101 protein-coding genes, 3 tRNA genes, 1 other RNA gene, 2 pseudogenes, 2 riboswitches and 1 other annotated feature are annotated in these 114,868 nt (G+C 32.3%); of the genes and pseudogenes, 56 read left to right on the top strand and 51 right to left on the bottom strand.

Features of this window, described 5'->3' with window-relative positions:
- The first annotated feature begins 169 nt into the window (after positions 1-169).
- The gene (locus CD034_RS07745) at positions 170-2,113 is read left to right on the top strand and encodes a Dam family site-specific DNA-(adenine-N6)-methyltransferase (RefSeq protein ID WP_103288261.1); all 1,944 of its coding nucleotides are present in this window, start codon (positions 170-172) and stop codon (positions 2,111-2,113) included.
- A 7-nt stretch (positions 2,114-2,120) separates the two neighbouring features.
- Here CD034_RS07745 and CD034_RS07740 read toward each other — a convergent pair whose 3' ends face one another.
- The 20 genes from CD034_RS07740 to serS form a co-directional block, all read right to left on the bottom strand.
- Positions 2,121-3,524, bottom strand: coding sequence for a hypothetical protein (locus CD034_RS07740; RefSeq protein WP_087437098.1), 1,404 nt, complete (start codon positions 3,522-3,524; stop codon positions 2,121-2,123).
- Between the two features lie 33 nt (positions 3,525-3,557).
- Positions 3,558-4,433, bottom strand: a complete 876-nt coding sequence (locus CD034_RS07735) for a GIY-YIG nuclease family protein (RefSeq protein WP_087437097.1) — start codon at positions 4,431-4,433, stop codon at positions 3,558-3,560.
- A gap of 71 nt (positions 4,434-4,504) precedes the next feature.
- Positions 4,505-5,266 carry an HNH endonuclease gene (locus CD034_RS07730; protein ID WP_087437096.1) on the bottom strand — a complete coding sequence of 254 codons (762 nt, stop codon included), beginning with the start codon at positions 5,264-5,266 and terminating at the stop codon, positions 4,505-4,507.
- Positions 5,267-5,376: 110 nt separating this feature from the next.
- Positions 5,377-5,856 (bottom strand): 23S rRNA (pseudouridine(1915)-N(3))-methyltransferase RlmH, encoded by a 480-nt coding sequence (rlmH, locus tag CD034_RS07725; RefSeq protein ID WP_103288260.1) that lies wholly within the window; start codon positions 5,854-5,856, stop codon positions 5,377-5,379.
- A 419-nt stretch (positions 5,857-6,275) separates the two neighbouring features.
- Entirely contained in the window at positions 6,276-7,058 is a 783-nt protein-coding gene (locus CD034_RS07720) for an MBL fold metallo-hydrolase (protein ID WP_103288301.1), read from the bottom strand.
- Between the two features lie 273 nt (positions 7,059-7,331).
- Positions 7,332-8,123 (bottom strand): two-component system regulatory protein YycI, encoded by a 792-nt coding sequence (locus CD034_RS07715; RefSeq protein WP_002488464.1) that lies wholly within the window; start codon positions 8,121-8,123, stop codon positions 7,332-7,334.
- Positions 8,124-9,455, bottom strand: coding sequence for a YycH family regulatory protein (locus CD034_RS07710; RefSeq protein ID WP_103288259.1), 1,332 nt, complete (start codon positions 9,453-9,455; stop codon positions 8,124-8,126). It lies immediately after the preceding gene.
- Positions 9,445-11,271, bottom strand: coding sequence for a cell wall metabolism sensor histidine kinase WalK (walK, locus tag CD034_RS07705; RefSeq protein ID WP_002449341.1), 1,827 nt, complete (start codon positions 11,269-11,271; stop codon positions 9,445-9,447). The genes CD034_RS07710 and walK overlap by 11 nt, the downstream gene beginning before the upstream one ends.
- A 12-nt stretch (positions 11,272-11,283) precedes the next feature.
- A complete protein-coding gene (yycF, locus tag CD034_RS07700) occupies positions 11,284-11,985 on the bottom strand; it encodes a response regulator YycF (RefSeq protein ID WP_002449444.1) in 702 nt (233 codons plus the stop codon).
- 488 nt (positions 11,986-12,473) lie between these two features.
- Positions 12,474-12,546, bottom strand: a tRNA-Asp gene (locus tag CD034_RS07695).
- A gap of 5 nt (positions 12,547-12,551) precedes the next feature.
- Positions 12,552-12,626 (bottom strand) — tRNA-Glu (locus CD034_RS07690).
- A gap of 384 nt (positions 12,627-13,010) precedes the next feature.
- Positions 13,011-14,294, bottom strand: coding sequence for an adenylosuccinate synthase (locus tag CD034_RS07685; protein ID WP_049335768.1), 1,284 nt, complete (start codon positions 14,292-14,294; stop codon positions 13,011-13,013).
- A 279-nt stretch (positions 14,295-14,573) separates the two neighbouring features.
- Positions 14,574-15,974 carry a replicative DNA helicase gene (dnaB, locus tag CD034_RS07680; protein WP_002449507.1) on the bottom strand — a complete coding sequence of 467 codons (1,401 nt, stop codon included), beginning with the start codon at positions 15,972-15,974 and terminating at the stop codon, positions 14,574-14,576.
- 111 nt (positions 15,975-16,085) lie between these two features.
- A complete protein-coding gene (gene rplI / locus CD034_RS07675) occupies positions 16,086-16,532 on the bottom strand; it encodes a 50S ribosomal protein L9 (protein ID WP_002488452.1) in 447 nt (148 codons plus the stop codon).
- Entirely contained in the window at positions 16,529-18,496 is a 1,968-nt protein-coding gene (locus CD034_RS07670) for a DHH family phosphoesterase (RefSeq protein WP_002488493.1), read from the bottom strand. Before CD034_RS07670 ends, rplI begins: the two co-directional genes overlap by 4 nt.
- A gap of 27 nt (positions 18,497-18,523) precedes the next feature.
- Complete coding sequence (locus CD034_RS07665; protein ID WP_065581035.1) at positions 18,524-19,435, bottom strand: YybS family protein; 912 nt, start codon at positions 19,433-19,435, stop codon at positions 18,524-18,526.
- Positions 19,436-19,524: 89 nt separating this feature from the next.
- Positions 19,525-20,493, bottom strand: coding sequence for a homoserine O-acetyltransferase MetX (metX, locus tag CD034_RS07660; RefSeq protein ID WP_103288258.1), 969 nt, complete (start codon positions 20,491-20,493; stop codon positions 19,525-19,527).
- 71 nt (positions 20,494-20,564) lie between these two features.
- Positions 20,565-20,666, bottom strand: a riboswitch (SAM riboswitch).
- Positions 20,667-20,751: 85 nt separating this feature from the next.
- Positions 20,752-21,081, bottom strand: coding sequence for an AzlD domain-containing protein (locus CD034_RS07655; protein ID WP_103288257.1), 330 nt, complete (start codon positions 21,079-21,081; stop codon positions 20,752-20,754).
- Positions 21,078-21,773 (bottom strand): AzlC family ABC transporter permease, encoded by a 696-nt coding sequence (locus CD034_RS07650; RefSeq protein ID WP_103288256.1) that lies wholly within the window; start codon positions 21,771-21,773, stop codon positions 21,078-21,080. Before CD034_RS07650 ends, CD034_RS07655 begins: the two co-directional genes overlap by 4 nt.
- A gap of 287 nt (positions 21,774-22,060) precedes the next feature.
- Positions 22,061-23,344, bottom strand: coding sequence for a serine--tRNA ligase (gene serS / locus CD034_RS07645; protein WP_002449409.1), 1,284 nt, complete (start codon positions 23,342-23,344; stop codon positions 22,061-22,063).
- A gap of 75 nt (positions 23,345-23,419) precedes the next feature.
- Positions 23,420-23,623: a binding site (T-box leader), on the bottom strand.
- A 269-nt stretch (positions 23,624-23,892) separates the two neighbouring features.
- Here serS and CD034_RS07640 point away from each other — a divergent pair.
- Positions 23,893-24,705: an NAD(P)H-hydrate dehydratase gene (locus tag CD034_RS07640; protein WP_002488487.1), complete on the top strand. Its 813-nt coding sequence runs from the start codon at positions 23,893-23,895 to the stop codon at positions 24,703-24,705.
- A 48-nt stretch (positions 24,706-24,753) separates the two neighbouring features.
- Here the strand turns inward: CD034_RS07640 and gyrA are convergent, their stop codons facing one another.
- From gyrA to dnaA, 6 genes are all read right to left on the bottom strand, one after another.
- A complete protein-coding gene (gene gyrA, locus CD034_RS07635; RefSeq protein ID WP_103288255.1) occupies positions 24,754-27,408 on the bottom strand; it encodes a DNA gyrase subunit A in 2,655 nt (884 codons plus the stop codon).
- A gap of 41 nt (positions 27,409-27,449) precedes the next feature.
- The gene (gene gyrB / locus CD034_RS07630) at positions 27,450-29,384 is read right to left on the bottom strand and encodes a DNA topoisomerase (ATP-hydrolyzing) subunit B (RefSeq protein ID WP_039983987.1); all 1,935 of its coding nucleotides are present in this window, start codon (positions 29,382-29,384) and stop codon (positions 27,450-27,452) included.
- Positions 29,385-29,393: 9 nt separating this feature from the next.
- The gene (recF, locus tag CD034_RS07625; protein ID WP_103288254.1) at positions 29,394-30,509 is read right to left on the bottom strand and encodes a DNA replication/repair protein RecF; all 1,116 of its coding nucleotides are present in this window, start codon (positions 30,507-30,509) and stop codon (positions 29,394-29,396) included.
- The gene (yaaA, locus tag CD034_RS07620; RefSeq protein ID WP_172457903.1) at positions 30,506-30,748 is read right to left on the bottom strand and encodes a S4 domain-containing protein YaaA; all 243 of its coding nucleotides are present in this window, start codon (positions 30,746-30,748) and stop codon (positions 30,506-30,508) included. The genes recF and yaaA overlap by 4 nt, the downstream gene beginning before the upstream one ends.
- A gap of 360 nt (positions 30,749-31,108) precedes the next feature.
- Positions 31,109-32,242 (bottom strand): DNA polymerase III subunit beta, encoded by a 1,134-nt coding sequence (gene dnaN, locus CD034_RS07615; RefSeq protein WP_103288253.1) that lies wholly within the window; start codon positions 32,240-32,242, stop codon positions 31,109-31,111.
- 289 nt (positions 32,243-32,531) lie between these two features.
- Complete coding sequence (gene dnaA, locus CD034_RS07610; RefSeq protein WP_002447945.1) at positions 32,532-33,884, bottom strand: chromosomal replication initiator protein DnaA; 1,353 nt, start codon at positions 33,882-33,884, stop codon at positions 32,532-32,534.
- 691 nt (positions 33,885-34,575) lie between these two features.
- Here dnaA and rpmH point away from each other — a divergent pair.
- The 10 genes from rpmH (at position 34,576) to CD034_RS07560 (ending at position 42,684) form a co-directional block, all read left to right on the top strand.
- On the top strand, positions 34,576-34,713 hold the full coding sequence (gene rpmH, locus CD034_RS07605) for a 50S ribosomal protein L34 (RefSeq protein ID WP_000240855.1): 138 nt from the start codon (positions 34,576-34,578) through the stop codon (positions 34,711-34,713).
- A gap of 98 nt (positions 34,714-34,811) precedes the next feature.
- Positions 34,812-35,156, top strand: coding sequence for a ribonuclease P protein component (gene rnpA, locus CD034_RS07600; protein ID WP_049432934.1), 345 nt, complete (start codon positions 34,812-34,814; stop codon positions 35,154-35,156).
- 140 nt (positions 35,157-35,296) lie between these two features.
- A complete protein-coding gene (gene mnmE / locus CD034_RS07595) occupies positions 35,297-36,676 on the top strand; it encodes a tRNA uridine-5-carboxymethylaminomethyl(34) synthesis GTPase MnmE (RefSeq protein WP_103288252.1) in 1,380 nt (459 codons plus the stop codon).
- A 69-nt stretch (positions 36,677-36,745) separates the two neighbouring features.
- Positions 36,746-38,623: a tRNA uridine-5-carboxymethylaminomethyl(34) synthesis enzyme MnmG gene (gene mnmG / locus CD034_RS07590; RefSeq protein WP_002447946.1), complete on the top strand. Its 1,878-nt coding sequence runs from the start codon at positions 36,746-36,748 to the stop codon at positions 38,621-38,623.
- The gene (rsmG, locus tag CD034_RS07585) at positions 38,623-39,345 is read left to right on the top strand and encodes a 16S rRNA (guanine(527)-N(7))-methyltransferase RsmG (protein WP_002447968.1); all 723 of its coding nucleotides are present in this window, start codon (positions 38,623-38,625) and stop codon (positions 39,343-39,345) included. The genes mnmG and rsmG overlap by 1 nt, the downstream gene beginning before the upstream one ends.
- Before the next feature lie 53 nt (positions 39,346-39,398).
- Positions 39,399-40,238 (top strand): nucleoid occlusion protein, encoded by an 840-nt coding sequence (noc, locus tag CD034_RS07580; RefSeq protein ID WP_077700763.1) that lies wholly within the window; start codon positions 39,399-39,401, stop codon positions 40,236-40,238.
- 170 nt (positions 40,239-40,408) lie between these two features.
- The gene (locus CD034_RS07575; RefSeq protein ID WP_002488103.1) at positions 40,409-40,771 is read left to right on the top strand and encodes a DUF3147 family protein; all 363 of its coding nucleotides are present in this window, start codon (positions 40,409-40,411) and stop codon (positions 40,769-40,771) included.
- Between the two features lie 18 nt (positions 40,772-40,789).
- Complete coding sequence (locus CD034_RS07570; RefSeq protein ID WP_017175629.1) at positions 40,790-41,185, top strand: DUF3147 family protein; 396 nt, start codon at positions 40,790-40,792, stop codon at positions 41,183-41,185.
- Positions 41,151-41,693 carry a TetR/AcrR family transcriptional regulator gene (locus tag CD034_RS07565; RefSeq protein ID WP_002454547.1) on the top strand — a complete coding sequence of 181 codons (543 nt, stop codon included), beginning with the start codon at positions 41,151-41,153 and terminating at the stop codon, positions 41,691-41,693. Before CD034_RS07570 ends, CD034_RS07565 begins: the two co-directional genes overlap by 35 nt.
- A 415-nt stretch (positions 41,694-42,108) precedes the next feature.
- On the top strand, positions 42,109-42,684 hold the full coding sequence (locus CD034_RS07560; RefSeq protein WP_077700761.1) for a helix-turn-helix transcriptional regulator: 576 nt from the start codon (positions 42,109-42,111) through the stop codon (positions 42,682-42,684).
- Between the two features lie 40 nt (positions 42,685-42,724).
- Here CD034_RS07560 and CD034_RS07555 read toward each other — a convergent pair whose 3' ends face one another.
- Genes CD034_RS07555 through CD034_RS07540 form a run of 4 tightly spaced genes read right to left on the bottom strand, consistent with a single transcriptional unit; the run spans position 42,725 to position 46,002 of the window.
- Positions 42,725-42,916 carry a VraH family peptide resistance protein gene (locus CD034_RS07555; protein WP_077700760.1) on the bottom strand — a complete coding sequence of 64 codons (192 nt, stop codon included), beginning with the start codon at positions 42,914-42,916 and terminating at the stop codon, positions 42,725-42,727.
- A gap of 26 nt (positions 42,917-42,942) precedes the next feature.
- Positions 42,943-44,823: an FtsX-like permease family protein gene (locus CD034_RS07550; RefSeq protein WP_077700759.1), complete on the bottom strand. Its 1,881-nt coding sequence runs from the start codon at positions 44,821-44,823 to the stop codon at positions 42,943-42,945.
- Positions 44,813-45,571, bottom strand: coding sequence for an ABC transporter ATP-binding protein (locus CD034_RS07545; protein WP_077700758.1), 759 nt, complete (start codon positions 45,569-45,571; stop codon positions 44,813-44,815). The genes CD034_RS07550 and CD034_RS07545 overlap by 11 nt, the downstream gene beginning before the upstream one ends.
- Before the next feature lie 23 nt (positions 45,572-45,594).
- On the bottom strand, positions 45,595-46,002 hold the full coding sequence (locus tag CD034_RS07540) for a YxeA family protein (protein ID WP_037541632.1): 408 nt from the start codon (positions 46,000-46,002) through the stop codon (positions 45,595-45,597).
- 205 nt (positions 46,003-46,207) lie between these two features.
- Here CD034_RS07540 and lepB point away from each other — a divergent pair, with 205 nt between their 5' ends.
- Positions 46,208-46,780 carry a signal peptidase I gene (lepB, locus tag CD034_RS07535; RefSeq protein ID WP_103288251.1) on the top strand — a complete coding sequence of 191 codons (573 nt, stop codon included), beginning with the start codon at positions 46,208-46,210 and terminating at the stop codon, positions 46,778-46,780.
- Between the two features lie 229 nt (positions 46,781-47,009).
- On the opposite strand, the gene CD034_RS07530 is transcribed toward lepB, so the two are convergent.
- On the bottom strand, positions 47,010-48,584 hold the full coding sequence (locus CD034_RS07530; RefSeq protein WP_002488125.1) for a BCCT family transporter: 1,575 nt from the start codon (positions 48,582-48,584) through the stop codon (positions 47,010-47,012).
- 171 nt (positions 48,585-48,755) lie between these two features.
- Here CD034_RS07530 and CD034_RS07525 point away from each other — a divergent pair.
- Both CD034_RS07525 and CD034_RS07520 read left to right on the top strand, forming a co-directional pair.
- A pseudogene (locus CD034_RS07525) lies at positions 48,756-48,962 on the top strand (GNAT family N-acetyltransferase); the annotation flags it as partial.
- Between the two features lie 73 nt (positions 48,963-49,035).
- Positions 49,036-49,587 carry a GNAT family N-acetyltransferase gene (locus CD034_RS07520; protein ID WP_103288300.1) on the top strand — a complete coding sequence of 184 codons (552 nt, stop codon included), beginning with the start codon at positions 49,036-49,038 and terminating at the stop codon, positions 49,585-49,587.
- A 109-nt stretch (positions 49,588-49,696) separates the two neighbouring features.
- Here CD034_RS07520 and CD034_RS07515 read toward each other — a convergent pair whose 3' ends face one another.
- The 5 genes from CD034_RS07515 to CD034_RS07495 all read right to left on the bottom strand — a co-directional run bounded on the left by CD034_RS07515 (position 49,697) and on the right by CD034_RS07495 (position 56,832).
- Complete coding sequence (locus tag CD034_RS07515) at positions 49,697-50,443, bottom strand: cyclase family protein (protein ID WP_103288250.1); 747 nt, start codon at positions 50,441-50,443, stop codon at positions 49,697-49,699.
- 78 nt (positions 50,444-50,521) lie between these two features.
- Positions 50,522-52,768 carry a 5-methyltetrahydropteroyltriglutamate--homocysteine S-methyltransferase gene (metE, locus tag CD034_RS07510; protein WP_002454539.1) on the bottom strand — a complete coding sequence of 749 codons (2,247 nt, stop codon included), beginning with the start codon at positions 52,766-52,768 and terminating at the stop codon, positions 50,522-50,524.
- A complete protein-coding gene (locus CD034_RS07505) occupies positions 52,765-54,603 on the bottom strand; it encodes a bifunctional homocysteine S-methyltransferase/methylenetetrahydrofolate reductase (protein ID WP_103288249.1) in 1,839 nt (612 codons plus the stop codon). The genes metE and CD034_RS07505 overlap by 4 nt, the downstream gene beginning before the upstream one ends.
- Positions 54,557-55,732: a cystathionine beta-lyase MetC gene (metC, locus tag CD034_RS07500; protein ID WP_103288248.1), complete on the bottom strand. Its 1,176-nt coding sequence runs from the start codon at positions 55,730-55,732 to the stop codon at positions 54,557-54,559. Before metC ends, CD034_RS07505 begins: the two co-directional genes overlap by 47 nt.
- On the bottom strand, positions 55,729-56,832 hold the full coding sequence (locus tag CD034_RS07495; protein WP_071860384.1) for a PLP-dependent transferase: 1,104 nt from the start codon (positions 56,830-56,832) through the stop codon (positions 55,729-55,731). The genes metC and CD034_RS07495 overlap by 4 nt, the downstream gene beginning before the upstream one ends.
- 686 nt (positions 56,833-57,518) lie before the next feature.
- On the opposite strand from CD034_RS07495, the gene CD034_RS07485 reads away from it, so the two are divergent.
- The 4 genes from CD034_RS07485 (at position 57,519) to ychF (ending at position 60,685) form a co-directional block, all read left to right on the top strand.
- Positions 57,519-58,343 (top strand): ParB/RepB/Spo0J family partition protein, encoded by an 825-nt coding sequence (locus tag CD034_RS07485; protein WP_103288247.1) that lies wholly within the window; start codon positions 57,519-57,521, stop codon positions 58,341-58,343.
- A gap of 130 nt (positions 58,344-58,473) precedes the next feature.
- Entirely contained in the window at positions 58,474-59,352 is an 879-nt protein-coding gene (locus tag CD034_RS07480; RefSeq protein WP_103288246.1) for a mechanosensitive ion channel family protein, read from the top strand.
- A gap of 20 nt (positions 59,353-59,372) precedes the next feature.
- Entirely contained in the window at positions 59,373-59,576 is a 204-nt protein-coding gene (locus CD034_RS07475; protein ID WP_002448008.1) for a DUF951 domain-containing protein, read from the top strand.
- An 11-nt stretch (positions 59,577-59,587) separates the two neighbouring features.
- Positions 59,588-60,685, top strand: a complete 1,098-nt coding sequence (gene ychF / locus CD034_RS07470; RefSeq protein WP_002447976.1) for a redox-regulated ATPase YchF — start codon at positions 59,588-59,590, stop codon at positions 60,683-60,685.
- Between the two features lie 68 nt (positions 60,686-60,753).
- On the opposite strand, the gene CD034_RS07465 is transcribed toward ychF, so the two are convergent.
- Complete coding sequence (locus tag CD034_RS07465; RefSeq protein WP_002447995.1) at positions 60,754-60,945, bottom strand: hypothetical protein; 192 nt, start codon at positions 60,943-60,945, stop codon at positions 60,754-60,756.
- Positions 60,946-61,192: 247 nt separating this feature from the next.
- Here CD034_RS07465 and rpsF point away from each other — a divergent pair, with 247 nt between their 5' ends.
- The 6 genes from rpsF to CD034_RS07435 all read left to right on the top strand — a co-directional run bounded on the left by rpsF (position 61,193) and on the right by CD034_RS07435 (position 64,826).
- Positions 61,193-61,489 (top strand): 30S ribosomal protein S6, encoded by a 297-nt coding sequence (rpsF, locus tag CD034_RS07460; protein ID WP_002447961.1) that lies wholly within the window; start codon positions 61,193-61,195, stop codon positions 61,487-61,489.
- A gap of 21 nt (positions 61,490-61,510) precedes the next feature.
- Positions 61,511-62,029: a single-stranded DNA-binding protein gene (gene ssb, locus CD034_RS07455; protein WP_049418760.1), complete on the top strand. Its 519-nt coding sequence runs from the start codon at positions 61,511-61,513 to the stop codon at positions 62,027-62,029.
- A 41-nt stretch (positions 62,030-62,070) separates the two neighbouring features.
- On the top strand, positions 62,071-62,313 hold the full coding sequence (rpsR, locus tag CD034_RS07450; protein ID WP_002447994.1) for a 30S ribosomal protein S18: 243 nt from the start codon (positions 62,071-62,073) through the stop codon (positions 62,311-62,313).
- Positions 62,314-62,495: 182 nt separating this feature from the next.
- Positions 62,496-63,440 (top strand): hypothetical protein, encoded by a 945-nt coding sequence (locus tag CD034_RS07445; protein ID WP_103288245.1) that lies wholly within the window; start codon positions 62,496-62,498, stop codon positions 63,438-63,440.
- A 280-nt stretch (positions 63,441-63,720) separates the two neighbouring features.
- Complete coding sequence (locus tag CD034_RS07440; RefSeq protein WP_002447983.1) at positions 63,721-63,969, top strand: GlsB/YeaQ/YmgE family stress response membrane protein; 249 nt, start codon at positions 63,721-63,723, stop codon at positions 63,967-63,969.
- A gap of 278 nt (positions 63,970-64,247) precedes the next feature.
- Positions 64,248-64,826, top strand: coding sequence for a histidine phosphatase family protein (locus CD034_RS07435; RefSeq protein WP_103288244.1), 579 nt, complete (start codon positions 64,248-64,250; stop codon positions 64,824-64,826).
- A 97-nt stretch (positions 64,827-64,923) separates the two neighbouring features.
- Here CD034_RS07435 and CD034_RS07430 read toward each other — a convergent pair whose 3' ends face one another.
- The 4 genes from CD034_RS07430 to CD034_RS07415 all read right to left on the bottom strand — a co-directional run bounded on the left by CD034_RS07430 (position 64,924) and on the right by CD034_RS07415 (position 69,079).
- Positions 64,924-65,553 carry an NDxxF motif lipoprotein gene (locus tag CD034_RS07430; RefSeq protein WP_002447997.1) on the bottom strand — a complete coding sequence of 210 codons (630 nt, stop codon included), beginning with the start codon at positions 65,551-65,553 and terminating at the stop codon, positions 64,924-64,926.
- 235 nt (positions 65,554-65,788) lie between these two features.
- Positions 65,789-67,312, bottom strand: a complete 1,524-nt coding sequence (ahpF, locus tag CD034_RS07425) for an alkyl hydroperoxide reductase subunit F (RefSeq protein ID WP_103288243.1) — start codon at positions 67,310-67,312, stop codon at positions 65,789-65,791.
- Between the two features lie 14 nt (positions 67,313-67,326).
- Positions 67,327-67,896: an alkyl hydroperoxide reductase subunit C gene (ahpC, locus tag CD034_RS07420; protein ID WP_002447989.1), complete on the bottom strand. Its 570-nt coding sequence runs from the start codon at positions 67,894-67,896 to the stop codon at positions 67,327-67,329.
- A gap of 403 nt (positions 67,897-68,299) precedes the next feature.
- Positions 68,300-69,079, bottom strand: a complete 780-nt coding sequence (locus CD034_RS07415) for a 2-keto-4-pentenoate hydratase (RefSeq protein WP_002448003.1) — start codon at positions 69,077-69,079, stop codon at positions 68,300-68,302.
- 155 nt (positions 69,080-69,234) lie between these two features.
- Here CD034_RS07415 and CD034_RS07410 point away from each other — a divergent pair, with 155 nt between their 5' ends.
- The gene (locus CD034_RS07410; protein WP_065581054.1) at positions 69,235-69,990 is read left to right on the top strand and encodes an NADPH-dependent oxidoreductase; all 756 of its coding nucleotides are present in this window, start codon (positions 69,235-69,237) and stop codon (positions 69,988-69,990) included.
- Between the two features lie 57 nt (positions 69,991-70,047).
- On the opposite strand, the gene CD034_RS07405 is transcribed toward CD034_RS07410, so the two are convergent.
- The 4 genes and pseudogenes from CD034_RS07405 to CD034_RS07390 form a co-directional block, all read right to left on the bottom strand.
- Complete coding sequence (locus CD034_RS07405; protein WP_077700736.1) at positions 70,048-71,439, bottom strand: L-cystine transporter; 1,392 nt, start codon at positions 71,437-71,439, stop codon at positions 70,048-70,050.
- A gap of 362 nt (positions 71,440-71,801) precedes the next feature.
- A pseudogene (locus CD034_RS07400) lies at positions 71,802-72,272 on the bottom strand (DNA-binding protein); the annotation flags it as partial.
- A 126-nt stretch (positions 72,273-72,398) separates the two neighbouring features.
- Positions 72,399-73,061, bottom strand: a complete 663-nt coding sequence (locus tag CD034_RS07395) for a hypothetical protein (RefSeq protein WP_002447990.1) — start codon at positions 73,059-73,061, stop codon at positions 72,399-72,401.
- Positions 73,062-73,276: 215 nt separating this feature from the next.
- Entirely contained in the window at positions 73,277-73,684 is a 408-nt protein-coding gene (locus CD034_RS07390) for a general stress protein (protein ID WP_002447977.1), read from the bottom strand.
- 214 nt (positions 73,685-73,898) lie between these two features.
- Positions 73,899-74,001: riboswitch (purine riboswitch) on the top strand.
- A gap of 207 nt (positions 74,002-74,208) precedes the next feature.
- Between CD034_RS07390 and xpt the strand changes: the two genes are divergently transcribed.
- The 4 genes from xpt (at position 74,209) to guaA (ending at position 79,249) form a co-directional block, all read left to right on the top strand.
- Entirely contained in the window at positions 74,209-74,790 is a 582-nt protein-coding gene (gene xpt, locus CD034_RS07385) for a xanthine phosphoribosyltransferase (RefSeq protein WP_002447980.1), read from the top strand.
- Positions 74,787-76,055, top strand: coding sequence for a xanthine permease PbuX (gene pbuX, locus CD034_RS07380; protein ID WP_002447962.1), 1,269 nt, complete (start codon positions 74,787-74,789; stop codon positions 76,053-76,055). Before xpt ends, pbuX begins: the two co-directional genes overlap by 4 nt.
- Positions 76,056-76,093: 38 nt before the next feature.
- Positions 76,094-77,560 carry an IMP dehydrogenase gene (gene guaB, locus CD034_RS07375; RefSeq protein WP_065581055.1) on the top strand — a complete coding sequence of 489 codons (1,467 nt, stop codon included), beginning with the start codon at positions 76,094-76,096 and terminating at the stop codon, positions 77,558-77,560.
- A gap of 147 nt (positions 77,561-77,707) precedes the next feature.
- Positions 77,708-79,249, top strand: coding sequence for a glutamine-hydrolyzing GMP synthase (guaA, locus tag CD034_RS07370; protein ID WP_002447954.1), 1,542 nt, complete (start codon positions 77,708-77,710; stop codon positions 79,247-79,249).
- Positions 79,250-79,486: 237 nt separating this feature from the next.
- On the opposite strand, the gene CD034_RS11440 is transcribed toward guaA, so the two are convergent.
- Complete coding sequence (locus CD034_RS11440) at positions 79,487-79,876, bottom strand: phosphatase PAP2 family protein (protein WP_244927427.1); 390 nt, start codon at positions 79,874-79,876, stop codon at positions 79,487-79,489.
- Between the two features lie 728 nt (positions 79,877-80,604).
- On the opposite strand from CD034_RS11440, the gene CD034_RS07360 reads away from it, so the two are divergent.
- From CD034_RS07360 to CD034_RS07330, 8 genes are all read left to right on the top strand, one after another.
- A complete protein-coding gene (locus CD034_RS07360) occupies positions 80,605-82,104 on the top strand; it encodes an NADH dehydrogenase subunit 5 (protein WP_103288242.1) in 1,500 nt (499 codons plus the stop codon).
- 15 nt (positions 82,105-82,119) lie between these two features.
- The gene (locus tag CD034_RS07355; protein ID WP_103288241.1) at positions 82,120-84,681 is read left to right on the top strand and encodes a DUF2309 domain-containing protein; all 2,562 of its coding nucleotides are present in this window, start codon (positions 82,120-82,122) and stop codon (positions 84,679-84,681) included.
- A 68-nt stretch (positions 84,682-84,749) separates the two neighbouring features.
- Entirely contained in the window at positions 84,750-85,112 is a 363-nt protein-coding gene (locus tag CD034_RS07350) for a Na-translocating system protein MpsC family protein (protein WP_002447992.1), read from the top strand.
- Positions 85,113-85,448: 336 nt separating this feature from the next.
- On the top strand, positions 85,449-85,601 hold the full coding sequence (locus CD034_RS11310) for a hypothetical protein (protein WP_002448007.1): 153 nt from the start codon (positions 85,449-85,451) through the stop codon (positions 85,599-85,601).
- Entirely contained in the window at positions 85,598-86,269 is a 672-nt protein-coding gene (locus CD034_RS07345) for a phosphatase PAP2 family protein (RefSeq protein ID WP_103288240.1), read from the top strand. Before CD034_RS11310 ends, CD034_RS07345 begins: the two co-directional genes overlap by 4 nt.
- Before the next feature lie 45 nt (positions 86,270-86,314).
- Positions 86,315-87,046 carry an alpha/beta hydrolase gene (locus CD034_RS07340; protein ID WP_103288239.1) on the top strand — a complete coding sequence of 244 codons (732 nt, stop codon included), beginning with the start codon at positions 86,315-86,317 and terminating at the stop codon, positions 87,044-87,046.
- A 12-nt stretch (positions 87,047-87,058) separates the two neighbouring features.
- On the top strand, positions 87,059-87,307 hold the full coding sequence (locus CD034_RS07335) for a hypothetical protein (RefSeq protein WP_002447988.1): 249 nt from the start codon (positions 87,059-87,061) through the stop codon (positions 87,305-87,307).
- Positions 87,308-87,471: 164 nt separating this feature from the next.
- The gene (locus CD034_RS07330) at positions 87,472-88,800 is read left to right on the top strand and encodes a sodium-dependent transporter (protein ID WP_002448002.1); all 1,329 of its coding nucleotides are present in this window, start codon (positions 87,472-87,474) and stop codon (positions 88,798-88,800) included.
- Positions 88,801-88,873: 73 nt separating this feature from the next.
- On the opposite strand, the gene CD034_RS07325 is transcribed toward CD034_RS07330, so the two are convergent.
- Positions 88,874-89,404 carry a pentapeptide repeat-containing protein gene (locus tag CD034_RS07325; protein WP_002454518.1) on the bottom strand — a complete coding sequence of 177 codons (531 nt, stop codon included), beginning with the start codon at positions 89,402-89,404 and terminating at the stop codon, positions 88,874-88,876.
- Positions 89,405-89,659: 255 nt separating this feature from the next.
- Between CD034_RS07325 and CD034_RS07320 the strand changes: the two genes are divergently transcribed.
- The 6 genes from CD034_RS07320 to CD034_RS07295 all read left to right on the top strand — a co-directional run bounded on the left by CD034_RS07320 (position 89,660) and on the right by CD034_RS07295 (position 95,960).
- Entirely contained in the window at positions 89,660-90,556 is an 897-nt protein-coding gene (locus CD034_RS07320; protein WP_002447971.1) for a PLP-dependent cysteine synthase family protein, read from the top strand.
- Between the two features lie 2 nt (positions 90,557-90,558).
- A complete protein-coding gene (locus CD034_RS07315) occupies positions 90,559-91,707 on the top strand; it encodes a bifunctional cystathionine gamma-lyase/homocysteine desulfhydrase (RefSeq protein ID WP_019834719.1) in 1,149 nt (382 codons plus the stop codon).
- A gap of 219 nt (positions 91,708-91,926) precedes the next feature.
- Positions 91,927-92,949, top strand: coding sequence for a methionine ABC transporter ATP-binding protein (locus CD034_RS07310; protein ID WP_002447973.1), 1,023 nt, complete (start codon positions 91,927-91,929; stop codon positions 92,947-92,949).
- Positions 92,950-93,609, top strand: a complete 660-nt coding sequence (locus CD034_RS07305) for a methionine ABC transporter permease (RefSeq protein WP_002448001.1) — start codon at positions 92,950-92,952, stop codon at positions 93,607-93,609.
- 41 nt (positions 93,610-93,650) lie between these two features.
- Positions 93,651-94,493 carry a dipeptide ABC transporter glycylmethionine-binding lipoprotein gene (gmpC, locus tag CD034_RS07300; RefSeq protein ID WP_002448016.1) on the top strand — a complete coding sequence of 281 codons (843 nt, stop codon included), beginning with the start codon at positions 93,651-93,653 and terminating at the stop codon, positions 94,491-94,493.
- Between the two features lie 477 nt (positions 94,494-94,970).
- Entirely contained in the window at positions 94,971-95,960 is a 990-nt protein-coding gene (locus tag CD034_RS07295; protein WP_002447950.1) for a LysM peptidoglycan-binding domain-containing protein, read from the top strand.
- 229 nt (positions 95,961-96,189) lie between these two features.
- On the opposite strand, the gene CD034_RS07290 is transcribed toward CD034_RS07295, so the two are convergent.
- Positions 96,190-96,468, bottom strand: coding sequence for a hypothetical protein (locus tag CD034_RS07290; RefSeq protein ID WP_002454515.1), 279 nt, complete (start codon positions 96,466-96,468; stop codon positions 96,190-96,192).
- A 150-nt stretch (positions 96,469-96,618) separates the two neighbouring features.
- On the opposite strand from CD034_RS07290, the gene CD034_RS07285 reads away from it, so the two are divergent.
- Positions 96,619-97,002 carry an NUDIX hydrolase gene (locus CD034_RS07285; RefSeq protein WP_002448000.1) on the top strand — a complete coding sequence of 128 codons (384 nt, stop codon included), beginning with the start codon at positions 96,619-96,621 and terminating at the stop codon, positions 97,000-97,002.
- A gap of 66 nt (positions 97,003-97,068) precedes the next feature.
- On the opposite strand, the gene CD034_RS07280 is transcribed toward CD034_RS07285, so the two are convergent.
- The 3 genes from CD034_RS07280 to gltC form a co-directional block, all read right to left on the bottom strand.
- Positions 97,069-97,875 carry a YibE/F family protein gene (locus CD034_RS07280; protein WP_002488096.1) on the bottom strand — a complete coding sequence of 269 codons (807 nt, stop codon included), beginning with the start codon at positions 97,873-97,875 and terminating at the stop codon, positions 97,069-97,071.
- Positions 97,872-98,993 carry a YibE/F family protein gene (locus CD034_RS07275; protein ID WP_002454512.1) on the bottom strand — a complete coding sequence of 374 codons (1,122 nt, stop codon included), beginning with the start codon at positions 98,991-98,993 and terminating at the stop codon, positions 97,872-97,874. Before CD034_RS07275 ends, CD034_RS07280 begins: the two co-directional genes overlap by 4 nt.
- Positions 98,994-99,110: 117 nt before the next feature.
- Positions 99,111-100,007: a glutamate biosynthesis transcriptional regulator GltC gene (gene gltC, locus CD034_RS07270; protein WP_002454511.1), complete on the bottom strand. Its 897-nt coding sequence runs from the start codon at positions 100,005-100,007 to the stop codon at positions 99,111-99,113.
- 151 nt (positions 100,008-100,158) lie between these two features.
- On the opposite strand from gltC, the gene gltB reads away from it, so the two are divergent.
- The 11 genes from gltB (at position 100,159) to recR (ending at position 114,410) form a co-directional block, all read left to right on the top strand.
- Positions 100,159-104,667, top strand: a complete 4,509-nt coding sequence (gene gltB / locus CD034_RS07265; protein ID WP_103288238.1) for a glutamate synthase large subunit — start codon at positions 100,159-100,161, stop codon at positions 104,665-104,667.
- 18 nt (positions 104,668-104,685) lie between these two features.
- Positions 104,686-106,149, top strand: coding sequence for a glutamate synthase subunit beta (locus tag CD034_RS07260; protein WP_002454509.1), 1,464 nt, complete (start codon positions 104,686-104,688; stop codon positions 106,147-106,149).
- Between the two features lie 58 nt (positions 106,150-106,207).
- Positions 106,208-106,300 (top strand) — tRNA-Ser (locus CD034_RS07255).
- Positions 106,301-106,476: 176 nt separating this feature from the next.
- Positions 106,477-107,919, top strand: a complete 1,443-nt coding sequence (gene treP / locus CD034_RS07250) for a PTS system trehalose-specific EIIBC component (RefSeq protein ID WP_103288237.1) — start codon at positions 106,477-106,479, stop codon at positions 107,917-107,919.
- A gap of 78 nt (positions 107,920-107,997) precedes the next feature.
- Positions 107,998-109,635, top strand: a complete 1,638-nt coding sequence (gene treC / locus CD034_RS07245; protein WP_002454507.1) for an alpha,alpha-phosphotrehalase — start codon at positions 107,998-108,000, stop codon at positions 109,633-109,635.
- A gap of 22 nt (positions 109,636-109,657) precedes the next feature.
- Positions 109,658-110,383, top strand: coding sequence for a trehalose operon repressor (treR, locus tag CD034_RS07240; protein ID WP_002447948.1), 726 nt, complete (start codon positions 109,658-109,660; stop codon positions 110,381-110,383).
- A gap of 96 nt (positions 110,384-110,479) precedes the next feature.
- Positions 110,480-110,749, top strand: an RNA gene (gene ffs, locus CD034_RS07235) — signal recognition particle sRNA large type.
- 312 nt (positions 110,750-111,061) lie between these two features.
- The gene (locus CD034_RS07230) at positions 111,062-111,580 is read left to right on the top strand and encodes a GNAT family N-acetyltransferase (RefSeq protein WP_002454506.1); all 519 of its coding nucleotides are present in this window, start codon (positions 111,062-111,064) and stop codon (positions 111,578-111,580) included.
- Positions 111,581-111,652: 72 nt separating this feature from the next.
- Positions 111,653-113,362, top strand: coding sequence for a DNA polymerase III subunit gamma/tau (dnaX, locus tag CD034_RS07225; RefSeq protein ID WP_002454505.1), 1,710 nt, complete (start codon positions 111,653-111,655; stop codon positions 113,360-113,362).
- Between the two features lie 126 nt (positions 113,363-113,488).
- Entirely contained in the window at positions 113,489-113,806 is a 318-nt protein-coding gene (locus CD034_RS07220) for a YbaB/EbfC family nucleoid-associated protein (RefSeq protein ID WP_002447964.1), read from the top strand.
- A gap of 7 nt (positions 113,807-113,813) precedes the next feature.
- Positions 113,814-114,410, top strand: a complete 597-nt coding sequence (gene recR, locus CD034_RS07215; protein ID WP_103288236.1) for a recombination mediator RecR — start codon at positions 113,814-113,816, stop codon at positions 114,408-114,410.
- The last annotated feature ends 458 nt before the right edge of the window (positions 114,411-114,868 follow it).

The raw sequence follows: 114,868 nt of genomic DNA, 5'->3' as shown, positions 1-114,868 counted from the left end.
ATAACAACTATTTTAAATAGTAATTTTCATGTTATAATTAATCAATATTTATAATTTGAATTTAAACAGTATTTAATTTTTAGTTAAAAATTTAGATATTAAAACAGAATGTCTTAAGGATATTCTGTTTTATTTTCATGATTAATTTGTATAAGGCGGTATTTGAAGTATGCGATATATAGGATCAAAATCATTACTACTAAAAGAAATCGACTCCCTTATTGAAAAACATAAGTTAGGAGATGAAAAGATATTTTTAGATTTATTTGCTGGTACTAATACAGTTGCAAGGTATTTTAAATCAAAATATCAAGTAATAACAAATGACATTTTATATTTTAGTTATATTAATTCAAAAGCTACAATAGTTAATAATAAAGTTCCTCAATTTTCGAAATTAAAATTTAATCCCTTTGAATATCTAAATAATGAAATAAACATAGCTTTTTTTAATGAGTCTGAATACTATAGTCAAAATTATACTCCTCTAGGAAAAGCAATGTATTTATCTATTGAAAATGGCAAAAGATTAGATTTCATGAGATATAGTATCGAAAAGTGGAAAGACTTAAATTTATTAGAAGAATATGAATACTTTTATTTGTTATCCTGTTTAATTGAAGCTATACCGTATGTTAGTAATATTACAGGAACTTATGGCGCATTCTTAAAACATTGGGATAAAAGAGCACTCCAAGATTTAACTATAAGACCTCTAGAAGTTATTAACAACAATCATACTAATATTGCCTACAATATGAACGCAAACGAATTAATTAAAAATATTACTTCTGATATATGTTATATTGATATTCCATATAATAATAGGCAGTATGCGTCTAATTATCATCTTTTAGAAAATGTTGCTAGAAATAATCATCCTGAATTACAAGGTAAAACAAAAATATTTGATTGGTCTTATTTAAAAAGTGATTATTCAGTAAAGAAAAAAGCATATTTAGCTTTGGAAGATCTAATTGCCAATATAAATGCCTCCCACATATTACTTAGTTATAATGATGAAGGAATAATAACTTATACCGAAATTTTAAATTTATTAAAAAAATATTCATCGGATAATAATGTAGATATAGTAACTATACCGTATAGAAAGTACCAATCTAAAATTCCTTCTTCAAAATTAAACTTAAATGAGTACATTTTTTACATTAAAAAATCAAATATAAAAAAAATAGATAAAAATATTGCTACTAACATTAAAACAAATAATAATTATATTAAAAGCCCATTAAATTATATAGGGGGCAAATATAAATTACTAAATCAAATTTTACCATTATTTCCCTCTAATATTTCAACATTTTTAGATTTGTTTTCAGGCGGAGCAAATGTAGGTATAAACGTTGATGCTAAAAACCATGTATTTGTTGACATGAATAGCAAAGTAAATGAAATGTTTAGATTTTTTGCTAGTCAAAATCCTAATCAATTAATAGAAAAAATAGAAAAAAGAATATCAGAATTTGAATTAAGTAAAACTAACAATAATGCTTATTTGAAATTTAGAGATCTTTATAATAGTAATCCAAATCCATTGGATCTATTTATATTAATTGCCTATTCATACAATCATCAAATAAGATTTAATAATAATATGAAATTTAATAATCCATTTGGCAAAAATAGAAGTCATTTCAGCTTAAAAATGAAGAAAAATCTTTCTCAGTTTATTTCTAGACTTCAATACATGAATTATGATTTTATCGATGCATATTTTGATGAGGTAGATTTATCATTTTTAGATGAAAATTCATTAGTTTATTTAGATCCTCCTTACCTCATAACTACAGGTAGCTATAATGATGGTAATCGAGGTTTTAAAAATTGGGGAATTAAAGAGGAAGCTAAAATGTATAAATTATTAAATGAGCTTACCGAAAATAATATTAGATATGCATTAAGTAATGTTCTAGAACATAAAAATACTACTCATACTATGTTAAATGATTTTATTAATTCAAATAATGTAGAAGTAAATTATTTGAATTACACTTATGATAATTCTTCCTATAATACAAAAAGAGCTAAAAGTGTAGAAGTATTAATAACAAATTACGACACAAAAACTTATAAATTATTAAAAAAACGATGAGAAATTCTCATCGTTTTATATTTCTAATTATCAAATTTAACCATTTCGGTGCCTCTTTATTTAAATTTATTTCACCTTTATTATTTAATACTAATAAAACTTTTTCATGAGGCAAGTCGTTTTTAGATGTACTAGAATACAAGGTTACCCATCTAGTAATATTATAATCTTTATAATATTTAAAAATGTAGTCTTCTTCAAGATTATCATAATTATATAATTCTTTTACTCCATCTTTCCACTTATTATATACTTTTCCTTCAATTAACAATAACTCTCTAAATTCATCATTTTTTATAATAACATCTGGAATATAATATAAATTTTTATTTTTATCCTTTTTTGGAAGCACAATATTTTCATTATTAGAAGTAATAAAATAACCTCTCTCACTTCCAGCATGATTCTCATATATAGTAGCAATATCATAATAATCACATAATAAATGTAAAAAGATATCTGCTACTTTTTCACTACTTTCTTCATATTTCCAATAATTATAGGGCATATTTGATTTAATTTTCTGATAATCCAAATCGATATTTTCCAAATTTATGTTTAGAATTGCACAAATTCTCAAAAATTTATTTCTAAAATTTTTATCGACGTATTTTTGAGTTACTCCATGGTCAATTATAGTAATTTCTTTATTCCATCCTAATTTTCTTATAGTAGAACTAATTAATGCTAATGCTCCAATATTTGGATCATGACCTATATTGCCCTTTCCTATAGGCTTTTCTAATCTTCCTGATATTTTAATACAATTCAGAAATTTTTGAATTACAATAGGTGTATTATTATTAGGGGGTTTTCTCATTGAATTTTTAAAATTTATTAGTTCATCAATAGATTTAAACGGGTTAAACCATTTGTCATTTTTTCCTATTAAATCTACACCTAAATTTTTGTACATATTAGTACCAAATATACTTGTATCAGAAGGCTTTTTATCGGTATCTTTATTAGAATCGTTATAAAGCATATAAATTGGTACATTAGGATAAAAATATTCAAAAAACACAAACTTAGTTGCTCTTTGATAAACACCCGTATTTCTACTTTCGCTATCTCTAGTTTTAGTTTCTTCCACAGCAAAAATTAAATTATTTTTTTTATTATGTATAGGCTCTTCTTCTTGCATAAATATCAAAAAATCAATAAAACTAGATGTGCCTTTAGATAGTTTTATAATTATCTTTTGTATCCCTTCTAACTTGATTCCTTCAATAATATAATTAAACGTAAATTTGTTTTCAATAAATTCGGGTCGAATTATTAAATTATTATCAGTATTTTCAATTTTTTTACTTGACTTTAAGTTATTAATTTTACTTTGAGCCAAAATTAAAAGTTGTTTAATCACACTTTTTTTTGGTCTTTCTTCAGAAAGTATATATAAATTACTCACTTTCTCACTCCTTTTTTTGCTTATATATAACGTTTACTCATTACTTGTAATTTCTTGTAAAGTTAAACCTTCTTTTGTCTTCCAACATATCATTCCATTAACACTAGTACCACTTACAAACTTAGCAGCCCCAGAAGGGCTATTAAATAAAATATCATGTGTTAATTTGTTATTTTTAATATCATTTTTGTATTTTTCACGTTGTGCAGTTACTGATTTTTTTAAATCTTTTGTTTTAGTTTTTATAATTTCAGAAATTTGACTTCCTTTTAATAAAACAAATCCTTCTGTCGTTCTTTTACCTCGTGCTTCTATATTTTTAACTTTATAAAATAATATTGGTTCAGATTTATCAATTTCTTCTTCATTTATAACATCTTCGAAAATTTTATAACCCAGTGTACCTATAACTAACTTTAAGTTTTCTATAAACTCTTCTAATTCTGATTTTTTCTCTTCAGTAATATTTCCTTTGTTAGGGTTAACGCTATTCTTAACTTCATAACGATTAGCGTGTTTGGCCATCATAACAAGTTTATTTTCAAGATAACTAATTTCAGTTGGCCCAAAAGAATTATTAGATGTTGTAACCACAACTGCTTCATTCCAATAATCTTTAGAAGCATCATTTTTATGTTCATTAATACGAAATAGTAATCCTTCTCCGTTAGCTCTTAACCCAGCTTGTCCAATATATACATTATCCTTATCAACTTCACTATCATCAGCAGATCCAAATAAAAAGTAAACACCTGTTTGTTTTAATTCTTCTCGATTTTTGCTATCTTCAACTTGAATTCTAGGAATTTTAAAAACTAAACCTGTCCAATTAGCTATAGTACATTTTATGCGGCCTTTTACATCGCCATCTATTAAAAAAAGATTGATACTTTTACTTCTTTTATTCATTTTATAGCTCCCATTATATAAATAATAATTTAAACAGTTTTAAAAAATTTAATATATTATAAATTAAAAATTCATTCAAATTTGATCATACTTTTCAGTTGTTCTATAGTATAAGGCTTTCTTTTACTTCTATGTATCATTTTATGACAATTTGAACATAATGGAATTAAATCAGTCTGAGGATTAACTAAAATTTCTTTTCTGATATCGTACATTGGTTTAATATGATGAATTTCAATAAAATTTTTACCAATGTTTCCGTACTTTTTTTCAAAATTAAAACCACAAACTTTACATGTAACTCCATGAATTTCAATTGCCTTTTCCCTAAGTTTTGAATTCCTTTCAAACTTACTTCCATATTTTTTTAAAATTTTGCCTTCTTTATATTCTACATTTTCAATTTGAGATTCATCAAAATCTGAAGTTTTTTCTAACACTTCTAAAACGAAATCCAATAACTCATTACTTAATGAACGTGGTCCTTGAACATTTCCTTTCATCCCATGATTATGTAATTCTTTTAAAGTTATTAAATTTTCCTCGATTTCTTTAATAAACTCAATTCTCATATAGTTACCATAATTTGTATAGTTATCTCCATTTATGACAAATTTTTTATCATCAATAATTTCTTTTGACATATTAACTTTTTTTATTTTACATATATATTTAACACAAGAAAAAGGTTTAGATAGATAAATCATTACGATATCATTTATTTTTGCTGATTTTAAATTTTTACTTTGCTTCCAATCTATTAATTTTAACTCATTAAACGCTCCTATCGCATCATATGTTTTCACATTACATGGTATAATCCAATATTTCAATTTCTTTCCTCCTCATATATTATATATTTTATCATAATTAATAATATATATATTTTATGTATTTAAAAATACTACTCTACAATCTTTTTTGAAGCGAGTTAAAAACCGCATCACTTATGATATGCTTCGCCTCTCATAATCTTAAATGCTCGATACACTTGTTCGATTAAGACGACGCGCATCATTTGGTGTGGGAAGGTCATTTTACTGAATGAGAGTGCGTAGTTGCTGCGATTTAAGACGTCTTGATGGAGTCCGTTTGATCCCCCAATGACGAAGACGAAGTCGCTTTGTCCTTGTGTCATACGTTGTTGTAGTTCTTTAGCTAACCCTTCCGATGACAACATTTTACCTTGTATTTCTAATGTAATAACGGTGGCTTGTGGTTTAATTTGGGCTAATAATCGTTGTCCTTCTTTTTCTTTAACTTTTTCAATCTCTTTATCACTCATAGTTTCAGGTGCTTTTTCATCTGGTACTTCAATCATCTCAATTTTAGAATATGCTCCGAGTCTTTTTTCATATTCAGCAATCGCTTGTTTCCAGTATTTTTCTTTTAATTTGCCGACAGCTAAAATAGTAATCTTCATTATAGTCCTCCGTGTTGATAATAGTTATTCGACTTATCCACAAGTTATCAACTTGTTAACAGAATTCCCTCTAATTATAACAGGAATGTATATAAATTCTGTGGAAAATTTGAGATTTATCTACAAAAAATGTCATGTACACACTATTTTTGTGGATAAGTCTGTGTATAATGTGAGTATTTCTGTGTGTATTATTCACAATAGTGGATAACTTTCTTTAAATTTGGGGATAACTTCACGACCGTCTTTTATATTTATTCACAGATTCTAGCTAAATCGCACTATTTATCCACCTTTTAATGAATATTCATGTATAGTCCAATTGTTAGATAATAACTTTAATTTTTCCAAAAAAAGAGCTTAATAAAAATCTCATACTTTCTTAAGATTTTCATTAAGCTTCATACTTCTTTTCAATTTTATAACGTATAAATCGGTGTCGCTTGTGCTTTATCTGTGTCACATAGTAATACTTCTTTTTCAGTATCGATATCATGTTCATTTAATACTTGTCCAACGCTCATTCGTGCTAAATCTTTCATATTATTATCACGAGATAAATGTGACAGATAGATACGTTTCGTATGACCTGTAATTACATCCGCCATCGCATGTCCTGCATCTTCATTTGACACATGTCCCATATCACTTAAAATACGCTGTTTCGTCTTCCAAGGATAACGACACATGCGTAACATATCCACATCATGATTACTTTCAAACATAAAAGCGTCACTACCTTGAATCATACCTTTCATTCGGTCTGATACATAGCCAGTATCTGTAATCATCGTAAATTTTTTATAGTTATTATGGAAAATATAAAATTGTGGATCAATCGCATCATGAGAGACATTAAATGATTCTATATCAAAACCTGCAATGGATTTCGTTTCATACGGATTGAAAATAAATTTTTGATCCATTGGAATTTTATCGTCTTTTTTCTCAATCGCTTTCCACGTTTTTTCATTCGCATACACGGGCAAACCATATCGACGTGCAATGACACCCAGTCCTTTAATATGATCGCTATGTTCATGTGTCACTAGGATGCCATTCAGATTCTTCATATCTCTATCAATCTGACTAAATAAACCTTCCATCTTTTTACCTGTAAGACCGACATCTACTAATAGACTGCCTTTCTCACTTTCTACATAAGTCGCGTTTCCTGTACTACCGCTTGCTAATACGCTCATTCGAATCAAGATGGTTCATCCTTTCTCATTATCTTAAATTTTAATTATTTAGAGTGCCTTCAGTCTAATTATTTTATATTTACTTTTTTTCTAAAAAAATATAGTTTCGAACTTGTATCTTTGTTCGAAACCTTCCGCTCTAAAAGTACTTTTATAGTATACTATACCAACCTGTAACTAGAAATTCCAATTCTCTGTTTATATTAACGATTTAAGAGCAAAACAACGGGCAACTTTGACCGTCATTTTGCTCTATTTAAAATGCATCACTTTTTAGTTATCAATCACTTTGGGATTGACTGAAGTGGCTTCAACATAATATTTTTTCGTTTCTTCTTTACCTTTATGTTTCACTTTGATTTCCCAGTTTGCTTGTAGTAATTGAACGTTGGTTTCTCTTACTACTGAGTAATATCCTAGTCTAGCATCTAATACTTCATCGCCAGCTTTTAAGTAACGATTGAAATACAAGCTTTCAATTGCTTTACGCGGCGTAATGACTTGCTTCTTAGGATTATTGTCACCTTTTGCAGGTTCAATTTTACTCATTAATGTTTGTTTATACGTGGTCGCTTTACCATCGTCTATATTAAAGCGAAGCCGTGCTTTATTGTTATTAAGCAATGGGTATCCATCATATGTTTGTTCGTAAGTGACTGTATTTGAATTCATATCGCCAAGTTGATAGACCTTACCATTATAAATATGATTGATAATGTAATCTTTTAAATCACTAAGATTACGATCACTTACATTTACAGTATTATCTACCTCACCGCTTAATGTGAAACCAGAATCACTTGTTTCTAATGAAGATTTATTTTCAGCGTATGATTTAAAGTTCTTAGAAGTAGCAGTAATCATTTGCATCTTCGTACCACTTACATCTTTATTTAATACATCTGTCGATACTTTAATCTCTTCTTGCTGGAAGTTGACTTCATTATCGCTTTCAGTTTCATTAATTTGCGATTTAGTCACCTTATTAATATAAATCAGAATGAGAAAGATATTGACTAGAACAAACACGAAAATAAACAATGTTTTGGTTAGTTTCCAGTTCATTTATTCAAGCCTCCCATCCTGATATACATACCACTCACCATCATACTCAACATACCACGTTGGAATAAATACACTATTCCGTTGTACTTCGATGTCATCTTTATCTGGCTTATCATCTTCTTTATAGCCAACGATCATATTCGATACTTTTTCAAAATCAATGTTATGATTATTTGCAAGTGACGCACGCACCGTTTCCAAACTATCTAATGATGTCGTTGCACCTTCTAAAGGCACGCTTGAACGTAGAAGAGCACGTTTATAGTCATAAATTCCTTTTTCTCCCCAAGTCACATTAATTTCATTCAACTGTTGATCATTAAATGTAGGATGTCCATTGAGGAATAGTTGATAGGTTAATTCTCCTGACATATTATCTGTATCGAACAGACGGAAATCATCGTTAAAGAAACCACCATGATTATTAATATATTCGAATGTACTTGGGATGGAAGTATCCATATCTTTCGAACCTGATTCATCTTCCGATAAGTTTTTATAATGGTACTTTTTACTGTCATCATTATAGTTTGCGACGCCAGTATTATTATTATATGTGGTTGAACCACTTTTTCCGCTTCGAATAATGACAGAATCATCAAATAAAATTGAGTTCATCGTTTCGACTGAAATCGTATCATATACCATACGATATGAGTGTAGGTCTTTTGGATGTTTCGGCGCAAAAATATGCGTTGATTTATCAATCGTTGTCTTATTCGTAATCACTTCCGAATAGGTTTCCATATCTTTTTCTAAATGATGAATGGTTTTAGTAAATGGTGTTGCCTTCGCGTCTATCGTCACTTTCATGACGTGTTGATGATGTTTACTCAGCGCATATAATTCTAGATCACCCTTAGAATTTTTATCCATTAAAATTCGATTAAAGCTAAAATGTTTAGGAATTTTAGCTGAGTTATTAAGTACTTGACCTAAATAGGTGGTTAATGGCATATCATACGTAAAATCCAATACGACAAAATCATGGTCTAATATCGGGGTTTGCAAATTATACCCTTTTTGCATCAATTCTACTTTACTCACTTCATGATCTTTGAGTGGATCAATAACTTGAGCGAGTTGAGATCTTGATGGTGTCAATCCTTTTACTTTATCCCCTTTAACTGACACAACTTGATAAGGTGAAATCACTGTGTCCATCTTTGCAGCTAAAGGTTTACCAATGGTTTTAGTATTGTTTTTTTTACTATCCGCGCTGTCTAAATTATTTAAATCTGGAGTAAAGTTCCAAATCATATACGTAAGGACAATACTCATCATGACTAAAAGAAAAAGGATAACTGATTTAATATGTTCCTTACTGTTCATCCCAATCACCGTCGTCTATCACTTCACATGGAAGCGTAATAAATATCGATGTGCCTTGTCCTTCAACACTGTTTGCCCAGATACGACCATTATGTGCTTCGACAATTTCTTTTGAAATGGCCAGTCCAAGACCCGTACCACCCATTTTACGTGTACGTGCTTTATCTACGCGGTAGAAGCGATCAAAGATTTTATCTACTTTATTAATTGGAATACCGATGCCATTATCTTTAATACGAATGGTCATTCGATTATAAAGTGCATTTTGTTTCACGTGGAACTCGACACGTTTATCTCCACGAGAATATTTCATCGCATTCGTAATGACGTTATCAAATACTTGCGTCATCTTATCTGGATCTATTTCTGTGAAAATCGTTTCATTTGGAATTTCACGTACAAACGTTGTATCTTTCGCTGCCATTTCATGTCGATTAATAATTTTATTAATAAACATATTAAAGTCGACAATTTCTTTTGTAATTTGTTCTGTCTCATTATCCATTTTAGATAATTGAAGTAAGTCATTGACCAGTCGAATCATACGTACCGTTTCTTCACGTGTGACTGAAAGGAACGATGGCGCAAGATTTTCATCTTTCCAAGCGCCTTCTTCAAGTGCTTCAATATAACTGTTCATTGAGGTTAGTGGCGTACGTAATTCGTGTGATACATTGGCAACGAATTCGCGACGTTCACGTTCCACTTGTTGTTGCTCTGTAACATCGTGTAATACGGCGATATAACCATTAACAAATCCTGTATCTTGTACAATCGTGCTAAAGTTGACACGTGCAATAATACCTTCTTCTTCGTTCATATCAATTAAGATACTATCATTATTCTCTTGAATTTCTTCTAATGAAAAATCGCCTTCTATTTTTAAAACATTTAGCATGTAATAACCAATGAGGTCTTCTTTCGCCATACCTAACATTTTAATCGCCATATCATTCACAATACGAATACGACCACGTCGATCCGTCGCAATGATACCATCACTCATATGTGTAATGACAGAATCGAGTCGACGTTTTTCACTTTCTGTATTCGCTTGGGCTTCTTGTACACGTTTAGAAAGATTATTAAACGCAAGCGCAAGTTCACCAATTTCGTCATTGCCATAAATCTTAACACGCTGTGTATAGTTCCCTTTTGACATTTCAACTGTTTGGTTACGCATATCTGTAATCGGTCGCGTAATCGTTCGCGCAATAAAGAAACCGAGTATGACCGTGATAAATAAGGAAATAGCCGTACCAATAATAAAGATTTGATTGATATTGTTAAGTTGGTTATATACATCATTAATATTTGACTCTATGTAAATATTACCGATCACATCATTGCCATTCTTAACTGGTAAGTTGTAAATCCAAATCCGTTCTTTACCATTACCATAGTCTTTTAAGACGTTATGACTATTTGCTTCACCAAGAGAGATTGCTTTTTGAACAGAATTATCATTCACTTTTTGATTAATTAAGCTATGGGATGATAACTTCGCTGTAGCCATTATAATTTGATCTTTATCAATAAAGCGGATTTCTTCAATCTCTTGTCGGTTAGCGTATTCATTCAGTAGCGATTGAACTTCCTTTTGTGCATTTGAAGGATTATCTTTATAAATACGCTCAATATTGACTTCGAGTTGTGTCGCATATTGTTTAATATTCTTCATGAAATTATTGGTTAATTCTTTTTCTAAACTATTAGTGAAATACAGACCAATAATCTGCATTCCAATAATAATCAGTAAGACATAAACAATAACGAGTTTTGTGTGAAGGGATTGGAGTTGTTTCAGCCACTTCATCGTTTGCAACTCCTAATCATGTTGTTGGAGAAAGTATCCAACGCCTCGACGTGTCACAATATATTCTGGATGAGATGGATCGTCTTCAATTTTTTCTCTTAAACGACGAATGGTTACATCCACTGTACGCACGTCTCCAAAATAATCGTAGCCCCAAACCGTTTGTAGTAAGTGTTCACGTGTCATAACTTGTCCCATATGTTTTGACAGATAGTGGAATAATTCAAATTCACGATGTGTTAATTCAATATCCTCACCACGTTTTTTAATTGAGTAAGCCTCAGGATAAATTACGATATCTTTAATCGCAATTTCATTCGTTGTACCTTCTGATTCTTGCGCAGGTTGAGCATAGTGACGTCTTAAATTTGCTTTCACACGTGCAATTAATTCACGTGTGCTAAATGGTTTCGTCACATAATCATCAGCGCCTAATTCAAGGCCCAATACTTTATCAATTTCTGAGTCTTTCGCTGTTAACATAATAATTGGCATGTCATATTTTTTACGTACTTCACGACATACTTCCATACCATCGCGACCAGGTAACATAATGTCTAACAATACGATGTCTGGCTCTTCTTCATAAATTAAATCGACGGCATCATTACCATCATAAGCGCAATGCACTTCATAGCCTTCTTTTTTTAAATTAAATTCTAAAATATCCGCAATTGGCTTTTCATCATCAACTACAACAACTTTTCTAGCCATATCTATAAACCTCATTTCTCAAATTGTAGTTCAAACCTTAATGTTTATTATATTTTGAGTAAAACATTAACTGTATTATATGGCGCTATCTTACGTCTTAACGCACGTTTATCTACTATATAATTTAACATTAATATTCACTTAATTCTATTTTCATATTTAAAATTATAGAATAACATTAATTTAAAGTTTACCACGCTCGTTTTATATTACAAATAAGTTGAGCGCCTTGAATATTGGACAAAAGTCGTAGGAAGACTGAAACGGTACAATGTTACAAAATGATGATAGCGGATAGTCGTTGAAAATTAAGAGTGATATATAAAAGATGTATAAAAAAAGAGAGAAATATTAAAAGTATATTGCGACGTCATCTATTTGTAATACACACATCGCTTTACTCATGATAACGTCTATATATTTATAAAAATAAAGAAGCAATATTAAAAAAGTATAAAAAAAATGCCTACCCTTTTGGATAAGCAATACGGTCTCGACGGGAATCGAACCCGCGATCTCCTGCGTGACAGGCAGGCGTGTTAACCGCTACACTACGAGACCTAAAATGGTGACTCCTACGGGACTCGAACCCGTGTTACCGCCGTGAAAGGGCGGTGTCTTAACCGCTTGACCAAGGAGCCGTTCTTAAGCACAAGATAGATTATAGCATAGCTTTTATTTTAAAGACAAGAACTTTTTTACATAATTTTAATATTTTTTTATAATTCCTTAATTTTTAGAAAAAAGAGTTGTTTTGAAGGTAGATTACGTGAGAATATACTTTTTTTCTTTACTTTTACATTATTAATTCAAATTTAAATGATATGGTTATCATTACCTTATTTGATGTATATAAAAAACGTTGCTAAAGTGAGTGACTTTAACAACGTTAAATGTATACCATTAAATGCTTTATTATTAATGGGCTTCGAAAAGCAACCCGCTCGTCAATCGTATGCTCATCTTAAAATCAAAAGCCGATTTTCGCTCTTAGCACGTTATTGCTCTAGGTTTATACGCTTTTCTTACCATAATTTTTCTAATAGGTTTGTTTGCTCACGGTCAGGGCCTACAGAGAAGATTGAAATATGAACGCCACATAATTCAGAAATACGTTCTAAGTATTTACGTGCGTTTTCAGGTAATTCTTCTAATGTACGACAACCTGTAATGTCTTCCGTCCAACCAGGTAACTCTTCGAAAATTGGTTTACAACGACGTAATTGGTCTAAGTTTGCTGGATATTCTGTGATTGTTTCACCATCTAACTCATAAGCTGTACAAATTTTAACCGTATCTAAACCTGTTAAAACGTCAATTGAGTTAATAGATAAGTCTGTAATACCACTTACACGACGAGAGTGACGTAATACAACTGAGTCGAACCAACCTACACGACGAGGACGTCCTGTTGTCGTTCCATATTCACGACCTACTTCTCTAATATGATGACCATCTTCGTCGAATAATTCAGTAGGGAATGGGCCGTCACCTACACGAGATGTATAGGATTTACATACCCCAATCACTTTAGATACGAAGGTTGGACCCACGCCAGTTCCTACTGTCACATTACCTGCCACAGGATTACTTGACGTTACAAAAGGATATGTACCATGGTCGATATCTAACATAACTCCTTGTGCACCTTCAAATAAAACTTTTTCATCAGCTACGAAAGCGTCATCTAAAATTTTAGCTGTATCTGTAACGAATTCTTTTAAACGTTGACCAGCGGCATAGTATTCATCGAATATTTCATCAAAGTGTGGGCACGTTTCATTAAACATCCCTTTGAAATATGCATTCTTAATCTCAATATTTTCTTTTAAACGTCTTTCAAATGTGTCTTTTTCTAATAAATCAGCCATACGAATACCAATACGTTGTGCTTTATCTACGTAAGCTGGTCCAATCCCTTTTTTCGTTGTACCGATTTTATTATCGCCGCGACGACGTTCTTCATATTCATCTTGTGCTAAGTGATATGGTAAGATGACTTGCGCACGGTTTGAAATACGTAGATTATCTGTAGAAATACCACGTTCATTTAAAGCGTCTAATTCTTTTAATAATGCAACAGGATCTACAACCACACCATTACCAATCACTGCTAATTTATCTTTATAAAAAATACCTGATGGTACTAAATGTAATTTGTATGTTTCTCCACCAAATTGAATGGTATGGCCTGCGTTATTACCACCTGAAAAACGCGCAATCACATCTGCTTGTTCTGCTAAGAAATCTGTAATTTTACCTTTACCTTCGTCTCCCCATTGTGTCCCAACTACTACGATTGATGACATGTGAGCACCTCCAAAGTTTTCTCAATTAACCACTAAGTATTCTATCAATACGTTTTATATAATGCAAATAAAAATCGAACATTAAAAATAGTATTCACATCAGTCAAATCAATATGTATATTTTATTAAAAAACCTTTAACATTGTTAATTTACCAGTATTTCAAGACAGTTTTACAAATATTTAATACACATACTTCACTTAACTTTATTTTTCAAAAATAAAATAAAAACCGTACATTTATATTAAAAATAATAATAATGTACGGTAAAAAATATTTTTATGACATGTCTGCATGTGCATAATCAATGTCTGTAAATTTATTATATTGTTTCATAAAGTGTAACTTCACTGTGCCTGTAGGGCCGTTACGTTGTTTAGCAATAATAATTTCAATCTCACCATTATCGTCATTGGATTGAGGTTCGAACTGCGTACTATCGTCATCTTCTTCACCATCGCCTCGATTATAGTAATCATCACGATACAAGAACGCAACAATATCTGCGTCTTGCTCAATTGATCCTGATTCACGAATATCACTCATCATTGGTCGTTTATCTTGACGTTGTTCTACGCCTCGAGATAACTGACTCAGTGCAATAACGGGACATTCTAATTCACGCGCGATGGCTTTTAACGTACGTGAGATTTCAGAAACTTCTTGTTGTCTATTATCTGAAAAACGTGAGCCACTCCCTTGAATAAGTTGTAAATAGTCAATCACAATCATATCAAGGCCATGTTCTTGTTTAAGACGACGACACTTTGATCGTAAATCTGTAATACGAATTCCTGGTGTATCATCAATAAAAATCTTTGTTCTCGATAATTTACCAACTGCAATCGTAAATCGATTCCAGTCTTCTTCTGTCATTGTCCCTGTTCTTAAACGGTTAGAATCTACATTTCCTGAACTACAAATCATACGTGTCGCAAGTTGATCGGCACCCATTTCAAGTGAGAAAATACCTACTGTATAGTTATCTTCATGAGTGGCTACTTTTTGAGCGATATTAAGTGCGAAGGCAGTCTTACCTACAGAAGGACGGGCTGCTAAAATAATTAAATCATTTCTATTAAAGCCCGCAGTCATCTGGTCTAAATCGCGGTATCCAGTAGGAATACCCGGCGTTTGCCCACTATTTTGGTCAAGTTCTTCTGCAGTCTCATATACTTGACCTAAGACATCTCTAATATCTTTAAATCCATCACTTTGACGGTTTGCTGAGAGTTCAAGAATACGTTTTTCAGCATCACTTAAAATAGCATCTAATTCAAGCTCATTATTATACCCATCATTCGCAATGCTATCAGCTGTTTGAATTAATCGACGTTTAAGCGCAAGATTAGCAACTATATTTCTATAGTATTCAATATTACGTGTCGTCGGTACATTATTCGATAATTCAGCTAAATATTGAGGGCCACCAGCTTCACTTAACGTACCTTCTTTCGTTAATTGTTCCATTAACGTAACTACATCAATCTCATGAGCATCTTCGTTTAAGTTCATCATTGCTCTGAAGATATGTTGGTGTGCACCTCTATAAAACGACTCAGGAAGTAATACCTCCTGAGTCGAACCTATTAATTCTGGATCTAAAATAATTGCACCTAAGACAGACTGTTCAGCTTCATTGTTATGGGGCATTTGTCTTTGATCATACATATTATCCATCAATCATTACACCCATCCATCTTAAAATTTTCGACATGCTAGTGCAACATTATATCTATTTCTATGAATTGTTTTTAAAAGAGTGGACTACCTATGTGTGTCCCAAATTTTTTATTTTTCTACAGTGTGTACACGAATTGTACCTTCAACTTCTTTGTCTAATTTAACAGGTACATTAGTATAACCTAACGCGTGAATACCGTGTGGTAAATCCATTTTACGTTTATCAATTTTAATATCGTGTTGATTTTTTAATGCGTCAGCAATTTGTTTTGTACTAATAGAACCAAACAATTTACCGCCTTCACCAGTTTTAGCACTTACTTCAACTTCGATATCTTCTAATTTTGCTTTTAATGCTTTAGCATCATCGATTTCTTGTTGTCTATCCGCTTCAGCACGTCTATTTTGTTGTTCTAATTGTTTTAAATTACCTGGTGTTGCTTCAACAGCATATTTATTTTTTAATAAAAAGTTATTTGCGTAACCTACTGGCACGTCTTTAACTTCACCTTTTTTACCTTTACCTTTAACATCTTGTGTAAATATTACTTTCATGTATCTTCACTCCTACTCATTTGTTCAGTAATTGCTTGTTGTAATTGCTCGATTGCTTCTTCTATAGTGACACCTTTTATTTGCGTTGCAGCATTTGTTAAGTGACCTCCGCCACCTAAAGCTTCCATTGTTAATTGAACATTAATACCGCCTAATGAACGTGCTGAAATACCAATAAGATTATCTTCACGTTTCGCTACAACGTAAGAAGCTTCAATGCCTTCTAAACTTAACAATTCATCCGCAGCTTGTGCAACTGTTACAGGATGATAGATTTTATCATTAGAACCGTGAGCAATTGCGACACCATTATCTTGAACTTCCACTGTGCGTATCAATTCAGAACGATTAATATACGTATCAACATCATCTTTAAGGAATTGTTGCGTTAAAATTGTATCCGCACCATGCGCACGTAAATAACTTGCCGCATCAAACGTTCTTGACCCTGTTCGTAATGTAAAATTACGTGTATCAACAATAATACCTGCATACATAATTGTAGATTCTAAACGTGATAACCGTTGTTCTGTTGGCTGATATTCTAATAACTCTGTGACAAGTTCTGCAGTTGAACTTGCATAAGGTTCCATATAAACGAGTAATGGATTTGAAATAAAGCTTTCTCCACGTCTATGATGATCAATGACTACTTTACGATTCGCTTTATTTAGAATATTTTCATCTAATACCATTTCAGGTTTATGTGTGTCTACCACAACAACCGTTGTTTTTGACGTCATCATATCCCAAGCCTCATCAGATGTCACAAATCGTTCTTTCAATTCAGGTTTTTTATCAATTTCTTCCATCACACGACTTAATGTTGGATCGATATCTTCTTCATTAAGTACCACATATGCTTCTAAATTATTCATTGACGCAAATCGAGATACTCCAATAGCTGCGCCAACCGCATCTAAGTCGGGACGTTTATGTCCCATAATAATCACTTTGTCGCCTTCAGTTAAGATATCTTTCAATGCGTGAGAGATAACACGTGCTCTAACACGTGTTCGTTTTTCCATCGGGTCAGTCTTACCTCCGTAAAAACGGACATTACCATTCATGTTTTTAATTGCAACTTGGTCTCCTCCACGACCTAAGGCTAAATCAAGTCCTGATTGAGATAATTCACCAAGTTCAATTAAATCTTCGGTACCTTCACCAACACCAATACTTAATGTCAATTGTGCACGATAGCCTACACTTTTTTCACGTAACTGACTTAGAATATCAAAATTAGAATCTTCTATTTCTGCTAAGATTTTTTGGTTTAAATAAGCTACGAATTGATCTGAACTATAACGTTTAAAATAAATGTTATATTCAGTTGCCCATCGACTAATAATACGTGTCACCATTGAGTTGATTTCAGAACGTTGTGTGTCATTCATATTTTGGGTAATTTCATCGTAGTTATCTAAAAACAACGTTGCAATAATAGGCTTTGATTCTTCATATAATTCATTTGTATGTACCTCTTCTGTAATATCGAAGAAATATAAACAATGCTCTTCTTCAGAATAACGTACATGATAATGGTACTGACCATGTTCGATTTCTATTTCTTGTACTCTTTCAAGTTGCTTAAGAATATTCGGAAAAACTTCATTGACTGGTTCTGAGATGACATTCGTTTCTAGATGTTCAGACATATATTGGTTGATCCATTCGATGTGATCGTCAGCATCAATCACAACTAAACCAATTGGCATGCGTTTAATTGCTTTATTACTTCCTGCTGAAATATGACCACTCAGATTATCCACATAATGATCCATTTTTGATAATGCTTGTTTAATCAATACCGCACTAATGACGATCATAATCATTAAAGCAATCGCCGTAAACGTTGCCATTAAAGGTTTAAATATAAACCCTACAATAACAATTGCAATTGCCGTAAGCACCATCAAAATGTAAGGAATAAGCAATGCTTTTTTAGTGGATTGACGGTTCATTCTTCCACCTCTATTCACTTTTTAAAGTCATTTTTTAATCATTCGTTTTAAGTTAATTCCTAAATCAAGTACGCCAAGTAATGATACGATATGCGTAAAGGGTGAAATAACTGTCCCCACGACCATTAATAATATGGATACCGCATCAGGTAATCGTTTGGCCTTTCCAAAGAAATGAATCAAACTCAATCCTTGGATATACATTAATAATGATAACACAACTTCGAAATTCAATACGATACTTTGGAATATACTTGGTTTCATCGCAAACATCACACATACTAGCACAATCATGTAAATCCATAATAATGTGCGATTCATCTGCCAAGCAAATAAAGGTCTAAACATAGGTGTTGCTACTTTGAATTTGCGTAAAATTGGAAATGTAATGATGATATTAATTAAAACTAAAAGAAAAACAATAATAATGATGTAACTTGGAAGTTGAACAGCCATTTGACGAAATCCTTCTTCTAAGATGATCTTATAATCTGATTCAACGCCTGAATTTACAATCGCATTGTTCATTGCGTCTTTTGCTGGTTTAATCAATACTTCGGTATTTGGAATCTTTTTGAACGCTTGTAATAACATAAATGCAATTAACGTCACAATACTTATATACATTGTTGTAATATATAAAATGCGTTCTTTAGATGTACGTTCTTTTAATAATTGGCCAATTACAAAACTTAGTAATAAAACTAGAATCATGGCACTTAATACAAAGGTATTCCCTAATAAGGTCGTGATGACTACAGTGAGTAAAGCTCCAATTCCAAATGTAGCAATTGATTTATGCCACATGATAATCCCTGGAATGGTAGCGAATAAACATAGAATCAGACCAATTATTGGCAATACATACGTAACTAAAGCAACTGCTACAAGCACGATAGTTCCTATAATCATTGCTTTAGGATGTACTTTTGAAAACACATTCGCCACTCCTATACTTTTTTGACTATAAGGTCTATTTTACCTTCTATATTCAAATTAAACAAATGTGTTAACTGTTCTCTTATCTATTATTTTCGTTTGAATTTCGAAACTTTTAAAAAATGATACAAGTTAGGCGCCCAGTCATTAAAATTAAGTAAAAAACCATCATGGCCTACGTTGTCTGGAACAAAAAAGTGACGATGATATTTAAAACGTTCTCCTACTGCTCTGACTTGATCATCTGGATATAACAAATCATCTGTAAAGCCCATCGTTAGTACTTTTGTATTTAAAGATTGGAAGACCTCATCCACATCATCGCGCTGACGATCAAGATGATGACTATCTAAGACATTCAACATCGTTAAATAACACGATAAATCGTAGGATTCTTTAAACTTATTACCTTGATGACGTTGATAATTGACTACTTCATCTGGTGTGAAACGTGCGTCATAACTTTTTGAAGAACGATATGTTAAGAATCCAAGTTGTCTTGCAATACTAAGTCCTTCTTTACCTCCAATATGAATCGCTTCACGTGCAATTTCATTGAAGGCACGACTGTATGAAGAGGTTTTATCCGTAGCTGCTAAGATGACTGCTTTATCTACTTCGAATCGATGATTATATAATAATTCCATTACTTGCATGCCACCTAAACTGCCACCAATTAAAATATCAATTTTAGTAAATCCAAGGGCCTTGATTCCCAATTCAATTGCCTTAACGATATCTCTTAATGTGATGGTTTTAGGAAAATGAGCATCGTTTAAAGGGGAACTTGAACCAAAAGGACTTCCAATAACATTAAAAGTAAGAAACTGATAATCATATATCGGCATATAACCACCATCAATGATTTCGCGCCACCATCCAGGATGTTCATCTGTACCATAAGTTAAATGATTCCCAGTCAGAGCATGACAAACCACAACAAGCGGTTGTCCCGAATAACCTACGTGCTCATAACGCAATTTTAGATTCTCAATCGTTTCACCTGATTCCGTTGTAAAAGCACCTAAATGTAATGTATCTACTGTATAATTTGTCATGCTATGCCTCCTTAGAATAAAAAAATCGCTTCTACCCTTAATTTTAAAAGTATGAAGCGATAATACTTTAGTACTTATCATTCGAGTATCTCGTTGGTTGTAGCACCGTACAAATGATTTGTCGGTTGCTGAAGCTTCATAGGGCCAATTCCCTCTACTTCTCAAAATAAGAGTATCTATATATTGATTGAATGGTTTAATTTAAACTTATTTTAATACAATTGCCTAGTTAACTTCAATGCGCAGTAAATAAATGAATTAAAAGAACCATCGTATACCTGCAATGAATACAATACCTACAATAATAGTAATGGTTAGACTACGCGTCACAACTGCGATAATGACTGTAGGAATGGTTGCTACAATGAATGGAATATTTAATTCAAAGCCCTGCATGCTTTTATGTTGAACGATAAAACTATCAATAACTAACGCAGTGAATAATGAAATTGGAATAAACGACAGCCATTTGATGACTGTTTCTGACAGTTGAATACGTGAAATCATTAAAAATGGTACAACCCGCACAATTAATGTCACTAATCCACATAAAACGATGAGTAAAAGCATATGTCCAGTTATCGTCATCGATCCATCACCACCCCAAGTGTTGCAGCACAAATTGATGTAACAAGAATGGCCACATAAGAGGGCATCAACCAACTTAAAATGAACATCATTACAATAACGAACGCAATTAATACGATATATATACTTACTTTGGAACGTGTAATCGTTTCAAATTGAGCCATAGCCAAGAAAATAAACATGGCTGTAATCGCAAAGTCTAACCCTAACATTTCAGGATGAGAGATGTATTTCCCAAAGACTGCTCCTAACACACAAGCTATTGCCCAAAATGAATAAGCAGTAATATTTAATCCATGTAACCATCGGTCATTAATTATTTCCCCTTTTAAGTGTGGTGTTATAGCAACGCCAAATGTCTCGTCAGTAAGAATAGAAGACAAAGCTAAACGATTCCATATACCGTAATCTTTATAATTAGGTGATAATGTCATAGACAATAAAAAGAAGCGGGAATTCACAATTAACGTTGTTAACACGATGGCTGATATAGGTGTACCAGTAATGACTAAAGCACAAATAATAAATTGTGCTGCGCCTGCATAAACCAGTAAACATAACAGAAGAATTTCTAGAACACTAAAATCTTGAGAAGCTGCCACGATGCCAAATGATAGTCCTATACCGATGTATCCTAGTAGTGTTGGAATACATTCTTGGACCCCTTGTTGAAATGTTACATGTGACGTCATGTTAGCTCCTCCTTTATATATGTATTTTCAAATTGACTATATAGTATAATTAAATTCAGTCTAATATAATCTAAGAGGCGCTTCAATATCTTTAGACGTCTGTTTGAGTGAGGTTAGAGAGAAGGATGTTTTAAAATATTGAAACTTCAACACTTTTAAAATATCAGAAATTTTTGATATTTTTTAAAGATACCTTTCTCAGGGCAGTCTTATTTAATATAAAAATAAATAAAGCGATAGAGGACTACGTCACTCTATCGCTTTATGAGTTGAATTCTATTTAATGATTAGTTGACTGGACGAATTTCTGTTTTGCCGCCCATAAATGGTACAAGTGCTTCTGGAATTGTAATTGAACCATCTTCGTTTTGGTAGTTTTCTACGATAGCTGCAAATGTACGACCTACTGCAAGGCCACTACCATTTAATGTGTGTACTAATTCTGGTTTAGAAGAAGCATCACGTTTGAAACGAATGTTAGCACGACGAGCTTGGAAATCAGTACAGTTTGAGCAAGAGCTAATTTCTTTGTAGTCATTGTAACTTGGTAACCATACTTCTAAGTCATATGTTTTACTTGCGCTGAAACCAATATCTCCAGTACATAAGTTCACGCGACGATATGGTAATTTTAATTCTTCTAAAATTGCTTCGGCATTTTGAGTCATATCTTCTAATGCATCCCAAGAATCTTCAGGTTTTTCAAAACGCACCATTTCAACTTTATCGAATTGGTGTAAACGAATTAAACCTCTTGTATCTCTACCAGCTGATCCCGCTTCACTACGGAAACATGCAGTTTGACCAGTGAATTTTTCTGGTAACACATCCGGTTGGATAATTTCATTTCTATAGAAGTTTGTTAATGGCACTTCTGCAGTTGGAATTGTATATAAGCCTTCTTTTTCAACTTTGAATAAATCTTCTTCAAATTTAGGTAATTGGCCTGTACCAAACATTGTATCTGCATTTACCAATTGAGGTGTCATCATTTCTGTATAACCATGTTGTGTTGTATGTTTTGTTAACATATAGTTCATTAATGCACGTTCTAATAAAGCACCGTCTTTAGTTAAATAAACGAAGCGCGCACCTGATACTTTTGCAGCACGTTCGAAATCAGCCATTTTTAATTCTTCTACTAAATCCCAGTGTGCTTTTGGTTCAAAATCAAATTCACGAGGCGTGCCCCATTTTTTTAATTCAACATTTTCAGTGTCGTCAGCACCTTGTGGTACATCATCTGCAATTAAGTTTGGAATACGAATTAAGATATCACGAATTTTATTATCTACTTCATTTAATTTTGCATCATTTTCTTTAATTTCATCGCCTAATTCACGCATTTCTTTAATGACGTCATCAGCATCTTCTTTGTTACGTTTTTTTTCAGCGATTTGATCACTTACTTTGTTACGACGTGCTTTCATTTCTTCTGTTTTACCAATTAAATCACGACGTTGATTATCTAATTCTAATACTTCATCAACAACCTTTGAATCATCTCCTCGTAATTCAATTTTGCTCTTAACTTTGTCCGTTTCGTCTCTGAATTGCTTGATGTCTAACATATCATATTCATCCTTCCAAAAAATTTATATTGAGTGACCATAGCGATTTAAAATAAAAAAAGACCACATCCCCATACAAGGGACGTGGTCTACGCGTTGCCACCCTATTTAACAATTTAATTAAATAAACTAAATTGCACTCCACTATCGATAACGGTTAAAACCGATTGTTCAATATAAGTAGGTAGATTCGCATAAAAATTAATTACTTGTTTACACTCACCACAAGCTCTCTGAAATTAATACCCTTATGTTACTTAGCCTACGAACAATACTTTATTAACTTAATTTTAATATAGCAAAGTCATATATAATTTTCAAGCAGTTACCTTTTCCAAATATAACAAACTATATACGTTAATATCTATCAATTTTAGCATTTATAAATTTATTTAAAATAGTGTTGACGAAACGCTTAAGCAGGTATAATATTTTCTATTGTACTTAAAACGCACATGATATTTTCGCTTGTCTTAATAACTCATCATTTCATTGATTTAATATATAGAAGTTATGACTTTCGAATCTAAATAGGGAGGATTCATCATATGGAAACATTAACTAATGTGACAATTCCTAAACGTAATGACGAAACGCATAAAGGTGATTATGGAAAAATTCTTTTAATTGGTGGTAGTGCAAATTTAGGCGGAGCAATCATGTTAGCTGCCCGTGCATGTCTTTTTAGTGGAAGTGGTTTAATTACTGTAGCCACACATCCTACTAATCATGCAGCCATTCATTCACGTTGTCCTGAAGCAATGGTAATAGATATTAATGATACTAAAATGTTAACAAAAATGATTGAGAATACAGATAGTATTTTAATTGGACCAGGTCTTGGCGTTGATTTCAAAGGAAATAATGCGATTACTTTCTTACTACAAAATATTCAACCTCATCAAAACTTAATTGTAGATGGTGATGCAATTACAATATTTTGTAAACTTAAACCTGATATTCCTACATGTCGTGTTATCTTTACACCCCATCAAAAAGAATGGGAACGTCTAAGTGGTATTCCTATTGAAGAACAAACGTATGAAAGAAATAGAGAAGCTGTGGATAAATTAGGCGCTACTGTAGTACTAAAAAAACACGGTACAGAAATCTTCTTTAAAGATAAAGAATACAAATTACCAATTGGCACACCTGCAATGGCTACAGGTGGTATGGGTGATACATTAGCTGGTATGATTACAAGTTTTGTAGGTCAATTTGATAGCTTACAAGATGCCGTTACGAGCGCAACTTATATTCACAGTTATATTGGTGAAAAACTTTCTGAAAAAATGTACGTCGTGCCCCCTTCAAAATTAATTAATCAAATTCCTTATGTAATGAAAGAATTAGAACGATAAATAATAAAAATAAGACTTCCCTATATATGGGAAGTCTTATTTTTATATTTAATTCTGATCTGAATCATTCTCAATATCTTCATTTACACGATCCATGAAATCTTGTCTTACTTCAGTGCGTTCATCATCTTCATCAGATTCAGTATGCAAAGCGTTACCAGGTGTCGTATCATCTATCACTTGTTCATTTGCACTTTCTGTAGTTTGGGCACTTGCATGTTCTGTTTGTTGAGCCGCTTCCGTTGCAGCTTCATCTTCAGTTTTATCAATAACTTTCGCAACGGTTGATACGGCTTGATTATCGCCTAATTTCATTAATCGCACGCCTTGTGTAGCACGGCCATTTTGAGAAATATCTTCAACTTGTAGACGAATAATAATGCCACCATCCGTCACAATCATTAAATCTTCTTGACCGCTTACCGTTGTAATACATACAACATTACCATTACGTTCTGTAATTTTAGCTGTTTTTATACCTTTACCGCCACGATTAGATAAACGATATTCACTTACAGGTGTTCGTTTACCATAACCTTTTTCAGTAACAACTAGAACTTCATCTTCACTTTCAGCATAGGCTACGTCTAAACCTACGACTACGTCATTTTCTCTTAGAGAAATACCTCTCACACCTGAAGCGGTACGACCTAGTGGGCGTAAACTATTTTCAGGGAATCGAATTAATGAGGCATGTGCTGTACCAAGTAAAATATCTTGTTTGCCATCAGTAAGACGAACTGCGATCAATTCATCATCTTCTTTAAAGCCAATCGCAATTTTACCATTCTTATTAATATGAGAGAAGTTACTTAATGCAGAACGTTTAACAATACCTTTTTTAGTAGCAAAGACTAAGAAACTGTTCTCATCTTCTAAATCTCTTACGGCAATCATCGTACTAATCACTTCATCATTTTCAAGCTCAATCGCATTAATGACTGGAATACCTTTAGATTGACGAGATAATTCAGGTACTTCGTATCCTTTCAACTTATAAACACGGCCTTTATTCGTAAAGAATAAAACATTATCATGTGTACTTAATGTTACAAGTTGACTGACAAAGTCTTCTTCTAAGGTATTCATCCCTTGTACACCTCGTCCACCTCTGTTTTGTGAACGATATGTAGATACAGGTAAACGTTTAATATAGTTGTTATGACTTAAAGTGATGACGATTTGTTCTTCAGGGATTAAGTCTTCATCTTCTAAGTGATCTAAACCACCCAATTGAATTTCAGTACGACGTTCATCACCGAAACGTTCTTTAATTTCTGTAAGTTCATCACGAACCAGTTGAAGTAATACATCTTCATTTGCTAAGATCTCTTCTAATTCTGCAATATAACTTAATAATTCATTATACTCATTTTCAATTTTATCGCGCTCTAACCCAGTTAAACGACGTAAACGCATATCTAAAATGGCTTGAGCTTGACGTTCAGACAATTTAAAACGTTCTTGCAATGTTTCCATCGCCACTTTATCTGTGTCAGACTCACGAATAATAGAAATAATTTCATCAATATGATCCAGCGCAATTCTTAAACCTTCTAAGATATGTGCACGATCTTTCGCTTTTTTCAAATTGTATTCTGTACGACGACGTACAACTGTTTTTTGATGTTCTAAATATTCAACAAGCGCTTCTTTTAAGTTAATTAATTTAGGTCGACCATTCACAAGGGCAATCATATTTACACCAAATGACGTTTGTAATGGCGTATGTTTATATAAATTATTTAAAATAACATTTGCATTGGCATCTTTACGTACATCAATAACCACTCTTACCCCTGTACGTAAACTTGTTTCGTCACGAAGATCTGTGATACCTTCAATTCTTTTCTCACGCGCTAATTCTGCAATTTTCTCAATCATTCTTGCTTTATTCACTTGATATGGAATTTCAGTCACAACAATACGCTGACGGCCACCGCCACGTTCTTCTATTGATGCACGTGCTCGCATTTGAATCGATCCACGACCAGTTTCATAGGCACGTCTAATGCCACTTTTACCTAAAATTAAGCCAGAAGTTGGAAAATCAGGACCTTGAATGTCTTCCATCAATTCTGAGATTGTGACATCAGGATTTTGACTTAAACGTAAGACTCCGTCAATGACTTCTGTTAAATTATGTGGCGGAATATTTGTAGCCATACCAACTGCAATACCTGAAGCGCCATTCACTAAAAGGTTAGGGAAACGAGAAGGTAAGACTTCGGGCTCTCTTTCTGTACCATCATAGTTATCTAAGAAATCAATAGTATCTTTATTGATATCACGTAACAGTTCTAATGTGATTTTGGTCATTTTTGCTTCGGTATAACGCATTGCCGCAGCACCGTCACCATCCATTGAACCAAAGTTACCTTGACCATCAACAAGAGGATAACGATAGCTAAAGGTTTGTGCCATTCTTACCATAGCATCATAAATTGAAGAGTCGCCGTGTGGATGATATTTCCCCATAACGTCCCCAACAATACGTGCTGATTTTTTATAAGGTTTGTCTGGAGTCATTCCTTGTTCATTTAGACCATATAAAATACGACGATGTACAGGTTTTAAACCATCACGTACATCTGGTAATGCACGTGAAACGATAACGCTCATCGCATAGTCTAAAAATGATTCGCGCATTTCATTGGTTATATTTCTTTCATTAATTCTTGATTGTGGTAGAGAATCAGCCATCAAGATATCCTCCTTTTATAGTCAGTTCACATTAAGTTAAATTAGAAATCTAAATTAGCATAAACTGCATTATCTTCGATAAATTGTCTACGATTTTCAACAACGTCACCCATTAACATTTCAAATGTTTGATCCGCTTCTACTGCATCTTCAAGTTTTACTTGTAACATCATACGATTTTCAGGGTTCATTGTTGTTTCCCACAATTGATCGGCATTCATTTCACCTAAACCTTTGTAACGAGAAATTTGCCATTTTGGAGTAGGATTTAGTTCAGCTTTTAATTTATCCAATTCACGATCGTTAAAGACGTAATATTTTTGTTTACCTTGTGTTAGCTTATACAATGGTGGTTGAGCGATGTATACATACCCAGCCTCAATTAATGGACGCATAAATCTGTAGAAGAATGTAAGTAATAATGTACGAATATGCGCACCATCTACATCAGCATCTGTCATGATAACAATCTTATGATAACGAGCTTTAGAAATATCAAACTCGCCACCTATGCCTGTACCAAATGCTGTAATCATTTGACGGATTTCATTGTTATTTAAAATACGATCTAAACGTGCTTTTTCCACATTTAATATTTTACCTCTCAACGGTAAAATAGCTTGTGTTTTTGAGTCACGACCTTCTTTTGTAGACCCCCCGGCAGAGTCACCCTCAACTAAGAAGATTTCACTTTCGTCAGGATTTTTACTTGAACAGTCTGCCAGTTTACCCGGTAAACTTGAAATTTCTAATGCTGATTTACGTCGTGTCACTTCACGCGCTTTTTTAGCTGCTACACGTGCTCTTGACGCCATGATTCCTTTTTCAACAATGATTCTTGCAACATTTGGATTCTCATATAAAAAGCGTTCAAAGTGTTCTGAAAATAATCGATCAACGATTTGACGTACTTCAGAGTTACCTAATTTCGTCTTCGTTTGACCTTCGAATTGTGGATTACCATGTTTTACAGAGACGACTGCTGTTAAACCTTCACGTGTATCTTCACCTGAAAGACGTTCTTTATCATCTTTAATAATCTTACTTTGAGTTCCATAACTGTTTAAAACACGTGTAAGTGCACGTTTAAAGCCATCTTCATGTGTACCACCTTCATATGTGTGGATATTATTCGCATAGGATAATAAGTTTGTAGCATAACCGCTATTGTATTGTATTGCAATTTCTACTTCGATATCATCTTTTGACTGATGAATATAAATAGGTTCGTCATGAATAGGTTCTTTATTTTCGTTCAGTAATTCAACGTAAGATTTAATACCACCTTCATAATGATACGTGTCTTCACGTTGTTCTTTATCTTCACGTTCGTCTCTTAGTGTAATTGAAATACCTTTATTTAAGAATGCTAATTCTCTAATACGTTTTTGAAGTGTTTCATAATTATAAACTGTTGTTTCTGAAAAGATTTCACTATCTGCTTTAAAGCGAATCACTGTACCTGTTTTGTCCGTACTACCTACTTCTTTAAGATCAAATTGAGGCACGCCTTTTTTGTATGCTTGATGATAAATTGTTTCATTACGGTGTACATACACTTCTAAATCTTGTGATAACGCATTTACTACAGATGAACCTACACCATGTAGTCCGCCAGATACTTTGTATCCGCCACCACCGAATTTACCTCCAGCATGAAGCACAGTAAGAATAACTTCTACTGCGGGACGTCCCATTTTTTCTTGAATATCTACAGGAATACCACGACCATTGTCAGTCACTTTAATCCAGTTGTCATTCTCAATCACTACTTCAATTTGATTCGCATATCCAGCTAGCGCTTCGTCAATACTGTTATCAACGATTTCCCATACCAAATGATGCAAACCTCTTTCTGAAGTTGAACCAATATACATACCAGGACGTTTACGTACCGCTTCAAGTCCTTCTAATACCTGTATTTGTCCAGCACCATAATTATCTGTGTTGTTTACATCTGACAATGTATTCACCATCACTTTCTATTACTTAATAATTTCACCTTGATTAATTCGGTAAAGTTTCGCATTATTCATGATTTCATGATCAATACCGTCTACCGATGTAGTTGTTACGAATGTTTGTACTTTATGTTGAATTGTACTGAGTAAATGCGTCTGACGAGAATCATCAAGTTCACTTAAGACATCATCTAATAATAAAATCGGATATTCTCCGACTTCAATGTTCATTAATTCTATTTCTGCTAGTTTAATTGATAAAGCGGTTGTTCTTTGTTGACCTTGAGATCCATAAGTTTGGGCATCCATGTCATTCACATTAAATCCTAAGTCATCTCTATGTGGACCGTATAAACATACTGCTCTATCCATTTCACGTTGTTGATATTCATTCAATAACGTGATAACTTCATCTAATAATTCACTCTTATTTTTACTTGTATCGCTAAGTTTAATACTTGGTAAATATGTTAGAGATAATGTTTCACGTTGGTTCGTAATACCAGCGTGGATAGGTTGCGCTAAAGCTTCTAATTCTTCAATAAATTGCTCACGTCTTAAAGTGACATTAAGTGCGTATTGTGCAAATTGTTGATTTAAAACTTCTAGCATCGTTTTATCTGTTTTTTGACCAAGTTGTAACTGCTTAAGATAATTATTTTTTTGTTTGAGAATACGTTGATATTGAGCTAAATCGTTGAGATATACTGCAGAAATTTGCCCTAACTCCATATCTATAAATCGTCTTCTAATTTGAGGAGAACCTTTAACAATATTTAAATCTTCAGGTGCAAAAAGAACCACATTTAGATGTCCAACATACTGTGTGAGTCGACTTTGTTCCAAGTGGTTCACTTTAACTTGTTTACCTTTTTTAGTTATATACATCGTTAATGGCATGGTTCCGTGTCTATAACTTAGCTCACCCTCTATTTTAGCATACTCAGAGTTAAACCGTATAAGTTCCTTGTCATTGGCGGTTCGGTGACTTTTAGCTAAAGCAAGGACGTAAATTGATTCAAGTAAATTTGTCTTTCCCTGTGCATTTTCTCCAATAAGAATATTCACTTCAGGATGACAATTTAACGTAACCGCTTCATAGTTGCGATAGTTTTCTAATTGGAGTGTTTTAAGCTTCATTGCTCACCTTGATGAATAATAATAAATGAATCGATATCTGGAATATCAGGGAAGTCGATACGATCTTGGTCAGCTAACTTTTTTCCACGACGTGTTTCACGTTCGCCATTTAATAAAACGTCGTAATCTTGTAAGAACCATTTTGCTTGTCCACCTGATTCAATGATCCCTTCTGTTTTAAGAAATTGACCTAACGTAATCTCGCCTTCAACTGTTACTTCTTGAACCAAAATAATCACTCCATTTCTTTATATATCATTACTATATTATACCTTTTTTAGGAATAAATTTCATTTAAAATGAAGTGTGAAACCGTTTACTTTTAAATAAGTTTTTGTTATTTTAATTTGTTATGTAAAAAATAGATCATTTTTTGAAATTATGACAAAAGTAATCAGAGATAATATCTCAATTTTTAATTTTAAGGCCTATTTTAGCGAATATAATGAGTTGTGGATAAAAACATCATTTTACTTAATTTAGCTTCATTATGAACCTCTGAGATAGTTTAAAATCATTGTTTTAATGAATTAAAAAAATAGAACAGCAATTCAATAAGAATTCTGTTCTACTTTAACTTTTTAATTAATCTTTAATCACTAGTATGTTCTAATTGGTAAAATGAGTTGAGTGACTGAATCATCTGCTTTTGGTTTTAAGATAAATGGTTTCATCGTACCAAAGAATTCTACTTCAACTTCCTCATTATCAATTGCTTTTAATGCGTCCATCATATATTTTGAGTTGAATGAAATTTTCAAATTGCCACCTTCAACATCAGTTGCTGTAACTTCTTCTTTGACTGTACCGATTTCTGGGGATGTAGATGATAATTCTATAACCTCATTTCCAGTACTTAATTTAATTACGTTATTTCCACCTTCACGTGCAAGTAATGACGCACGATCTATCGCATGATAGAATTCACCGTTATCTAATCCTAATTTGATTTCATAGTTTTCAGGGAAAAGACGTGTTGTATCAGGATAGTGACCTTCTAATAAACGTGAAATAAAGTTCACGTTACCGACCTTGAACAATACTTGATTAGAGGCAAAGAAGATATCGATGTCTTCATCATTATCACTCATAATTTTATTTAATTCAGATAATGCTTTACCTGGGATAATAACATTTTTGTTTTCCGATTCATCTTCAAGCTTTAATTTTCTTACAGCCAAACGATGTGAATCAGTAGCAGTGCATATTAATTCATTATCTTGTATAAGCCAGTTCACACCAGTTAAAACTGGGCGTGTTTCTGAGGTGGACACTGCAAAGTTTGTTTGCGCAATGATGTTTTTAAGTACTTTTACAGATAATTGAATGGCATCATCACGTGATACTTGTGGTAACAATGGATATTGTTCAGGATCTAAACCACTTAAATTAAATTCTGAATGTCCTGATGTGATAAGCGTTTGGAACTGTTCATTTGTTGATAATTTAACATCTTTGCCTGGTAATTTTTTAATGATGTCGACAAAGAAACGACCAGGAAGAACCACTGATCCCGTTTCAGTAATGTCAACAATATTTTCTCCATCTACTTGTTTAGGAATCGTGATTTCAATTGAAATTTCTGAGTCAGAACCAGTTAAAATAACGTTATTATCTTTAGCATCAATTTTGATACCTGTTAAAATTGGTAAAGTTGTTCTTGGTGAGATTGCTTTTAATGTGTCATTCAATTGCGTAATAAAGTAATCTCTTTTTATTGTAAATTCCATTATTAATTTAAACTCCTTCCAGTCGTTTATACTTAAATTATATAGGTTTTAAAATCATAGTAATAGTAGTAGGGCTTGTGGATTAGTGGATATCTAACGAAACGCCTTTTATATCAAAGTTATACACATGTGGATAAGTTGTTAATGATGTGTATTACTTTTTCACATTATCCACAATTTAACATTTTCTAACTTCTTGCTATATTTATAAAATTATTTAGAAGCATAGTCATCTTTGATATTGAATGTTATATTTTAGCAGCGCTGTTATATAACAGATTCATATTTCCTATTACTGTTTACGTATTTCTTTTTCTAAATCTTCAACTTCTTGCTTAAAAATTGAATCCGCCTTAATATCATTCGAAATTTTTTCATGTGCGTGAATAACTGTAGTATGATCGCGTCCTCCGAATTCCTCACCAATTTTTGGCAATGAAAAATCAGTTAATTCTCTAGATAAATACATTGCGATTTGTCGTGGATAGGCAATCGACTTTGTTCTTTTCTTAGCGCTAAAATCTTCGATGCGTACATTGTAATAATGTCCAACTACTTTTTGAATATCTTGAATCGAGATTTTTTTAGATTTAGGAACTTGAATAATATCTTTTAATGCTTCAGCAGCAAGTTCTGTTGTAATCGGTTTACCTTGTAATTTTGAATAAGCAAGTAAACGTGTTAAAGCTCCTTCAAGTTCACGGATATTTGATTGAATTTGATTTGCAATATAATTCAATGCTTCTGCTGGAATTTCTAAGTTCTCTTCTTCGATTTTTTTCTGCAAGATGGCCATGCGTGTTTCATAATCTGGCGGTGTGATATCAACAATGAGACCCCATTCAAATCGAGAACGTAAGCGATCTTCAAGTTTTGCTATTTCTTTAGGCGGACGATCACTTGAAATAACAATTTGCTTTTTATTTTGATGCAATTCATTAAATGTATGGAAAAATTCTTCTTGTGTTTGTTCTTTATTTTGAATGAATTGAATATCATCAATTAATAATACATCGATATTTCTATATTTTTCTCTAAATGCTTCAGGTTCATTGTTACGAATGGATTTAATAAAATCATTTGTAAACTTTTCGCTTGAAGTATACAGCACTTTGGCATTCGGTTTATTACTTAGTACGTGATGACCAATGGCATGCATTAAATGCGTTTTCCCTAATCCTACGCCGCCATAGATAAATAATGGATTATAAGCTTGTGCAGGTGCTTCAGCTACAGCTAAGCTTGCTGCATGTGGGAAGCGGTTGCCAGGCCCAATCACAAATGTATCAAACGTATTATGCGTATTAAATTGATCCATATCATCATGACTATCATCAATGGCAGACGTTTTTTTTACAGTATTTGATTGTTTACGACTCGTTTCGTCAAGTTCAGCAAGTTGTTCAGCAGTGTAAAATTTTGGATCAACTTCATAACCAATGATGTCTTTCATAATTGTTTGAATTACATCTTTATAATTTGAGTTTAACCAATCAGCGTAAAACTCATGAATAACAAAGATGTAAGCAACATTGTCGCGAATTTCTTTAAGTTCAGTGTCTTTTAAAAACGTATTAAACGTTGTTTTCGAAATCTCTGACTCAGCTACTTCTAATACCTTTTTCCAAATTTCTTGTTCCGACATATATAAACTCCATCTTTCTATAAATTTAAGACTTATACACAGTTTTTATAAGCGTGGATAAAAATAATCACAGCATGTTAATAATTATCCACAAGTTAATCACATTCGGTGGATAACTTTATATATGCTATGATTTATACACAGTAAAAACACGTATAGAATTTATAAACAAATCCTATAAGATAAATGATTCAGACGACTTATCCACACAATTATACTTTTTAACTGCAATAGATGTCAAATGGCTGTGAATATGTTTGTAAATTTGGTATAAATCTGTGAATATATGATTGATTATCCACAAAAAATTAAATATTATATGTGAATAAGTGGATAAAAAATGATACCATAATTCAATGTACTATAACAGGTTTGGGAAATAATTTATAAACGTGTATTAAATATGTATAAAATTGAGAAACTACTAAATCAATGAAATGTATAAATATTAAAAATGAAAATGATATAACTAAGAGAGCGTCTTGAAAATCATTAATTGGTTTCAAAAGCTGCTTGCTTTATAAATGGTAATTTGTTATATTGTAGTAGTTGCTTGAATTATGACTAGATAAAATCGAATTAAATCAAAATTATTTGATATTAACAATTATCATTTATCTATTAAAATAGTCAGGTTCATTAGAAGTAGATTTAGTGAACGAGATATAATATGTAGATGGAGGTGTTTTGCATGGTAAAACGTACTTATCAACCAAATAAACGTAAACATAGTAAAGTTCATGGTTTCAGAAAACGTATGAGCACTAAAAATGGCCGTAAAGTTTTAGCGCGTCGTCGTCGTAAAGGCCGTAAAGTTTTATCAGCATAAGATCACTGACTTCTCAGTGGTCTTTTTTTTCGTTTTAAACCAATGCATTTTAATAGATCAATGTAACATAAAGAACAATGTAAGCGAGTGATTTAAGCATGGAGAAAGCTTATCGTATAAAAAAGAACAGTGATTTCCAAAAAATCTATAAGAAGGGAAAATCTGTAGCCAATAGACAATTTGTTGTGTATACATTAAAAAATGAGTATGAACATTTTCGTTTAGGCATTAGCGTTTCTAAGAAAATCGGAAATGCTGTAACTCGAAATCGTATTAAGCGTGCCATTAGAGAAAACTTTAAAGTGCATAAGCAAGATATGATTTCAAAAGATATTATTGTAATAGCGAGACAACCTGCTAAAAATATGTCAATTTTAGAGATTCAAGGCAGTTTAGAACATGTATTGAAAATAGCAAAGGTATTTAATAAGAGAATTAAATAAATTTAGACTGACGGAAGTCTAATGTTAGACAAACCGAAGACTAACCAGTAGATTATAAAACAATATATTCGCAATTTAATTAGAAACTTATTACAATATTATATTGAAATTTTACTTAACTAGGGAGGCGAGAATGGATAATGGATTTTGATACAATTACAAGTATTTCAACTCCAATGGGAGAAGGTGCAATTGGTATTGTACGGTTGTCTGGTCCAGAAGCGGTTGAAATAGGTGATAAGTTATATAAAGGAAAGAAAAAATTAAAAGATGTTCCATCACACACTATTAATTACGGCCATATTATAGATCCTGAGACAGATGAAGTTGTAGAAGAAGTGATGATTTCAGTTTTACGTGCACCAAAGACCTTTACACGTGAAGATATTATTGAAATTAATTGTCATGGGGGTATTTTGACAATTAATCGTATACTAGAACTTACTATGACACATGGCGCTAGAATGGCGGAACCCGGCGAATATACTAAGCGTGCGTTTTTAAATGGCCGAATTGACTTATCTCAAGCAGAAGCAGTCATGGACTTCATTCGTTCTAAAACGGATAGAGCCTCTAAAGTTGCAATGAATCAAATTGAAGGTCGTTTGAGTGATTTAATTAAACAACAACGTCAATCGATATTAGAAATTCTTGCCCAAGTTGAAGTGAACATTGATTATCCAGAATATGATGATGTTGAAGATGCAACAACGGAATTTTTACTTGCGCAATCTAAAAAAATTAAAAATGAAATTGATCAATTATTAGAAACCGGTACTCAAGGTAAGATTATGAGAGAAGGATTATCTACAGTGATTGTCGGTAAACCGAATGTAGGTAAATCTTCAATGCTAAATAATCTTATTCAAGATAATAAAGCCATTGTCACTGAAGTAGCTGGAACAACTCGAGATGTATTAGAAGAATACGTTAATGTACGTGGTGTTCCATTAAGACTTGTTGATACAGCAGGCATTCGTGATACTGAAGATATTGTAGAAAAAATAGGCGTAGAGCGTTCACGTAAAGCATTAAGCGAAGCGGATTTAATCCTTTTTGTATTAAATAACAACGAACCTTTAACTGAAGAAGATCGTACATTATATGAAGTCATAAAAAATGAAGATGCTATTGTTATTGTTAATAAAACAGATTTAGAACGTCAATTAGATATTGAAGAAGTTAAAACTATGATAGGGGGCACACCACTTATTCAAACATCAATGTTAAAACAAGAAGGTATCGACGAATTAGAATTACAAATCAGAGATTTATTCTTTGGTGGAGAAGTACAAAATCAAGATATGACTTATGTTTCAAATTCAAGACATATCTCACTTTTAAAACAAGCAAGACAAACAATTCAAGATGCTATTGATGCAGCTGAAGCTGGTATTCCTATGGATATGGTTCAAATTGATTTAACTCGTACATGGGAATTATTAGGAGAAATTATTGGAGAATCAGCAAGTGATGAATTAATTAATCAGCTATTTAGTCAATTCTGTTTAGGTAAATAATAAAAATTAAGACGGTCAGTAGTCTAAAATGAATAATAATAATTAAGAAAAAATAGGGAGGTCCATTCAATGGTTCAAGAATATGATGTAATTGTTATTGGTGCCGGTCACGCTGGAATTGAAGCGGGATTAGCTTCAGCAAGACGTGGTGCTAAAACGTTAATGTTAACCATTAACTTAGATAATATCGCCTTTATGCCATGTAACCCATCAGTCGGCGGCCCAGCAAAAGGAATAGTAGTACGTGAAATCGACGCATTAGGTGGCCAAATGGCTAAAGCCATTGATAAAACACACATTCAAATGCGTATGCTTAATACTGGTAAAGGTCCAGCAGTTCGTGCATTACGTGCTCAAGCTGATAAAGTGCTTTATCAACAAGAAATGAAACGTGTCATTGAAGATGAAGATAACTTAGATATCATGCAAGGTATGGTAGACGAATTATTGATTGAAAATGATGAAGTTAAAGGTGTACGTACAAACATAGGTACAGAGTATCATGCGAAAGCTGTAGTCATCACGACAGGTACATTCTTACGTGGTGAAATCATTTTAGGGAATATGAAATATTCAAGTGGTCCAAACCATCAACTTCCATCTATTTCATTAGCTGATAATTTAAGAGAACTTGGGTTTGAAGTTGTGCGTTTTAAAACAGGTACACCGCCACGTGTGAATTCTAAAACCATCGACTATTCTAAAACTGAGATTCAACCTGGCGATGACGTTGGTCGTGCGTTTAGTTTTGAAACTACCGAATACATTTTAGACCAACTACCTTGTTGGCTCACGTATACAAATGATCGTACACATAAAGTTATTGATGATAATTTACATTTATCAGCCATGTATTCAGGTATGATTAAAGGTACAGGTCCACGTTATTGTCCATCTATTGAAGATAAATTTGTACGTTTTAACGACAAACCACGTCATCAACTTTTCTTAGAACCAGAAGGACGTAATACGAATGAAGTTTATGTGCAAGGCTTATCAACCAGTCTTCCTGAACATGTTCAACGTCAAATGTTAGCTACTATTCCAGGTCTTGAAAAAGCTGATATGATGCGTGCAGGTTACGCGATTGAATATGATGCGATTGTGCCAACACAATTATGGCCAACATTAGAAACTAAAATGATTAAAAACTTATACACTGCAGGGCAAATTAATGGTACATCTGGTTATGAAGAAGCAGCAGGCCAAGGCATTATGGCAGGTATTAATGCTGCAGGTAACGTATTAGGTACAGGCGAAAAAATTCTAAGTCGTTCAGATGCTTATATTGGTGTCTTAATTGATGATTTAGTAACAAAAGGAACGAATGAGCCTTATCGTTTATTGACTTCTCGTGCTGAATATCGCTTATTATTACGTCATGATAATGCCGACTTACGTTTAACTGATATTGGTTATGACTTAGGCATGATTTCTGAAGAACGTTATGCACGTTTTAATGATAAACGTCAACAAATTCAAGATGAAATTGACCGTTTATCAAATATCCGTATTAAACCGAATGAACATACGCAATCTGTGATTGAAGCTCATGGTGGTTCTCGCTTAAAAGATGGTATCTTAGCCATTGATTTATTGCGCCGTCCTGAAATGACGTATAATACAATTTTAGAGATATTAGAAGAAACGCATCAGTTACCAGAAGCGGTAGAAGAACAAGTTGAAATTCAAACGAAATATGAAGGTTACATCAATAAATCATTACAACAAGTTGAAAAAGTTAAACGTATGGAAGAAAAGAAAATTCCAGAAGACTTAGATTATAGTAAAGTGGATAGTTTAGCTACTGAAGCACGAGAAAAATTATCAGAGGTTAAACCATTAAATATTGCGCAAGCATCACGTATTTCAGGTGTTAATCCTGCAGATATTTCTATCTTACTTGTATATTTAGAACAAGGTAAATTACAAAGGGTGAAAAATTAATGAGTGGCATCGAATGGTTAACAAAAGCGTTAAGTGAGCAAGGTATTGAATTAACAGATCAACAACAACAACAATTTCAAACCTATTATCGTTTGCTTGTTGAATGGAATGAAAAAATGAATTTAACAAGTATTACTGATGAGCATGAAGTTTACTTGAAACATTTCTATGATTCTATTACAGCTGGATTTTACTATGATTTTAATCAGCCATTAACACTTTGTGATGTAGGGGCTGGCGCTGGATTTCCAAGCATTCCTTTAAAAATTGTTTTTCCAGAATTGAAAGTTACCATTGTCGATTCATTAAATAAACGTATTCAGTTTTTAAATCATTTAGCAGTTGAACTTGGATTAACCCAAGTAAGTTTTGTTCATGATCGAGCAGAAACATTTGGTAAAGGTGTCAATAGAGAAACATATGATGTGGTAACAGCACGTGCAGTGGCAAGACTTACTGTTCTAAGTGAGTTGTGTTTGCCGTTAGTTAAAAAAGGCGGCCAGTTTATTGCATTAAAGTCTGCAAAAGGTGAAGAAGAATTAGCAGAAGCACAATTTGGTATAAGCATCTTAGGTGGAGCGTTTAGTGATTCTTACACGTTTGATTTACCAGAAGATGCAGGTGAACGACAAATGATTATAGTTGATAAGCGCCGTCAAACACCTAAAAAATATCCTAGAAAACCTGGTACGCCTAATAAAGCTCCTTTATTAGAAAATTAATCAATTTTTCGGTTACTCATGTTAAAATTGATTTTAAGAGGAGTGAATGGACAATGAAAAAACCTTTTTCTAAACTATTTGGTTTAAAAAATAAAGAAGACATCGTTGATTATATTGAAGAAAATCGTCATTCAAGTGTGGAATCCATTCAAATAGAGCGTATCGTACCTAACCGTTATCAACCGCGCCAAGTGTTTGATTCAAGTAAAATTACAGAACTTGCTGAGTCGATAGAAGAACATGGGTTATTACAACCCATTGTCGTTCGACCTATAGAAGAGAATATGTATGAAATTATTGCTGGTGAACGACGATTTAGAGCATTACAATCCTTGCATCAATCTAAAGCAGACGTCATTATTCGTCATATGAATGATGAAGAAACTGCTGTAGTCGCCCTTATTGAGAATATCCAACGTGAAAATTTATCTGCAATAGAAGAAGCCGAAGCTTATAAAAAGTTACTTGAAATTGGACAAACCACTCAAAGTGAGTTAGCGCAAAGTCTTGGAAAAAGCCAAAGTTTTATTGCTAATAAATTACGCTTACTTAAATTAGCACCAAAAGTAATTGTACGATTACGTGAAGGTAAAATTACAGAACGTCATGCACGTGCAGTATTATCCTTAAAAGAAGCGGATCAAGAACAATTGATTGAACAAGTTATTGCTCAGAAATTGAATGTCAAACAGACAGAAGCTCGTGTGAAACAAAAATCAGCTCCTGAAAAAGTAAAAGCAAAAACATTCCAATTTGCTAAAGATTTGACACAAGCACGTGATGAAGTTGGTAAGAGTATTCAAGCCATTGAAGACTCGGGTATTCATGTTGAGCATCGTGATAAAGACCACGAGGATTATTACGAAATTAAAATAAAACTATATAAACGTTAATGACTAAAAGAACAGGTAGAATGAATGTTGTATTCAGTACTCTGTTCTTTTTTTGTCAATTCTTTTATAATAATTGATTTTTTATTTCATATTTACATAGTTTGAAAATAGAATTACAATATTAATAAACGAAACGTATCGTTTATTAATTAAGGTAAGAAGGGTTTCATGTGTTCGGAATATCAATTTCAAGTGCGATACTTCATTTTGTGATTGGAGGTATCGCTGTTGCCTTTGCATCAATGATGGCTGAAAAAGTAGGAGGAAAAATGGGCGGCATTATTGCGACTATGCCGGCAGTCTACCTAGCAGCTATTATTGCTTTAGCTATAGATCATCGAGGAGAACGGCTGATTCAAATGTCGATACATCTTAGTTCAGGAGCTATAATAGGTATTATTTCTTGCATCATTACAGTATTGATTACGTCGCTTTATATAAGTAAACGAGATTATAAAAAAGGTACAGCGTTTGCATTTATTTGTTGGTTAGTCATTTCAATTGCTATTTTTGCAGTACGACATATTTCTTAATATTTGGAGGACTTTTTAATGAAATTAACTTTTATCAAATTTCTCGTGGGTGGTTTAGCCGTTATGTTAAGTTATATTATTTCAGTTATGCTACCTTGGAAGGAATTAGGTGGCGTTTTTGCAACATTACCTGCAGTATTTCTTGTTTCTTTATTTATTACTGGTATGCAACATGGGGATGTCGTTGCCAAACATGTTAGTAGAGGTGCAGTTTTTGGTATGACAGGTGTATTATGTAGTATCTTAGCAACATGGGCAATGTTATATTCTACACATGAGTGGTTACTTAGTATTTTGGTTGGTTTTGTTGTATGGTTTATTAGTGCAGTAATTATCTTTGAAATTGTAGAATTTATTTCACGTTTAAGAAGGAGAAAAGATGGCTGGAAGACCGAAAGATCCAACAATCAATGAAAAAATATTTAAAGAAATTGATCAGTTATTAGAAACGACTTATTTTAGAGATATAACAATAGATCAAATTTCTGAAAATACTGGTGTTTCTAAAGCGACGATTTATAGACGTTGGAAAGATAAATCATCTATTATTGTCGATATGTTTGTCAGTCGAATCCACGTTTTTGAAAATGATTATAAAACGATGTACGATGAATTGTATCATTTTCTAATAAGAATTATGAATATTTATCAAACTCATTTAGGTCGTGCTGTGATTGAAATATTAATTAGTTATCAAAAATCTGAAGCACGTGACATATTTATGAAAGGTTATTTTGATAGCAATCGTAAAATATTGAAGACTATTATTTCTAAATATATTGACGAAGCGGACCAAGATTTATTTATTGATTTAATTTTTTCACCGATTTATTTCAATATATTAATTAAGCCTAACGTCCTTAATGAAACTTATATTAAAAAGTTATTAAAAGTAATTTTAGATGCATATAATATTGAATAGTAAAAATATTGAAACTATAAGAAATTAGAGTATAATTCTTATTCTTATATAACCCGTAGATGATTTTAATCTATGGGTTTTTTATTAATAATCAGTATTATACGATTTCGCTTTCCTAGGGGATGGTTTCAGTTTATGTCAACTCAAAGTCTTTTCATGTTTATTTATGATTAAGGTCTCAATCTTTAATTTGTCCTACCCCTTTAGGAATTTCACCACCAATACTTTGCTTATATTTGTTCTAAAGATCTTAAAATATTGCGATATACTAAAATGTAAAACATTTTTTACACTAAAACTAAGATAATGTAAAAGAAAATTGATAGCCTTTTATTAGAAAAAACGCTTTTATAAATATAGTATTATGATTTTAAAAATTAAATAAAAATAGTTTAATTTATAACGAGGTGAATGAATGAATATCGGTCAACAAATAAGAAAATATCGAGAAAGAGATGAATATTCTCAAGAATACTTAGCAGAAAAATTATATGTTTCTAGACAGACAATATCAAATTGGGAAAATGAAAAGAGTTATCCAGATATTCATAATTTACTAGTAATGTGTGAGTTGTTTGATATCTCACTAGATGATTTAGTTAGAGGAGATTTAAATTCAAATAAACAAGAATCTATAAAAAGAAAAATGAACATTTGGTCGTTAGTTATGATTATTGGATTTACTTTGTCTTCTATACTTATAGGTCCTCTCTTATATTATTTTAATTCATGGGGATTTATAATAATTGCTATTCTTTTTTTAATTAGCTTTTATAGTGGTACTCAAATAGATAAAATTAAGTATAAATATAATTTAGATAACTACGATAGAATAGTAGCTTTTATGAATGGTAAAGATCCAAACGAAGTAAAATCTAGTGAAAAAAGGAATCTATTTACTAGTATATTATCTTTTATTTTTGTAGTGGGTTTATTTTTATGTATGTGTTATTTGAGTATATATTTAACAAAGATATTTTTAAAATATTAATGAAAAAGAAGCTCAAATCAATTTGAGCTTCTTTTTTATTCTAATGTTTGTTTTCTTCGTATCTTTTCAAAATATAGCCACCGCCAAGTAAGCCTACCGGCACACCAATAAATGGCGTTGTAATGCTGCTAGCAACTAATACTATCAGAGCTAACATGATACCATTAAACCAATTTACATTTAAACTTACTAAGTCGCCATATGCGTGTTGAATCATTTCTTTAATAGTCATTTTAATATATCCTTTCAATTTATTATTTAAATGGCGTCTTTAATGATGCGTTCTGAATGAATGAACGAAATAACTGCAAATATCAGATATACGAGTGAATAGATAATCATGACAATGAAGATAGGTGTCAATGTATAATTGCCTATTAAGATCATAAATGCGTTTGCTGCAAAAAAGGCATGGAGTAAAGAGACTACTAACGGTAAACCGAAATTGAATATAATTTTTAAAGCTAGTCCTTTTATCATATCTGTATTCGTAAAACCAATACGTCGCAGAATACGATAATTGTTTATTTCATCTTCAGTTTCATCCATTTGTTTAATATAAATAATGCAACCAGCTGCCACTAAAAATGCAAGACCTAAGAAAGAAGTGACAAATATAAGAATGCCATTACTTTCATCAATTGCTTTTTTGGTTTCACTTTTTAAAACTACATTTTGGTTTCCTTTTTTAGCTAATGTTTCAGCTTTTGAAAGATCGCTATGATGCTTAATATTAAAACCATAATGATGTGTAAGTTGATTTTTTGTTTTTAAAGCATTATAGTTGTCTGCGCTAATTTTAAGTACTGGTCCACCCAGTGAAGCATCCATTGGAATGATTTCATTTAAATCTTTTTTATCTACATAAAATGTCTTTACTTGTTGCCCTTTTAGTTTTAAATCTTTATGAATTTGAACATTAAACATCATTGAAAGTGGACCTTGTAAATTTGTAATTGTAGCGTGATGACCTTTGATATGAGGATCAGCCATAATTGATATACTTTCATTTTGCATTGCATTACCCGTTTTACTTTTAATGACATCATTTTCAATAATATGGGTATTGGCATTTTCATACGTTTTTTTTGTATATGGTATACCGTGTTGGTTAAGTTGATGTTCAAATTGTTGGGCCATCTTTACTTTAGTAAAGTTAATATCTTGAGGTGACGATGATTGAATATTAAAGTCAGCATTTGCTTTACTAATTGCTCCGAAACACAATATTGTTACTGTAACTGCTGAAATGACTGTAATAATAGTTAAAGACATCGCATTTTTCTTCATTCTATACATAATCGAAGATGTAAAGACGACATCAGTGATAGAGACACGACCCTGTTTTGATTTTTTTAAAGATTTAAAAATAATTGAAACTGAACTTCTGAAAAACAAATATGCGCCTACTACAGTTAAGAATAAAATAATAAATGGCGTTAATAAGGCCATTGTTAATTCTTGAAATTTACCAAACATTTCTGTAGACATATAATAACCTAACATCATCATTATGAGTCCAAGAATACCAGCAATACATTCTGGCGTGGTGATTTTCGCTTTTACTGCTTCTGTTTTTATACTGTCTTTCATCATAGAAAGTATGGTTCTTCGTTTTAAAAAGATCGCATTTTCTAACATAATTAAAATAAACGCTAACATTAGCATGATCATTGTTTGAATTAAAGCAGCTACTTCAAATCCTATAGATGCATGAATGTGTAAATGCATCAGTTTTATTAATATTGAAAGCAATAATTTTGAACCTAAAATACCAATGATAACGCCAATAATGCCTGTACTAATAAATAAAGTGATTTGTTCGATAGCAAGCATTCTAAGAATGTTACCACGTGTTAGTCCAATGAGTTCGAATAATGCAAATTCACGTGTACGACGTTTAATAAATAGATGGTTCGCATACATTAAGAAAATGATAATCGTAATGAATAAAAAAACTGAACCAACTTTTGCACCTTGATTGATTATTTTTGATGAACCATTATTTAAGCTATGTGTGTATTGTAATGTGACAAAACTAAAATATAAGATGATGCTTAAGATTAATGAAAAAAGATATAATACATAATGTTTGATATTACTTTTTAAATTCTTTAATGTAATTTGATTAAACGTCATTTGCCACACCGCCTAGGGCTGATTGTAATTGAATAATTTCATTGTAAAATGTAGATTTTGTTTTACTTTGTTGATGAATGTCTGAATGAATATCGCCATCTTTTAACATAATGACACGTTGTGCAAAACTTGCTGCTGAAGGATCATGAGTAACCATAATAATCGTACTATTAAATTGTTTGTTCATATCTTCTAAGCGATGAAGTAAATCTTGTGCACTTTTTGAATCCAGTGCACCTGTGGGTTCATCTGCAAAAATGATGGATGGTCGATGTACAAAAGCACGTGCAGCAGCTGTACGTTGTTGTTGACCTCCAGAAATTTCACTAGGATATTTATCACTTAAATCATAAATACCAAGTGCCTCTGTGACGTCTTGATAGTTTTTTTCCATTTCATCTTTTTTCATTTTTTGGACAGATAATGGCAACATAATATTTTCTTTAACTGTTAATGTAGGTAAAACGCTATAATCTTGGAAAATAAAACCAAGTTCTTTCTTACGAAATTGTGCTAATTTTTTATTAGACAACTGGTTTATCTCATTGCCACTGATTTCTACAGTACCGCCTGAAATGCTATCAATCGAACTGATAACATTAAGGAGGGTTGTCTTACCTGAACCAGAAGGTCCCATAATGGCAACGAATTCTCCTTTATCGACTGAAAAGTTAATATCGTGTAGTGCTTTAAATTTTTGTTTCGTTCCATAAACTTTTGATAAATGATTAACGTTTAAAATAGGCATGATTATCATACTCCTTGTAAGTTTTATAATTTTTCTTTCGCTTTAGTTGGAATGTCTGATTGTTTTACTTCTTTATATGATGTAATGGTGTGAGATTTTTCGCTTACAACTAAGTAATGATGTTGTTTTAATTTTTTAGACGCTGTATAATCAATGTTTTTAGCTTTACCATCTTTGGTGTAACCTGTTTGATTATAATGATAGATATAGAAGTCTTTTTCCTTATCAACGACTTCCACTTTTGATGGTTTTTGAGTCTTAACATAATACTCATGCGTTGGTGCTAAGGGATTTAATTTATTCCAATCATTGATAGAACGATTGTTAGGATGTTGGTCTGAATATGCGTTTAATCCAAATAAACCACCTATAATGACTACAATAATGACAAGAATAGTTAATATGATTCTTAATAATAATTTCAATCTCATCACTCCTTATCTCTATTACACTTCTTATTTTAAAAGAGTGAATGAAGCGGTGCCTTTATCTAACCTTACAAAGTAAGAGGGATATCTTACGAATGTGAAAGATTCAAATAGAAATCAATCGTAAGAAGAATGAAACGTGTTTGAAAAGTATGTATGATAGAGTAGAAGTCATCGAGAATAAAACAAATGATAGGCGGGATGAAATGTGAAAAGAGAAATCATGGAGTGGGTTATATCCATTGTAGTGGGGCTACTGGTTGTTATTGTAGTAACAAAGTTTATTGGCGAATCCTATACAGTATCTGGGTCTTCGATGTATCCAACGTTTCAAGATCGCAATAAAGTGATTATAAGTAAAATTTCTAAATCTATGAATCACATTGATAATGGTGATGTCGTTGTATTTCATGAAGATTCAAAACGTGATTTTATTAAACGTATGATTGGTACACCAGGGGATACAGTAGAATATAAGGGAGACCAATTATATGTAAATAATAAAAAAGTGTCTGAACCGTATTTAGATTACAATAAGAAACACAAACAAGGTCAATATTTAACAGGCTCATTTAAATCAAGTCAAATTAAAGGTTCAAATGGTGAAATGAAACTTCCTAAAGATAAATATTTAGTTTTAGGAGATAATAGACAAAATAGTATAGATAGCCGATTTGATGTTGTAGGTCTAGTAGATAAAAAACAACTTGTAGGTAAAGTCGTTTGGAGATATTGGCCATTTAATGAATGGAAGACTAACTTCAATCCAGGAACATTTTAAAAATAAAGTCACAACGAATGTCTTCAATTCGCTGTGACCTTTTATTTTATAGTAGAGTTTTAGAAGATATCTTATACAAACTACAAGAGTAGATAGAATTCATTTTGAATGTGTCGTCCCCAAAAAAGAGGACTAAGGTTGAAAAAAGCTTGCGACAAATGCATGTTCAATTCAATAATCGGCTATCAATAAAAAAACTGAGACATTTAATGATGTCTCAGTTTCTGTCCTATTTGATTTTAGATTGTTGAGTTGTGTTATTTTTAATATAGTCCTTTTTACGTTGATGATCAGGTTGTAAGGTTAAACCTAAGTATTTTCTTTCTTGATTTGCATCTTTGAAAAATGAAATCATCATTAAAATAACAACAAAACTAAATGGTAATGCTGAAATAATAGCAGCAGATTGCAGCGCATCTAGACCTGTCGATCCACCAGATAATAAAAGTACATAGGCAATCGCTGATAACATCACGCCCCAGACAATTTTAACAAAACCGGATGGATTTAAACGACCAAATGATGTTTGCATGCCTAATACAAATGTAGCTGAGTCTGCGGATGTAATAAAGAATGAGCCTACTAAGATAATAGCGATAAATGACAAAATTGTACCCATAGGCATTTCATTGAAAATACCAAATAATTGTGTTTCAGGTGGCATACTAAAGATATGTTTAGATTGCTTACCAATTTCAATACCAGTAATACCAAAGGCTGTAAACCATAGCATACTAATAATTGTAGGAACACCTAATACTGCTATAACGAATTCACGGATCGAACGACCTTTTGAAATACGTGCAATGAAGATACCTACAAATGGTGACCAACTCATCCACCAGCCCCAATAATAAATCGTCCATGACTGTAACCATTCATGTTTTTGTGAGTTAAGTGGAGCAACATCAAAGCTATTAAAAATAAGAGTATTCAAATATTCACCAATTGAGGATGTAAACATATTCATAATTAAAATTGTAGGGCCTACAATAAGAATAATAATAAATAACATCGCAGCTAAAAGCATATTTAAATTACTTAAATACTGAATACCTTTGCTTAAGCCACTCCAAGCACTAATTAAGAATAAAACTGTAACAATTAGAATAATAATGCCTTGAATAAGTTTATTGTTTGGCACTCCAAATAAATAATTTAAACCACCGTTAATTTGCATGGCGCCAACACCAAGTGACACTGCAACCCCAATAATAGTAGCAAAAACGGCTAGAACATCTATAACAGTACCTAATGGACCTTCTACTTTATTTCCGAAAATAGGACGTAATGTATGAGAAATGAGTCCTAAGTCATTTTTTCTAAACTGTGTATATGCAAGAGCCAATGCAACAATACCGTAAACTGCCCAAGGATGTAGTCCATAATGTAAGAAACTTGAACGCATGGCTTCAGCTAGAGCAGCTTCTGTTTCTTTACTCGCTGTTGGTGGCGATAGATAATGTGAAATGGGCTCAGAAGATCCATAGAATACAAGTCCAATACCCATACCTGCACTAAATAGCATTGTTAACCATGAAATGGTATTAAATTCTGGTTTATCATCAGGCTTTCCTAACTTAAGCTTTCCAATTGGATGAAAAATAAGTGTGATACAAAATATCAGAATAATGCTAATAAGTAGCATATAGTACCAACCAAACGTTTCTGTAATAAAACTTCCGATTGCTCCAGAAATTGAACCAAATTGATTAGGGAAGATGGCTCCAATAATTACCAGTAACCCTACAATAACTGAAGCAAAAATAAACACATTTGAAAACTGTTTAGATTTGTTTTCCATGTATTTAACTCCTTTCAAATTTAATAAAACAGATGTATAAAAGATTAACATATATCGAATAAAGAGCAATATAAAATTTTAAAAATATTTAATAAATTCATATTTTTTAGCAAACTTAGCATATTAATATGTGTATAATTTATTGAATATTTTGAAAAAAGAAATAAAGTACTGTATTTTTTTATTTATCAAATATATAAAGATATTAAACTGAAAATATTAGAGGAACGTGAAGCGGAACAATTATTTACACTCGTGGATTCAAATCGTGACTACTTAGCAGAATTTCTACCATTCGTTGAATATACGAAGAAGATGGAAGATAGTAAACACTTTATCCATTTAGTGTTACAGCAATTTGCTCGTGGAGATGGATTTCCATATCCTCTTTAGTAGCGGTTTTTTTCTTTAAGGTTCATTAATAATTATATAAGCGGGTGGGATAGTTATGATCTTTGGTTATCAAATAGATAAAGATATTAAATTAAAGATATTAGAAGAAAGAGAAGCAGGGCAGTTATTTAAATTAGTAGATAGTAACCGCAAATATCTAGCAGAATTTCTACCATTCGTTGAATATACGAAGAAGGCGGAAGATAGTAAACACTTTATCCATTCAGCGTTACAACAGTTTATCGATGGTAATGGATTTCATTGTGGAATATGGAGTGATAAAGAACTGATTGGTGTTATTGGATTACATTATTTAGACTTAGTTAATAAACGTACCTCGATTGGTTATTATTTAGCTGAAGATTTTCAAAAGAAAGGTATCATGACTAGATGCACTAAAGCACTTATTCAATATATATATGAAGAATATGATATTAATCGAATCGAAATACAAATGTCTACTAAAAATAAGAAAAGCCGAGCTATACCAATAAGACGTGGATTCACACAAGAAGGTATATTGAGAAGTGATGAACGTGTACAAGGGAAATTCTCAGATAGTTATGTGTATAGTCTGCTCAGAGAAGAATATGAAAATGGATATAAATAATAATACATCCTGATACTTAGACTCGTTTAAGTGCTTTAGTATCAGGATGTTATATATTATATAGGAAAGTGATCAATTTGATCGCTCATTATCAACATATCACTTATATTTAAGATGGTTTAATAGCAAATGCACGGACTGGGAAACCTGGTGCATCTTTCGGTTTGGGACTAATCGCATAAATGACTGCGCCACGTGTAGGCAATTGGTCTAGGTTTGTTAAGAGTTCAAGTTGAAAAGTATCTTGTCCAAGTATATAACGTTCTCCAACAATATCGCCATTTTTAGCTGTATCTACTGACGCATCTGTATCGAATGTTTCATGACCAATCGATTTTACACCGCGTTCTTCAATTAAGAATTTTAAAGCATCTAGTCCCCAACCTGGTAAATGTTGGTTACCATCAGTATCTTTATTTTCGAATTGTTCAATATCTGACCAACGTTTTGACCAATCTGTACGTAAAGCAACAAAGGTACCTTCTTCAATGCGCCCATTCTCCGCTTCCCACTGTTCTAAATGTTGGCGTGTCACGATAAAGTCATCATTATTTTTTACTTCTTTTGAATAATCTAACACGATAAGTGGTAAGACTAATTCTTTTAAATCAAGATCCTCAAGATAACGTTTATTCTCTACAAAATGTATCGGTGCGTCAATGTGTGTGCCGTATTGTGTAACGATATTCCAACGTTGTACATAAAAGCCATGTTCTTTGACTGTAAATAATGTGGATACTTGACCTTTTTCAAATTCACTAAATCGTGGAATGTCTGGATCGAAAGTATGGGTTAAATCTACCCACTCTGCTGTTTTTAATTGTTGTAATTGGTCCCACAATGGATAATTTGTCATATGTTTCACCTCGAAAGTCTAATATAAGAATAAAAGAGGGAGAAAACTCAATTTCTCCCTCACATGTTTATCTGTATCTTATGCGACAGGTTTATTTTTTTCTTCACGTTTTTTACGAACAGTATTTACAAGTACTGTTAAGGCATCTTTCACTTCGTCTTCTTTACGTGTTTTTAGACCACAGTCAGGGTTAACCCAGAATAAAGAACGGTCGATTTGTTGTAAAGAACGATCAATTGCTGTTGCAATTTCTTCTTCAGTAGGAATACGTGGACTATGAATATCATATACACCTAATCCAATACCTAAATCATAGTTAATATCTTCAAAGTCTTTGATTAAATCACCATGGCTACGTGATGTTTCAATTGAAATAACATCTGCATCTAAGTCATGAATTGCATGGATAATTTGACCAAATTGAGAATAACACATATGCGTATGAATTTGTGTTTCATCTTGGACTGAAGAGGTTGCAAGTTTAAATGAATTTACCGCATCAGCAAGGTATTGTTCATGGTATTCAGAACGTAATGGTAAGCCTTCACGTAATGCGGGTTCATCTACTTGAATGACTCTAATACCTGCTTCTTCAAGTGCTAATACTTCTTCGTCAATAGCTAAGGCAATTTGATCTTGAACGACTTTACGAGGAACGTCTACACGTTCGAAAGACCAGTTTAAGATAGTGACTGGACCAGTTAACATACCTTTAACAGGTTTATCAGTTAAGCTTTGTGCATAAACAGTTTCTTTAACTGTTAAAGGTGCAGTCCATTTTACATCTCCATAAATAACTGGTGGTTTTACAGCACGTGAACCATAAGATTGAACCCATCCAAATTTTGTGACTAAGAAACCTTGAAGTTTTTCACCGAAGAATTCAACCATGTCATTACGTTCGAATTCACCGTGTACAAGTACATCTAAGCCAATCTCTTCTTGGATTTTAATCCAACGTGCGATTTCATTTTCTAAGAAGTTGTTATATTCTTCGTCTGAAATTCGATTATTTTTCCAGTCTGCACGGTATTTACGTACTTCTCTTGTTTGAGGGAATGAGCCAATCGTTGTTGTTGGTAAATCTGGTAAATGTAAACGAGCGTCTTGTGCTTTTTTACGATCTTTAAAAGCAGATTTACGACTGGTTGGTACACTATCAAAATCATATTCAAGGTTTTTGAATGATTGACTTTGGAATCGTTCATAGCGTGCTTTTAACTCATCATATTTTTTACTATCATTATTATTAAATAATCGACGTAATGCATCTAACTCATCTAATTTTTCAGTAGCAAAGCTTAAGCCTTCTTCAATTGATGTATCTAATGTTTCATCATCTAATGATACCGGAACGTGTAATAATGAAGATGATGGTTGAATTACAATTGCTTTAGCATAAGGTTGTAAAGTTTCGATTAATTCTTTTTTCGCTTCAATATCTGCAGCCCAAACATTACGACCGTCAATAATACCAGCATATAATGTTTTAGATTTATCGAAATCTCCTGCTTTAATTTGTTCTAAGTTATAACCATGATCATGAACAAAATCTAAACCAAGACCAGCCACTGGTAAACGGCTTAAGAATTTGACATTCACGCGTTCAAAATAGGTTTGTATGACTAATTTTTCTCCTAGACCAGCATCAGCAAAGTAGTCATAAGCCTCTTTAGTAATATTTTCATAATTTTCACTTTCATCTGTGACGAGAACAGGTTCATCGACTTGAATGTATTCAGCACCTGCATCTACTAAAGATTGTAATACTTCTTTATATAATGGAAGTAATGTTTGAACTTTCTCTTCAAAAGACTGACTACCGCCTTTAGAAAGTTTCACAAAAGTGATTGGGCCAACAATGACAGGATGTGCATTTACATTAATTGATTTAGCATAGTTAAAACGGTCTAATAATATATTGCGATTCACCTTAGGTTCAACATTATCCCATTCAGGAACAATATAGTGATAGTTTGTGTTAAACCATTTAATTAATGCACTTGCAACATGTTCTTTATTACCACGTGCAATATCAAACAATAAATCATCATCTACTGTACGCCCTTGGAAACGTTCAGGAATAATGTTGAAAAGTAATGATGTATCAAGAATATGGTCATATAATGAGAAATCACCAACAGGTACACTGTCTAAATTATAATTCTTTTGAAGCAATAAATTTTCTTTATGTAAGTCTGTTAATGTTTGATCTAATTCAGTTTTATCGATTTTTTTAGCCCAATAGCTTTCGATTGCTTTTTTCCATTCTCTTTTTCTACCTAATCTTGGGAATCCTAAGTTTGAAGTTTTAATTGTTGTCATGATATTGCCTCCTTGTTTTGGGTAATTGCTTTAGAATATGCTGCGAGCTCTAATGAATAATCAATACGTTGGAAAGGTGTAATGAGATATAAACCATTAAAGTATTCATGTACCGTATCGATTAATTCTTTAGACAGTCTCAAACTTAATTCTTTTGTTTTTTCTTTATCATCTTTTACTGCTTTAAATTGATTTAATACTTCTTCAGACATTTTAATTCCAGGCACTTCGTTATGTAAGAAAAGTGCGTTATTGTAGCTTGCAATAGGCATGATACCGATAAAAAGTGGGGTATCAAGATGTTTAGTTGCTTCATATACCTCTTTGATTTTTTCTTTACTATATACAGGTTGGGTAATAAAGTAACTCATACCTGCCGCTACTTTTTTCTCAAGACGTTTAACTGCTCCGTCTAATTTACGAACGTTTGGATCGAACGCTCCGGCGATGTTAAAGTTGGTATGTTTCTTCAGCGCATCACCATCAACATTAATACCTTGATTAAATCGTAGTGCAAGTTCTGTTAGGCCTTTTGAGTTAACATCATAAACATTTGTTGCGCCTGGTAGATGACCTACTTTTGAAGGGTCTCCTGTAATGGCTAAAATTTCACTCACACCGATGAGTGAAAGGCCAAGTAGATGAGATTGTAAACCAATTAGATTCCGATCTCGACATGTGATATGAACAAGAGGTTCAATATCATATTGTTGTTTGATTAAACTTGCAGCAGCGATATTGCTGATTCTTACAGTAGCGAGAGAGTTATCTGCGAGTGTTACTGCATCAATATGTGCTTCATCTAGCTTACCTATATTCTCAAAGAACAATTCTGTATCGAGATGTTTTGGAGTGTCTAATTCAACAATCACAGTAGGTCTCTGTTTTACTTTTGATGTTAAATTTTGTTTTAATGTACGTTTTGCATTTGTATTAATTGTTCGATGAATTGGAATAACTTTTTTATTTTTAATCGGTTTTAAATTTTTTACAGATTCTTTAATGTAAGAGATATGTTCCGGTGTAGTACCACAACAACCACCAATTAAACGAACCCCTTCGTTAATTAATTCTTGTGCAACATCACCAAAATATTTAGCATTGTCGCTATATTTAAATTCACTATTTTCAATATCGAGTAGGCTCGCATTAGGATAACATGAGAGATAGGCATGTTCTGGTAGTTCGATATGTGAAAATGAGCGTTGCATGTGATGTGGGCCATGGTGACAATTTAAGCCCACCACATTTGCGCCACATTCAATGAGATGTTTTAACGCCTCGTTAATTTCTGTACCGTCAACGAGATAATTCGTATTGGAAGCGGTCAGTTGTGCGATAATTGGAATATCGTACTTTTGACGTGTCGCTGTTATCACACTCGTTAATTCATCTAAATCGTAGTAGGTTTCAAATAGTAAACCATCTACACCTTCTTCAATTAAAGTATCAATTTGATTGTCTGTATGATATTGAATAGTAGAAAGCGATAAGTCTTCTTGTTTTATTCCCCTGAAGCCACCCACCGTTCCTAAGATAAATGTCTCTTTATTGGCTGCGCGTTTTGCAATTTGTACAGCGGCTTTATGAATTTCTTTTACTTTATGCTCTAAGCCAAATACTTTTAATTTTTCAAAGTTAGCGCCATACGTATTTGTCTGAATGACATCAGCTCCTGCTTCTATATATGAACGATGAATACGTTCAACTTTATTGGGATGTGTAAGATTATATGCTTCAGGACAAGTATCTAGGCCCTCGGAATAGAGGATTGTTCCCATTGCGCCATCAGCTACTAAAACGTTGTTCTTCAAATGATTCAATAATCGACTCATTAAATGCCTCCTTCAATGCGTAGTCAATATCATCTATGAGTTCTTCAGGTTGTTCAAGACCTACGCTTAGACGGAATAGACCAAATGTAATGCCACGTTCGTTTCTCACTTCTTCTGGAACAGCTGCATGAGACATTGTGGCTGGATGTGAGAGTATCGTTTCTACTCCGCCTAAACTTACCGATACAAGTGGTAAAGTTAGCGCATCTACAAAGGCTTGAGCTTTTGTTTCATCTTTTAGACGAAAGCCAATGACTGCACCGCCACTTTTAGCTTGTGATAAATGTAAATGACTATTTCCCGGATAATATACTTCAGCAACTTCATCTCTTTGACTTAAAAAGTCTACAAGTTTTTCAGCATTCGATGTAGATTGTCTAAAACGAACAGGTAATGTTTTTAAATGTTTGGCTAAAGTCCAACTATCATGTGCAGATAGGGCAGTTCCTGTTCCATTTTGGAGTAGGTAAAGTGCCTCAGCGATGTCTTTACGATTTGTAATAGCAGCGCCAGCAATAATATCACTATGTCCACCTAAGAATTTTGTTGCAGAATGAACCACTATATCAGCACCAAGTGCAAGTGGAGATTGACCTAATGGAGTCATAAATGTATTATCTACTGCTAAAAGTAAATCATGTTTTTTAGCGATATGAGCAACTGCTTTAATATCAGTGATTTTAAAGCATGGATTTGATGGTGTTTCTATATAAATTAATTTTGTATTAGGTTGAATGGCCTGTTCAATTTCTTCAGGATGAGTCGCATTTACCGTCGTAAATTTAATATTAAAACGATTTAAAATACGTTCAGTTAGTCTAAATGTTCCACCATACACATCATCTGGTAAAATGACATGATCTTCAGCTTGTAATGTGAGTAATACAGTTGATATTGCTGCAATACCTGAAGCATAAGCAAATCCATATTGACCGCCTTCAAGTTTAGCTAATTTTTCTTCTAATAATTGACGATTAGGATTACCACTTCTGGCATAATCAAATTTTGCGTTACCACCAAGTACTTTTTGATGGAAAGTTGAAGAATCATATAATGGTGGGTTTGCTGAATCGTAATCTACACCTCTATGTTCATCAAATATCACTTCTGTTTCTTTAGATAAGCTCATGAAACCACTCCTACTTTAGAATTTTCTAATGCTTGAATAATATCTGCTTCAATATCCTTATAATCTTCAATACCAATGGATAAACGAATTAAATGTTCATCAATACCTCGTTTGTCTTTTTCATCATCTGGCATGTCGACGTGTGTTTGTGTATATGGGAAAGTAATAAAGGTTTCAGTTCCTCCTAAACTTTCTGCAAAAATACAAATTTCTAAATTTTCTAAAAATTTAGCTACGCTATAAGCCTTATTAAGACGTAAACTTAACATACCTGTTTTTCCACTATAGAGTACTTCATCAATAGAATCGGATGTTTCACAACGTCTTGCGAGACGACGTGCATTGTCTTGAGATCGTTCTATTCTGAGATGTAGTGTTTTCAAACCTCTTTGGAGCAAGTAACAATCAAGTGGAGACAATGTGGCGCCAATCATATTGTGAAATTGACCTAATTGTTCAGCAAGTGTGTCATCTTTAACTGTCACTACGCCTGCAAGTACATCATTATGACCACCTATATATTTTGTAGCTGAGTGTAAAACAATGTCAGCACCTTGTTCTAAAGGTGTTGATAAGTATGGAGTTAAAAACGTGTTATCAATAATGGTTAATAGATGATGTTTTTTACTCAGAATATAATAGGGTTCTACATCAATTTGAATCATTTGAGGATTCGAAATTGGTTCGATAAAGAGTGCTTTTGTATGTTTATTTATACTATTTTCGACTTCTTCATAATTTAAAAAATCAACGTATTTAAAATGAATACCGTATTGTTGTTCATAATAATCAAATAATCTAAATGTTCCTCCATATAAATCAAACGCTACTAAAATTTCATCACCAGGTTTAAATAAGTTACAAATAAGTTGAACTGCTGCCATACCACTTGACGTTGCAAATGAAACTGTACCACCTTCTAATTTGGCAAATGCTTCTTCAAATGAAGAGCGAGTTGGATTTTTCGTTCGTGTGTAATCATATCCTGTAGACTGACCTAGGTGAGGATGTTGATATGCCGTCGATAAGTAAATGGGATTAGCAATTGCGCCAGTCAAATCCTTTGTTAATGAAATTTGTGCTAATTGAGTATCTTTCATTTCAAATCCTCCTATCATTTTCTAAATAAAAAAAGCTTCCGTCCTTTAAACCCGATATGTATCGGATGTAAAGGACGAAAGCTTGTTTCGTGGTACCACCTTTGTTTACTACTTTATTGCTAAAGTAACCTCAAACAGTACGCCATTATGTTTTAGGAGTATTTGAAAAAGTGACACACATTATCGTAAATGATCAGATATATCTGTAATAAAAAACTCATTTAACTTTTGAAGATAAATGAGTATTAACGATAATTTAGTGACGCCGGTGATTCCAGTACGCCATTAAACAATAAATGTTAATACTGTATCGCTATAACGGGCGAACCCGTTGATACCTCATATTGGCATCAACACTCAAAGGCCATTTTCAAACTTTCTTTCAATGTCTCTTCTCAGCTTACAAGACTCTCTGTATCCGCAGTGTAAGTTTTACTTTCCTTATTACCGTGTGTAATTTGTGTTTTTTTTAAGTTAATTCATAGCTTACAGACATAAATTACATTTGTCAACAACTTTTCTGAAAATTATGATTAAATAATAAATTCAGAAAGTGCCTGAATAATTGATATATATATACTTTCTATCTAGTAAATTTTTTTCTTAAAAAAGTTTATAAGACTTGTAGATATAAAACGCTTTTTTTAAAATTAAGTAATGACTTTAAAGACAAGGGAGGACTATGCATGAACAACATTGAAGATCAACGTGTTCAATTAAATAATGATGAACACGTACAACATATTAAAATTTCAAGTATTAAAGCTAATCCCTATCAACCTAGAAAAACATTTGATGAGGAGAAACTTCAAGATTTAGCAGAGTCTATAACAACTCATGGTATACTTCAACCTATTGTTTTAAGAAAAACGATCAATGGATATTATATCGTTGTAGGAGAACGACGTTTTCGAGCTTCTAAATTAGCTGGGTTAGAGGAAGTTCCTGCAATTGTAAAATCCCTTTCTGATTCTGACATGATGGAATTAGCCATTATAGAAAATTTACAAAGAGAAGATTTAAATGCAATTGAAGAAGCTGAAAGTTATCAACGATTAATGAATGATCTTGGTCTGACACAACAAAAAGTTGCTGAAAGGTTAGGAAAATCACGGCCTTACATTGCTAATATGCTAAGATTATTAAATTTACCCTCTGATATTGCTAAGCTTGTAAGAGAGAATCGCATGTCAGGGGCCCATGGACGTACTTTACTTGCATTAAAAGATGTAAATACGATGAAACGTATAGGTAAACAAGCAATCAAAGAGGGGTGGAGTGTGCGTTATTTAGAAAAAGTTGTTTCTGAAATCCAAGACGGTGGGCAGTCTAAAAAAGAAAAATTAAATACTCCAAGTAAACCCAAATTCATACAGAAACAAGAACGTGCGCTTAAGGAAAAATTTGGAACTCATATAGATATATCTGTATCTAAAAATGTTGGTAAAATTGTGTTTGAGTTTAAATCCGAGGCTGAGTTTAAACGTATTATAGATAAACTTAATGAATAGTATCCTATTAATAAAATAAAAAAGAAAATGATAAATCAAAAGACTGATACAATTTTAGAAGAAATTTTGTATAATAAATAAATTGGAATATAAATTTAAGGTGGACTAAATAGAAAAGGAGGGGGCTATTATGAATCAATTGAAGAACGTGTTAACATCGCTATTTAAACCATTAACAGAACCCGAAGTATACACAAATTTAGCAACTAAATTAGCAATGGTTGTTATTTATATTTTAGTAGGCTTAATTGTAATTGGAATTATTAATAAAGCGATAGAAGAAGCATTTAAATTTCAAAATAAAAGTAATAGAGGAAATAAAAAACGCTCTAAAACGCTCGTGTCTCTTATCAAAAATGTTGTCAGATACATTGTGTGGTTTATCGTACTCACAACGGTATTAAGTAAATTCGGAATTAGCGTAAATGGGATTATCGCCAGTGCCGGGGTTGTAGGTATCGCTGTTGGTTTTGGAGCTCAGACTATAGTCAAAGATATTATTACTGGATTTTTCATTATTTTTGAAAATCAGTTTGATGTAGGTGATTATGTTAAAATTAATAGCGGTGGTACTACAGTTGCTGAAGGAACAGTAAAATCTATAGGATTGAGATCAACACGTATTAATACCATCACTGGGGAGTTAACTATTTTACCAAATGGTAGTATGGGTGAGATTACTAACTATTCTATTACTAATGGTACGTCAATTGTAGAAATTCCAGTCTCAGTTGATGAAAATTTAGATAAAGTTGAAAAGAAATTAAATAAATTATTTACAGCAATGCGTAGTAAATACTACTTATTCATTACTGATCCAGTCGTTTTAGGAATTGATGGGTTAGATGAAACAAAAGTGATCATAAGAATATCAGCAGAAACTATTCCTGGAGAAGGTGCTTCAGGTTCTAGAATTTTACGCAAAGAAATTCAAAAAATGTTTGTACAAGAAGGTATTAAATTGCCACAACCCATGTACGTAAGAAATACTGATAAACAAGACGCTTAATAAATGTTGGGGGTAATGTTGTGACACCAAAATATGGTATAAATGATATAGTAGAAATGAAAAAACAACATGCTTGTGGAACAAATCGATTTAAAATTATTCGCATGGGTGCGGATATACGAATTAAATGTGAAAATTGTCAAAGAAGTATTATGATTCCACGACAAGTGTTTGATAAAAAAATAAAAAAAATATTAGTATCTCATCAAGATACAGAAAGTTAGGAGAATGATTCATGGCTTTAACAGCAGGTATCGTAGGTTTGCCTAATGTTGGTAAATCTACTCTATTTAATGCAATTACAAAAGCAGGTGCGCTCGCTGCGAACTATCCTTTCGCTACAATCGACCCGAATGTTGGGATTGTAGAAGTACCAGATACACGTTTAAATAAATTAACAGAAATGGTAGAACCTAAGAAAACAATTCCTACTACTTTCGAATTCACAGATATTGCAGGTATTGTTAAAGGTGCTTCAAAAGGTGAAGGTTTAGGAAATAAATTCTTATCACATATTCGTGAAGTAGACGCTATTTGTCAGGTAGTACGTGCTTTCGATGATGAAAATGTGACACACGTCGCTGGTCGTGTAAATCCATTAGATGATATTGAAGTCATTAATATGGAACTTGTTTTAGCTGATTTAGAATCAGTAGAGAAACGTTTGCCTCGAATTGAAAAAATGGCACGTCAAAAAGATAAAACAGCAGAAATGGAGTTCCGCATTTTATCTAGAATAAAAGAAGCATTAGAGGAAGGAAATCCAGTTCGTAGTTTAGATTTTAATGAAGAAGATCAAAAATATGTAAATCAAGCTCAATTATTAACATCTAAAAAAATGTTATATATTGCAAACGTTGGCGAAGATGAAATTGGTGACGATGAAAATGATAAAGTGAAAACCATTCGTGAGTACGCAGCTAAAGAAGATTCTGAAGTTATCGTCATTAGTGCAAAAATTGAGGAAGAAATTGCAACACTTGATGATGAAGATAAGGAAATGTTTTTAGAAGACTTAGGTATTGAAGAACCAGGCCTCGATCGTCTTATCAGAACAACATATGATTTGTTAGGATTATCTACTTACTTTACAGCAGGTGTTCAAGAAGTACGTGCTTGGACATTTAGACAAGGGATGACGGCACCACAATGTGCAGGTATCATTCATACAGACTTCGAACGTGGTTTTATTCGTGCCGAAGTAACAAGTTATGACGACTATGTTGAGCATGGTGGCGAGCAAGGTGCGAAAGAAGCAGGTAAACAACGTTTAGAAGGTAAAGATTATATTATGAAAGATGGAGATATTGTTCACTTCCGATTTAATGTATAGGAATATAAAAAGCGCGACATCTGTTTATTATAGATGTCGCGCTTTAGTTATATCATTATGGTTATATCTTAAAAAAACGGTATAACTTTACTTGCTTTAATAATATCTTTGGTGCTAAAAAACTGTTTACCTTCTCCAGTATATGCTGGCTCAAGAATCATATTAGCTTTTGCACAGTATAGCCACTCTGGATTGATACCGCAATTTAAGATTTCTTGAAACTCTTGAAAATCTTTATTCCAATCTAAATCTAATTGCATAGTTACACCTCAAGGATATTATAGGATATCAGTTCTCTTTTGAAAAGATATGTTTAAAGTTTGAATATAAATTTATAGGCCAATACGATAGATCTTATCCACTTTCAGACAAAATATTTCAAATAATATTTATTGTAAAAAGTAATCACCTATGCTATAATTCTTGATTGTGAGTAATGAAAATTATTCCTTGCCTATGGATAGGATTCGATAGGCCGCATAGACCACAAGGAGGTGCAATTATAAAATGAGAACATATGAAATTATGTATGTCGTACGTCCTAACATTGAAGAAGATGCTAAAAAAGCAGTTGTTGAACGCTTTAACGGTATCTTAGCTTCAGAAGGATCAGAAGTTTTAGAAGAGAAAGACTGGGGTAAACGCCGTCTTGCTTACGAAATTGAAGATTTCAAAGAAGGCTTCTACTTCATCGTACGCATTAAAACAGATAATAACAGAGCTACAGACGAATTCCAACGTTTAGCTAAAATCAATGACGATATTATCCGTTATATCGTTATCCGTGAAGACCAAGATAAGTAATAATTAAATGGGGGCGTTGAAATGATAAATCGAGTTGTATTAGTAGGTCGTTTAACTAAGGATCCAGAATACAGAAGTACTCCCTCAGGCGTAAGTGTAGCGACATTTACTCTAGCAGTTAACCGTACTTTCACGAATGCTCAAGGGGAACGCGAAGCTGACTTTATTAACGTTGTTGTATTTAGAAGACAAGCAGAAAACGTAAATAACTATCTTTCAAAAGGTAGTTTAGCTGGCGTTGATGGTCGCATACAATCACGCAGTTATGAAAATCAAGAAGGTCGTCGTATATTTGTCACTGAAGTTGTAGCGGATAGTGTTCAATTCCTTGAACCTAAAAATGCACAAGGTGGACAACGTCATCAAGGAAATAATGATTTCCAAGATTATGGCCAAGGATTTGGTGGTTCACAATCAGGACAAAATACATCTTATAATAATAATAATAACAATCGTGCATCAAACAATAATCAATCAGATAACCCATTTGCAAATGCAAATGGTCCAATTGATATTAGTGATGATGACTTACCATTCTAACGAAAGAATGAGATTAAAAATATAAAAGGAGGTAATTAACCATGGCAGGTGGACCAAGAAGAGGCGGACGTCGTCGTAAAAAAGTATGCTATTTCACAGCAAATGGTATTACACATATTGACTATAAAGACACTGAATTATTAAAACGTTTTATCTCAGAACGCGGTAAAATTTTACCACGTCGTGTAACTGGTACTTCAGCTAAATATCAACGTATGTTGACTACAGCTATTAAACGTGCTCGTCATATGGCTTTATTACCATATGTTAAAGATGAAAACTAATATATAATTAGTGTAAACCCCGTAAGCTCAAGGCTTACGGGGTTATTTTTATGTCGTAGTAATAAAAAATGGATAGATTATACACCTTAAGTTGATTTTAAAATGTATTGTGTAATATCTTTAATGTATGCAATATAAAATGTTATCATTAAAAGAGACATACATAAGGAGTTATGATGATAATGAGAGGAAAATATTTATTAGCAGGTATTGTTGCATCTACTTTATTTTTGGGTGCTTGTGATTTAAATATTCATTTACCAGGCGGAAATAATGATAGTTCAGAGGATAAGCAAAAAACTGAGAAGAATGATCATAAAAATAAAACGCCTAATAATTCAAATAAAAATAATGATACTAATAATGATAAAAATATAAATTTATCAGACACACAGAAAAATAATAATGATGAAAATACTAATTATAATCAAACTGAAGATATTCAACCCAATGATAATAAGAGTATTCAGTCATCCGAACAGAATACTCAAAACCAATCTGAAAATGGAATCAATGGAAATAATGAAACGACTACGAATGAAAGTCATTCAACTAGTGGCAATCAATCAAATGATTCTTCGAATAAAGAACTTACACCGAAGCAAGCAGAGGATGTTGTCTATGATTGGTATAAAAATCAAGGATTTGGAAATCGTTTAAGAAATGAATTTAATTACAATCCTAGTAAAAGTACTGACGAGATGTATTATATAGATTATGCAGCAAGTGACGCATATGGTACTGGAACACCTTATGTAGCCATTGTAGATAAACATACAGGTAGTATTGTTGATAATTATAATAATATGACAGATGAAGAAAAAGCTAAAAGAAAACAAATGAATGAAAGTAAATTAGAACAAAGTAACCGACAACGAAACAATGATGTACAAAATAATGAAACAAAGAATGATAATGAAACACAACATACATCGTCTAATGAAGAAAATCAAAATAGTGCGCAATCTGAAACTCAAAATGATGTCCAGACATCGAATCAATCCGAGAACAATGATTCAACTTCAACAGACGCTTCTACACAAACTAAAGAAGAACCCACAACTTCTCAAATAGATCGTAATGAACAAGCACAACCAAATCATCAAAGTACAAATAACGAAGAATAAAAACAAAGGAACAAGACATTATATTCAACATGAATATGTTTTGTTCCTTTAAAGTTGTTCATAATGTTTAGCAAGTATTTTATATAAAATACTTGCTATTTTTTAGTAGTCTTATATTTTTAATCATTAATTGAATAAATACTAATAAAATATGTGGGTGTCATTATTTAGTTGTTTTTGTTATAAAAAATAAATTATTTTAATAATTATGTTTATAAAATTTAAATAGGTGGTATGAATAAGAAGTAAACAAAATAAAACTATAAGGAGTAATCTAACTATGGGCTTTATTATTATGATAATCGTTGGTGGATTAATCGGTTGGATTGCTGGCATGATCATGGGTAAAGATATCCCTGGTGGTATCTTAGGTAATATCATTGCTGGTTTAATCGGTTCATTCATCGGAAGTAAATTGTTAGGTACTTGGGGGCCTGTTTGGGGCGGAGTACCAATCTTCCCAGCATTAATCGGTGCAATTATTCTTATTTTTATTGTTTCTTTAATTTTAAAAGCAATCAAAAAATAGGTATAGCATTTTAAAGGGGACTACGTTATGTAGTGCTCTTTTTTTATTTATTAAACTAAAAAAAGAGGATGACGTCGGGTTAAGGCGTCATCCAGGAGTATTATGTTCATGAATATAAAAGACTTGTAGTTATTAAATAACTACATATTAATAGTATCATGCAATATAAATAATAACAATCATAAAAATGTATATTATTTAAAAATATATCATTTATATGATTAGTAGACTTCATTCATTTATTATTTAATATAATAAATTGAAATAGGAGGTAAAACATGAATTTATATCTTATTCGACATGGTGAATCACAGTCTAATTACGATAATAAGTACAATCGAGCATATTATTGTGGTCAGTTAGACGTTCCTTTAACTGAAAAGGGCGTTGAAAGCGCAAAACAATTAAAGCCATATTTTTATAATATAAAAATCAATGATGTGTATGTATCTGATTTAACAAGAACGAAAGAAACATATCAATATATCTTCCCTTACGATATCCCAACTACAGTCACATCATTATTACGTGAACGTTCATTGGGTCTATTTGAAGGTCAATTTAAGGATAAACTTATGAAAAACAATATGTATCATCGTTATTTTCATGATCCAAATTATAAAGATTTTCGACATAGCTTTATTCAAAAAGCACCTGAAGGGGAAAGTTATTATGATGTTTATTATAGAGTGAAACAGTTTTTCGAAACGATTCATATTCAAGACGATTACACGATAGTCATTATTGCACATCAAGTTGTGATTCGTTGTATTATGGTTTACTTTGGCTATATAAATAAAGAAGAAGCATTAATTAAAGTAATTGAAAATTGTAAGCCATATCTCATTGAATTATAAAAAAATCTGAGACATCATTTATCGTCTCAGATTTTTTATATATGGGACATCACCATTAATGGACTGGAATAACATATTCAAATGGATACTCCCTATTCTATTTATCAAAAACGTTTGTTTTGATATCTTTCTTATTTAAGAAAGACTTGATTTTATTTTGTTGGTTGCCATTTACATCTCCAGCATAATGAGTAGGAACATCTACAATGTTAATTGTATTTTGAGGTTGATAATTCAGTTGTTCGATACTTTCATCAACATTTGCAATTGTACTATTCAAAGCATGAAAGTACTTAATAATACGATTTACATTATCTTTATAGCCGTCTGGCAATGTGTTATTTTCAACATATTTTTTAAAGTGTAAGTCATTTTTAACAGCAATATTAGATAAATGACTAAGTTTTTTAGCTTGTTTATCAGTGATTTTTGTTTGTCCTGAACTTTGACGATCGATTTTACTTTGCATTATATATTTATTGTCTAAAATATCACTATTAACATCTAGATATTTTTTGATTGCTTTGTTCATTTCATCTTCAGTAAGCTTTTGATGAGATTTATTCGATGTAAAAATATCATTTTCAGTTAAGTTTTTAGCATGTTTCGGTGCATTAACACCGTTACTTTGATTATGATTGTCTTCATTATTATCATTATTAGGTGCACACGCACTTAACATTAATAACAGGGCTAAAAAACTACTAATAACCATACTCTTTTTCATAGACTTCAATAATCTCCTTTATTAGTAAACATTTCTATTTAAGAATAATAATAGAGTATCACTTATAGAAACAGAATTGAATGTTTAAGACATAAAATTAATATAAATCTATGAACAAATTGTGGCAATAGCATTAAAAAAGCAGAGTCGTTAATAAAATGACTCTGCTTAAAATGAAGATATTTGATAGGTTAAGTTCTAAGTCTTACTTTCATATAGAAAGTTAAACTTTAAATTAATTTCTAATAATATAATCAAATGCACTCAATGCTGCGTTAGCACCTGAACCCATTGATATAATGATTTGTTTATATTTTTGGTCAGTAACGTCACCAGCAGCAAAAATACCAGGAACGTTTGTGTTATTTTCACGATCCACAACGACTTCTCCACGGTTATTTAACTCTACTGCGTCACCAATCCATTTTGTATTTGGCACAAGGCCAATTTGTACAAAGATACCATCTAAGCTTAATTCTTTCATTTCACCAGATGACATATCTTCATAGCTTAAACCAGTAACATGATCTTCACCTAGAACTTCAGCAGTTCTAGCATTTGTGTGAATATCAACATTAGGGAAAGAACGTAAACGTTCTTGTAACACTGTATCCGCTTTTAGTTCTGGATCGAATTCAAATAGTGTCACATGTTTAACTATTCCTGCTAAATCGATAGCTGCTTCAACACCAGAGTTACCACCGCCGATAACTGCAACGTTTTTATTTTCAAATAAAGGTCCGTCACAGTGAGGACAGAAAGCCACACCTTTATTGATTAAGCGATCTTCACCAGGAATATTTAATTTACGCCAGCTTGCACCCGTTGAAATAATAGCAGTTTTACTTTCAAGAACTGCATCATTTTCTAAAGTTACTCGGATAGCTTTATCAGTTTTTTCAATTTTAGTTGCACGAATACCAGTCATAGCATCAATATCATATTCTTCGATATGTGCAGCTAAATTAGAAGAGAATTCTGATCCAGTGGTTTGTTTAACAGTAATAAAGTTTTCAATGCCAGCTGTATCATTAACTTGACCACCGATTCTATCTGCAACAATACCAGTGCGTAAACCTTTACGCGCAGTATAAATTGCAGCACTACCACTTGCTGGCCCACCACCGATGATTAATACATCGTATGGATCTTTATTTTCATATTCTGAAGCATCTTGTGTACTGCCAAGTTTAGATAAAATATCAGAAATTGTCATACGACCATTACCGAATTCTTCACCATCTAAAAATACAGCAGGAACTGCCATGATATCCTTAGACTCTTCACGGAATACAGCACCATCAATCATTGTATGAGTGATATTTGGATTAATTACACTCATTAAATTTAATGCTTGAACTACATCTGGACATTTTTGACAAGTTAAACTTACATAAGTCTCAAAATTGTAGTTGCCTTCAAGACCTTTAATTTGATCAATGATTGCTTGTTTTTCTTTAGGCGCACGACCACTTACTTGTAAAATAGCAAGCACAAGTGAATTGAACTCATGACCTAAGGGAATACCAGCAAATGTGATACCAGTATCTTCTTCAGGTTTACTTACTTGGAAACTTGGTGTGCGTTTTAATTCTTTTTCAACGATTGTAATATGATCTGTCATCTCAGCGATTTCATCTAATAAATCTTTTAATTCTTTAGATTTATCATCAGAGCCAATACTTGCTCTAAATTCTACATCGCCTTCCATAAGTTGTAATAATTGTTGTAATTGTTGTTTTAAATCAGCATTCAGCATACTTAAATGCCTCCTTAAATTTTACCTACTAAGTCTAATCCTGGTTGTAATGATTCAGAACCTTCTTCCCATTTTGCTGGGCAAACTTCCCCTGGATGTTGACGTACGTATTGTGCGGCTTTGATTTTATTTACTAATGTACTTGCATCACGGCCAATACCATCTGCATTAATTTCTGCTGCTTGAACTACACCATCAGGGTCAACGATAAATGTACCACGTTGTGCCAAACCTGCTTCTTCATCTAATACATCGAAGTTACGAGTGATGATTTGAGAAGGGTCACCAATCATAGTGTATTGGATTTTGCTGATTGCGTCTGAATGATCGTGCCAAGCTTTGTGTACGAAATGAGTATCAGTTGAAACTGAAAATACATTAACACCTAAATCTTGTAATTGGCTATATTGGTTTTGTAAATCTTCTAATTCAGTTGGACATACGAAAGAGAAGTCAGCTGGATAGAAGCAAACAACACTCCAAGAACCTTTTAAATCATCTTGGCTTACTTCTTTGAATTCATCATTTTTAGGATCATATGCTTGTGCTGTGAAAGGTAAGATTTCTTTATTGATTAAAGACATAACTTAAATTCCTCCTGATTTATCGAATATTAAATTAGAACTACATAATAATCATTGCTTATTTATAATAATTCTAATCTCTTGATTAATATTATTACATGTAGATTTTATTTCGTCAACATAATACACTTAAAAGTAAGAAAAACAATATAAAGCACTGATATAACAAGGTTCATATAAAATATATTAACTTTTTTAAGATATTGGGAGGATTATTTTTTCTAATTAAAAAATGTAAATTGTAAATAAAAACACATCTTTTCGCTTAAATATATTCTCAACTAAAGGATAGTATTTGATAATGGGAATCAAACATAATAGATTAAAACTCTCTCCAAGTTACGCTTTGAAACATATAAATCTGAAGAGAGTATCAAGTATTTTCAATATTATTTTATTAAAATCAGTCTTTGACTTCTACTTTTACGCTTCCTACTTTCTCGTATTCAGCAATATAAATACCTTTTTCTAACTGTAGGGGTGAAATAAATGTACCTGAAGAAATAAATTGCCCTTTTTCTAAACGTTTTCCATGTGAATGTAATTTTTTATTTAACCATTTTATAGATTCAATAGGATTTCCTAGTACGTCACTAGAGTGTCCTGTTTCAATTTCTTGATCATTTTTAAATAACTTTAAGTTAATATCAGCAAATGATTTGTAATCAAGAGGTGTTACTCTTTTTCCAACCACAATTAAACCTGTTGCAGTATTATCTGAAATTAAATCTGATAAAGCAAAGTTAGGGAACCAATCTTTATAACGTGCGTCAGGAATTTCAATACCTGGAGCTACTTTTACACTTTCTAAGATGGTTTGAACATCGGCATTCTCTGGTAAGTCTGCAGTTAACTCAAAAATAAGTTCAGGTTCAAGTAATGGATCAAATAATGTTGATAATGAGATAGAGTTATCCCCCTCGACTACTTGAGTAGATAAAATAGTACCGTACGCAGGCTCATTTGTATTGGCAATGGCTTGAGTGGCGGCACTTGTCATACTTACTTTGTAACCTTTAATTTCTGATTTTTGCTTATTTTTTAATTGATTAATGAGATCATCTTGTGTGTGATAGGCTTCTAACTCATTTAGTTCAAAAGAGGAACTGATAAAATTAATCGGTTTTTTTGATGTAAAAGCTTGATATAAGGCTGTTGAAACTTCTTTGTTAGCGTGAGTCATAGTATCTCTCCTTTGATATCTGAAAATTGTCATTATTATGATAACTTTAATTGGTTTAGCATGCAAATCTTAATTTAAAATAAAGGGCAATTTTGAAGAAAAATAAAATATAAATTGTTAATATATATTCAGTAATTAAAAAAGGAGTGGACTTAATGTCAGATTATGTTTACGAATTAGCTAAAAAACATCATTCAGTTCGAAGATTTAAAGATCAACCTTTAAGTGAAGGTGTTGTTAGAAAGTTAGTTGAAGCTGGACAAAGTGCTTCAACATCTAGTTATTTACAAACGTATTCTATTATTGGAGTAGAAGATCCAGAAATTAAAGCACAACTCAAAGAAGTATCAGGGCAACAATATGTGGTAGACAATGGCTATTTATTTGTATTTGTTTTAGATTATTATCGTCACAATCTTATTAATGAAGATGTAGAACAACATATGGAGACGTCATTTGAGTCGGCTGAGGGCTTATTAGTTGGTGCCATCGATGTTGCATTAGTATCAGAAAATATTGCTTTAGCAGCTGAAGATATGGGCTATGGCATTGTATACTTAGGTTCGCTTCGCAATGATGTCGGGCGTGTACGTGAGATTTTAGACTTACCTGAATATGCCTTCCCTTTATTTGGTATGGCTGTAGGAGAGCCAGCTGAGGATGAAAATGGATCACCAAAACCACGTTTACCTTTTGAACATATCTTCCATAAAAATGTCTATAATAGCAATAAAGCACACCAAAAAGAAACATTAAACACTTATGATCAAATGGTGAGTAAATACTATCAAGACCGTACAAATGGTGTAAGAAATGAAACCTGGTCTCAACAAGTTGCTGGATTTTTAAGTGGGAAAGCACGATTAGATATGTTAGAGCAATTAAATAAAGCTGGACTAATGAAAAGATAAAATAAAACCGAAAAAAGAGAGGCAGAATTTGTTTGAAATTCTGTCTCTCTTGTTATTTTATGATTCTGTGGATAATTCTCCATAATGGTTAGAATTAAATTTTTCTTTATCTAAGTTACCTGTTAAACGTGCTGTACCAGTACCTGCTAACATGGAATCATTGACATTTAGAGCGGTACGACCCATATCAATAATTGGTTCGATAGAAATTAATACACCAGCTAATGCAACTGGTAAGTTTAAAGTTGATAATACAAGAATTGAAGCGAAAGTTGCACCGCCACCAACGCCAGCTACACCAAATGAACTAATCACTACAACGCTAATTAGTGTAAGAATGAATGGTATATCGATGTCAACATGAGCAACAGGAGCAACCATAATAGCAAGCATTGCTGGATAAATACCAGCACATCCATTTTGACCAATAGACAAACCGAATGAAGCTGAGAAGTTTGCAATACCTTCAGGTACTCCTAAACGTTGCGTTTGAGTTTGCACATTTAAAGGAAGCGCTCCTGCACTTGAACGTGATGTAAATGCAAAAATCAGTACTTCAAGTGTTTTTTTAACATAACGAATAGGATTGATTCCCATAATCGCTAAAATAATTAAATGAATAACATACATTGTAAGTAAAGCTGCATAAGATGCAATCATGAATTTACCTAATGTCCAAATTGCTGAAAAATCACTTGTTGCAATTGTAGAAGCCATAATTGCGATAATTCCATAAGGAGTTAATCTTAAAACAAAGGTAACAATTGACATGATGAGAGCATAAACAGCATCAATACCACGTTTTAATAAGCTACCATTATCAGGTTGTTTACGTGCAACACGTAAGTATGCAAATCCTACAAAAATAGCAAATATTACTACTGCAATAGTTGAAGTTGTTCTCTGACCAGTAAAATCTAAGAAAGGATTGCTTGGTAATAATTCAAGAATTTGTTGTGGTAGTGTATTCGCTGTAAGCTGCTTCGCTTCACTACTAATTTCATTTCCTCGTGCATGTTCTGCACTACCTAAATCGATACTTGAAGCATCAAGGCCAAATACAATGGCATAAAAAATACCTACAACGGCTGCAATAGCGACAGTACCAATTAAAAACATAAAAATATAAGAACCTATCTTAGCAAATTTATCGCCAATTTGTATCTTACTAAATGCTGAAACAATAGAAATAAAAATAAGTGGCATAACAATCATTTGTAATAATGTCACATAGCCATCTCCAACGATGCTAAACCAATCAGTTGTGGTTTCAAGCACTTTAGAATTAACACCATAAATAAGGTGTAAAATAATTCCATATACAATTCCTAATCCTAGAGCGGTAAAGACTCGTTTTGGGAATGATACATGTTTTTTAGCCATAATGAATAAGCTGATAATGAAAATCAACATGATGACAATGTTAATAATTGAAAATAATGTTCCCATATAATGATTCTCCTTTTATTAGTTAAATCCGACACATTTAATAAGAATAGTATTAAATATATAATAATTCAATACTTTAAATAACATAAATTATTAAATGTTTTTACAAACTAATGATAAATAGATACAAAATGAGTATTAAAACAAAAAAGCAGGATCGAAATTTTTTAATTTCAATCCTGTTTTAGTAAATAGCACTATATACAGTTGTGACCTTAAAGATTAAATAGTCTAGCTAAGAATCCTTTTTTCTCATTTGAAGATGAAACATAAGTTTGATGCTCTTTTAAAGTATCAATCGCTTGTTGATTGTTATCATTAATTTCTTTAACCAAATTATTTTTAGTATAATCAGATTGTTCTTTTTGAGCTGTTTGAATGGCAACTAATGACTCATTATTTGCCTCCAATTTTTCAGTAATTTGACTTTGTAATTCCTTAAGTTCATTTTGTTGTTGATGAACTTGAGTAATCATTTGACCTAACATTTGACGTTCTTCACGCATTTTTTGTATTTCGGTACGTAAGTCTTCTACTAATTGTGTAACGCCTTGATCAGCAGGTAACTGTTGTTGGTCTTCTTTAACGATAACTTGTAAAAAGTCTTTTTCTTTTTCTAATTCTTCGAAAGCTAAATCATAGCTATTTGTTTGTTTTACCTTTTCTGCAATATCTTGGAAAAGTTCAATATCTTCTTCTTTAAAATCTGTAGCCTCACGACCACGATATTCAGTCTTGCTAAGATGATATCCTCGTTCTTCTAAATGTTGGACGATTTTACGGACTTGTTTTTCACTTAGCTCGACACGTTGAGCAAATTCTTTAGTTAACATAATGAAGTCCTTTCGTATTTAAATAATATATTCATTCATTTACGCTGACGTTTGTCTTCGGTAAGTGAAACGTCAGTCTAACCTCGCATATTAGTTTAACCTTTTATATCGCTCTTTTCAAGTATTCTATAAGGATGAACGTAAATTCATCTTTTCTAAAAGGGGATATATAATATCTCTAGAAATTCCATTCGCAAATACATATTTGAGAATATAATTAGATTTCACACTAGCAGGATAGATGTCTTTTGTAAGTTCAATGTTAGATTTAATAAATAAGTCAGTATGTATAGGTGTTTCTTCAAACGTATAATTAGGATGCAAGTAGTCAATGTCATATTGTTGTTCAAAGTCATTTTCTAATAAGATATGATGACGTCGTTTAATTAATTGATTATCTAATATGCTATTATCATGTTTCGGGACTTCAATCATTAAAAAGTTAATATCTCTAGAATGTACTTTATTAGATAATATATTTAGGTGTGTTTCAACTTCATTTAAAGTTTGAGATATGATTTCATTATAATTTGAATCAACTACAGCTAATAAGTGGACTAGAAATGCTGAATTTGTTGTTGCTTCGTAGTGTGCTGTGGCCAAACTGATTATATTTTCTTTCTCAATACCAACAATCAAAACATAATCATTTTCTGTTTTATTATTCTGTAAGGATCGTTTTGTGATAGTGCTGTCTTCAAAAAAATCAACATCTAATTGTTTATTATAAAACTCGACAGCTTTTTGATAATAAGCGTCTTCTAAAGAATAAATAGTGTGAAATTTCATAGCGATCTCCCCGCATTATATTTTTTTAAGTATAGCACATGTGTAAAGTAGCACATCATAATACAAAATATAATAAAAAACTTCTTTCAAAGTTATAAACGATTCACACTTTACTTTGAAAGAAGCATATATTAATTTTTGACTGTTACTTTGTAAAAACGTATGTTCATTTAACAATCGACATGATTAAATACAATGAATGGTTAAACTTATTTTTAAGATTTTGGACCATCAGACTCATTAGCGTAATGAGTGATATCAACTTCTTCATAAGCTGCGTTGTTTTTTTCAACTTCATTATGTGAAGAAGCGTCTTTTCTAGTGATTACTAAAAATTTGCCATCAAGCACATCTTTTTTATATTGTTCTGCTTGGTTATCAGATAGTTTGAAATTATTCAATACAGCTTCTTCACCATCTTCACCGGTTAATAAGCGTGACATGCGATCACTGAATGAACCACTTGTTGCTATAAGTGTTACTTGAGAATTATGTAAATCATCTAAATGTAATTTAGATTCACTGATAACAAATATCTCATTTTCTGAATATCCTTCTGCTTTTTTCTTTTCAATCACATTGTAAATTTGATTTTCATTATCTAGAACTGTAATATCTGGCATATTCATCGTCCTCCATCATTTCATGCTACTTTTAAATAATTATACCCTAATGAATAGATATAAAACGTTTCGATATAATTATATAATTAAAAATATGTAATTTACAAATACGGTTTTTTTAATAAGACATTAAACGCTTACATTTATAAGTAGCGTGATTACAAGGATAAACTCTCCATCAGTTATTGAAAATAAGCTTAAAATTTGCTATTATCATTAAATAATTTATATTGCTCATATAATCTGAAGAATATGGCTTTAGAAGTTTCTACCGTGTTGCCATAAACAACGCGACTATGAGTTCAAGTACAAAGGTAAGGAAGTTAATGAGAAGTTTGAGGATTGGCTAAGATGTCTTGTATTATATTATCATTTGTATAATGTAAAGTATTGTTTATCATCTATAAATCTAAATCATTTACTTCTAAGTTACAAATGAATGTGTATCGTACTTGTTCACTTATAGATCCTGAAACTAGATAAAAGTTTCGGGTTTTTTTATATAAAGTTTAGGAGGTTTTGAAGTGGAAGCGCTCGAACAAAAAGTCAAGGAAGATGGCGTAGTCATTGATGAAAAAATATTAAAAGTTGATGGATTTTTAAATCATCAAATTGATGCCAAATTAATGTATGAAGTGGGTCAAACATTTTATAAACAATTTAAGGGTAAAGGGATTACGAAAATTTTAACTATTGAGGCTTCCGGTATTGCTCCTGCAATCATGGCTGCATTACATTTCGATGTGCCATGCTTATTTGCAAAAAAAGCAAAGCCAAGTACTTTAAAAGATGGGTTTTACAGTACTGATATCCATTCATTTACTAAAAATAAAACAAGTACAGTGATTGTATCAGAAGAATTTTTAGGGCCTGAAGATAAAGTATTAATTATTGATGATTTCTTAGCAAATGGTGATGCTTCACTTGGATTGTACGACATTGCACAACAAGCTAAAGCAGAAACAGTAGGCGTAGGAATTGTTGTAGAAAAAAGTTTCCAAGATGGACGACAAAGATTGGAAGAGGCTGGTTTAACTGTTTCTTCATTATGTAAAGTTGCTTCCTTAGCAGGGAATAAAGTGACTTTACTAGGTGAAGATGAATGAAAAATTTAATTTTAAGTGTACAACATTTATTAGCAATGTATGCAGGTGCTATTTTAGTACCTATCATTGTAGGAACAAGTTTAAAATTTTCACCTGAAGAGATTGCTTATTTAATTACAGTAGATATTTTTATGTGTGGAGTAGCTACATTTTTACAAGCAAATAAGATTACTGGTACAGGACTACCTATTGTTTTAGGATGTACATTTACTGCTGTAGCACCTATGATTTTAATTGGACAGACTAAAGGTTTAGACGTGTTATATGGATCATTGTTCCTATCAGGTATCTTAGTTGTAATCATTGCTCCATTCTTTTCTTATTTAGTTAAATTTTTCCCACCTGTTGTTACAGGTAGTGTCGTTACAATTATCGGAATTAACTTAATGCCCGTTGCTATGAATTATCTTGCTGGTGGTCAAGGTGCTAAAGATTATGGTAACCCTAAAAATCTAATTTTAGGTGGGGTGACACTTATTGTTATCTTACTATTACAACGATTTACAACGGGATTCTTAAAATCTATTGCAATTTTGATTGGTTTAGTTATAGGCACGATATTGGCTAGTATATTTGGATTAGTTAATGTTAGCCAAGTTGGTGACGCACATTGGCTCGGTATTCCACGACCATTCCGTTTCTCAGGATTTGGCTTTGATTTCGGTGCAACATTAGTGTTTACAATTGTAGCAATTGTAAGTCTGATCGAATCAACAGGTGTATATCATGCATTAAGTGAAATCACTGGTCGTAAGCTTGAACGTAAAGATTTTCGTAAAGGTTACACTGCGGAAGGTCTAGCCATCATTTTAGGATCAATCTTTAATGCTTTCCCTTATACAGCTTATTCGCAAAACGTAGGACTTGTTTCACTTTCTGGAGCTAAGAAAAATAAAATCATATATGGAATGGTAGTCTTACTTTTAATATGTGGTTGTATACCTAAATTAGGTGCTCTGGCTAATATTATTCCTTTACCTGTGTTAGGCGGTGCAATGATTGCTATGTTTGGTATGGTAATGGCTTATGGGGTAAGTATTTTAGGAAATATTGACTTCAAAAATCAAAATAATTTATTAATTATTGCTGTATCAGTCGGACTTGGTACAGGAATTAGTGCTGTACCTCAAGCATTTAAAGCTTTAGGAGAACAGTTCGCTTGGTTAACTCAAAATGGTATTGTTTTAGGAGCAATCTCTGCTATTATTCTTAATTTCTTTTTTAACGGTATAAAGTATAAACAAAACGACGAAAATGTGAAATAATAAGACTAACTATATAAAAAATGGAGGCTGTGTTATAAATGTGGGAAAATAAGTTTGCTAAAGAATCATTAACTTTCGACGATGTTTTGTTAATTCCAGCTGCATCAGACATATTACCAAGTGATGTTGATTTAAGCGTAGAATTATCAGATAAAATTAAATTAAATATTCCAGTTATCTCTGCTGGTATGGATACAGTAACTGAATCTAAAATGGCTATTGCTATGGCACGTCAAGGTGGTTTAGGTGTCATCCATAAAAACATGGGCATTGAAGAGCAAGCTGATGAAGTACAAAAAGTAAAACGTTCAGAAAATGGTGTTATCACGAATCCATTCTTCTTAACACCAGATGAAAGTGTTTATGAAGCAGAAGCATTAATGGGTAAATATCGTATTTCAGGTGTGCCTATTGTAAAAGATGAAGAATCAAGAACACTCGTTGGTATTATTACAAATCGTGACTTACGTTTTATTGAGGATTTCTCAATTAAAATTTCAGATGTGATGACTAAAGAAAATTTAATTACAGCTCCAGTTGGTACAACATTAGATGAAGCGGAAGCAATCCTTCAAAAGCATAAAATTGAAAAACTACCATTAGTAGAAAAGGGTCGTTTAGAAGGTCTCATCACAATTAAAGATATAGAAAAAGTACTTGAATTCCCTCATGCTGCGAAAGATGAGCATGGTCGTTTACTTGCAGCAGCAGCTATCGGTACATCTAAAGACACCGAAATTCGTGCACAAAAACTTGTAGAAGCAGGAGTAGATGCGTTAATTATTGATACAGCGCATGGACATTCTAAAGGTGTGATTGAGCAAGTCAAAAAAATGAAAGATAAATATCCTGAACTTACAATTATTGCAGGAAATGTTGCAACTGCTGAAGCCACACGCGCTTTATTTGAAGCAGGTGCAGACGTGGTTAAAGTAGGTATTGGACCTGGATCAATCTGTACAACACGTGTCGTTGCAGGTGTAGGTGTACCACAAATTACTGCAGTATATGACTGTGCTACTGAAGCACGTAAACATGGTAAAGCGATTATTGCTGACGGTGGTATTAAATTCTCTGGTGATATTATTAAAGCATTAGCGGCTGGTGGTCATGCTGTTATGTTAGGTAGCTTATTAGCTGGTACTGAAGAAAGCCCAGGCGCTACTGAAGTCTTCCAAGGTAGACAATATAAAGTATATCGTGGAATGGGGTCTCTTGGAGCAATGGAAAAAGGGTCAAATGATCGTTACTTCCAAGAAGATAAGTCTCCTAGAAAATTTGTTCCAGAAGGTATTGAAGGTCGCACAGCTTATAAAGGGCCATTACAAGATACCATTTATCAACTTATGGGTGGAGTAAGAGCTGGTATGGGTTATACTGGTTCACCAAACTTAAAAGTATTACGTGAAGAAGCACAATTCACACGTATGGGCCCTGCAGGTTTAGCTGAAAGTCATCCACATAACATACAAATTACTAAAGAATCACCAAACTATTCATTTTAATGTAAGGTGAGCAAGAAACGATTAAATTAAGAAAGTACGCTTTTCTATAAAATATTTATAGAGGTTGAAACGATGTATTGTCTTTATAAATATGAAAAGCGTCTTTCTATTGTTTACATAAATTAAATTTAAAGGAGATTTACTATTATGGAAATGGCTAAAGAACAAGAATTAATTCTTGTCCTAGATTTCGGTAGTCAATATAACCAGTTAATTACACGTCGTATTCGTGAAATGGGCGTTTACAGTGAATTACACGATCATGAAATTTCTATAGATGAAATTAAACGTATGAATCCTAAAGGTATTATTCTTTCAGGAGGTCCAAACTCTGTTTATGAAGAAGGTTCATTTACAATTGATCCTGAGATTTATAATTTAGGTATTCCAGTGTTAGGTATTTGTTACGGTATGCAACTTACAACCAAACTATTAGGCGGTAAAGTTGAACGTGCAAATGAACGTGAATATGGTAAAGCAATTATTAAAGCAAAATCTGATGAGTTATTCTTTGGTTTACCAGAAGAACAAACAGTGTGGATGAGTCATTCAGATAAAGTCATTGAAATTCCTGAAGGTTTTGAAGTTATCGCTGATAGTCCAAGTACAAATTATGCTGCCATCGAAGATAAAAAACGTCGTATTTATGGTGTACAATTCCATCCAGAAGTACGTCACACAGAATACGGTAATGATTTACTAAGAAATTTTGTCCGTCGTGTATGTAATTGTACAGGTGAATGGACAATGGAAAACTTCATTGAAATTGAAATCGAAAAAATTCGTGAACGTGTAGGTCATCGTAAAGTATTATGTGCAATGAGCGGTGGTGTAGATTCATCAGTTGTTGCAGTATTATTGCATAAGGCCATTGGTGATCAATTAACATGTATTTTTGTAGACCATGGTTTACTTCGTAAAGGCGAAGGCGATATGGTAATGGAACAATTCGGTGAAGGCTTTGATATGAATATTATTCGTGTAAATGCCAAAGAACGTTTTATGGAAAAACTAAAAGGCGTCTCTGATCCAGAAAAAAAACGTAAAATCATTGGTAATGAATTTGTATATGTGTTTGATGATGAAGCGGCTAAATTAACAGATGTTGATTTCTTAGCACAAGGTACACTTTACACAGATGTGATTGAATCAGGTACAAAGACAGCGCAAACAATTAAATCTCATCATAATGTAGGTGGATTACCTGAAGACATGGAATTTGAATTGATTGAACCTATTAATACATTATTTAAAGATGAAGTTCGTGCCTTAGGTATTGAATTAGGTATCCCTGAACATTTAGTATGGAGACAACCATTCCCAGGTCCTGGTTTAGGTATTCGTGTGTTAGGTGAAATTACTGAAGATAAATTAGAAATCGTTCGTGAATCTGATGCGATTTTACGTGAAGTGATTCGAGAAGAAGGTCTTGAAAGAGAGATTTGGCAATACTTCACAGTACTACCAGGTATTCAATCTGTAGGTGTTATGGGTGATTATCGTACGTATGATCATACAGTAGGTATTCGTGCTGTAACATCAATTGATGGTATGACAAGTGATTTTGCACGTATCGATTGGGAAGTGTTACAAAAAATTTCTAGTCGCATAGTTAATGAAGTAGACCATGTAAACCGTGTCGTCTATGACATTACTTCTAAGCCACCAAGCACTATAGAATGGGAGTAGCCCATTAAAAAACGAGCATTTTCGTGAGAAATGCTCGCTTTTTTTATATTAAATTCAATAATTTGGACGTTTATGCTAATTTCTTTTTGATTGAAATGATTGTCGTCTCTGTTGTAGTGACGCTCTACGGTTTACTTTTTGAAGCATATATTGATAAATCATCAATGACATGAATAACCATGAAAGACTAAAAAAGATACCGCCAACTACGTCAGTGAGATAGTGAGCATGGAAGTATCATCTTGAAAATAAAATACCTAACCATACTACAATTAACACCGTATTTATTATGCATTTTATCCACATATTTCCTAATTTAGAGATAAGTACAAAAATAAGAGCAAAAATAACAATCGTACTTGTTAAAGCATGTCCGCTTGGGAATGAAAATCTTGCATCAATTGTTAAGTGATCATAAGGTCTTGAACGATGAATGATGTCTTTTAACGCAATGCCTATGATACCTGCTGAAGCTACTGTTGTCGGTAACCCTATTGCTAATAAGAAGCGTCGCTTAATTAAAACGATAGTTGCGATGATAAGGGTAAGGGTAATAAAGGTTGCAATATCGCCGTATGATGCTAGAAATGTCATAAAATCATTGAACCAATTATCTTTGAAATTCATTTTTGGTTCGCCAAATGTATTTAAGAACCCATAGAATTATTGTAAATCTAATATATGTGTCCATAACGACTTAGTAAAAACCGAAAAAATAGCTAAGGCAATCACAAAAATATGATAGTCATCCTTCATTATTCAAAAAAAGCAAATAAAATATAAAAAAACTTTACAAAAAAATTAAGCGTTTTCACAGAATTGTTACATGAATATTGAACAAAGTATGTTATTTTATAAGTAATGAAGTAAATTCATTTTATCCATTTATCCATGAGGGTTTGGGACATACTTTATCGTCTCAAACTCTTTTTATATATTAGTAATTAAAGATTGAGTTTATAATATTTTTGGGGGTATTATTTAAACAAAATTGATATAAAAAGGAAAGTTGAAATGATATGACTGTTATCTTTTATATTAGAAATTTGACTTTTAGTTGATATTTTCATATATTGTATTTAATATGCATCAAATTATACATAGGTTTATATCAAGCAATGAGACAAAAAGTATCATGCACTTTATTGTTTAATTGAAGGGTAAAACTGATGTACTTAAATCTAAATTATAGGTTGCTTAAAGAGCATTAATAAATATATTGAATGAGCATAAAAGAAGCCTACAATAGATAGTCGTCCTTTTTTAATGGGATAAAACTAAACTATTGTAGGTGTTTTATTATATTATAAGCAATAGTTATATATAGGTTACAGTTTAAAAGTGGAGGAATGATAATGTTAAGTATGAGTAGTTTACTTATATTATTTTTTATAACGCTTATTATGGCAGCGTTAAGTGGATTGATTGTATTAATTCCCTCAGTTCCAGTTAAATACATAAGATTTCACTTAGCTTTACTTCTATTACCAGTTATTGTAGGTATTGTAGGGTTAGTGACTATAAACGAAAGAGAAGTTATTGGCATATTTGCATTAGATAAACTTGCTTGGTTAGTAGGTGCGTTTGTTTTAGCGTTAGGTTTTATTATTCAAAAGTTTTCAACGCGTTATTTATTAGGAGATCACAATTATCGTAAGTATTTTCCTTTATATACATTTACAACTGTTTTTGCTTCACTAGGTTGGTTAAGCAATGACTTACGTTTAATGACTTTATGTTGGGGATTAACGTTATGTTGTTTAACACAACTAATTAAATTGAATAAAACTTGGAAAGTGCCAGCAGAGGCAGCAAAAGTTTCTGCACGTTCCTTTATTATTGGATGGTTAGCGCTATTAATTGCGGTTATTTTGCTATACATAGGAACAGGAGAATGGACAATCGATCCTTCTCAAAATTATGGCTATGCTCTAAATCATGGTCTAAAATTAGTTATTGACTTATTGCTTGTTGTTGCTGTTATTATTCCAGCTGCGCAATATCCATTTCAGAGTTGGTTAATTGAATCAGTTGTTGCGCCTACACCTGTATCAGCTATTATGCATGCCGGTATAGTTAATGCGGGGGGCATTATTTTAACGCGTTTTTCACCGATATTTGATAATTCTATTGCTCTTACAATATTATTAATTATTTCTAGTATGTCAGTATTGATTGGTTCGGGCATTAGTTTAGTACATGTTGATTATAAACGACAACTTGTTGGATCAACGATGAGTCAAATGGGTTTTATGCTCGTTCAATGTGCGATGGGTGTTTATTCAGCTGCGATTATCCATTTAATATTGCATGGTATATTTAAAGCCACGTTATTCTTACAATCAGGCTCAGTTGTCAGACGATTTAATATACCAACTCCACCTAATATTAAGAAATCATATGGATGGATAATACTTGGAAGGGCTCTTGCATTGATTATTGCAATTGTGTTTTTTATGACAAGTGACCATAGTCCATATATTTTGATTAGTGCATTTATCTTAGCATGGTCTATCTCTGTATCATGGAATCAGCTTGTGGCATTAAATAAAGGAGTAATGGGACGCTTTATAGGTATTACAATGATTGTAATTGTTGCAATGGTTTATATTGTGACTCATCAAGTATTTGTTAATATACTTCATCATGTATATATGGCTCCTGCCCATCCACCGTTAATTAGTATTATCATTAGTATTGCGATTTTAGTGTTAGGTAGTATTTTTAGTATTTGGGTCGCTCGCCATCGTACATCTACAGCCTTTGCTAAAGTTTACTTATGGTTAATTAAAATTGGAGAAGCTAAATTTAAATCTGTAGAAAGCCATCCAAACTATTTAAAGAAATATTTATAAGAGGTGAACATTTACATGACAATTAATATAGAAGACGTTGTTCAATCTGCACGTCGTGTGATTACGCCACTTTCACCAATTTCAATCTTTGCAGCACGTAATCCATGGGAAGAACTTGAGTATCAAACCTTTGATCAAGTTGCGCAATGGTTTAAACATGTGCGTGATATTGATTTATATCCAAGCCATGCTTCTGTAATGACGGCGCTTGAAACTGGTGAGATTGATAAACATATCGTTGAAGAAGAAGTACAACAAGCTATTCAATCTTATAAGACGGATATTCCTAAGACTCACGTTGATACGTACTGCAAAAATGCTATGAATATTAAAGATATTCCGAGAGATTTAATTACTAAAGAAGCCTATCTGAAATTAGAAGTCTCAAAACTCAAAAAAGTATTCGAAAATGAGTCATTTGCTTATGCACGGTCAAAAAGTGCAAATGCATTTAATGCTAAAGGCGAATCTTTAATGGATGAGTTAAATACTCATATTATTAAATGGTCAAAATTATATTTAGATACTTTCCAATCCAGTTGGACAATGCCTAAACGCGAAGAAGGGTTCTATGTAGCCTGGTTACATTTAGCAAAATATGATCCAATGTTGACTAAAACGCAACGTAAAATGATTAAGATGTTACCACACAACTATGAAGACGCATTAATCATGGCACTCAATCATCTAGATATTGCTGAAGATGAATATGAATTTTATTTAACTGGACATCTTTTATCGTTACCAGGTTGGGCAGGCATGATGTATTATCGTGCTGAAAAACATGAACATGAAAAAGACTTATTAACTCAATACCTTGCAATACGCCTTACAATGGAATGTATTCTATTAGATACTGAAAAAATGAGCCGTCCGGCAGTCTTAAATGTTGAAAAAAGAATAAAAGAACTTGTGAGTAAATGGTTATATTATGGTGAAATGACGATTGATGAATGGGCTGAGATGTCCATTGAGAATCAAATTGAACACTTGAAGTTTGCCCATGATTTTAATCCATTATACTTCAAGAAATTATGGTTAGAGGCTTGGGAAGAAACTCACGAACGCAAACTCGTTGAGATGATTTACGATAAATCGGTCAAGCGTGACAAACAACCTACAAAAGTGCAACTTGCATTTTGTATCGATGTACGTTCTGAACCATTTCGTCGTCATTTAGAAAATCAAGGGCCATTTGAAACGATAGGAATTGCAGGTTTCTTTGGTTTACCTATACGAAAAAAAGCATTAGATGAACAGTTTAGTCATGATTCTTTACCAGTGATGGTGCCTCCTGCATATACTATTAAAGAATATGCAGAGCGACATGCATTAAATACGTATAATCAACAGCAACATTCTATTACATCCATGTTTTATACGTTTAAATTAATGAAGAATAATGTGCTACCTAGTTTATTATTACCAGAATTAAGTGGGCCATTTTTAAGTTTAAATACACTTGCAAGTACATTAATGCCAAAGAAAACAGGTGCATTTATTCGTAAATTTACTAAAAATTGGTTAAAAAAACCGAATGCTAAGCTAACGATTGATAGAGATCATCATGTACATAGTGATTTACCTGTTGGATTTACTGAAGAAGAACAAATTGCTTTTACGAAACAAGCGTTACAATTAATGGATTTAACTACAAATTTTGCACCATTAGTAGTACTTGGAGGGCATGGAAGCGAAACAAACAATAATCCCTACCATGCATCATTAGAATGTGGTGCTTGTGGAGGAGCTTCAAGTGGATTTAATGCGAAATTACTTGCCATGATGTGCAATTTACCTTTAGTACGTCAAGGGTTAGCCGCTGAAGGCATTCTTATTCCGGATGAGACAGTATTTGTTGCTGCAGAACATAAAACATCAATTGATGAATTAGAATGGATTTACGTTCCCTCATTAACATCAGAAGCAAAGAAAGCATTTGATATTTTAGAAGAAGCCATGCCACGTGTAAGTTATCATGCAAATTTAGAACGTCTTGCTCAATTACCTCGTTTAAGCGATGGGGAATTGAAACATCCAATGGCGGAAGCACATCGCTTTGCAAATGATTGGAGCGAAATCCGTCCAGAATGGGGTTTAGCACGTAATGCAGAATTTATTATTGGGCAACGAAGTATTACAGAAGGTAGTAATTTAGAAGGACGTGCATTTTTACATAATTATGATTATGCGAAAGATCCTGATGGTCAATTACTAAATACAATTATTTCTGGGCCAGCACTCGTTGCACAGTGGATTAACCTACAGTATTATGCCTCTACAGTGGCACCGCATTTTTATGGTAGTGGTAATAAAACAACACAATCTGTCACTTCTGGTGTTGGCGTTATGCAAGGGAACTCAAGTGATTTATTAGCTGGATTGCCATGGCAGTCTGTGATGGCAGGAGACAATAAAATTTATCACGCTCCAATTCGATTATTAGTCGTGATTCAAGCACCAGATCGTTATATACAACGTTTACTTAATGATAATATTAAGTTTAAACAAAAAGTCGATCATCAATGGGTACGTCTTGCAAGTATTGATGAAAACGGTAGTTTTAAAGATTGGTAAGATATTCGATTTTAATTTAAAAAATGATACACTAGTGTTAATTAAACATTAGGAGATTTGTTATAACAATGACGAAATCGAAAGGCATGTATGAAGCAGAAATTAGTAAAGCAATTACGCAATGGGAAAAAGATTTTCTTGGACGTGGTTCGTTGTCAGTAAAGACAGATATTTTACGAGATATGATTATCGTCAACTTACAAGGTATTTTGACGCCTGCGGAGTATCGCGTATGTGAAACACAAGAAGGATTACTTAACATTAAACGTACACGGTCAGAATTGGTGGAATCAGGACAAGATGATTTAATGCAACTTGTTTTCAAAATCACAGGTACTGAAGTTAAAAGCTTTCATAGTGATTTAAGTACAATTACTGGTGAACGTATTATTGTTTTTAAGTTAGATAAAAACCTTGAAAAATCACTTTAAAATAAAATGTTATAAATACGAGAAGAGATTAGGAAACTTTATATAAAATACTTCCTAATCTCTTTTTTTACAAGCAAATTTTCATCATTTATTGTAAAATCTAACTAACATTAAAAGAGGGATAGAGATGCGATCAATTCAATCAGCTAATTGTAAAATCTCTTACTCATTATCATTTGCCCGACTATCCTGATCCTAGAGGTATAAAAGGGTAATACAATCAATGAGTTAAGTAGTCAACATATTGATGATTGATATAATGAACGGTGTGATACATCTTCAGAGGCTAACTGGACGTATCTTTATGACGAACCTTTTTATGATAAAGAAAGCTTTATGACGTATGTGAAACAACTTATTGATAATAAAGAAAGGTTGAATAAGTGGTTATCCTCTTCAAACTTTAATAAATATGAAGAACAGATACATCATTTGAAAGCTTTTTATAAAATATTAGGATCAAATGTAGTAAAGGAAAAACAAGTATGAAAGATAAATTAGAAGTATCGCCAACCAAAACTATTTCTATGTTTGTTGTTGGATTAATTATTTTTATAATAACGGCAATGAATGTCATTTATCATACCACACTAGTGCAAAAATTAGATTTAAATTCATTACATGCGTTGACCAACTATTTTGGTAAACCTAGAAGACACTATGACGGTCCAATTTGGCATAAAATGATGACGTTTTGTGCTAATTTTGGAGAAGTAAAATCCATTCTCTACATAACGTTATTTTTAGCACTTATCTTAATTTTTAAAAATTATAAACTTTCATTGTGGTTATTAGTTACGATTTACACAGGAACTTATATTAATTTCTTAATTAAACAAATAATAGCTCGTTCTCGTCCGTATAACCATCTTTTAGTAGACCATGGATATTCATTTCCAAGTGGTCATTCAAATGCCAGTACATTATTTGCTTTAGCTATACTCTTAGTTGTTATTCCACTTATTAAAAATAAAGCGATACGATATAGTATTGCTATAGTTGTCGTTATATTTTGGATAGGTGTATTAAGTTGTCGGTTATATTTCCACGCCCACTATCTAACTGATGTCATTGGTGGTTTTTCGTTAGGAATGATTTGGATTGCTTTATTTTCAATGATGTTACCACTCTTTAATATTAAATTAAAAAAGAAGTAAAGCTTAAGTTTCATAACATAAGTATTTTAAGAAGGGGAGAATACTATGAAAATCAAATCACCATATCCAATTTATTTAGAAGGTTCAAGAAAAGAAGCGATCTTATTACTTCACTCATTTACAGGAACTGTTCGTGATGTAAAACCATTAGCTAAGGCGCTTAATGAAGAAAACTTCACATGCTTTGCACCAAATTATCAAGGACATGGCTTACCTTTAGACCAATTTACTCAATTTACGATTCAGGATTGGTGGAATGATGTATTAGAAGGGTATCAATTTTTAAAAAATAAAGGGTTTGACACTATTTTTGTAACGGGTATCTCACTAGGAGGACTATTTACATTAAAGTTAGCTGGGTTATTTGATGTTTCTAAAATAGCAGTGATGTCTGCACCAAGTGAAAAAGAAGAAAAAAGTATTGCGTGGCGTATGAAACGTTATGGTCAGCGCATGAATCAATTATTGAAATTTGATGAAACTACTTCAAAACAACAACTTGGGACAATTCAAGATTATCAACCACATATCGCAGAATTTAAAGCATTTATTGAGATAATTTCTAATGAATTAGAACGTATACAAGTTCCCGCTCGTATTTTGTATGGCGGTAATGATGATGCCTTTTATCAAAATAGTGCACATTATATTTTTAATCATATTGATAGTAATAACAAAGATTTAACATGTCATCCGTTAAGTCGTCATTTAATGACTTATGGAGATGGACATGAAGACGTTATCACTCAAGTCGTAACTTTTTTTAAATCTAAATAAAGGAGTAATAAGATGAAACGTACATTCTTACTTATATATACAACAGTTTCTGGAACTACTTATAAAGAATTTAAAACGTTCCAAGATGGTCCAGACTATGACACATGCGTACAGCGTATTATTGATGAGTTTGATGAATTGGTCTATTTATTTTTAAAAGATGACTCACAAGTTCATTACATTAACGTTGATCATATCGAAAGTTTAAATATTCAAGAAGTAAATGAAGGTCAATCCATAATATATGATTTTGAAAAATAAATATATCAGTAAGTTTAAACGATAAGAATAGTTGAGATATGTCATTTACCTCTATTCTTATCTTTTTTAATACTCATTTATATGTATATTGCACTATTTGGTCAGACGTGTTAGAGTAGAACTTAATCGCACACATGCTTTAACGCGTTAAAGGGAGATAGAAAATGAGTAATCAATCACAATGGAAAACCTCAACTGGATTTATTCTAGCAAGTGCTGGTTCTGCTATAGGATTAGGCGCAATGTGGAAGTTTCCATATATGGCTGGCATTTATGGTGGCGGCGCATTTTTATTTTTATTTTTAATCTTTACTATTTTTGTAGGATTACCGTTACTGATTATGGAGTTTACGGTAGGAATAATGGGGCGCACTTATACGACTCGAATCTATAGTAAATTAACAGGAAAAAAATGGTTAAATATTATTGGGTGGAATGGAAATTTAGCTGTTTTTATTTTATTCGGCTTTTATAGTGTTATCGGTGGCTGGATTGTTATATATATTGGAAATGTATTTTTACAATTATTATCTGTTGAACATACGTCATTAACTCAAATTAAATTTGAAAAAATAATTAGTAACCCGTGGTTAACTGTGTTGGGACAGGGCATTTTTATTCTTTTAACCATGGTCATCGTTATGCTAGGTGTAGAAAAAGGTTTAGAGAAAGCTTCTAAAATGATGATGCCCTTATTATTTGTTTTTCTAATTATTGTTGTTGCTAAATCATTGACATTAGACGGAGCATTAGAGGGCGTTCGCTATATATTACAACCGAGAATAGAAGATATTTCAGTTAAAGGTGTCTTATTTGCGTTAGGTCAATCGTTCTTTACACTATCATTAGGAACGACAGGGATGATTACGTATGCGAGTTATGCGCCTAAAGAAATGACGATTAAATCTTCCGCCATGTCAATTGTTATTATGAATATTTTAGTTTCTGTATTAGCAGGACTTGCAATATTTCCAGCCTTAAAAACATTTGGTTATGCACCTCAAGAAGGACCAGGACTCTTATTTAAAGTGTTACCGTTAGTATTTAATCAAATGGGCTTTGGTATTGTATTTTATTTAATTTTCTTAATTCTATTTTTATTTGCAGCATTAACGTCTTCTATTTCTTTATTGGAATTAAATGTCTCAAATTTCACTAAAAATGATAATACTAAACGAAAAGCTATATCAGTTATTGCAAGTATATTAGTATTTGTTATTAGTATCCCAGCAACACTATCATTTAGCAGTTTAAGTGGAATTAAGTTTGGAGCGGGTACAATTTTTGATAATATGGATTTTATCGTATCGAATATCTTGATGCCATTAGGAGCATTAGGAACGACATTAGTTGTAGGTCAATTACTAGATAAACAAGCATTAAAAGAGAGCTTTGGAAAAGATAAATTTAAACTTTTTGTTCCATGGTATATTTTAATTAAATATATTATGCCAGTTATTATTATATTAGTTTTTATTGTTCAATTATTTTAATATTAACAAGAATAAACAGAGTCTAGGATACAAATTGTTGTTCTAGACTCTGTTTAGCATAATGATAATTGAATTACATATTTTCAAACGTAACATCTTGTTTATGTAATTCTTTTAATAATTTTTCAGGAATTGAAGAATTATTAATAGTGACATGTTTAAATATACAATCTTTTATTTTTACATTTTCAAAATGACACAAATCCATAGTGACGTTTTCAAAAATCACTTTTTTAAACGTGACGTTATCAAATTTTACATTACGTATATTGCTATTTTTAAAAATAGAATGTTCAATCGTTAATGTATTAAAATGATTTTCATCAAATGAGGTAACAGTTAAATTTGATTTACTAATAAGCGTCTTGAAAAAATTTACATTTTCAAAGATACTTTTATCAAAATTACAATTGATAATTTTTGAATTTGAAATAGTGCTTACATTCTTAAAAATACCTTCACTAAAATCACAATGTTTAAAGTGACTTTTATTTACTTCAATTTCGTCGTACATTGAGTTTCTAAAAGTACTATTTTTATAATTTAAATTTTTATAGTCATCCTTAGTAAAGACGGATAAAGATAAGTCTGCTTTAGATGTCATCATCGAGTCTCCTTTGTACGTTGATTCATCGTAAAATTTAATTCATTTCCAGTGGTTCACTTTTATCATAACATGAGTATTTAAAAGCAATAACTAATTACATTTTACATAAAGAATCTAGCTTTTTGCAATAAGATATAAGTTAGCGTATAATTCATAGCGGTTGAGTAAGAATTAAAATTAAATATTGGAAATGAATATGATGATAGAAAGTAGGTATGTTCAGACATTACTTGAGTGTATTGAACGAAAGATATGATTACTTATGATTTAATAGGACAAACGCCACTAGTATTATTAGAAAGTTTTAGTGATGAACATGTACAAATTTATGCGAAGTTAGAACAATTTAATCCTGGTGGAAGTATTAAAGATCGACTAGGGAAATATCTTGTAGAAACTGCGCTAAAAGAAAAACGTATTGTAAAAGGAGATACCATCGTTGAAGCTACAGCTGGTAATACAGGAATTGGATTAGCAATGGCCGCTAATCGTTATCATTTAAAGTGTGTGATTTTTGCCCCAGAAGGATTTTCAGAAGAAAAAATTTCAATTATGCGAGTATTGGGTGCTGAAATAAAACGAACACCTAAAAACAAGGGAATGATGGGTGCACAAAAAGAAGCGCGTCATTATGCTGACAAATATAATGCAGTATATATGAACCAGTTTGAAACTGAACATAATCCAAAAGCCTATACGCATACGCTTGGAAAAGAAATTACAGAGGCATTACCACACATTGATTATTTTGTAGCTGGTGCTGGATCTGGAGGAACATTTACTGGTGTAGCTAAACATTTACAACAATTTAATGTTAAAAATATTATTGTTGAACCTGAAGGCTCAGTATTGAATGGTGGTAAAGCACATGCTCATGATATTGAAGGTATTGGCTCTGAAAAATGGCCAGTATTTTTAGAAAAATCTATCGTTGATGATATTATTACAGTCAGTGATAATCAAGGATTTGAAAATGTAAAACGATTAGCTAAACAAGAAGGACTACTTGTTGGTAGCTCATCTGGTGCAGCATTACAAGGTGCTTTAGATATTAAAAATCGTATTGATAAAGGTATTATTGTAACAATTTTTCCAGATGGCAGTGATCGTTATATGTCAAAAAAAATATTTGAATACAAAGGAGAATAATAATGAAGAAAAAAACACAAATGATTCATGGTGGACATACGACGGATGATTTTACTGGAGCAGTAACGACACCAATTTATCAAACAAGTACTTATTTGCAAGATGATATTGGTGATTTAAGACAGGGCTATGAATATTCACGTACTGCAAACCCAACACGTACTTCTATTGAAAGCGTCATTGCGAATTTAGAAAATGGTAAACATGGATTTGCATTTGGTTCAGGTATGGCTGCGATTAGCGCTGTTATAATGTTATTAGATAAAGGTGATCATTTAATTTTAAATTCTGATGTGTATGGTGGAACTTATCGTGCTTTAACAAAAGTCTTTACACGATTTGGTATTGATGTTGATTTCGTTGATACTACAAATATTGAAAACGTAAAAGATTATATTAAACCAGAAACAAAAATGTTATATATCGAAACGCCGTCTAATCCTTTATTACGTGTGACAGATATTCGACGTGCAGCAGAAATTGCGACAGAAAATCATCTCATTTCTGTAGTCGATAACACATTTATGACACCGTACTATCAAAATCCGTTAGATTTTGGAATCGATATTGTATTACATTCAGCAACAAAATATATTGGTGGACACAGTGATGTTGTTGCAGGTTTAGTCGCTACATCTAATGATGAATTAGGTGAACGCTTAGCATTTATTTCTAACTCTACAGGTGGTGTACTAGGACCACAAGATAGTTATTTATTAATTCGAGGAATTAAAACACTAGGGTTACGTATGGAACAAATTAATCGTAACGTAGAAGGTATTGTGAAGATGTTACAAGAGCATCCATCAGTACAACAAGTGTTCCATCCTAGTATTGAAAGTCACCTTAATCATGATATTCATATCGCTCAAGCAAGTGGTCATACTGGCATTGTTGCATTTGAAGTGAAAGATACAGAAGCAGCTAAACAATTAATTCGTGAAACGCAATATTTCACGCTTGCTGAAAGCTTAGGTGCAGTGGAAAGCTTGATTTCTGTACCTGCTTTGATGACACATGCATCTATTCCAGCAGATGTTCGTGCTAAAGAAGGAATTACAGATGGTTTAGTTCGATTATCAATCGGTATTGAAGACACTGAAGATTTAGTACAAGATTTAAAACAAGCGATAGATACGCTAAATAAATAGAATATAGTGAAAGTATTAATGCAAGAGTGCAATAGAAATTGAAACGATGTTTATTGTACTCTTGTATTTTTATTATGATATTTGGAACTAAAAGAGTAATTCAATACTAAAAATATCTGAAATTTTCAATTTTTTAAAAAACTATATTGACGCATCCTCAACTTTTGCCTATACTTCATATCATACGAATTTAATCAGAATTAGATAAGGGTGAACATAGTGATTGAATTTCAGGGTGTAAATAAAGTATTTCGAAAGAAACGAGAAACCATCCACGCTTTAAAAGATGTTTCTTTTAAAATTGATGCGCGTGATGTGTTTGGTGTGATTGGTTATAGTGGTGCTGGTAAAAGTACACTAGTACGTTTAGTTAACCAATTAGAACAAGCTACAGAGGGCCATGTTATTGTAGATGGACATGATATTAATACATATAGTGAAAAAGAACTTCGCAACGTAAAAAAAGATATAGGAATGATTTTCCAACATTTTAATCTTTTAAATTCTAAAACAGTTTTTAAAAATGTAGCAATGCCATTGATACTTAGTCACAAAAGTAATTCTGAGATTAAAGAGAAAGTTGAAGAAATGCTAGAGTTTGTGGGACTTGCAGATAAGAAAAATCAATTTCCAGATGAGCTTTCCGGAGGACAAAAACAACGTGTTGCAATTGCAAGAGCACTTGTAACAAATCCTAAAATATTATTGTGCGATGAAGCGACAAGTGCATTAGACCCTGCGACAACAAGTTCTATTCTTCAATTACTTAAAAATGTGAATGAAACATTTGGGGTTACGATTATGATGATTACTCACGAAATGAGCGTGATTCAAAAAATCTGTAATCGTGTAGCTGTAATGGAACACGGGGAAGTTGTAGAAATTGGTACAGTAAAAGATGTGTTTAGTCATCCGAAAACGAAAACAGCACAAAATTTTGTATCAACAGTTATTAGTACAGAACCTTCTAAAGCATTACGTGCCTCATTTGAAAGAGCAGATAATCATTATACAGATTACAGACTTTTCTTAGATAAAAAGCAAATTGATTATCCATTAATGAACGAGTTAATAAACCAATATGGTTTTAATGTAAATATTCTATTCTCGTCTATGTCAGATATTCAAGATGAAACGATTTGTTATTTATGGTTACGCTTTGAACACGATGCACAATTTAGTCGTGACACGGTAGAATCATATTTTAATGAGCGACATATTCATTATGAGGAGGTGCGTTAAATGTTTGGTTCAAGCATAGATTCATCTCAATTAATGCAAGCATTGTATGAAACACTTTATATGGTGACAGTATCATTAATTATTGGTGCATTGATTGGTATCCCATTAGGTATTTTACTTGTAGTCACTCGAAAACATGGAATCTGGCCCAATGTCGTTATTCACCAAATTCTTAATCCAATTATTAATATTTTAAGATCTATTCCATTCATCATTTTATTAATTGCAATTGTACCTTTTACTAAATTAGTTGCAGGTACGTCAATCGGTACAACAGCTGCAATTGTTCCACTTACAGTATATGTAGCACCATATATTGCGCGTTTAGTAGAAAATTCACTTTTAGAAGTAGATGATGGCATTATTGAAGCAGCAAAAGCTATGGGAGCATCACCACTTCAAATTATTCGTCATTTTTTATTGCCTGAAGCATTAGGTTCACTTGTACTAGCTATTACTACAGCGATTATTGGTTTAATTGGTAGTACAGCTATGGCCGGTGCTGTAGGTGGCGGTGGTATCGGAGATTTAGCGCTTGTTTATGGTTACCAACGCTTTGATACATTGGTCATTATTATTACAGTTGTAGTTCTAGTTATTATCGTACAAATTATTCAGTCATTAGGTAACTTTATTTCTAGAATAATTCGCAGAAATTAGTTATTTAAATAAATTATTTTAATATTGGGAGGCAGTTTTTAATGAAGAGAATAATCGGTTTATTATTAGCATCTATTATTGTCCTTGCGGCATGTTCAGGCGGAGGAAATAGTAAGAAAGTAACAGTTGGCGTAGCATCAAATGATACTGCTGCTTGGGAAAAAGTGAAAGAATTAGCAAAAAAAGATGATATTGATTTAGAAATTAAGCACTTTTCAGATTATAACGTACCTAATAAAGCATTAAGTGATGGAGATATCGATATGAATGCATTCCAACACTTTGCTTTCTTAAATGAATATAAAAAAGCACATAAAGATGCAAAAATTGAAGCAATTAGTACAACCGTATTAGCACCTTTAGGCATCTATTCTAAAAAAGTAAAAGATATTAAAGATGTTAAAGATGGCGCGCAAGTGATGATTCCCAATGATGTTTCTAACCAAGCGCGTGCTTTAAAATTATTAGAATCAGCAGGACTTATTAAATTAAAAGATAACTTTGGTTTAAGTGGTACAACAAAAGATATTAAAGATAACCCTAAACATTTAAAAATTAAAGAAGTAGATGCTCAACAAACTGCACGTGCATTAGATGATGTTGATATTTCAGTTATCAATAATGGTGTAGCAACGAAAGCAGGCTTAGATGCTAAGAAAGATCCAATTTATTTAGAAAGTTCTACTTCAGATGCAGTTAAACCATACATTAATTTAATTGCCGTTAACTCAAAAGATAAAGATAATAAAACATACAAAAAAATTGTAGATCTATATCATAGTAAAGAAGCACAAGAAGCATTGAAAAAAGACACTAAAGATGGTGAAAAAGCAGTCGATTTATCTCAAAAAGAAATTAAAGACATTGAAGATAGCTTAAAATAGTAAGTTAAACATTGTAGAATATCAATCGTTGTTTAGTCATTTAGCATATGTCGTAGATTAATGAATTAAAAATACACATAGATCAAGCTTTTTTCGACTCTTGGAGTGGGACAACTAATTCAAAAATGAATGCTGTCCCGCTCTTTTTTTATATCATTTTCAATAGTATAATAAATTTTTGATTAAATATAATCACATTTAAAAAAATTCTTACTTACGTTATGCAATAATTAGACTAAAGAAATCGATTTTTATAAAGTTTTAATTTTATAAGTATCGTACTAAAATTTCATCATTATGTAATCAAATTGAAATGGAATATTATAATGAAATATATTAATTTATATAAGTAGACTACTTGAGTAGAAAAAATTAAAGTTAAAGCACTAGAATTAACGTAATAAAACTAAGCGTTAATACAACAATTGTCATGGGGACATGTCAAAGATAAGCATAAGATTAAGGAGGCGCTTATTTATGAATAAAAAAGTTCTTGCAACAGCAATTATTGGAACTGGGGCACTTAGTACAATATTTGCACATCAAGCAGAAGCAGCAACAACTCACACAGTAAAAAGTGGGGAATCATTATGGTCTATTTCAAATCGCTATGGTATTACAATAGCTAAATTAAAATCATTAAATGGTTTGACATCAAATCTTATTTTTCCAAATCAAGTATTAACAGTTTCAGGCTCTAGTTCATCTCATTCTTATAGTAATAACTCAAGCAGTACATATACAGTAAAAAGTGGAGACAGTTTATCATCAATTGCTAGTCGATATGGTACAACGTACCGCCATATTATGGATTTAAATGGACTTCATAGCTTTTTAATTTTTCCAGGTCAAACATTAACAGTTTCAGGAACAGCACGTTCAAGTAGCCACACACAAAATAGCTCAAATTCATCTAGTTCTTCAAGCTACTATACTGTTCGTTACGGTGATTCATTATCGGGCATCGCTTGGAAATATAATACGACATATCAAAATATTATGCGTTTAAATGGATTAAATAATTTCTTTATTTACCCAGGTCAAAAATTACGTGTAAGCGGCACAGCATCATCAAGTAGTAATACAAATCGTACAAGTTCATCATCAAATTATTATTATCACACACCGATTTTTAATCATAGAAATTTATATGATTGGGGTCAATGTACATGGCATGTCTTTAATCGTCGTGCTCAAATCGGTAAAGGTATTAGTACATATTGGTGGAATGCAAATAACTGGGACAATGCAGCTGCAAGAGATGGCTATAGAATTGATTATCATCCTACTGTAGGATCAATTGCCCAATCAGATGCTGGCTACTATGGACATGTTGCTTTTGTAGAACGCGTCAATAGTAATGGAAGTCTTTTAGTATCTGAAATGAACTTTAGTGCAGGTCCAGGGGTTTTAACATATCGTACAATTCCAGCTTATCAAGTTAGACAATATAAATTTATTCATTAGTAAAAAAACAAAGAAAGTCGGACAGCATTCATTTTGAATCCGTCGTCCTATCTTGGCAACGCATACCCAATTTGCGTTGGACATAAACTTTCTTCTTGAAAGTCTTTATGTTGGGAATCTGGAACTAAAATTGAAAAAAGCTTGATACTAGCGTATTTTTACTTCAGTCATCGACTGTCAATATATTAAAAATGCCTAAGACAATTCATTATGTCTTAGGCTCGTTTTTTTATTCGAAGTGATAATCTTCTTTAACTTTTCTAAAGCTTGAAGCTAAGCGTGTCACATTAACAATAAATGAGATAAATGATGTGAATTTACGGAATTTACGTGGGGATCTCATAGAAACTATAAAATCGAACACAGTACCCGCTGTGCTAAGTGCTAGTGATAGATAAACTAGATTTTTATTTTTGGCACTATATTTAATTCCATTATATCCATCCACAATAAATCCTGCTGTACTTACTAAACTAGATAAGCGTGAAAGTTTTGATTGTTTTGCCATCATACAAGACCTCCATAAAAATAAAAAACAAATCTGAATGTTATATTACTCATTAAGAATTTGTTCTAAACTTTGTTTTAATGTATGTTAATATCATACTAAATTAAATTATTTTTTTGAAGTGAGAATGTTTTAATAAGGATGAATAGAATGATTAAATGTGTATGTTTAGTGGAAGAAACAGAGGACCAAATTTTACTGGTACAAGTTCGTCACAGAGAAAAATATTATTTTCCTGGTGGGAAAATTGATGAAGGTGAGACGCTTTTAGAAGCTATTCAAAGGGAAATTGAAGAAGAACTACAACTTCATTTTTCTCAAGAAGATTTTACATATATTGGAAAAGTGATTGGTGAAGCCTATCCTCAACCAAATACTTTGACCGAATTAAATGGATTTAAAGTTAATCAACGTATTAATTGGAATGACGTTCAAATTGATAATGAAGTTACTGATATTCGCTGGTTCAATAAATCCGATACACAATATATCGCACCAGCTGTCATTAAGTGGATCGAAACATTTTCAATATAAATATTGAATAAATAAAATAGTGACATTTGATGCTTTCAATCATTAAATGCCACTGTTTGGTCTTTACTATTCTATTTCTTCGTTTAAGGATGAAGTAGTAGTGTGGTCATCTGTTTGTTTAAGTTGATGATATTTAATTAACCGAGCACTAACCCAAGCCGTGATAGGAATACTTAACGCGACTGCAATGCCACCTAGTAAGATGGAGATAAACTCTTGAGCAAAAATTTTAGAATTTAAAATATGCCCAAATGAATAATGAAGTTGAAAAAACCAAAAGAATAATGTTAATTGTCCACCAAAATAAGCTAAATAAATTGTATTAGCGGAAGTAGCAAGAATTTCTCTGCCAACACGTATACCAGATTGAAATAATTCTTTACGAGAAAGATCAGGGTTTGTTTCATTCAACTCATACATTGGTGAACTTATTGTAATCGTTAAATCTATTACAGCAGCGATGACAGCCAACATAATAGTAAAAACAGAAAATTGTAGCATATTAATATCAATATTCATTGAAAATATATAGGTTTCATCTTGTTGTTCTGTAGCAAAACCTTGTAGATGTCCAAATTTTACAGATAAATAGACACCTATGATAAGAAGGACGGTTGTTACTATAGTTCCGATAAATGCGGCTTGTGTTTTAATATTGTAACTATTTAAAATAAAGAGGTTACAAGCAGCAATTACAAGACAAAAGGTAAAGGCTACAAGATAGATTGGCATGCCAAACAGAATGAAAACAATACTAATGATAAGAATAATAAAATTTAAAAATAAAGTGAGATAGGAGATGAGTCCTTTTTTACCGCCAAGCAAAATCATTAAAATAAAAAGTAATAGTGCGAGTAAAAAAATTGTAGTCATCGGCTTACTCCTTTCCACTTAAATATAGTGACCATAAGTCCTATTGTTATAGGAATGGTCAATACAATACCGATACCACCAGTCAGTGCACGTGTAATTTCTAGAGACCAGTTCATAGATATAGTGTAAGTAAATGTATTCGCATTTTTTAAGTAAATTAATACCATGGCTAGACTACCTGATAAATATGAAAATAATAAAATATTGGTCATGGTGCCCATAATATCTTGGCCAATATGACGTCCAGCTAAAGCCCAACGAGACATTGAAATGTTAGGCGTACGCTGGAGAATTTCGTACATTCCACTAGAAATTGTAATTGCTACATCCATTACCGCTCCTAATGTTCCTATAAGAACAGAAGACATAAAGACATCTTTTGGAGGTAGCGTTAAAAAACTCATTGTTTCATATTTGATTCCATTACCACCTGTAAATTGAATTAATAATTCAGTCATCCCTACACATAAAAATGTTCCAGATAAAGTAGCAATTATCGTAACCCAAGTTCGTTTTTGCCAGCCAGTTACTAATACTAATGTAATAATAGTTGATAAAATAATGGCTATACTCATTAATAAAAATAAATTTGTACCTGAAAAAGTATTATGAATGACTATTGAAACAATAATAAACGCGGTGTTAAATAGTAGAGATAGAATTGATTGTAACCCTACATTTTTGCCTACAATTAAAAGTGTCACGATAAATACGCCTACAATCGCCACAGTAAGGCCATCGCGTTTTTTTTCTAGAATAGTAGCATCAGATGGACTTTTTTGTATATGTAACAATACTTTTTCATTTTTAGAAAATTGCTCTGAATCTGCTTGAGATGTTACAAAATGATTATTAACAGTTGTGATATCGTTTTTATATTTACCGTTTAGAATGCGTATAGTTAATCGTTGATTATATGTTGTGTCAGTATTATGATGCTCGTCTGTGACTTTTTGACCATGACTTGTTTCGACATTCGTGATTTTACCAATAGGTATTTGATAAAATGAAGCATTAAAAAATGTAAAAATAAATAATCCAATCATTATTAAAGTAACAATAATAATTAGACGATGAGTGTTTTTAATTTTAGGTATGTGAAGTCTCTTTATATTCATTAAATATAATCCTCTTTTTAATTATATAATTTACCCCTTTATCGCAATAAAGTGATTATACGCGTGTTCAAAATGATATTCAATTCATATGTTATGGGTTAGTGTTCGTTACAAAACCTAGTGATATGTTGAAACTTTACTTAGCAATGTTTGAATGAGATGAAATAGATTAAAGATATCTACTTTTTTATTGTCTTTTTTAAATACCACACAAAATGAACGTTTTAATTCTGTATGTGCTAAAGAGATATCCTCTACTTGTTCAGATGAATGATCCAACGATATATAATCAGGTAAGAGTAGATGGCCACGACGTTGTTTTAATAGATACTGACCAAGAGACGTTGTACCTAGTGTGTATATAGGTACTTTAATTACAGATTCTAATCGTTTTTTAATAGAATCAGGCAAAACGTGAAGTGTATATAAAGGATTTTTTTCAAATTGTTTAAGCTGTGTTAAGGGTGGATTAAATGTTAAGGCAATAGCATCGTCCTTAGGTACATATAAGTGATATGTTTCTTCATATAAAGATGTAATTGAAAAAGTTGAGTTTGCTTGTAGTTCAGGTGTATTCTCAACAATAGCTATATCAATTTTTCCTGAATTTAAATAGTCTACTATCTGAGTATGATTCATTAAACTAGGTATAATGTGACTATCGTATTCTCTTTCAAACGTTTGAATAATAGGCGTAATCATATGAGAAGCATAGCTTTCTTCAAAACCTAAATTGATATGATGAGCGTTTTTAAGTTGTTCTTGTTGAAAAAGAGCCACTGTTTCATCAAGTTGTTCTAGTATGTGAGTTGCTTGTGTGAGTAACGCTTTACCGTGCGAAGTAAGATATATATTGCGACCTTGTCTATCAAATAATGGAACTTGTAATTCTTTTTCAAGTAAATTGATTTGGCGACTAATTGCAGATTGAGCAATATTAAGTTCCAATGCAGCCTCAGAAATATGTTCACGGCGAGCGACTTCAACAAAGTATCGTAATTGTTTAATTTCCATATTTTACCTCCTTAATATAAGTATATCGTAAAATATTCTAATTATTAGAATGATATCATCTATTTAATATATTGTTCAGATAAATATTTTACATTATATTAATTATTATTAACAGTAAATTTTCTGAAAATTCTCAAAAGGAGTGGGCATCGTGTTTAAAGATAAACTAAAAAGAGGATTATATGATTACCGTGAGGAACATGATGCATGTGGAATCGGTTTTTATGCCAATATGGATAATTTAAGATCTCACGATATTATTGAAAAGTCATTAGAAATGTTGCGTAGATTAGACCATCGAGGCGGTATTGGAGCTGATGGTATTACTGGTGATGGCGCAGGAATTATGACAGAAATTCCCTTCGAATTTTTTAAAAAACATACTCATTTCGCCTTACCTAATGAAGGCGAATATGCGGTAGGTCTTTTTTTCTCTAATCAAAAAGTTTTAGATACACAGCATGAAACTGTATTTAATCAATACTTTAACGATGAAGGATTGAAAGTAATTGGTTATAGAGATGTACCTGTAGACACACAAGCGTTAGCAGAACATGTTGCTTCTACAATGCCTTATGTACAACAAGTATTTGTAGATTTAAACCAACACGAAACGCCTGTTAAACAGCTTTATTTAGCACGTAAACAAATTGAACAATATGCAGAACGCGAACATTTAGAATTATATTTTACAAGTTTGTCTCATAAAACGATTGTCTATAAAGGGTGGTTACGTTCAGATCAAATCAAGACGTTATACCTAGACTTAAATAATGAGGATTATCAATCAAAATTAGGACTTGTTCATTCTAGATTTAGTACGAATACGTTCCCTAGTTGGAAACGTGCACATCCTAACCGACTTCTTATGCATAACGGAGAAATTAATACGATTAAAGGTAATGTTAACTGGATGCGTGCCCGTCAACGTCAACTGATTAATACTTTATTTGGTCATGAAAGTGAAAAAATTCAAAATATTGTTGATGAAGATGGAAGCGACTCAGCTATTGTAGATAACGCGTTGGAGTTTTTAAGTTTAGCAATGGAGCCTGAAGAAGCGGCGATGTTACTTATACCAGAACCATGGTTATATAATAAATCCAATGATGAACATGTACGTGCATTTTATGAATTTTATAGCTATTTAATGGAACCTTGGGATGGCCCAACAATGATTTCATTCTGTAATGGCGATAAAATTGGCGCATTAACTGATCGAAATGGATTACGACCAGGACGCTATACAATCACTAAAGATAATTTTATTGTTTTCTCATCTGAAGTGGGTGTGATTGATGTACCAGAAGAAAATGTTGCGTTTAAAGGACAATTGAATCCTGGGAAATTATTGCTCGTTGATTTTAACTCTAATAAAGTCATCGAAAATAACGAACTTAAAACTCATATTGCACATAAATATCCTTATAAAGATTGGATTGATCAATACAAAATTAATTTAGAATTAGACGAAGTTCAATATCAACGTCAATTATTAGATGAAGCAACACTGTTTAAAGTACAAAAGCAGTTTGGCTACACTAAGGAAGATATTCATAAATATATGACAGATTTGGTGGTAGGAAAAAAAGATCCTATTGGTGCAATGGGGTATGATGCACCGCTCGCAGTACTCAATGAACGACCAGAATCATTATTTAACTATTTTAAACAACTGTTTGCTCAAGTAACGAATCCACCTATCGATGCTTATCGTGAAAAGATTGTAACAAGTGAGTTATCTTATCTAGGTAGTGAAGGAAATTTACTTCATCCAGCACCGAATGTCTTAGATCGTATACAACTTACTAAACCAGTTCTTACATTAAATCAATTAGATAAAATTGAACAAAGTAAGTTTAACGTGAAACATTTATCGACCCTGTATCAAGATATTTCACTCGAAGAAGCTCTAAATCATATAGGAGAAGAAGCGGTTCAAGCTACAAAAGAAGGTTATACAATTTTAGTGTTAGATGATAGTGCACTAATCAATACAACTCAGTCGTTACATTATGCTATGCCAATGTTATTAGCTGTAAGTCATATTCATCAATTACTTATTAAAGAAGACTTACGTATGAGTACAAGTATTGTTGCTTTATCAGGTGAAACACGTGAAGTGCATCATGTTGCTTGTTTACTTGGATATGGTGCTAATGCAGTCATTCCATACTTAGCACAACAAACGATTGCTCATTTAACTGATAGTCACCATCTTGAAGGTTCAATTTCAGAAAATGTTGAAACATATACAAATGTTTTATCAGAAGGCGTTATTAAAGTTATGGCTAAAATGGGTATTTCTACCGTTCAAAGTTATCAAGGCGCACAAATATTTGAAGCAGTAGGCTTATCTCAAAATGTTATTGACACTTACTTTACAGGAACACAATCTAAATTATCAGGATTAAGTATTGAACAAATTGATGAAGAAAATAGAAAACGTCAAAGTAATGAAGAAGAATATCTAGCTTCTGGTAGTAATTTCCAATGGCGTCAACAAGGGCAACATCATGTATTTAATCCAACAACGATTCATTTATTACAACATGCCTGTCGTGAAAATGATTACGAGCAATTTAAAACATTTACTAATGCTGTGCATGACAATAGACACGACCATTTACGTGATTTACTAGAATTTAAATCTCAATCATCAATTCCTATTGAGCAAGTAGAATCTGTAGAATCAATTGTAAGACGCTTTAACACAGGTGCTATGAGTTATGGTTCTATTTCTGAGGAAGCACATCAAACTTTAGCAAAAGCGATGAATAAATTAGGAGGAAAAAGTAATAGCGGTGAAGGAGGAGAAAATCCTAAACGATATGTCATTCAAGAAGATGGCAGTTATTTATCAAGTGCGATTAAACAAGTTGCATCAGGACGATTTGGTGTAACTAGTGAGTATTTACAACACGCTAAAGAATTACAAATTAAAGTAGCTCAAGGTGCAAAACCTGGTGAAGGTGGGCAACTTCCTGGCACTAAAGTATATCCTTGGATTGCTGAAACACGTGGATCTACACCAGGTATTGGGCTTATTTCTCCACCACCACACCATGATATTTATTCAATTGAAGATTTAGCGCAATTGATTCACGATTTGAAAAATGCAAATAAGGATGCTGATATTGCTGTTAAACTCGTATCTAAAACAGGTATAGGAACGATTGCTTCAGGGGTAGCTAAAGCATTTGCAGATAAAATTGTAGTCAGTGGTTATGACGGTGGTACGGGTGCATCTCCTAAAACAAGTATTCAACATGCCGGATTACCATGGGAGCTTGGTTTAGCAGAAACACATCAAACATTAAAGTTAAATGATTTACGTAGTCGTGTACGTTTAGAAACAGACGGTAAGTTATTAACAGGTAGAGATGTAGCATTAGCGTGTGCATTAGGAGCAGAAGAATTTGGTTTTGCAACTGCACCTCTTGTTGTTCTCGGGTGTATTATGATGAGAGTGTGTCATAATGATACTTGTCCAGTAGGAATAGCAACACAAAATAAAGATTTACGTGCGCTTTATAGAGGTAAAGCGGATCACGTTGTCAATTTTATGCATTTCATCGCTGAAGAATTAAGAGAAGTTCTCGCAGAACTTGGCTTGAAAACAGTCGAAGAACTAGTAGGACGTACGGACTTATTACAACGTTCTCGTCATATTAATCCTAAATCTAAAGCTGCATCACTTGATATTGAGAAATTACTTCATGCAGTTGATGGACCGAACACAAGAGAAATAGCTCAAAATCATCATTTAGATATTGGATTCGATTTAAATTATTTATATAAAGAGGCAAAACAAAGTATTGAAAATGGGGAAACATTTAAAGGACAATATACAATTAATAACACTCAACGAAATGTTGGTGTAATTACGGGTAGTTATATTACGAAGCAACATGGTAGTAAAGGTTTACCTGAAGAAACGATTATTGCGGAAACGATGGGCCATGCTGGGCAAAGTTTAGGTGCATTTGCTCCTAAAGGACTATTAATACATCATACTGGAGATGCCAATGACTATGTAGGGAAAGGATTATCTGGTGGAACAGTCGTTGTGAAAGCACCAAAGCATGCTCGTGAAAATGAAATTATTGCAGGTAATGTATGCTTCTATGGAGCCTCTAGTGGTAAAGCCTATATTAATGGCAGTGCTGGAGAACGTTTCTGTATTCGTAATAGTGGTGTTGATGTAGTTGTTGAAGGAATTGGAGATCATGGTTTGGAATATATGACAGGTGGACACGTGGTTATACTTGGTGATGTTGGCAAAAACTTTGGCCAAGGTATGAGTGGTGGAGTAAGTTACATCTTCCCAAGTGATATCGAAGCATTTAAAAAAGCGAATCAACTTTCAACATTAGCATTTAAACGTGTGCAACATGATGAAGAAAAGCACTTACTTAAATCAATGTTAGAAGAACATTATCGTTATACAGAAAGTACAAAAGCTAAAGATATCTTAAATCAATTTGAAAATGTCACTGAACATGTCATAAAAGTAATTCCAAAAGATTATGAATTAATGATGCAAAAAATTGAGTTACAACGTCGTCATTTATCAGAAGATAACGAAGCAAAATTAGCTGCATTTTATGATCATCGCACATCGATTGAAAAAGACTTGCAACCAGCTGTGATTTATTAAAGAAAGGAAGGAAAAGTTATGGGTGAGTTTAAAGGGTTTATGAAATATGAGAAACAATCATTAGCAGAATTGTCACTCATTGAACGTTTAGAAGGACACGAAGCATTCCAACAACGATTTTCTAGAGAAGAAGCCTCTGTTCAAGGGGCAAGATGTATGGATTGTGGAACGCCATTTTGTCAAACTGGACTTCCTTTCGGACGAGAAACAATTGGTTGTCCAATAGGAAATTATATACCTGAATGGAATGATTTAGTTTATCATCAAGACTTTAAAGAAGCGTACGAACGTCTAAGTGAGACAAATAATTTTCCTGAATTTACAGGACGTATTTGTCCTGCACCATGCGAGCAATCATGTGTTATGAAAATTAATCGTGATTCTGTAGCAATTAAAGGCATCGAACGCACGATTATTGATGAAGCTTATGACAATGGATGGGTAAAACCAAAATATCCAAAAGAACACAAAGACCAGAGCGTGGCAATTGTTGGAAGCGGTCCTGCAGGATTAGCAGCGGCGGAAGAATTAAATCATGTAGGCTATCAAGTTACTGTCTTTGAAAGAGCAGCTGAACCAGGTGGTTTATTAATGTATGGTATTCCAAATATGAAGTTAGACAAAACTGTGGTTCGACGTAGAATTGAAATCATGCGTGAGGCAGGTATTACTTTTAAGACAAATACTAATATCGGTGTAGATATAACACGTGATGAATTAGAAGAACAATTTGATGCGATTGTATTATGTACTGGTGCTCAAAAAGCACGCGACTTACCTTTAGAAGGTAGAATGGGACAAGGTATTCATTTTGCTATGGATTACCTTACTGAGCAAATGCAAGTTTTAAATGGTGAGATTGAAGAAGCTTCAATTACGGCTAAAGATAAAAATGTAATTGTTATAGGAGCAGGGGATACTGGAGCAGACTGCGTAGCAACTGCTTTACGCGAAAATTGTAAATCTATTGTACAGTTTAACAAGTATACAAAAGCACCAGAAGAGATTACATTTGAAAGTAACACGTCTTGGCCTTTAGCGTTACCTGTATTTAAAATGGATTATGCTCATAAAGAATATGAAGCACGATTTGGAAGAGAACCTCGTGCATATGGTGTTCAAACTATGCGATATGATGTAGATACAATGGGTAATATTCGCGGCGTTTATACCCAAATTTTAGAAGAAACACCTGAAGGTATGGTAGTGGTTGATGGTACAGAAAGACACTGGCCAGCAGATTTAGTATTATTATCAATTGGATTTGAAGGAACTGAAACAACAGTACCACGATCATTTGATATTAAAACCAAACAAAATAAAATTGTAGCAAATGAGCAGGATTACCGTACAAATCAAGAAAAGGTATTTGCTGCAGGAGATGCACGTCGTGGACAAAGTTTAGTTGTGTGGGCAATTAAAGAAGGCCGAGCTGTAGCTAAATCAGTAGATCAATATCTCAAACAAAAAGTTTTAGCATAATAATATAAAAAGATTGACTTCCAATGAATAATATTATATGATGATTATTGTGTTCATTGGAGGAATACCCAAGTCCGGCTGAAGGGATCGGTCTTGAAAACCGACAGGGCCTTAACGGGCCGCGGGGGTTCGAATCCCTCTTCCTCCGCCATTATCATTAAAATCCAAGACTAATCAATATAAAGAAGATAAGCACTCAGTAACTTACTGAGTGCTTATTTTTATGTACTAAATTTTTAAAAAATTAAATTATTTAATGAAAGCCTTTACACAACTTGTCTAGACAAGTTATACTTTGTTTAAGTTAGAAACAAAGGAGTGGACATCGTGAGTGTAAAAAGAAAAGATGTACAAGATATTGTTCAAGCAATAGGTGGAAAAGAAAACGTAGATACTGCTACTCATTGTGTAACGCGATTACGATTAGTTTTGAAAGATGATAATAAAGTAGATAAGGAAGCTTTATCTAATAATACGCTTGTTAAAGGCCAATTTAAAGCTGACAATCAATATCAAATTGTTATTGGTCCTGGTACAGTAGATGAAGTGTATAAACAGTTTGTAAATGAAACCGGTGTAGAAACTGCATCTAAAGATGAAGCAAAAACTGCCGCTGCAAAAAAAGGGAATCCATTACAACGATTAGTAAAATTATTAGGAGATATTTTTATTCCAATTTTGCCAGCACTAGTAACAGCTGGTTTACTTATGGGGATTAATAATCTTTTAACTATGGAACATTTATTTGGTCCTAAGGCCTTAGTGGAACAACATCATCAATTAGGTGATATTTCTAATATTATTAATGTCATAGCTAGTACAGCATTTATCTTTTTACCAGCTTTAATTGGTTGGAGTAGTATGAAAGTCTTTGGAGGTAGTCCAATTTTAGGATTAGTGTTGGGGTTGATATTAATGCATCCTCAACTTGTTTCACAATATGATATAGCTAAGGGCCAAATTCCTACATGGAATTTATTTGGTTTAGAAATTAAACAACTAAATTACCAAGGGCAAGTCCTTCCGGTACTTATCGCGGCTTATGTACTTTCTTTAATTGAAAAAGCACTTAATAAAGTCGTGCATGATTCAATTAAGATGCTTGTAGTAGGGCCTGTGGCATTATTAATTACAGGATTCCTATCATTTATTATTATTGGGCCTATAGCATTAGGTATCGGAACAGCGATTACAGGTGCTATACAATTTATTTTTGAATATGCGGGTTGGTTAGGGGGCGCAATTTATGGTTTCTTCTATGCACCACTTGTTATTACTGGATTACACCATATGTTCTTAGCAGTGGATTTTCAATTGATGGGCAGTTCTTTAAAGGGAACTTATTTATGGCCAATTGTAGCCATTTCTAATATTTGTCAAGGATCAGCTGCATTTGGTGCATGGTTAATTTATAAACGTCGAAAAATGGCAAAAGAAGAAGGATTAGCATTAACATCTGGCGTTTCTGCTTTCTTAGGTGTCACTGAACCAGCTATGTTTGGAGTGAATTTACCTTTAAAAGTACCGTTTTTTGCTGCTATTTGTACATCGGGTATTTTAGGGGCAGTCATTGGAGCAAACCGAGTACTTGGTAATGTAGGGGTAGGAGGCGTTCCAGCTTTTATTTCAATCCAAAGTAAATATTGGTATATTTATATACCTGTTATCCTATTAGCAATGATTTTGCCAGCAGTATTAACGGTGGTTTTTTCTAAATTCACTAAAGTTAAAGCTAAAGAAATGATAGAAAATCCGGATGATAGAAAATGAGACTTAAGAACTTTCATTATAAGATGTGAATAATTAATTATTTTGAAGAATATATTTTTAGATAAAGGTGGCATTAATATGATTCAAAACGATTGGAGAAAATCAGTAGTGTATCAAATTTACCCTAAATCTTTTAATGATACGACTGGAAACGGTAAAGGAGATTTGAATGGTATTATTGAAAAATTAGATTACATAAAGTATTTAGGCGTGGACTATATTTGGCTAACACCTATTTATGAATCTCCAATGAATGATAATGGTTACGATATCAGTGATTATTTTAAAATTAATGAAGAGTTTGGAACGTTAGATGATTTTAAAAAATTGATTTATGAAGCACATCGTCGAGACTTAAAAGTTATGCTAGACATTGTAATTAATCATACGTCTACGGAACATCATTGGTTTAAGGAAGCAATTCGTTCAAAAGATAATCCTTATCGAGATTTTTATTTTTTCAAATCATCAGCAGATGGACCACCAACAAATTGGCAATCTAAATTTGGTGGAAATGCTTGGAAATATGATGAGAAATCAGATGAATACTATCTACACTTATTTGATGTGACACAAGCTGATTTGAATTGGGATAATGAAAAAGTAAGACAAGCACTTTATGAAATGGTAAATTATTGGATTCAATTTGGCGTTGATGGCTTCCGTTTTGACGTAATAAATCTTATTTCTAAAGATGAATTTAAAAATTCGGAAGCTATCGGAAAAGAATTTTACACTGATGGCCCCCGTGTTCACCAATATTTACATGAACTCAACCGTCATACTTTTGGAAATAGAAATATGATGACAGTAGGTGAGATGTCTTCAACGACGATTGACAATTGTATTAAATATACACGTCCTGAGCGTCAAGAGTTGAATAGTGTATTTAATTTTCATCATTTAAAAGTGGATTATAAAGATGGTGAAAAGTGGACAAATGAAAAATATGATTTTCTTAAATTAAAGAAAATTTTAATGGAATGGCAAGTAGGTATCCATAATGGTGGTGGCTGGAATGCTATTTTTTGGTGTAATCATGACCAACCAAGAGTAGTATCACGATTTGGCGATGATACAAATGAATTGAATCGTCAAGCAAGCGCAAAAATGTTAGCTATTGCGTTACATATGTTACAAGGGACACCCTATATTTATCAAGGTGAAGAAATTGGCATGACTGACCCTCATTATACATCAATACAAAAATATAGAGATGTCGAATCTCTTAATGCGTATACACATCTAAAAGAAGAAGGAATACCAGAAGAAGAAATCTTGACCATTTTATCCCAAAAATCGCGTGATAATTCACGCACTCCTATACAATGGAATCAAAATGAAAATGCGGGGTTTACATCTGGTACGCCATGGATAGATTTACCTAATAATATAGATGCGATTAATGTTGAAGATGCTATAAGTAATAAAGATTCAGTTTTACATGTATATCGTCAACTTATTAAGTTACGTCATCATTATGATATTATTACTTATGGAGATATTGAACCATTGTATATGGATCATCCACAATTGTTTATTTATCGTCGCAACTATAAAAATGATTCTTGGTTAATTATTGCTAACTTTTCAAATGAAACTGTTAGGATTCCAGATGATCTTGATATAGTAGGAGATATTATTATTCAAAGTGGTACAATTCTTGACAATAAGATTTCACCATATGGTGCGATAGTTATTAGTAAGTCATATTAAATGATAGGGTGAAAAATTAAAAATGGGTCAACAAAAATTTGCAGTAATTTATGAAAAATTAAAAAAAGATATTTCTGAGGGAATATACTTACATGGTGAACAACTACCGTCAGAACGTGAGCTTGTAGAAACGTATCACTCATCTCGAGAAACGGTAAGAAAAGCACTTGAATTACTTGCAAATGATGGGATGATTCAAAAAATTAAAGGAAAAGGATCGATAGTTATTCAACAAGATATCACTGAATTTCCTTTTTCAGATTTAATTAGCTTTAAAGAAGTTAAAGAAAAGTTAAACTTAACTCATGAAACACATGTACTTGTAAATGAAATAATAAAGGCGTCTGATGTTCCTTTAGTGAAAGAACAATTGTGTTTAAGAAATAACGATTTATTATGTCATGTAGTAAGAAGTAGAAGTGTGGATGGAAAAGTTAAAATATTAGATGAAGATTATTTTCTAACATCATTAGTTCCTAAAATATCTAATGAGATAGCTAGAAAGTCTATTTATGATTATTTAGAAAAAGAACTTCATTTAAATATTAGCTATTCCAATAAATCAATTACATTTGAACCATTTAAGGATTTTGAATATCAAGTGTTTGGTAAAGTGCACCATCCATATACAGCGACAGTAAGAAGTACCGTTTTTCTTAAAGATACGACGCGATTTCAATATAATGTTTCAAAGCATTTAGCGACAGAGTTTAAGTTTAATGAATTTTCTCGTCGACAAAATAAATAGTAATATTTTTGAATTTGTTTTTAACTTGAATGATTTATAAATAAATATATTATTTTACTTGCAACGTTAATACGTTTTATAGTATTATAAAACTTACCGTGCTAGGTGGGGAGGTAGCGGTTCCCTGTACTCGAAATCCGCTTTATGCGAGACTTAATTCCTTCGTTGAGGGTGTACTTTTGTGAAGTCTGCCCGAAGCACGAGGTGTTTGAAGATTTCGGTCCTATGCAATATGAACCCATGAATCATGTCAGGTCCTGACGGAAGCAGCATTAAGTGGACACTCATATGTGCCGTAGGGTAGCCGAGATTTAGCTATCGACTTCGGTAACGTTTATGATGTACATTCGATTCGAAGGTGCACGGTTATTTAATTTAAAATTAATCATTTCTATAAATAGATATACTTTACGAGTGACTTTAATTTAAAGTCACTCCTTTTTTATATAAACTATAGAAGAACTTAGAATACAGATAAAGACTTTTAAATCATTTAAATAAGTTGGCATCGAACAACTATAAACATCATACTTATATACAGATATTCAAAATAAGCATTTTGAGAAAAAATGCCCTAAATTATTTTTATAATGAGGGTCATGGGTGTATACACTGATACATTCACTTACTTCATTTAACAGAAATATGATTAGGAACATGTTAATATAGGGGGAAGTTATGCAAGTTTATTTAAGTACTTTAACTGAAATGGATTATATCGAGACTTTAGAAAAACTTGAACAACATTATACTAATAACGAAGGTTTAGATGGTAAATCACATAGTAAAATAATTTCTAATTTAAGAAAACAACCTACATATAATTATGAATTAGAAGTTATTGCCAAAAAAGAAGATGGGGACATTATAGGGCACATCATGCTAAATGAAGTGAATCTCATTGATAATGAAGATACATTTAAAGTATTACAATTATCTTCTTTGATTGTAGCAACACCTTATCGAAACCAAGGTATAGGAAAAGCTTTAGTACAAGCTGTAGAAGAGCGTGCGAAAGCTCATCATTATACTGCTATTATTGTAGATGGTTGTCCTGATTATTTTACAACGTTAGGTTATGCATCAGCGGCGCAACATCATATTATATCGAAAAGTGATGATAAGCCTCTTTATGTGAAATTCTTGTGGGATCAATTAAGTGAATATCCACATGGGAAACTAGAACCGATATCATAGAAGTATAAAAAATTAATATATCAAAGATATGACATGATATAATTGATAAGTAATTGTATTGGAGGTGCGACTGTGAACTATCAAGCTTTATATCGAATGTTTAGACCTCAAAGTTTTAGTGATGTTGTAGGTCAAGAACATGTCACTAAAACTTTGAGAAATGCTATTTCAAAAGGAAAGCAATCTCATGCATATATTTTTAGTGGGCCAAGAGGAACTGGTAAAACAAGTATAGCTAAAGTGTTTGCTAAAGCTATTAACTGTTTAAATCCCCATGATGGTGAACCTTGTAATGAGTGTGCAATATGTAAAGGCATTACACAAGGAACAAATGGTGACGTTATTGAAATTGACGCTGCTAGTAATAACGGTGTTGATGAAATTAGAAATATTAGAGATAAAGTTAAATACGCACCTAGTGAATCAAAATATAAAGTTTATATTATAGATGAAGTTCATATGCTTACAACAGGTGCTTTTAATGCTTTATTAAAAACATTAGAAGAACCCCCAGCACACGCTATTTTTATTTTAGCAACAACAGAACCGCATAAAATACCACCTACGATTATTTCACGTGCACAACGTTTTGATTTTAAAGCGATTAGTACGGAACAGATTGTGGAACGATTACGTTTTGTTGCACAAGAACAATCACTAGATTATGAGGAAGCGGCATTAGAATTTATTGCTAAAGCATCAGAAGGTGGTATGCGTGATGCATTAAGCATTATGGACCAAGCAATTGCTTTTGGAGATGAGCATCTTACATTACAAGATGTATTAGACGTAACGGGTAGTGTAGATGAAGCGTCGCTTAATGAATTGTTTAACGATATCGTTAATGGAAATGTAAAAGAAGCATTTTCTCGTTATCATCACTTTGTATCTGAAGGTAAAGAAGTAAATAGACTTATTAATGATATGATTTATTTCGTAAGAGATACAATTATGAATAAAACCATCAATGAACAAACAAGTTACGATGCCTTAACTCAATTTGATTTAGAAACGTTATATTATATGATAGATATTATAAATGATACGCTCGTTTCTATTAGATTTAGTGTGAATCAGAATGTACACTTTGAAGTGTTATTAGTTAAATTAGCTGAAATGGTAAAAACAAATCCTACGAAAGTAGAAAATGTAGCAACAACTCCTGTTGCTACAGAACCTAATAATGAAGTGTTATTACAAAGAATGGAACAACTTGAAAATGAGTTAAAAACTCTAAAAGCACAAGGTATTTCACAGAGTAATAACAAGCACACACAAACAAACACACATTCTAGAAGTAAACGTCAAAGTAAAGCAGCATTTTCTATGACTCAGATAGCTAAAGTGTTAGATGAAGCAAATAAAGAAGATATTCAACTACTCAAAGAACATTGGCAAGAAGTCATTGATTATGCTAAAAGTAATGATAAAAAATCTTTAGTCAGCTTATTGCAAAACTCAATTCCAGTAGCAGCAAGTAGAAAACGTGTATTAATTCAATTTGATGAAGAAATACATTGTGAAATTGTTAATAAAGATGAAGAAAAAAGGAAAAACATTGAAAACGTCGTTTGTAATATCATAGATAAAAATGTTGAAGTAGTAGGTGTCCCTTCAGATCAATGGATGAGAGTAAGAAGCGAGTATATTAATCATAGAAAACAAAATGATCATCATTCTTCTGAAAGTACAAAAGATAATACTAAAGAGGAAACGTCTGATATCGCTCAAAAAGCGAAAGATTTATTTGGTGAAGATACTGTGAATATTATAGATGAATAATAAAATAGGTCAGTTTGTTTACAAAGTAAGTTGAATGAGTCATACATGACAATAAATATAAACGTATGTATAATAAAATATAAATTATAATAAAATTAATGTGAAAATTTAAGGAGGAAATGAATTATGCGCGGTGGTGGAAATATGCAACAAATGATGAAACAAATGCAAAAAATGCAAAAGAAAATGGCACAAGAACAAGAAAAACTTAAAGACGAACGTATTGTAGGAACAGCTGGTGGCGGTATGGTTGCTGTAACTGTAACTGGTCATAAAGAAGTTGTAGATGTAGAAATTAAAGAAGAAGCAGTAGATCCAGATGATATCGAAATGTTACAAGATTTAGTTTTAGCTGCAACAAATGAAGCAATGAATAAAGCAGATAATTTAACACAAGAACGATTAGGTAAACATACTCAAGGCTTAAATATTCCAGGAATGTAGGTTAAGTATGCATTATCCTGAACCGATTTCAAAACTTATAGATAGTTTTATGAAACTGCCAGGCATTGGTCCCAAGACGGCTCAACGTCTGGCTTTTTATACATTAGACATGAAAGAAGACGATGTCGTAAAATTTGCTAAAGCCTTAGTAGATGTTAAGCGAGAACTTACCTATTGTAGTATTTGCGGTCATATTACTGAAAAAGATCCGTGTTACATTTGTGAAGATAAACAAAGGGATCGTTCAATTATTTGTGTGGTTGAAGATGATAAAGATGTTATTGCAATGGAAAAAATGAAAGAGTATAAAGGCCTTTATCATGTATTACATGGATCTATCTCTCCAATGGATGGTATAGGACCTGAAGATATCAATATACCTACACTTATTGATAGATTAAAAGATGAAGAAGTTAAAGAACTTATATTAGCTATGAATCCAAACTTAGAAGGTGAATCGACCGCCATGTATATTTCAAGACTTGTAAAACCTATTGGAATAAAGGTAACACGCCTTGCACAAGGGTTATCAGTTGGTGGCGATTTAGAGTATGCTGATGAAGTAACGCTTTCTAAAGCAATTGCTGGTAGAACCGAAATGTAAATTTTTATGTGCTATTTATAGTAGATTAGTATTGAATAACGAGGATATTTTACCTTCAATAATACTAAATCACACTGTAAATAGCTTTTTTAAAAATTATTTTAAAAAAATGTAAATTTTTAAAAGTTTGTTTTATAGGAGAAGAGCAATGTAAAAAAAGCTATAAACTGAAACAAAACATACTTAATATTAACTATTAACAAATTATTTTATATAATGTTCGTATTTTGTGGATTAGACTCTATCTCTCACCCTTTGCAGTGTAATTTTTACCATTGTACATTTGGAAGAAACCCTGTATAGTATGTATTTGTTGAGCGAAACAAATCAACGAACATTAAAAACACAAAAAAATTAATTAAAAAAAGTTGTTGACTTTCATATCGATAGCGAGTATAATTAATTCTTGTGTTGAAGAAAATGAACATTGAAAACTGAATGACAATATGTCAACGTTA

Origin of the sequence: Staphylococcus hominis subsp. hominis (genome assembly GCF_002901845.1) — a bacterium.
Classification (GTDB): Bacteria; Bacillota; Bacilli; order Staphylococcales; family Staphylococcaceae; genus Staphylococcus; species Staphylococcus hominis.
Note: the sequence above shows the minus strand (reverse complement) of the source record. Positions and strands in the feature narration are given on the sequence as shown.

Coding starts and splice junctions, on each gene's coding strand:
- serS (WP_002449409.1), bottom strand. CDS start 23,344: ATGTTAGACATCAAGCAATTCAGAGACGAAACGGACAAAGTTAAGAGC.
- pbuX (WP_002447962.1), top strand. CDS start 74,787: ATGAAAAATTTAATTTTAAGTGTACAACATTTATTAGCAATGTATGCA.
- rplI (WP_002488452.1), bottom strand. CDS start 16,532: ATGAAAGTAATATTTACACAAGATGTTAAAGGTAAAGGTAAAAAAGGT.
- CD034_RS07480 (WP_103288246.1), top strand. CDS start 58,474: ATGAATCAATTGAAGAACGTGTTAACATCGCTATTTAAACCATTAACA.
- CD034_RS07315 (WP_019834719.1), top strand. CDS start 90,559: ATGAAGAAAAAAACACAAATGATTCATGGTGGACATACGACGGATGAT.
- noc (WP_077700763.1), top strand. CDS start 39,399: ATGAAAAAACCTTTTTCTAAACTATTTGGTTTAAAAAATAAAGAAGAC.
- CD034_RS07415 (WP_002448003.1), bottom strand. CDS start 69,079: ATGACTCACGCTAACAAAGAAGTTTCAACAGCCTTATATCAAGCTTTT.
- CD034_RS07410 (WP_065581054.1), top strand. CDS start 69,235: ATGTCAGATTATGTTTACGAATTAGCTAAAAAACATCATTCAGTTCGA.
- CD034_RS07545 (WP_077700758.1), bottom strand. CDS start 45,571: ATGCCTATTTTAAACGTTAATCATTTATCAAAAGTTTATGGAACGAAA.
- CD034_RS07290 (WP_002454515.1), bottom strand. CDS start 96,468: ATGGCAAAACAATCAAAACTTTCACGCTTATCTAGTTTAGTAAGTACA.
- CD034_RS07355 (WP_103288241.1), top strand. CDS start 82,120: ATGACAATTAATATAGAAGACGTTGTTCAATCTGCACGTCGTGTGATT.
- CD034_RS07390 (WP_002447977.1), bottom strand. CDS start 73,684: ATGCCAGATATTACAGTTCTAGATAATGAAAATCAAATTTACAATGTG.
- CD034_RS07440 (WP_002447983.1), top strand. CDS start 63,721: ATGGGCTTTATTATTATGATAATCGTTGGTGGATTAATCGGTTGGATT.
- metX (WP_103288258.1), bottom strand. CDS start 20,493: ATGACAAATTATACAGTAGATACATTACATTTAGGTGCTTTTACAACG.
- rsmG (WP_002447968.1), top strand. CDS start 38,623: ATGAGTGGCATCGAATGGTTAACAAAAGCGTTAAGTGAGCAAGGTATT.
- metE (WP_002454539.1), bottom strand. CDS start 52,768: ATGACAACAATTAAAACTTCAAACTTAGGATTCCCAAGATTAGGTAGA.
- mnmG (WP_002447946.1), top strand. CDS start 36,746: ATGGTTCAAGAATATGATGTAATTGTTATTGGTGCCGGTCACGCTGGA.
- rpsF (WP_002447961.1), top strand. CDS start 61,193: ATGAGAACATATGAAATTATGTATGTCGTACGTCCTAACATTGAAGAA.
- mnmE (WP_103288252.1), top strand. CDS start 35,297: ATGGATTTTGATACAATTACAAGTATTTCAACTCCAATGGGAGAAGGT.
- treC (WP_002454507.1), top strand. CDS start 107,998: ATGATTCAAAACGATTGGAGAAAATCAGTAGTGTATCAAATTTACCCT.
- rnpA (WP_049432934.1), top strand. CDS start 34,812: ATGGAGAAAGCTTATCGTATAAAAAAGAACAGTGATTTCCAAAAAATC.
- CD034_RS07720 (WP_103288301.1), bottom strand. CDS start 7,058: ATGAGCGTATTAGCAAGCGGTAGTACAGGAAACGCGACTTATGTAGAA.
- CD034_RS07340 (WP_103288239.1), top strand. CDS start 86,315: ATGAAAATCAAATCACCATATCCAATTTATTTAGAAGGTTCAAGAAAA.
- CD034_RS07335 (WP_002447988.1), top strand. CDS start 87,059: ATGAAACGTACATTCTTACTTATATATACAACAGTTTCTGGAACTACT.
- gyrA (WP_103288255.1), bottom strand. CDS start 27,408: ATGGCTGATTCTCTACCACAATCAAGAATTAATGAAAGAAATATAACC.
- CD034_RS07345 (WP_103288240.1), top strand. CDS start 85,598: ATGAAAGATAAATTAGAAGTATCGCCAACCAAAACTATTTCTATGTTT.
- CD034_RS11310 (WP_002448007.1), top strand. CDS start 85,449: ATGACGTATGTGAAACAACTTATTGATAATAAAGAAAGGTTGAATAAG.
- CD034_RS07555 (WP_077700760.1), bottom strand. CDS start 42,916: ATGACTATTAAAGAAATGATTCAACACGCATATGGCGACTTAGTAAGT.
- CD034_RS07515 (WP_103288250.1), bottom strand. CDS start 50,443: ATGACAAATTATCCATTGTGGGACCAATTACAACAATTAAAAACAGCA.
- gltC (WP_002454511.1), bottom strand. CDS start 100,007: ATGGAAATTAAACAATTACGATACTTTGTTGAAGTCGCTCGCCGTGAA.
- ssb (WP_049418760.1), top strand. CDS start 61,511: ATGATAAATCGAGTTGTATTAGTAGGTCGTTTAACTAAGGATCCAGAA.
- CD034_RS07715 (WP_002488464.1), bottom strand. CDS start 8,123: ATGAACTGGAAACTAACCAAAACATTGTTTATTTTCGTGTTTGTTCTA.
- CD034_RS07360 (WP_103288242.1), top strand. CDS start 80,605: ATGTTAAGTATGAGTAGTTTACTTATATTATTTTTTATAACGCTTATT.
- CD034_RS07405 (WP_077700736.1), bottom strand. CDS start 71,439: ATGGGAACATTATTTTCAATTATTAACATTGTCATCATGTTGATTTTC.
- CD034_RS07650 (WP_103288256.1), bottom strand. CDS start 21,773: ATGACGTCACATGTAACATTTCAACAAGGGGTCCAAGAATGTATTCCA.
- CD034_RS07560 (WP_077700761.1), top strand. CDS start 42,109: ATGAATATCGGTCAACAAATAAGAAAATATCGAGAAAGAGATGAATAT.
- CD034_RS07275 (WP_002454512.1), bottom strand. CDS start 98,993: ATGAATATAAAGAGACTTCACATACCTAAAATTAAAAACACTCATCGT.
- CD034_RS07220 (WP_002447964.1), top strand. CDS start 113,489: ATGCGCGGTGGTGGAAATATGCAACAAATGATGAAACAAATGCAAAAA.
- CD034_RS07655 (WP_103288257.1), bottom strand. CDS start 21,081: ATGACGATAACTGGACATATGCTTTTACTCATCGTTTTATGTGGATTA.
- CD034_RS07745 (WP_103288261.1), top strand. CDS start 170: ATGCGATATATAGGATCAAAATCATTACTACTAAAAGAAATCGACTCC.
- CD034_RS07710 (WP_103288259.1), bottom strand. CDS start 9,455: ATGAACAGTAAGGAACATATTAAATCAGTTATCCTTTTTCTTTTAGTC.
- gyrB (WP_039983987.1), bottom strand. CDS start 29,384: ATGGTGAATACATTGTCAGATGTAAACAACACAGATAATTATGGTGCT.
- CD034_RS07465 (WP_002447995.1), bottom strand. CDS start 60,945: ATGCAATTAGATTTAGATTGGAATAAAGATTTTCAAGAGTTTCAAGAA.
- ahpC (WP_002447989.1), bottom strand. CDS start 67,896: ATGTCTTTAATCAATAAAGAAATCTTACCTTTCACAGCACAAGCATAT.
- rlmH (WP_103288260.1), bottom strand. CDS start 5,856: ATGAAGATTACTATTTTAGCTGTCGGCAAATTAAAAGAAAAATACTGG.
- walK (WP_002449341.1), bottom strand. CDS start 11,271: ATGAAGTGGCTGAAACAACTCCAATCCCTTCACACAAAACTCGTTATT.
- guaB (WP_065581055.1), top strand. CDS start 76,094: ATGTGGGAAAATAAGTTTGCTAAAGAATCATTAACTTTCGACGATGTT.
- recR (WP_103288236.1), top strand. CDS start 113,814: ATGCATTATCCTGAACCGATTTCAAAACTTATAGATAGTTTTATGAAA.
- rpsR (WP_002447994.1), top strand. CDS start 62,071: ATGGCAGGTGGACCAAGAAGAGGCGGACGTCGTCGTAAAAAAGTATGC.
- CD034_RS07295 (WP_002447950.1), top strand. CDS start 94,971: ATGAATAAAAAAGTTCTTGCAACAGCAATTATTGGAACTGGGGCACTT.
- CD034_RS11440 (WP_244927427.1), bottom strand. CDS start 79,876: ATGAATTTCAAAGATAATTGGTTCAATGATTTTATGACATTTCTAGCA.
- guaA (WP_002447954.1), top strand. CDS start 77,708: ATGGAAATGGCTAAAGAACAAGAATTAATTCTTGTCCTAGATTTCGGT.
- CD034_RS07495 (WP_071860384.1), bottom strand. CDS start 56,832: ATGAAAGATACTCAATTAGCACAAATTTCATTAACAAAGGATTTGACT.
- CD034_RS07260 (WP_002454509.1), top strand. CDS start 104,686: ATGGGTGAGTTTAAAGGGTTTATGAAATATGAGAAACAATCATTAGCA.
- CD034_RS07640 (WP_002488487.1), top strand. CDS start 23,893: ATGGAAACATTAACTAATGTGACAATTCCTAAACGTAATGACGAAACG.
- CD034_RS07565 (WP_002454547.1), top strand. CDS start 41,151: ATGGCTGGAAGACCGAAAGATCCAACAATCAATGAAAAAATATTTAAA.
- CD034_RS07430 (WP_002447997.1), bottom strand. CDS start 65,553: ATGAAAAAGAGTATGGTTATTAGTAGTTTTTTAGCCCTGTTATTAATG.
- ahpF (WP_103288243.1), bottom strand. CDS start 67,312: ATGCTGAATGCTGATTTAAAACAACAATTACAACAATTATTACAACTT.
- CD034_RS07540 (WP_037541632.1), bottom strand. CDS start 46,002: ATGAGATTGAAATTATTATTAAGAATCATATTAACTATTCTTGTCATT.
- CD034_RS07530 (WP_002488125.1), bottom strand. CDS start 48,584: ATGGAAAACAAATCTAAACAGTTTTCAAATGTGTTTATTTTTGCTTCA.
- rpmH (WP_000240855.1), top strand. CDS start 34,576: ATGGTAAAACGTACTTATCAACCAAATAAACGTAAACATAGTAAAGTT.
- CD034_RS07435 (WP_103288244.1), top strand. CDS start 64,248: ATGAATTTATATCTTATTCGACATGGTGAATCACAGTCTAATTACGAT.
- gmpC (WP_002448016.1), top strand. CDS start 93,651: ATGAAGAGAATAATCGGTTTATTATTAGCATCTATTATTGTCCTTGCG.
- dnaB (WP_002449507.1), bottom strand. CDS start 15,974: ATGGATAATATGTATGATCAAAGACAAATGCCCCATAACAATGAAGCT.
- dnaA (WP_002447945.1), bottom strand. CDS start 33,884: ATGTCGGAACAAGAAATTTGGAAAAAGGTATTAGAAGTAGCTGAGTCA.
- CD034_RS07325 (WP_002454518.1), bottom strand. CDS start 89,404: ATGACATCTAAAGCAGACTTATCTTTATCCGTCTTTACTAAGGATGAC.
- CD034_RS07230 (WP_002454506.1), top strand. CDS start 111,062: ATGCAAGTTTATTTAAGTACTTTAACTGAAATGGATTATATCGAGACT.
- CD034_RS07320 (WP_002447971.1), top strand. CDS start 89,660: ATGATTACTTATGATTTAATAGGACAAACGCCACTAGTATTATTAGAA.
- CD034_RS07330 (WP_002448002.1), top strand. CDS start 87,472: ATGAGTAATCAATCACAATGGAAAACCTCAACTGGATTTATTCTAGCA.
- yycF (WP_002449444.1), bottom strand. CDS start 11,985: ATGGCTAGAAAAGTTGTTGTAGTTGATGATGAAAAGCCAATTGCGGAT.
- CD034_RS07485 (WP_103288247.1), top strand. CDS start 57,519: ATGAACAACATTGAAGATCAACGTGTTCAATTAAATAATGATGAACAC.
- CD034_RS07280 (WP_002488096.1), bottom strand. CDS start 97,875: ATGACTACAATTTTTTTACTCGCACTATTACTTTTTATTTTAATGATT.
- CD034_RS07550 (WP_077700759.1), bottom strand. CDS start 44,823: ATGACGTTTAATCAAATTACATTAAAGAATTTAAAAAGTAATATCAAA.
- recF (WP_103288254.1), bottom strand. CDS start 30,509: ATGAAGCTTAAAACACTCCAATTAGAAAACTATCGCAACTATGAAGCG.
- CD034_RS07350 (WP_002447992.1), top strand. CDS start 84,750: ATGACGAAATCGAAAGGCATGTATGAAGCAGAAATTAGTAAAGCAATT.
- metC (WP_103288248.1), bottom strand. CDS start 55,732: ATGAGCTTATCTAAAGAAACAGAAGTGATATTTGATGAACATAGAGGT.
- CD034_RS07685 (WP_049335768.1), bottom strand. CDS start 14,294: ATGTCATCAATCGTAGTAGTTGGGACACAATGGGGAGACGAAGGTAAA.
- CD034_RS07505 (WP_103288249.1), bottom strand. CDS start 54,603: ATGAGTCGATTATTGAATCATTTGAAGAACAACGTTTTAGTAGCTGAT.
- CD034_RS07445 (WP_103288245.1), top strand. CDS start 62,496: ATGAGAGGAAAATATTTATTAGCAGGTATTGTTGCATCTACTTTATTT.
- ychF (WP_002447976.1), top strand. CDS start 59,588: ATGGCTTTAACAGCAGGTATCGTAGGTTTGCCTAATGTTGGTAAATCT.
- CD034_RS07735 (WP_087437097.1), bottom strand. CDS start 4,433: ATGAATAAAAGAAGTAAAAGTATCAATCTTTTTTTAATAGATGGCGAT.
- CD034_RS07285 (WP_002448000.1), top strand. CDS start 96,619: ATGATTAAATGTGTATGTTTAGTGGAAGAAACAGAGGACCAAATTTTA.
- CD034_RS07670 (WP_002488493.1), bottom strand. CDS start 18,496: ATGAACCGTCAATCCACTAAAAAAGCATTGCTTATTCCTTACATTTTG.
- CD034_RS07570 (WP_017175629.1), top strand. CDS start 40,790: ATGAAATTAACTTTTATCAAATTTCTCGTGGGTGGTTTAGCCGTTATG.
- CD034_RS07395 (WP_002447990.1), bottom strand. CDS start 73,061: ATGAAATTTCACACTATTTATTCTTTAGAAGACGCTTATTATCAAAAA.
- CD034_RS07305 (WP_002448001.1), top strand. CDS start 92,950: ATGTTTGGTTCAAGCATAGATTCATCTCAATTAATGCAAGCATTGTAT.
- treR (WP_002447948.1), top strand. CDS start 109,658: ATGGGTCAACAAAAATTTGCAGTAATTTATGAAAAATTAAAAAAAGAT.